Genomic DNA, 114,538 nt, shown 5'->3' on the forward strand with positions numbered 1-114,538 from the left:
GAGGGCCACCCCGGGCCGGTCGTACGGCTTCCCGCGGAAGCCCGCGAGCAGCACCGCGTAGATCAGGGCCAGTACGCGGTACGCCGTCAGCGCCCGCCACAGCGGCTGCTCGACCGACATCCGTACGACCCGCTCACGCCTGGCCATGGTCCCTCCCCCGTTTCCCCGCCGCCCGGACGGCCGACGACGCCGTTACGCGCCGGACCGTTCCGCGCCCTTCTTCTTCGCCTCGTCCGCGAGCTGCTTCTTGGCCGCGGTCGCGTAGATGTCCACGTATTCCTGGCCCGAGAGCTTCATGATCTCGTACATGACCTCGTCGGTCACCGAGCGCAGGATGAAGCGGTCGCCGTCCATGCCCTGGTAGCGGCTGAAGTCGAGCGGCTTGCCGATCCTGATGCCGGGCCGCATCAGCCGGGGCATCACCTGCCCGGGCGGCTGGATCTTCTCCGTGTCGATCATGGCTACGGGGATGACCGGTGCCCCGGTGGCGAGCGCCACCCGGGCGAGGCCGCCGGGCTTGCCCCGGTAGAGGCGCCCGTCGGGCGACCGGGTGCCCTCCGGGTAGATCCCGAAGAGCCCGCCGCTCTCGATGACCTGGATGCCTGCCCGTATGGCCGCCTCGCCGGCTCCGCGGCCGCCGGAGCGGTCCACCGGCAGCTGGCCGACGCCCCTGAAGAAGGCGGCGGTGAGCCTGCCCTTCACTCCGGGGGAGGTGAAGTACTCGGCCTTGGCGATGAAGGTCACCTTGCGGTCGAGGACGGCCGGCAGGAAGAAGGAGTCGGAGAAGGACAGATGGTTGCTCGCGAGGATCGCCGGCCCCTGTTCGGGGATGTTCTCCAGGCCCTCCACCCACGGCCGGAAAGCGACTTTCAGAGACCCGCCGATGGAGAACTTCATTGCGCCGTAGATCACTCGGGTGCCTCCTGTGTGCTGTCGTTCAGACCTTAACCTGTGGTGCCTGCGGCCTTTTCCGCCCGGCCCCGGGCACGGTCCGCCGCGGGTGGCCTCCGAAAGGCGGCCGCTCGGGCCGATACGGCCCTGGTCGGTGTCGGTCCGGTCGCGTACGGTGAAGTAATCCTTTTGCACTCCCCCCGCACGCCCCGTCCCGCTCATGAACAGGAGACCCCGGTGCCGGTCCTCCCTGGAGCCGAGCCGTTCCGCCACGAGGGCGGAGAGGTCGGCGTCCTCCTCTGTCACGGTTTCACCGGTTCACCGCAGTCGATGCGTCCCTGGGCCGATTATCTGGCGGAGCGCGGGCTGACCGTGTCCCTCCCGCTGCTGCCGGGACACGGCACGCGCTGGGAGGACATGGCGGTCACGGGCTGGCAGGACTGGTACGCCGAGGTGGACCGGGAGCTGCGGGCGCTGCGCGACCGGTGCGCGCAGGTCTTCGTCTTCGGCCTCTCCATGGGAGGCGCCCTGTCGCTGCGCCTCGCCGCGAAGCACGGGGACGCGGTGACGGGGCTGGTGCTGGTGAATCCGGCGAACAAGGTGCACGGCCTGTCGGCGTACGCCCTCCCGGTGGCCCGGCACGTGGTGCGGACGACGAAGGGGCTGACCAGCGACATCGCGCTGGAGGGCTCCGAGGAGGTCGGCTACGACCGGGTGCCGCTGCACGCCGCGCACTCGGTCCGGAAGTTCTTCCGGCTGGTCGACACCGAGCTGCCCCAGGTCACCCAGCCGATCGTGCTGCTGCACAGCCCGCAGGACCATGTCGTGCCGCCGGCCGACTCCGCGCGGATCCTCAGCCGGGTGTCGTCGACGGAAGTCGAGGAGATCCTGCTGGAACAGAGCTACCACGTGGCGACGTTGGACCACGATGCGGAGCGGATCTTCGATGAGAGTTACCGGTTCATCGGCCGCCTCGCACCCAGCGTCGGCAAGAAGGGGAGCACGTCCGGTGGCTGAGCACGACGCGGAGCGCGCGGGCAGTGACGAGGAGCGCGAACCGCGCCCCACGGAGGGGACGGCCGTCCCCGAAGGCACGGAGGAGGCCGGGCGGCTCGACGAGACCGCGGCCTGGGAGGCGATCGTCGCCGGATACGGCGAGGAGCCGCCGGACCCGCCGGGCGCCAAGCCCTTCAAGTCGGTCGAGGACCTCGCCCTGCTGGAGGACGACCAGCTCAACACCCTGCCGGGTACGGACTCCGGCGCGGGGGACGACGCGGACAAGGGCGCGGGCAAGAAGGCGCCCGGCAGGCCGCCGGAGAAGCAGTCACTGGGCAGTTCGGTCGTCTTCGCCCCGGGGGTCGCCGGTCCGCGCGACTACGAGGTGGCAGAGCCGCCCGACGGCGACGCGCACGATCCGGACGACCCGGACGACAGTGAGGAGGGGCACTTCGTCCCGCCCGAGCCGCCGCCGCTGCCGGAGGCCGACGTGACGGCGAAGTTCGCCTGGCTCGCGGTGGTCGGCGGGCCGGTGCTGATGCTGATCGCGGTGCTGCTGCAGTGGGAGATGACGTGGTGGCTCACCACGCTCTGCATCGGCGGCTTCCTGGGCGGCTTCGCCACCCTGGTGGCGCGCATGCCCCACGACGACGACGAGGACGACGCCGAACCGGGCAGCGGCGCGGTCGTCTGACCGCACCACCGGAGCCGGGCCTCCCGGGACGAAGGGCACGGACCGAGGAACGCGGCACGGACCGAAGGGCGCGGCGCGACCGGCGCCCTCACCCCCCGCCGGGCACCCTGAGGGCGGCCAGGACGGGCAGGTGGTCCGTGGCCGCCCTCAGGTCCGCCTCGGTGATGCCGGGCAGCCCTGCCGGCACCCCGCAGCCGAGCACCTCGATGCCGCCGCTCGCGAACACCGCGTCGATGCGCTTGCCCGGTGCGTGGGGCGGAAAGGTGTGCTCGCCTCCCCACGGCCGTACGGACCAGCAGTCCTGGAGCCGCCCGGCCAGCCGCCGGAACGCCCGCCCCCGCGGTACGTCGTTGAGGTCGCCGGCGACGACGGCGTGCGGGGCGCCCATCGCGTCGACATGGTCGAGCAGGAAGCCGGTCTGGGCCAGCCGCTCCTCGTGCCGCAGGCTCAGGTGGCAGCTCACCACCGCGAGCCGGGCCCCGGCGATCCGCACCACCGCCGTGGCCAGCCCCCGCCGGTGCAGCCCGGGGGTGAGCGGCAGGAGGACGTCGTCGGTCCGCTCCACCGTGGCGCGCAGGGAGCAGAGCAGCAGGGGTCCTGCCGCGGTGGCTCCGCCGCTGAGGATCACCAGGTCGGTCGCGGCGGCGAGTCCGGCGGCGGCCTTGCGCCAGCGGAAGAAGCGCGGGGCCTCCTGGACGCACACCAGGTCGGGTGCGCAGGCCCGGATGACGCGGGCCAGTGCGTCGGTGTCGTCGCGCAGCGAGCGGACGTTGTAGCTGAGCACCCTGATGACGGCCGAACCGTCCGGCTCGGTGCGGGACTCGGGCAGCGTCATCGGCGTCGTGACCATGCGATGCACGATACGACGGACGCCCGCCGCTCCCCGGAGGGCGCGACGGGCGTCGGAGCAGTGCGTGGCGCCTAGCCCTGGCGGGCCAGGTCCGCGGCGCCCACCAGGCCTGCCTTGCCGCCCAGTTGGGCTGCGAGGACCTGCGCGTGCGGACGCCATTCGCCGCCGATCAGCCAGCGCCGGAACGACTTGCGGATCGGGTCGAGGACCAGTTCGCCCTCGTCCGAGACGCCGCCGCCGACGATGAAGGCCGACGGGTCGAAGAGCGAGGCGAGGTCGGCGAGTCCGGCACCGGCCCAGCGGGCCAGCTCACGGAACGAGTCGACGGCCACCGGGCAGCCCTGCCGGGCGGCCTGGCTGATGTGCTTGCCCTCGATGCCCTCGACCGTGCCGTCGCCGAGCGACAGCAGGATCACGGCGTTCTCGGGTGTGGCGTTGGCGCGCTGCTTCGCGTACCGGACGAGCGCGCGCCCGGAGGCGTACTGCTCCCAGCAGCCCTGGCTGCCGCAGCCGCAGAGCAGACCGTCCGGGACGACGCGGATGTGACCGAATTCCGCCGCCACACCGAAGCGTCCGCGGCGCAGCTTGTTGCCGATGATGATGCCGCCGCCCAGGCCGGTGCCGAGCGTGATGCAGATGACGTCGTCGTGGCCCTGGCCGGCTCCGAAGCGGTACTCGCCCCAGGCCGCCGCGTTGGCGTCGTTCTCGACGACGACCGGGAGGCCGGTGCGCTGTTCGACCTTGTCCTTCAGCGGCTCGTGCCGCCAGTTGATGTTCGGGGCGAACAGCACGGTGGCGCGCTTGTCGTCGACGTATCCGGCCGCGCCGATGCCGACGGCTTCGACGTCGTGCCCGTCGCTCGCTCCGGCCACGGCCGAGCTGATCGCGTCGACGATCCCTTCGGCCGTCGGCGGGGTCGATACCTTGAACGTCGAGAGGATCCGGCCCTCTTCGTCGACCACTCCAGCCGCGATCTTCGTGCCGCCGATATCGACGCCGATGGTGAGTCCCATGAATCCCTCAGTTTCGGTCGAGCCCCGCTACGGCCAACCGTACCCGAGCCGGGGACGGGTATTTCCGGCCCCGGGTCAGTCCAGGTCAATGTGTTCGCTGCCGCCCGGGCCCCCGTCACGCGGGTCCGAGGGGTCGTCGGCCGCCTTCCCCGTCGGGCCCGACGCGGCCGGGGCGTCACCCGCGGTGCCGCCGGGGCCCTCGGTGCCGCGGGTCCAGCGGCTCTCCTGGCCCTCGACCGCGGAGCGGTAGGCGGCCAGTAGTTCGTTCCCCGCGGCGGCGAGATGGCCGAAGAGGTCCGGATTGCGCTCGATGACGGGTTCGACCGCGGACTTAGCCTGCCGGATGACCTGCTGGACGGTGCCCTGGGCGGCCATGCCGAGCAGCGGCGACCGGAACTCGGAGACCTTGTCGGCCACCGCGTCGATCAGCTTGCGCAGCTCCTCGGCGGCGGATCCGGGCGGCGGTCCGTACTGGGCGCGGCGGCGGGCCTTCTCCGCCTCGAGGTCCTCGGCGCAGGCCTCCGCCCACGCGTCGTCGTCGGCGGGACGATCGGTGGCTTCACTCATGGCGGACTCCTGCGACGCGGTTGCCTGTGGTGGCCGTACGGGCCACGTACTACCGACGTTACCCGAACGGTGATACGGCGTTCAGGGTGTCCGCGGCCAGAGCGCGGGGTCCGGTGTGAACCGGACACGCAGCACGCCGTCGGTCAGCGCCGCCCCCGACACGGTGCAGCGGCGCAGTGCGGACTCCAGGCGGACCACGCGGTGGAACGGACCGGCGGTGAGGAGCAGTTCGTCGCCCCGGCGGACGAGCCGGAGGTCCTCCTTGACGGCGCCGGGCAGCGGCAGGCACCAGACGAGGACGCCGTCGCGGGCGTCCTCGGTCCACCAGGGGTCGTCGGCACGGCCCGGTGCCCGGTCGTCGGGTGCGGGGATCCGGTCGAGGAGCGCGAGGTCGTCGAGGGTCCGCGGGTCGCGCCCGAGGTGGGCCGCCTCGCTCACGGGCGTGCCGGTCTCCTGCCAGCCGGCCAGGCACTTCTCCTGCCGGGCGGCGAGATCGGCGAACCAGGGGTCGGACGAGTGCCGGGGCAGGACGCGGTTGGCGACGAGGCCGTCGACGCGCAGTCCGTACAGGGCCAGTCCGGTCCGGGCGGTGCGCAGGGCGTCCTCGGCGGCGGGCCCCGGTTCGGCCACCAGCCGTACGGTCGTCGCCGCGTCCCCGATCAGGGCCTCGACGGCGGCCAGCTCGGCGTCCTTGCGGGCGGCGGCCTCGTACAGCCACTGGGCCGGCATGGGTACGCCGGCGAGTTGCGCGAGCATCGGGCGCAGCGCGCGGGCGGCCTGGCGTTCCCGGGGCAGGAGGCGGCGCAGGTAGCGGCGCAGCTGCTCGGGCAGGGCGAGCAGCGCGAGGGCGTCGGCCAGCGGGGGGAGGTCGACGACGAGGACGTCGTAGCGGTCCTCGGACCAGTCGCCCCCGGCTGCCCGGTGCAGGGTGTGCAGGAGGGCGAGCTGCGCGCTTCCGGGCAGTTCGGTGAGTTCCTCGCCGTCCAGCCGGCGGGCGCCGAGCAGGTCGAGGACGCCGGAGGCCCGGTCCTGGAGGGCGACGAGTTCACCGCGGAAGTGGTCCGCGGAGTCGACGCGGGCGTGGTGGAGCCCTTCCGCGGCCTCGGTGGGCGCGTCGCCGTTGCCGGCCGGGAGGCCGGGTACGGCGTCGGAGGAGACCAGCAGCGTGCGCCGGCCTCGGGCCGCCGCCGCCAGCGCGGTCGCCGCGGCGACGGTGGTACGGCCTGCGCCGCCGGGGCCGGTGACGAGGACCGTACGCATGATCAGGCCTTCGGGACGGATTCGACGCGCTTCTTCAGGCCGGCCAGGGCACGGTCGATGATGACCTTCTCGGCCTTGCGCTTGATCATGCCCAGGAGGGGGATCTTGACGTCCACGGCGAGCCGGTAGGTGACCTCGGTGCGGTCGCCGGCGCCGAGGGGCGCCAGGGCGTAGCTGCCGTCGAGGGCGCGCAGCATCTGGGACTTGACGAGGGTCCAGCCGACTTCGTACTCGTTGTTCCAGGTGTAGGCGAGGACGTGGTCGTCCTTGATCGCTCCGGCGTCCAGTACCAGCCGGACCTGCTCGGCACGGCCCTGGTCGTCGGTGGCCAGGATCTCGGCCTCCTTCACCTCGCCGGTCCATTCGGGATAGCGGGCGAAGTCGGCGATCACTCCCATGACGTCGGCCGGTGCCGCCTCGATCGTGATGCTCGAGCTGGTGTGTTCAGCCATCGCCGTGGCCCTCCAGTGCGGTGTTACCGGTCGCGTTCGGCAGAGGCCTGCCGTGTGCAGGCTATCGCGTGCCCGCCGTCGCCCCGTCCACGCCCCGGCCGGTGCCGTTCACCACTCCAGGGCCCAGGGCCGTCCGGTCGAGGCGAAGTGGCCGACGTTGACGCACTCGGTGACGCCTATCCGCATCCGGCGCACCAACGGCTGGTGGACGTGGCCGAAAAGCGCGTACCGGGGACGGGTGCGGTGGATGGCGTCCAGGAGGGCGCGGCTGCCGCGCTCGAAGCGGCGGGCGACCGTGTCGTACGTCAGCTCGGGCACCTCGGGCGGGATGTGCGAGCACAGGACGTCCACCGGGCCGAGCGCCTCGACCTTGGCCGCGTACTCCTCGTCGCTGATCTCGTACGGGGTGTTCATGGGGGTCTTCAGGCCGCCGCCCACGAAGCCGAAGACCCGGCCGCCGATCTCGACGCGCTCGCCGTCCAGCACGGTGGTGCCGGGCCCGGCGTACTCGGGCCAGAGCGCGGGCACGTCGACGTTGCCGTAGGTGGCGTACGTCGGGGTGGGCAGGACGGCGAACATCTCGGCGTACTGCTTGCGCACGGCCTCGAGGATCGCGGTGTTGCGGTCGCGGCCCGCCCACAGCTCGCGGCCGAAGGCGCGCGCCTCGTCGTAGCGCCGCGCCGTGCGCAGCGCGACGATGCGGTCGGCGTTCTCCACGCCGAACAGGTCGGGGAAGATGCCGCGCGAGTGGTCGGCGTAGTCGAGGAAGAGGACGAGGTCGCCCAGACAGATCAGCGCGTCCGCGCCGTCTCCCGCGCGCGCCAGCGCCTCCGTGTTGCCGTGCACGTCGCTGACGACGTGCACGCGCGTCCCGCGGGCCGGTCCGTCCCCGCCGCCCCCGGCCGTGCCCCTGCCGTGCGGCCCGCCGCCTCGCATGCCTCGCATGGAGATCACCCTAGGCGTCGGCGCCCGGTGCCCGGTAGTGCCCGCCGGACCTGCGGTTACTTCCGGCGCGTGACGTGAGTGGACTAATGTGCGCGGGAGGACCACTTATATGTGTGATGCATAAGACATCTGGCCGGAAACCCCTATCCGGAACCGAGTACCGGTGGGTAACGTCCCGCCAGTCCAGTCGTGCTCACCCCACTGAGCACCTGCCAGTCTTGGACCGCATCCGGTGCGTCGCACAGAGCCGTGGAACCGGAGCCCGATGAGGAGCAGCAGTCTTGCGCGAGTTCAGCCTTCCGGCCCTGTACGAGGTCCCTACGGACGGCAACCTGACGGATCTCATCCGCCGCAACGCCGCTCAGCATCCCGACGTCGCGGTCATGAGCCGCAAGGTTGACGGAGTCTGGACGGACGTCACGGCCACCCAGTTCCTCGCTGAGGTCAGAGAGGCCGCGCGTGGCCTGATCGCGGCGGGCGTGGAGCCCGGCGACCGGGTCGCGCTCATGTCCCGCACCCGCTTCGAGTGGGTACTGCTGGACTTCGCCATCTGGAGTGCGGGCGCGGTCACCGTGCCGGTATACGAGACCAGCTCCGCCGAGCAGGTCCAGTGGATACTCGGTGACTCGGGCGCCGTCGCGGTCGTCGTGGAGAGCGCCGCCCACGCCGAGTCCGTCGCCTCCGTGCGCGACCGGCTCCCCGGCCTGCGGGACGTGTGGCGGATCGACGAGGGCGCGGTCGCCGAGCTGACCGCGAAGGGGGCCGGTGTCTCCGACGGGACGCTGGACCTGCGCATGGTGAGCGCCAAGGCCGACGACCCGGCCACCATCGTCTACACGTCGGGAACCACCGGGCGCCCCAAGGGCTGTGTGCTGACGCACCGCAGCTTCTTCGCGGAGTGCGGCAACGTGGTGGAGCGGCTGAAGCCCCTCTTCCGCACCGGCGAGTGTTCCGTGCTGCTCTTCCTGCCCGCCGCGCACGTCTTCGGCCGGCTCGTCGAGGTGGCCTCGGTGATGGCGCCGATCAGGCTCGGCTGTGTGCCGGACATCAAGAACCTCACGGACGAGCTGGCCTCGTTCCGGCCGACGCTGATCCTCGGTGTGCCGCGGGTCTTCGAGAAGGTCTACAACTCGGCGCGCGCCAAGGCGCAGGCCGACGGCAAGGGCAGGATCTTCGACCGCGCCGCCGACACGGCCATCGCGTACAGCCGTGCGCTGGGTACGCCGCAGGGCCCGTCGCTCGGCCTGCGGATCAAGCACAAGGTCTTCGACAAGCTGGTGTTCAGCAAGCTGCGGGCCGTGCTCGGAGGCCGCGGCGAGTACGCGATCTCCGGCGGCGCGCCCCTGGGCGAACGGCTCGGCCACTTCTTCCGCGGTATCGGCTTCACGGTGCTGGAGGGCTACGGCCTCACGGAGACCTGCGCGGCCACGGCGTTCAACCCGTGGGACCGGCAGAAGATCGGCACGGTCGGCCAGCCGCTGCCCGGCTCCGTCGTGCGGATCGCCGACGACGGCGAGGTACTGCTGCACGGCGAACACCTGTTCACGGGGTACTGGAAGAACGAGACGGCGACGGTGGAGGCACTGGCCGACGGCTGGTTCCACACGGGCGACATCGGCACGCTCGACGAGGACGGCTATCTGGCGATCACCGGCCGCAAGAAGGAGATCATCGTCACGGCGGGCGGGAAGAACGTCGCGCCCGCCGTGATCGAGGACCGCATCCGGGCGCACGCCCTGGTCGCCGAGTGCATGGTGGTCGGCGACGGTCGGCCGTTCGTCGGCGCCCTGGTCACCCTCGACGAGGAGTTCCTCTCCCGCTGGGCCGAGGAGAACGGCAAGCCGGCGGGTTCGACGGCGGTCTCGCTGCGCGAGGACGCCGAACTGCTGGCGGAGGTGCAGCGCGCCGTCGACGACGGCAACGCGGCCGTGTCCAAGGCGGAGTCCGTACGCCGGTTCCGCATCCTGTCCACGCAGTTCACCGAGGAGGCGGGCCACATCACGCCGTCGCTGAAGCTGAAGCGCAACGTGGTGGCGAAGGACTTCGCGGACGAGGTCGAGTCGATCTACCGCGGCTGAACGCGTACGCCGGAGGGGCCCGCACCACGTCGGTGCGGGCCCCTCCGGTGTACGGGGCCGGTGTCCGCCCTCAGAGCAGCGTCCGGAGCTCCTCGGCGAGCAGGTCCCAGCGCCACTTCTCCTCGACCCAGGCCCTGCCCCGCTCCCCCATCCGCCGGCGCAGCTCCGCGTCGCCGAGCAGGGTGACGATCCGGTCGGCGGACTCCTCGGCCGAGCCGCCCCGCACCACCCACCCGGTCTCACCGTCGAGCACCGCGTCGGGGGCCCCGCCCGAGTCGCCCGCGACCACCGGCAGTCCGGTCGCGGAGGCCTCCAGGTAGACGATGCCGAGGCCTTCGACGTCGAGGCCGCCGCGCCGGGTGCGGCAGGGCATGGCGAAGACGTCCCCGGCTCCGTAGTGCGCGGGCAGTTCCTCCCACGGCACCGGTCCGGTGAAGCGCACGGAGTCCTGGACTCCCGTCTCCGCGGCCAGCTTCCGCAGCTCCCCCGCGTACGGGCCGCCGCCGACGATCAGCAGGACGGTGTCCGGCTCACGGGCCAGGATCGCGGGCATGGCGAGGATGAGGGTGTCCTGGCCCTTGCGCGGGACGAGCCGGGAGACGCAGACGACGACCGGCCGGTCCGCGAGCCCGAGCCGGGCCCTCACCCGGTCCCCGCCGGAGGCCGGGTGGAAGGTCTTCTCGTCGACCCCGGGCGGCAGTTGGACCATGCGGCCCGCGGCCTCGGGGGTGAGCGCGGCGGCGATCCTGGAGCGGGTGTACTCGCCGAGGTAGGTGATCGTGTCCGTGCCCTCGCCGATGCGGCGCAGCAGCTGCCGGGAGGCGGGCAGCTGGGCCCAGCCCGCCTCGTGCCCGTGCGTGGTGGCCACGATCCGGCGGGCGCCCGCCCTGCGCAGCGCGGGCGCCATCAGCCCGAGGGGGGCCGCCGCCCCGAACCAGACGGAGGAGCAGCCGTGTGCGCGCAGCAGCCGGACCGCCTGCCGCGTCACCCGCGGGGTCGGCAGCAGCATCGTCGTGCGGTCGCGCACGACGGTGAAGGGCTGCTCCGCGTCGAAGGCGGCGGTGGCCTCCGCACCCTCGGCGCCCCGCTTCCAGGTGGAGGCGTAGACGACGAGCTGTCCGGGGTCCAGGCGCAGCGCCATGTTGTGCAGGAAGGCCTGGATGCCACCGGGGCGGGGCGGGAAGTCGTTCGTCACGATCAGGGTCTTGTCCATCGCCGCCGACAGTACCGGGCGGCCGCGCGGCCCTGCCTGACGGCTCCCGCACGGGCGGGCCCGGCATCATGGCGCCCATGCGTCTGTTGCTCGCCACCTGGACCCTCACCCGAGCGGCACTGCTGCTCTGCGTCTTCAAGGTGTTCACGGTCCCGGGCCCGGACGTCACGGTCGACGTGTCGGCGATCTACCACGGCTGGTACGAGGTGCTCCTCACCGGTTCGTTCCCGATGGACGACGTCACCTGGCAGTACCCGCCCGCCGCCGCTCTGGCGGTGCTCTCACCGGCCCTGCTGCCCTTCCTGGAGTACGCGTCCGCCTTCTTCCTCCTCGTGCTGCTCTGCGACGCGCTCGCCCTCGGTCTGCTGCTGTACGCGGCGGGGCGGCCCGGCACGCGCGCCGCGGGCGCCTGGGTGTGGGTGGCCGGTGTGCCGCTGCTCGGCCCGACCGTGTACGCCCGGTACGACCTGATGGTGACGGCCGTCGCGGTGGCGGCGCTGCTGGCCGGGGTGCGTCACCCGCGGGTGCTGGGGGCGCTGGCCGGCTTCGGCGCGCTGCTGAAGGTGTGGCCGGTGCTGCTGCTGGCGGGCACCGCGCGGGGGCGGGCGACCCGGCGTTCCTGGTCGGCCGCGGCGGTGACGGCCGGGCTGACGGCCCTGGTCGCGGTACTGGCCGCACCGGGCGCGTTCGCGTTCCTGACGTTCCAGCGGGACCGGGGCCTGGAGATCGAGTCGCTGGGGGCGATGGTCATCCATGTGGCGCGGCAGTACGGCTGGGAGGGCGGGGTGGAACTGCGGTACGGCTCGATGGAGTTCACCGGGGAGTACGTCCCGCTGGTGAGCACCCTGGCGCTGTGGCTGAGCGTGCTCGCCCTCGGCTGGCTGCTGGTGTGGCGGCTGCGGGCCCGGACTTTCGCGGTGCACACCCCGGCGGACGCGGCGTTCACCGCGGTGCTGCTGTTCACCACGACCAGCCGGGTCATCAGCCCCCAGTACATGGTGTGGCTGGTCGGTCTCGCGGCGGTGTGCCTGGTGTTCCGCGGCAGCCGGATGGCGCTGCCCGCGTGCCTGGTCCTGGTGGCCACCGGCGTCACCCTGCTGGAGTTCCCGCTGGGCTTCGCCCACGTGGTGGCCAGTGACGCGCGGGGCGTGGCGCTCCTGGCCGTGCGCAACGGGCTGCTGGTCGCCGCGACGCTGACGGCGGGGTGGCGGCTGTGGCGCGGGACCGTGCCCGGGGCGCGGGGCGGGGAGGCGGAGGCTGCGCGGGTCAGCCCAGCCGGTCGCGCAGATAGTCCCGCCAGCGCGCCGTGAAGTCCTGCGGCGTCGTGCCGAGCACGCTCTGCAGGGCGTGCTCCACCGCTCCGTCGCGCCCGGAACGGGCCCCGACGGCCTTGTAGAAGGCGATCAGCTCCTCCTCGCCCCAGTCCCGCACGATCAGCTCGCAGGCCAGCCAGCCGCTCTCGTACGCCCTCGCGAGCTTCGCCGCGTCCCCGCCGAAACCGAAGTCCTCGTCCGCCGGCAGCCGGGCCGGCAGGTCGTTGCGCCGTACGGACGCCGCCAGCTCGGGGGCGAGCTCCCGGGCCGTACGGCTCTCCCGGCGGTAGGCGGTCAGGTCGGCGAAGCCCTCGGAGAGCCAGACGGGTGTGGCCGCGGAGGTGTGGGACCGGGTCGCCACATGGGTGGTCTCGTGGGTGAGGACGACCCGCTGCCCGAACTCGCCGAGCATGCCGTACGCCTGCGGGTTGACGATCACCCGGTCCGCGGGCCGCCGGCCGCTGCCGCCGACCTCGCCCGTCGTGACGGCCGCTATGCCCCGGTAGCTCGCCGCGGGTGAGCCGAGGAGCCCCGCCATGGCCTCCACCGACGCGGGCACGAGCACCACGACCCGCCCGGCCCACGGCTCCGGCCAGGTACCGGAGACGGCCGGCACGGCCCGGTCCGCGGTGTCCGCGATGCGGCGCAGCTCCTCCGCCCGGCGGCCGACGCCCAGGACGAGGCTGTGCGTGCCCCGTACGACCTCGACGTCGCCCTGCTGCCAGAGCAGCCCCGGGGTGCCCTCGCCGGCCCGGTCCGCGGCGATGTACCAGGAGTCGTCGGCGCCGCGGCGCACCAGCTCCACGGTGCGGGAGGAGGACATGGGGGCGGTGTCGTACCCCTTGAAGCGGTAGCGCAGCTCGACCTCGGCGCTGACCCGCCCGGTGCCCGTGCCGGACACGCCGTTCACCTTGTACGCCCAGGACTCCAGGGGGACGTCGGCCAGATTGCGCAGCTCGGTGCGCTGGGCCGCCCGGAAGGCCCCGGCCCGCGGGTCCAGCGCCGCCAGGTAGGCGTCGGTGTCGTGCTCCATGACGGCGGCGGCACGCCGGTCCAGGGTGGCGGCGACCTCCCCGGCCGTGATGTCGTCCGCGGTGTCCCGGGGCGCGGCGCAGGCGGAGGCGAGCAGCAGCCCGGCGAGCACGGCGCCCGCCGTGCTCCGTCTGCGGGTACGCCCCCGCCTCGCGTCCTGCGTCCGATCGGCCATCCAGCCGATCGTACGGCCGGACGCGGGTGACCGAGGAGACGGCCGGCGCCCGGAGCCGCACGGCTGCGCGGGGGTGGCCGGACGGCCGTGTGCCGGCCGGGGGCCGCGCCGGTCGCGCGGGGGCGAACGGCGACGCCCCGCCGGAGACCTGTCGGTCTCCGGCGGGGCGGGTGCTCAGCGGGGGGTGGGTCGGTTCGCCCGTTCGGGCGTCAGAGCCGCACGCCCGTCTGGAAGGTGCCCATGTAGTCCATCGACTCGTAGCGGACCACGGTGCCCGGCTTCGGAGCGTGCAGGATCTGGTTGTTGCCCGCGTACAGGCCCACGTGCGACGTGTTGTTGAAGAACACCAGGTCGCCCGGCTTGAGGGCGCTGCGGCCGATGCGGGTGCCCTCGTTGATCTGGGTGTACGTGGTGCGGGTGATCTGCACGCCTGCCTGGGCGTAGGCCCACTGGGTCAGACCCGAGCAGTCGAACGAGTTGGGGCCGGTGCCGCCGGAGACGTACGGCTTGCCCTGCTGCGTGGAGGCCGCCTGGAGGGCAGCCGCACCGAGCGCCGACGCGGGGACCTCGTTGCCGAGCTCGACCCGCTCGCCCGCGGCGCGGCTGGCGCGCTGCTCGTCCGCGTCCATCTTGGCGCGTTCGGCGGCGGTGAGGGTGTTGAGCAGCTCACGGGCGTCGGCGAGCTTGCCCTGCTGCTTCTTCTTGTTCTCGTCCAGCGTCTTGCGGACGTCGGCGAGGTCGCCCATCTTCGCCTGGGCTTCCTTGCGCTGCTGCGCGAGGGCCCGCTGCTTCGCCTGGATCTTCTGCAGCGACTCGGCCTGCTTGGCCGTCAGCTGGTCGAGCGCGGAGGCCTGGTCGAGGAAGCTGTCCGGGTCCGAGGAGAGCAGCAGCTGGACCGACGGGTCCAGCCCGCCGGAGCGGTACTGCGCGGTGGCCAGCGAACCGAGCTCGCCGCGCAGGGTGTTGAGCTCGTCCTGGCCGCGGGCGACCTTGTCCTGGAGCGCGTCGACCTGCTTCTTGAGCTTGCCCTGCGCCTCCTCGGCGCCGTTGGCCCTCTCGGTGGCGGCCTCGGCCTCGTGGTAGAGCTTGTCGACCTTCGCCTTGACCTCGCTCTTGGTCGGCTTGGGGTCGGCGTGGGCGGCCTGGGAGGTCAGGGCCACTGCGGCTGCGGCGGTCGCGGTGAGCACGGTCACGCGGGTGCGGCTCGGCTGCTTGGGACGACGGTGGGACGCCACGAAGGCGAGCTCCTTCTTCCTCGAGCCGCCTACCGGGCTGCGGGGGGATATGCATGAATCCCCGGCTCCGTGCACGTCACGGACTCGGCGGTTCCTTCACTGTCGCCCCGGGTGGGCGATCAACCGTGCGAAGGTTCGAGGCCTGACCCTAGTGACCATCCTGTGATCAGTTCAAATCCTCACAAGAAAAATCTCGTCACACCAGGCACTTCTTTACTTTCATCACACTGGGTGTAGCGACTAGTTGACGGTACGTTCCATGAATTCCGACATGCCACCCATGCCGCACATCAGGCACTAGACGCGTGAAAGCCGCTTCAGGAGCAAGGCGGACGCGACCGGCCTGGCTCCCGCCTTCGCGACCCCGTCCGCCACTTCACGGTCGGTGGAGACCACCACGACGGGTCTGCCCGCCGGTTCGGCACGGGCCAGTTGCCTGATCAGCTCGTCGGCGGTCACACCGGCCCTGCTGAACAGCACGCGCACTCCCCGCGGCGGCGCGAGCAGCACCGGGGCGGCCAGTTCGGCGCCGTCGAAGACGCAGGTCATCTCGGCGCCGGTCTGGGCGGCGAGGACCGACAGCCCGCCGAGGAGCCGCAACCGCTGCTTCTCCAGCGGCATCTGCGGATAACCGGTCTTCGTGACGTTGTAGCCGTCGACGATGAGATGCGCCTGCGGCAGGGCGAGCAGCTGGTCGAGCAGCGCCGGATCGGTCTCCGAAAGGGCTCTGGCCGCAATGTCCTTCGGTGACATCCGGCCGGGCTCCACCGCGTCGACACTGTCCGCCGGGCGGATCGACGAGGGCGGCAGGGCCAGTTCACGACGGAGCCCCTGCGCTGCGTCGAGGACGGTGTCCAGGAGCAGCCGCAGCCGCATGTCCTCGACCGAGCGCCCCTCCCTGGCCGCCCTGCGGCCCGCCTCGACGGCGGTCTCCGCCTCGGCCAGGCGCGCCTTGAGCCGCCGGGACTCGCTCTCGGCCGCCGAGACCTGGGCGGCGGCCTCCGCGCGCACCACGTCCGTCTCGGCACCGCTCCTGCGCAGGGCCGCCTCGCCGCGCTTCACCTCGCTGAGGGCGCTGCGCAGCTTGCGCTGCAGGGACTCGGCCTCCTTGCGGGACGCGTCCAGCTCGGCACGGAGCCGTTCGGTCTCGGCCCTGATCTGGCCGCGCGCGGCGGCCAGTTCCTCGCGGAGCCGCTCCAGCTCGTGCCGGGTCTCCTCGTCGGCCCGCTCGGCGTCGGCCCGCTGGACCTCCTCGCCCGCGGCGGCCACCAGCTTGACCCAGCCGGCCGGACGCAGCACGTAGGCGGCGGCGGCGACATCGACGGGGTCGGCCGCGGCGGGAGGCGCACCGGACTCCAGCGCGCCGGCCAGCTCCGGCTGGGTCTGACCGATCCGCTCACCGATGCGCCTGCGGAAAACCGGGTCGCTCTCCAGCGCGGCAGCCATCGCGTTGCCCGCGAACTTGGCCCGCCGGCTCGGGGTGAACCTGGCGTACTGTCTCAGCTGCGCGGGGAGTTCACCGACGGTCAGTCCGCCGAAGGCGTCCGAGACGAGCGCCACGACCTTGCGGCGCACGCCCTCGGGCAGCGGACGGTCGAGCGACTCCGCGGCACCGCCGGCCACGTCGGCCGGTCCGGTGCCGCCTGTCGGCTGCTCCACCATCCATCACCCCAATGTGTCTGTCCGCGCGGCCCCGTCAGGAGTCGGCACCCGGCCTGTCGACCAGCTCGATCTGGTCCACCGCGTTGCACCAACGACAACGGACCGACTCGATGGTCTCACTGACCACCTCGCGCTCTTCGACACTCGACTCCCCGGCCAGGTCGAGATGGACGTACTCCACGACCTTGGACGAGCGCGTCACATCGAACCGGGTGAGATTGCCGCAGAGCGTGCAGCGCCAGCGGGTCCCGTCCGTCGGCAGGGGAACCGTCGTCATCGTTGCGTCCTCTTTCGTCGTTCGTCGAGTCTCGTGGTGCCCAGGTCTTCGATCTCGCGGTGCGCCGTCGAACTGCGGATGTCCTGCGGTAACCCTACGGCCTCGTGCATACCCATGAACACGGCGAGGCGATTCGTCCCGTTCCCTTCGGGTACGTCATGCTCTGCAGGTGATCGATTGGCGGGGAGTCGACTGGCGGGCGCGGGCCAGGGAACTGGGAGCGGCGACCGCACCGGGCGGCGCACCGGTCACCTACGGGCTCATCGCGCTGTGCTGCGTCGTCTTCCTGCTCAGCCCGCTCTCCGGTCTCGCCCCCGTCCGCGGCTCCGCCGACGCCCTGCTCGCCGCGCAGGCCGGGTACTTCGAGCGGTGGGGCGTGATCCCCGGTGAACTCCTGGACGGCTCCGCCCATGCGGCGCTCACGCCGCTGACCGCGCTCTTCGTGCACGGCAGCTGGCTGCACCTGCTCGGCAACATGCTCTTCCTGTACGTGTTCGGCGCGATGGCCGAGGAGCGCATGGGCCATGCCGAGTTCGCGTTCTTCTACGTCTGCTGCGGCTACTTCGCCCTGGTGGTCTACGCGGTCGCGCACTCCGAGTCCGACCAGACCCTGGTGGGCGCGTCGGGGGCGATCTCCGCGGTGCTCGGCGCGTTCCTCCGCCTCTTCCCCCGCACCCGGGTCACCAGCCTCTTCCCCTTCCTCTTCTTCCTGCCGCTGCGCTTCCCCGCCTGGATCGTGCTCGTGTTCTGGTTCGTCCTGCAGTGGCTCGCGGCCCGGGGCGCGGGCAGCGGGCCGGGCGTGGCCTACCTCGCCCATGTGGCGGGCTTCGCCACCGGGTTCCTCTACGCCCGGGTGCGCTTCCGGGGTGGGGTTAGGGTGAAGGCTCCAGCCACGGCCACCGAGGGAGAAAGCAAGCCGTGATCACCGCGATCGTGCTCATCAAAACCAGCGTGGACCGGATTCCCGAGATCGCCGAGGCCATCGCCGCGCTGGACAGCGTCAGCGAGGTCTTCTCGGTCACCGGCACGTACGACCTGATCGCCATGGTCCGGGTGGCCAAGCACGACGATCTGGCCGACGTCATCCCCGGCCGGATCAGCAAGATCCCGGGCGTCGAGGGCACCGACACCCACGTCGCCTTCCGTACGTACTCGCAGCACGACCTCGAGGCGGCCTTCGCCATCGGTCTCGACGCGTAGCACGGCGTACGGCTTCGGCCGGGGACGGGGAGCGCTGCTCCAGTCCCCGGCCGAAGCCGTACGCGGGCCCGTCAGACCTGTGCCGCACCCCGGTCCGGGACGCAGCGCCCGTCCTCCGTGCGGTAGGACCACCGCGCACCGGTGCGCACCAGTTCCCGGACCGCGCCGAGGAACCGCTCGATGTGCTCGTCCGGCGTACCGGCCCCGAAGCTCACCCGGATGGCGTTGAGCGACCGCTCCCCCGGCTCCGCCTCCGGCGCGCCGCACTCGCCCGGCTCCTGCGGCTCGCTGCCCAGCAGCGTCCGGACGAGGGGGTGGGCGCAGAACAGTCCGTCGCGCACCCCGATGCCGTACTCCGCGGAGAGCGCCGCGGCGAAGTGCGAGCTGTTCCAGCCCTCGACGACGAACGAGATGACGCCGACCCGCGGGGCGTCGTCGCCGAACAGGGAGAGCACCCGCACCTCGGGCACCCCCGCCAGCCCTTCGCGGACCCGGGTGACGAGCTGCTGCTCGCGCGCGACCAGCCGGTCGAACCCGGCCTCGGTCAGGGCCCTGCAGGCGGCGGCGATGGAGTAGACGCCGATGACGTTGGGCGATCCCGCCTCGTGCCGGGCGGGCGTGGTGTGCCACTCCACGTCCACGCCGCCGTCGGCGCGCCGGGCGACCTTGCGGGAGGCACCGCCCCCGGCGAGGTACGGCTCCGCGTCCCGCAGCCAGTCGGCCCGGCCCGCGAGGACGCCCGAGCCGAACGGCGCGTACAGCTTGTGGCCGGAGAAGGCGACCCAGTCGACGTCCAGATCCGCGATGTCCACCGGGTGGTGGGGCGCCAGCTGCGCCGCGTCGAGCACGATCCGCGCACCATGGGCGTGGGCCGCGGAGGTCAGCTCCTTGACCGGCCACAGCTCACCGGTCACGTTGGAAGCGCCGGTCACGCAGACGAGCGCCGGCCCGTGGGGGTCGCGGCCGGCCAGCGCACGCTCCAGCGTGGCGACGGCCTCCGCCGGGGTGCGCGGGGCGTCGAGGTACGTCACCCGGGCGTCGCGCCAGGGCAGCAGCGAGGCGTGGTGCTCGGTCTCGAACACGAAGACCTGGCAGTCGGCGGGCAGCGCGGACGCCAGCAGGTTGAGGGAGTCCGTCGTCGAACGGGTGAAGACCACCTGGTCCTCGGGCCGGCAGCCGAGGAAGTCCGCGACCGTCGTGCGGCTGCTCTCGAAGAGGTCGGTGGAGAGCTGCGAGAGGTACCCTGCGCCGCGGTGCACGCTGCCGTAGTACGGGGCGTAGGCGGCCACGTCGTCCCACACCCGCTGGAGGGCCGGGGCGCTCGCCGCGTAGTCGAGGGCGGCATAGGTGACATCGCCGCCGGTCACCAGCGGAACGGTGACATCTGCTCCCAGAACAGGCAGCGGGGCACAAATGGACTGGTCGAGGGCAGCGGTGGAGACAGACATGGCGAACTCCCGTAACAGGCAGGCGAAATCCTCGCGCCGGCGGTACGCGGCAGCACGGGGAAAGGAGAAGAAGGGTGTGCGGAGAAGGGCGAAGAGCCCTATCGCATTCGCTTGCTCACAAGAGGCTCCCTAGGGACCAGGACCCCGGGGGTTGGCATGCACAGATGCCGAGGGGCCCGCGCTTGCCGCAAGCCTCGCTGCCTGCGGCCTGGTCTTCACCCGGGGCACCCCGCCACGGACGGAGGGTTGCCGGACAGCGGGCCGGGGCCGTAGTCGCTGTCACTCATGACCTGCGCAGCATCTTGCCACACCTGCCCGTACGCGCAAGAGCGCAGTCCGCGATCCGGACTGCGCTCTGCTTCGCTTCGCACGCCTCGGGGTCCTTCTGCCCGGATCCGAACGGATCGCGGCACCGGCCCGGCCCCGGCGAAGGGCCTACGCGTTGCTGGCGGCCACCCATCGCTCCAGTGCGCGCTTGGCCGCACCCGAGTCGACCGACTCCGCGGCCCGCGCGATCCCGGCGGCGATCCGCTCGTTCAGCGTGCCCTCGCCCGGGTCGAGGGCGACCAGCGCGGCCGCCGAGTTGAGCAGGACCGCGTCGCGCACCGGACCGGTCTCCCCGTCCAGCAGCCGGCGGGCGACATCCGCGTTGTACGAGGCGTCGGCGCCGCGCAGCGCCTCGACCGGCACCAGCTCCAGGCCGACGTCGCGCGGGTCGAACGACTCCTCGCGCACGCCGCCGTCCCGGACGATCCAGACCCGGGAGGTCGCGGTGGTGGTCAGCTCGTCGAGACCGTCGTCGCCGCGGAAGACGAGTGCCGAGTTCCCCCGGTCGGCGAGCACGCCCGCGACGATGGGCGCCATCCTCAGGTCGGCGACCCCGACGGCCTGGGAACGCACCCGGGCCGGGTTGGTGAGCGGACCGAGGATGTTGAAGGTGGTCTGCGTGCCGAGCTCCTTGCGGGCCCTGGCCGCGTGCCGCAGGGCCGGGTGGAACTTCACGGCGAAGCAGAAGGTGATGCCGGCCTCCTCCGCGACCTCGACCACGCGCTCCGGCGCCAGTTCGAGGCTGACGCCGAGCTTCTCCAGGACGTCGGAGGCACCGCTCGCCGAGGAGGACGCGCGGTTTCCGTGTTTGACGACCTTGGCGCCGGTCCCCGCGATCACGATCGCCGACATGGTGGAGATGTTGACCGTCTTGGCCAGGTCGCCGCCGGTACCCACGATGTCGACGGTGCGGCCAGGCACGTGGATGGTCCGGGCGTGCGCGTACATGGCGTTCACGAGGCCCGTGACCTCGTCGACCGTCTCCCCCTTGGCCCGCAGCGCGACCGCGAACCCCGCGATCTGCACGTCGGTCGCCTCGCCGCTCATGATGCGGTCCATGGCCCACGCGGTGTCCTCGGCGGTCAGGTTCTCGCCGCGCAGGAGCGGGGTCAGCACGCCGGGCCAGGAACGGGCCGCCACGCCTTCGCCGCCGTCCTGGGTCGCCACGTTCATGGTCCGCTCCTGGGGTCCACAGCCGGTAAGGGAACGGTCCCCACCCTATCCAGCCCCGGGGGACAGCGAAGAGCCCCGTCCATCGAATGGACGGGGCTCCTGCTGTGGCGGTCAGCTGAGGTGATCAGTGGTGGCCGTGGCCGCTGGTGATCTCCTTGTACTCCTCGGCGGTGGGCTTGGCGATCTGGTTGTCCTCGCCGTAGTAGCCGCGGCTGAGCCTGGCCCGCAGCTTCTGCACTGCGGAGGGCTTGCGCTCGACACCGTTCTCGTCGACCGTCGGGCCGATCTCGAACGGCTTGTACTGCTCGTGCGCCGTGAGCGTGTGGAGCTGCCCCTGGCTGAGCGGCTCGTGGATCTCGACGAACTCACCGTGCGGCAGGCGCTTGATGGTGCCGGACTCGCGCCCGTGCAGCACCTTCTCCTTGTCGCGGCGCTGGAGGCCGAGGCAGATCCGCCGGGTCACGATGAACGCCACGACCGGGCCGACGAAGAAGGCGATCCGTACGAACCAGCTGATCGCGTTGAGCGAGAGGTGGAAGTGGGTCGCCCAGATGTCGTTGCCGCCGCCGATCAGCATGACGAAGTAGATCGTCACCCAGGCGACACCCAGTCCGGTGCGGGTCGGAGCGTTGCGCGGGCGGTCCAGGATGTGGTGCTCGCGCTTGTCCCCGGTGATCCACGACTCGATGAACGGGTACAGCGCGAGAGCCGCGAGCACGACACCGAAGAGAACCAGCGGGATGAGCACGCCCAGGGCCAGCGTGTGACCCCAGAGGTTGATCTCCCAGCCCGGCATGACACGGACGAAGCCTTCCGCGAAGCCCATGTACCAGTCCGGCTGGGCGCCCGTGGACACCTGGTCGGGACGGTAGGGGCCGAGCGCCCAGATCGGGTTGATCGTGGCGATGGCGGAGAGGATCGCGATGAAACCGAAGACCAGGAAGAAGAACCCTCCCGCCTTCGCCATGTAGACCGGCAGCAGCGGCATGCCGACGACGTTCTTGTTGGTCCGGCCCGGACCCGCGAACTGCGTGTGCTTGTGGAAGAACACCAGGATCAGGTGCGCGACCACGAGCCCGAGCATGATGCCCGGCAGCAGCAGGATGTGGATCGAGTAGAACCTCGAGATGATCTCGGTCCCGGGGAACTCCCCGCCGAACAGGAACATCGAGATGTACGTACCGACGATCGGCATCGCCAGGATCGCGCCCTGCGTGAAGCGCACACCCGTACCGGAGAGCAGGTCGTCCGGGAGCGAGTAGCCGGTGAAGCCGGTGAACATGCCGAGCACGAACAGCAGGAAGCCGAAGAGCCAGTTGATCTCACGCGGCTTGCGGTACGCGCCCGTGAAGAACACCCGGAACATGTGCACGAACATGCCCGCGAGGAAGATGATCGCGGCCCAGTGGTGGATCTGCCGGACCAGCAGACCACCGCGGACGTCGAAGCTGATGTCCAGCGTCGACGCGTACGCCGCGGACATGCGGATGCCCTGCATCGGCTCGTACGAGCCGTGGTAGACGACCTCGTTCATGCTCGGGTTGAAGAACAGCGTCAGGTACACACCCGTGAGGATGATGATGATGAAGCTGTAGAGGCAGATCTCACCCAGCATGAAGGACCAGTGGTCCGGGAAGATCTTGCGCATGTTGGCCTTGGCCAGGCCGTAGATGCCCAGCCGGCCGTCCGCCCAGTCGGCCACCCGCTCACCGGCGGGCGCCTTGCGCTTGGTTTCCGTCGCAGTACTCATCCGCGCTCCCAGAAGGCAGGACCGACGGGCTCTTCGAAGTCACCGAGCGCCTCGAGGTTGCCCTCGCTGTTCACACCGATCCGCAGCTGCGGAAGGGCGTGACCGGCCGGACCGAAGATGACGCGGGCGCCGTCGGAGAGGTCGAAGGTGGACTGGTGGCACGGGCAGAGCACGTGATGCGTCTGCTGCTCGTACAGGCTGATCGGGCAGCCGACGTGGGTGCAGATCTTGGAGAAGGCCACGATTCCCTCGTGGGCCCACTCGCGCTCGCGCTTGTCCTTGATGTTGTCCGGCTCGATGCGGATGATCATCAGCGCGGCCTTGGCGATCTGCGTCTGGAAGTCGTGCGCGTCCTCCTCCAGGCCCTCGGGCATGGCGAAGGTCAGCGAACCGACGACGATGTCCTCGGGACGCAGCGGCTCCATGGTGTTCATGTTGACGAGCTGCTTGCCCTTGGCCCACAGGGTGCTGCGGAGCTTCTTCTCCGGCAGCGGACCGAGGTCGCGGAGCAGCACCACACCGGAGAGCGGCACCAGGGCCAGCGCACCGAACATGGTGTTGCGGATCAGCTTGCGCCGTCCGATCGCGGACTCCTTGGCACCGGCCGCGAAGTCGGCCATGACCTTGGCCTTGACCTCCGGCTCCGCCTCGATGGCGTGCCGGTCGTCGGCGACCTCGACGTCGGACATCAGGGTGCGCGCCCAGTGGACGGCGCCCGTGCCGATGAGGAAGAGCGCCAGGCCCAGGGTCATCCCGAGGGAGAAGTTGAGCGCGCTCACGTGGCCGAGCGGCCAGATGTAGACGATCTTGTCCACCGGGAAGATGACGTACGAGGCGATGAAGCCGATCGTCGCCAGCATCGACAGCGTGAACATGAAGGCGACGGCCCGCTCGGAGCGCCTCGCGGCCCGCTCGTCGATGTCCTGGATGCGCGGCCTGTGGGCCGGCAGTCCGGGGTCGGCGAACGGGTCGGCCGCAGCCTCCACCGCGCCGTGCGCGGCGTCCTGCTCTACCGGCAGGTTCGTTTCTGGAATCTGTTGGCTACTCATGACTTCTTGGCCTTAGCGGTGTGGGCCGCGACCCATACGGCGATGGCGATCAGACCGCCCAGGCCGAAGATCCAGCCGAAGAGACCTTCACTGACAGGGCCGAGGCCACCGAGCGAGAGCCCGCCGGGGGACGCGGACTCATCACCGTTGACGGTCTTGATGTACGCGATGATGTCTTTCTTCTCCTGCTCCGGCATGGTGCTGTCCGGGAAGGAGGGCATGCTCTGCGGGCCCGTCTGCATGGCCTCGTAGATGTGCTTCGGGCTCACGCCTTCGAGGTCCGGGGCGTACTTGCCGTTGGTCAGCGCGCCGCCCTTGCCGGTGAAGTTGTGGCACTGGGCGCAGTTGGTGCGGAACAGGTCGCCGCCCTTGGCCACGTCCGCGCCCGCGGGGTCGACCTGGCTGCCGGTCGGCGTGATCGGACCGGCGCCCAGCGACGCGACGTACGCCGCGAGCTGGTCGATCTCGGCCTGGGTGTAGATGACCGGCTTCTTCGGTACCTGGGCACCCGGCTGCTGGGCCGGCATACGTCCGGTACCGACCTGGAAGTCGACGGCGGCGGAGCCGACGCCCACGAGGGACGGCCCGTCGGTGGTGCCCTGACCGCCGGATCCGTGGCAGCTGGCGCAGCCTACGGAGTAGAGCTTCTTACCCTCGTCGATCGCGAGGGACTGGGCGGTTTCGTCGGCCTGCGCCTTGCCCGCAGGCGCGAACGCGGCGTACAGCCCCCCGGTAGCCGCCAGCGCGAGGAGTAGTACGACGACCGCCGCCAGCGGATGGCGTCGTCGTGCGGAGAGCTTTTTCACGGATTACCCCGGTGTCAGGATCTTCTGCGTCGATGGTGGGTGGGTGCGAGCCCGGTTACTTGATCATGTAGATCGTGGCGAACAGGCCGATCCAGACGACATCGACGAAGTGCCAGTAATAGGACACGACGATGGCCGCGGTGGCCTGCTCGTGGGTGAACCTCGAGGCCGCGTACGTTCTGCCCAGAACGAGCAGGAAGGCGATGAGACCGCCTGTCACGTGCAGACCGTGGAAGCCGGTCGTCAGGTAGAACACCGAGCCGTACGGGTCCGAGGACAGGGAGAGACCCGCGTCCTTGACCAGCTCGGTGTACTCGAGGACCTGGCCTCCGATGAAGATCGAACCCATCACGAACGTGATGATGAACCAGGTGCGGAGCTTCTTCACATCGCCCCGCTCCGCGGCGAAGACGCCGAGCTGGCAGGTGAGAGAGGAAAGCACCAGGATCGTGGTGTTCGTCGCCGAGAACGGGAAGTTCAGATGGTCGGCCATCTCCTTCCAGTGGTCGGGTCCCATCACCGATCGCAGGGTGAAGTACATCGCGAAGAGGGCCGCGAAGAACATCAGCTCGGAACTCAACCAGATGATGGTTCCGACGCTGGTGAGGTTCGGTCGATTGACCGACGGGTGCGCGTGCCCGGTTTCTACTGTCGTTGCTGTCGCCACGACCGACATTATGTCGGTCGCTTATCCCGCCCTCACTCCCGGGGGTGCTGTTCGGTGTGTCAGCGCAGTGTGTCCTCACCGAACGGCCCATCGAAACGCTGTCATTACCGGTGCTGACAGGCTGTCCGCCGGAGTACGATCCGCCCATCGGTTCATGCCCCGAGAGCCCCGAAGACACAGATGTCACGGAGGAACAATGCAGCCGACCGCCACGGTCCTGGTCTACAGCGACGACGCCAACACCCGTGAGCAGGTGAAGCTGGCCGCGGGCCGCAGGCCCGCGGCGGACGTGCCCCGGGTGGAGTTCCTGGAGTGCGCCACCCTGCCCGCGGTCCTGAGCGCCCTCGACCGGGGCGGTGTGGACGTCTGCGTACTGGACGGCGAGACGGCGCCCGCGGGCGGTATGGGCGTCTGCCGGCAGATCAAGGACGAGATCTTCGACTGCCCGCCCGTCCTGCTGCTCATCGGGCGCCCGCAGGACGCCTGGCTGGCCACCTGGAGCCGCGCGGACGCGGCGGTGACCCATCCGGTCGACCCGGTCGACTTCGCGGACGCCCTGGCCTCCCTCCTGCGCCACCGGCTGTCCATCCGGGCCTGACGGGCCCCGCCGGCCCGCGCGGGGACGTTCCGCGGCGTGGCGCACTCCCCGGCCGGATCAGACCTGGGGGCGCAGCCGCGCCGCCTGGACGTCGGTGCCCGCGTCGGGCGTGCCGCTGCGCAGCGCGCTGCCCTTCTGCCAGCTGTCCCAGGCCAGGTTCCAGTCGCCGAAGCCGTTGTCGAACGGCGTCATCGTCTCGCCCTCGCTGCCGATGACCTTGACGATGTCGCCCTCGCGCACGGTGTCGAAGAACCATTCGGCGTCGGCGGTGCTCATGCCGGTGCAGCCGTGGCTGACGTTGGCGTTGCCCTGTGAGCCCGTCGACCAGGGGGCCGCGTGGACGTACTCGCCGCTCCAGGTGACCCGGGTCGCGTAGTAGACCGGCAGGTCGTACGACTCGGACGAGCCGGCGGCGATGCCGATGCTCTCCCCGCGCATGCGTACGTAGTACTCCTTGCCCAGCACGACCTTGACGCCGTTGCGGGTGGAGAAGCCGGGCTTGCCCGTGGTGACCGGGATGGTGTTGATCACTTCTCCGTTGCGCAGGACCGTCATGGAGTGTTCCGAGGCATCGGTGATGGCTTCGATGCGGTCGCCGGTGGCAAGCTTCAGCGGCTTCGCGGCGGCTCCGTAGAGGGCGTTGGAGACCTTGATGCCCTTGAGGTTGCTGCGGACGTCGATGGTGGCGTCGGCGGGCCAGTACTCCTTGGGCCGGTAGTGGAGGGTCTTGTCGTCGACCCAGTACCAGGAGCCCGTGACGGCCGGGGTGGCCCGGACCTGCAGCCCGCGTTCCACGGTGGCCCTGGCCGCCCGGCCGGTGACCGGAGCGCTGAGTTCCGCCGTGATGGGCTGCCCGACGCCGTAGGTGCCCGCCTGCGGGCCGAAGGAGACCTTCAGGAACTTCTTCGCGGAGGTCGTACCGAAGGCGTATGTACGGCTGCCCGGGGCGCCGTCGCCGTCTTCCGTGGAGACCTTGACGGTGTAGCGGGTACCGGCGGCGAGCGAGGCGGTGGAGTGCCAGCGCTTCCCGTCGGCCCCGAGTTCGCCCGCCAGGTGGCGGCCCTCCGTGTCGACGGCCGTCACGTCGGTGATGCGGGCGTCGTCGTCCTTGACGGTGACTTCGAGGGGCTTGTCGGGGTCGGCCTTCTCGTCCTTGGCCGGACCGTTGAAGGTGACCAGGTCGGCCGCGTCGTGCGGCCTCAGGGACAGTGGATGGCCATCGGGCTCGCCACAGGCGGTCGCACCTGCAACCAGGGTCACGACCAGCAGGGTGCAGCTCACCAGGGTGCGGATGCGCGGCGTGTGGTTCATGAACCCACGCTAAGAAGATTCATCCGATCCAGCGCGTTCAGTGACTGCAAACGGGGGCCCGCCCCGCTCGTTGCTGAGCGGGACGGGCCCCCGTGAGGGTGCGGCCGTCCGTGTCCGGGGACGCGGCGGGTGCTACTGGGTGCGGTTCTCGCCCCGGTAGTACTCGAAGACCCAGCCGAAGAGGCCGATCAGGAGCAGGGGGGCCGCGAAGTAGGCGAGCCACCAGCCGAAGACGACGCCCAGGAAGAGGAAGGCGCCACCGATGGCCAGCGAGAGCGGCTGCCAGCTGTGCGGGGAGAAGAAGCCCACTTCACCGGCTTCGTCCGCGATATCGGCTTCCTTGTTGTCCTGGGCCATCTGGTCGACCCTGTTGGCCGTGAAGGCCAGGTAGAACCCGATCATGACGGTCAGTCCGAAGGAGAGGACGAGCGCGGTGGTGCCCACCGGCTCCTTGGACCACAGGCCGTACGTGACGGCCATGACCAGCATGAAGACGCTCAGCCAGAGGAAGAGCTTGCCCTGGATCTTCACTTGCCCTCCTCCTTGCCGCCGACGAGGACCTTGTCACCCTCGGAGAGGTGATCGAGCTGCTCGAGCGCCGCGATCTCCGGGTGGTGCAGGTCGAACGCCGGGGATTCCGAGCGGATCCGCGGCAGGCTGAGGAAGTTGTGCCGCGGCGGCGGGCACGACGTCGCCCATTCGAGCGAACGGCCGTAGCCCCACGGGTCGTCGACCTCGATTTTCTTGCCGTACTTCGCGGTCTTCCACACGTTGTAGAAGAACGGGAGCATCGACAGTCCGAGCACGAACGAGGAGACCGTCGAGATCGTGTTCAGCGCGGTGAAGCCGTCGGCCGCGAGGTAGTCCGCGTACCGGCGCGGCATGCCCTCGGCACCGAGCCAGTGCTGCACCAGGAACGTGCCGTGGAAGCCGATGAACAGCGTCCAGAACGTCATCTTGCCGAGCCGCTCGTCCAGCATCTTGCCGGTGAACTTCGGCCACCAGAAGTGGAATCCGGCGAACATCGCGAAGACCACCGTGCCGAACACGACGTAGTGGAAGTGCGCGACGACGAAGTACGAGTCGGAGATGTGGAAGTCCAGCGGCGGCGAGGCCAGGATCACGCCGGTCAGACCACCGAAGGCGAAGGTGATCAGGAAGCCGACCGACCAGAGCATCGGTGTCTCGAAGGACAACGATCCCTTCCACATCGTGCCGATCCAGTTGAAGAACTTCACACCGGTCGGCACCGCGATCAGGAATGTCATGAAGGAGAAGAACGGCAACAGCACACCGCCGGTGACGTACATGTGGTGCGCCCACACGGTCACCGAAAGGCCGGCAATGGCGATCGTCGCGCTGATCAGGCCGACATAACCGAACATCGGCTTCCGGCTGAACACCGGAATGATCTCGGAGACGATTCCGAAGAACGGCAGGGCGATGATGTACACCTCTGGGTGTCCGAAGAACCAGAAGAGGTGCTGCCAGAGCAATGCGCCGCCATTTGACGCATCGAAGATATGTGCGCCGAATTTTCGGTCGACTTCCAGCGCGAAGAGCGCCGCGGCCAGCACCGGGAAGGCCAGCAGGACCAGGACACCGGTCAGCAGGACGTTCCAGGTGAAGATCGGCATGCGGAACATCGTCATACCGGGGGCGCGCATGCAGATGATCGTGGTGATGAAGTTGACCGCACCGAGGATCGTGCCGAAGCCGGAGAAGGCCAGACCCATGATCCACATGTCGGCGCCGATACCCGGCGAGCGGACCGCGTCCGACAGCGGGGAGTAGGCGAACCATCCGAAGTCGGCCGCACCCTGCGGGGTGAGGAAGCCGGACACCGCGATGAGCGAGCCGAAGAGGTACAGCCAGAACGCGAACATGTTCAGCCGCGGGAACGCGACGTCGGGCGCGCCGATCTGCAGCGGCATGATCCAGTTGGCGAACCCGGCGAAGAGCGGCGTCGCGAACATCAGCAGCATGATCGTGCCGTGCATCGTGAACGCCTGGTTGAACTGCTCGTTCGACATGATCTGCGTACCCGGACGGGCCAGCTCGGCGCGCATGAAGAGCGCCAGGAGACCGCCGATGCAGAAGAACGCGAACGAGGTGACCAGGTACATCGTGCCGATGGTCTTGTGGTCAGTGGTGGTGAGCCACTTGACGACAACGCTCCCCGGCTGCTTGCGCCGCACCGGCAGCTCGTCCTCGAAAGAGTCGTCTGCTGCCGCGGCACCCTGAGATTCGTTGAGGATGCTCACAGTTTGTTCGTCTCCGCATTCCTGGCCGGGTCCGTCTGCTCGATGCCTGCCGGCACGTAGCCCGTCTGACCCTTCTCCGCCAGCTCCTTGAGGTGCTGCTGGTAACGCTCCGGGGAGACGATCTTGACGTTGAAGAGCATCCGGGAGTGGTCGACGCCGCAGAGCTCGGCGCACTTACCCATGTAGGTGCCCTCCTTCTTCGGAGTCACCTCGAAGGCGTTGGTGTGGCCCGGAATGACGTCCTGCTTCATGAGGAACGGCACCACCCAGAAGGAGTGGATGACGTCACGCGAAGTCAGCACGAAGCGGACCTTCTCGCCCTTCGGCAGCCACAGGGTCGGACCCGGGTTGCCGTTCTGCGGGTTGCGCGTACCGGGGATGCCCACGTCGTAGACGCCGCCGGCGTCCTGGGGGAAGTCCTTGCGGTACTTGTCGGGGATGGCGTCGAGCTCCTTGGGGATCTCGCCGCCGGTGGAGGGCGAGCCCTCCACGTTCTCGATGTAGTTGAAGCCCCAGCTCCACTGGTAGCCGACCACATTGATGGTGTGGGCGGGCTTCGGGCTGAGCTCGAGGAGCTTCGACTCGTCGCGCGCGGTGAAGTAGAAGAACACCGAGACGATGATGAGGGGGACCACTGTGTACAACGCCTCGATGGGCATGTTGTACCTGGTCTGCTGAGGTACCTCCACCTTGGTCCGGCTACGCCGGTGGAAGATGACACTCCAGATGATCAGCCCCCACACGAGCACGCCCGTGGCGAGCGCTGCCGCCCACGAGCCCTGCCAGAGGGAGAGGATGATCGGAGCCTCTTCCGTTACCGGGGTAGGCATACCGAGGCGGGGGAAATCCTCCCAGTTGTATTCACAACCGGAGGCCGTCGCCAGGACCAGGCCCGCAGTCAGCACCTGCGGCAGCTTCCGCCGCATCGGGCGCCGCGACAAGCGGTCGGAGCCGTTGGGACTCACGTAGCGCCTTCCCGAGAGTCTCGCCCGCACGGTCGGCGCGGCCGTTTCGCTTGGTCGGTCGCCGGCCCTGACGCGGGCAGGGGTTTGGATGTTTATGCGGACCAAACCCTACTGGACGCTATTTGGGGTCGCGCGGGGAGGGTGCCCAACGCGCCGCCCGACACCCCGAAGGGGTGGAATCCGGGCTTCCGGCCGCCATCTGACGCTCCCTCGCTCCTCCCCCGGGCCCGCCCGTCCCCGGGTCACGCGCCGCTGCGGGCTAGCGTGGCGCCGTGCCCTACTTCGATTCCGCCTCCTCCGCCCCCCTGCACCCCGTCGCCCGCCAGGCGCTGCTTGCCTCGCTGGACGAGGGCTGGGCCGATCCGTCCCGGCTGTACCGCGAGGGGCGGCGGGCCGCCCTGCTGCTGGACGCGGCCAGGGAGGCCGCGGCCGAGGCCGTCGGATGCCGGCCGGACGAGCTCGCCTTCACCTCGTCGGGGACCCGTGCGGTGCACTCCGCGATTGAGGGGGCGCTTTCCGGCCGTCGGCGTGTCGGCCGCCATCTGGTCCTTTCCGCGGTCGAACACTCGTCGGTGCTCCACGCGGCCGCGGCCCTGGAGGCGGCGGGCGGATCGTCTACCGAAGTGCCCGTGGACCGGTCCGGGGCGGTCGACCCCGCCGCGTACGGCGAGGCACTGCGTGCGGACACCGCCCTGGCCTGCCTGCAGTCCGCCAACCACGAGGTGGGGACCGAGCAGCCGGTGGCCCGGACGGCGGAGATCTGCGCGGCGGGCGGCGTACCGCTGCTGGTGGACGCCGCCCAGTCACTGGGCTGGGGGCCGGTGCCGGACGGCTGGTCGCTGCTGGCCGCCAGCGCGCACAAGTGGGGCGGTCCGGCGGGAGTGGGACTGCTCGCCGTCCGCAAGGGCGTCAGATTCGCCCCCCAAGGCCCGGCCGACGAGAGGGAGTCGGGGCGGGCCCCCGGTTTCGAGAACATTCCGGCCGTCGTGGCGGCGGCGGCCTCGCTGCGCGCGGTACGCGCCGAGGCTGCCGCCGAGTCCGTACGGCTGCGCGCCCTGGTGGACCGGATCCGGGGCGCGCTCGGTGGTGGTCTGGTGCCGGACGTGGAGGTGGTCGGGGACCCGGTGCGGCGGCTTCCGCACCTGGTCACCTTCTCCTGTCTCTATGTCGACGGGGAGACTCTGCTCCATGAGCTGGATCGGGCCGAATTCTCCGTTTCATCCGGTTCGTCCTGCACGAGCAGCACCCTGACCCCGAGCCATGTCCTCAAGGCGATGGGGGTGCTCACGGAGGGAAACATCCGCGTGTCGCTTCCGGCCGGGACGACCGGGGCCGAGGTCGACCGCTTCCTCGATGTGCTGCCGGGCGTGGTGGCCGGGGCCCGGGAGAGGCTCGGCGCACCCTCTTCGGCGGCCTCCTCCCCCGCCCCGCGCGCGTCGCTCGTCGTCGACGCGCTGGGCAGGCGCTGCCCGATCCCGGTGATCGAACTCGCAAAGGTGATCGGAGAGGTACCCGTCGGCGGCACGGTGACGGTGCTCGCCGACGACGAGGCCGCCCGTCTGGACATTCCCGCCTGGTGCGAGATGCGCGAGCAGGAGTACGTGGGTGAGGAGCCGGCGGACCGCGGCTCGGCCTACGTGGTCCGCCGTCTCCTGTGAGCCCTGCTAGGAGAGGTGCGCCCTGACCTCGGTGGCCGCCTCGTCGCCGTACGCCTTGGTGAAGCGGTCCATGAAGTGGGTGCGGCGCAGGGTGTACTCCTGCGTGCCGACCGTCTCGATGACCAGGGTCGCGAGCATGCAGCCGACCTGGGCGGCGCGCTCCAGGCCCACGCCCCAGGCGAGGCCGGAGAGGAATCCGGCCCGGAAGGCGTCGCCGACGCCGGTCGGGTCGGCCTTCCGCTCCTCCTCCGCGCAGCCGACCTCGATCGGGTCCTCGCCGGCCCGCTCGATGCGGACGCCGCGGGCGCCGAGGGTGGTGACGCGGTGGCCGACCTTGGAGAGGATCTCCTCGTCGCTCCAGCCGGTCTTGGACTCGATGAGGCCCTTCTCGTACTCGTTGGAGAAGAGGTACGTGGCACCGTCGAGGAGGATCCGGATCTCGTCGCCGTCCATCCGGGCGATCTGCTGCGAGAAGTCCGCGGCGAACGGGATGCCCCGGGTGCGGCACTCCTCCGTGTGGCGGAGCATCGCCTCGGGGTCGTCGGCGCCGATGGAGACGAGGTCGAGGCCGCCGACCCGGTCGGAGACGCTCTTCAGCTCGATCAGCCGGGCCTCGCTCATCGCACCGGTGTAGAAGGAGCCGATCTGGTTGTGGTCCGAGTCCGTCGTGCAGACGAAACGGGCCGTGTGCAGGACCTCGGAGATGCGGACCGATCCGGTGTCGACGCCGTGCCGGTCGAGCCAGGACCGGTATGCGTCGAAGTCCGCCCCGGCGGCGCCGACCAGGACCGGCCGGGTGCCCAGCAGGCCCATGCCGAAGGCGATGTTGGCGCCGACACCTCCGCGGCGCACGTCGAGGTTGTCGACCAGGAAGGAGAGCGAGACCGTGTGCAGCTGGTCCGCGACGAGCTGGTCGGCGAACCGGCCGGGGAAGGTCATCAGGTGGTCGGTGGCGATGGAGCCGGTGACTGCAATGCGCACGGGGAGACTGCTCCTGCGGAAGGCGAAGGAGCGCGCGGGCGCGCCCTCCGGGACGGCATGACAGTTCACGCTACCCGGTACCGCCACCGGACCCGAAGGGGAAAACTACCCGATAGTAGGTCTTTCTACCTGAGCTCTCCCGTGCATACGGTGCGGATATGTCGAACAACATCGTTCCGCGTGAGTCCGAGATGAGCCTCGCCGAGCTGCGCGGGGACTGCGCCCGCATGGCACCGCACTGGGTCGTCCCCGCGAAGACCGCCGCGAAGCCGGTGGCACCGTCCCTGATCCACGGGGTCACGGTGCCGCCCTCGTCGGCCCGGCTGATCGACTCCATGTCGGTCTACGGGGACTGACCCGCCGGCCGGCAGGTTCCCCGGCGCCGCCGGGGAACCGCGCGCCCGTCCGTTCCGTCCCACCGTTGTCCCCACGCGGGGACGGGCGATGAGCCAGTGGCGGCCGACAGGCGAAGGAGCGATCCGGTGAGCACCGAGCGACCCGAGAATGACGTGACGTCCCGGCGGCGGCGTCCGCCGCTCGCCGTGGCCTCCGTGGCGGCAGCCGTGCTTCTGGCCGGTGGCGGCGGTGCGTACTGGGCCTCGAGCGCCGCGGGCGACGGGGGCGCGGACAGCGGCAGCGCGGCCTCCGGCGGCCGTACGCCTCCCCTCCTCCCGCTGGACCTCTCCCAGGACGGCCCCACGACGCCCCCGCAGGGCATCGCGCCCGGCGAGCCGGACCCGCACGGCGGCGGGGTCGTCTACCGCGCCTCGGTCGAGCTGCCGGACGGCCCGGACACGGCCTCCGTGCACCGGGCGAAGGGCGCGGTGACCGCCGCGGAGGTGGCACGGCTGGCGAAGGCGCTCGGGGTGCAGGGGGCGCCGTATGCCGACGGCACGGCCTGGAAGGTCGGCAGTGACGCGGACGGGTCGGGACCGGTCCTCAGGGTGACGAAGCAGGCCCCCGGCACCTGGACCTTCGCTCGGTACGCCTCCGGTGGCCCGGACGGTTGCCGGTCCACCACGGTCTGCGCGAAGGACACGGCGCCCGGCACCGGTTCCCCCGTCGGCGAGAAGGCCGCCAAGGCGGCCGCGGCCCCGGTGCTCGAGGCGGTGGGGCAGGACGACGCCGCGCTCGACGCCCGTCAGCTGATGGGATCCGTACGCGTGGTGAACGCCGACCCGGTGGTCGGCGGGCTGCCGACGTTCGGCTGGTCGACCGGTGTCCAGGTCGGGGCCGGGGGCGAGATCGTCGGCGGCAGCGGTCAGCTGAAGGGCCTGGAGAAGAGCGACACCTATCCCGTGGTCGGCGCCGACGAGGCGCTGAGGCAGCTGAACGCGGAGAGCCGCCGGGCCGCCAAGGGCGGTACGGGCGGCTGCGCGACCCCCGTACCGCTGGAGGGCGACCCGGCCGCGCCGGGGAGGACGGACTGCGCCGGGTCGAGCGGCACCCCGACCACCACCGTGACCGTCGACGGTGCGGTGCTGGGGCTGGCCGCGCGGAACGCCGACGGCGAGCGGGTGCTCGTGCCCTCGTGGCTGTTCTCCGTGCGGTCCGGGGGCGGCGGCCCGGAGAACACGGTCGTGCGGGTGGCGGTGGACCCCGAGTACCTGACCGCCGACGGCACCCGGCCGGCTCCGGAGCCCACGAAGCTCCCGCGGGACCCGGGGACGGGTTCGGACGACGCGACGGCCGGTCAGCGGCAGATCATCGCGTACAGCGCCGAGGGCAGGACGCTGAAGGTGACGTTCTGGGGCGGCGTGTGCAGCACGTACGAGGCACGCGCCACGGAGACCGGTACGACGGTCCGGGTCGCGGTCACCGCGTCGGATCCGGAGCCCGGCAAGCCGTGCATCCTCATCGCCGAGGAAACGACCCGGACGGTGACACTGGACGCCCCGCTCGGCGACCGGAAGGTCGTCGACGCGGACTCGGGAGCCGCGGTGCCGCGCGGCTGACGGGCCGTGCACGACGAAGGCGGCGGCGCACCCGGATCCCCGGGTGCGCCGCCGCCTTCGTCGTGCGTACGGGCTCAGCTGAAGGAGTCACCACAGGCGCAGGAGCCCGTGGCGTTCGGGTTGTCGATCGTGAAGCCCTGCTTCTCGATCGTGTCCACGAAGTCGACGGAGGCGCCGCCCAGGTACGGGGCGCTCATCCGGTCGGTGACGACCTTGACACCGCCGAAGTCCTTCACGACGTCGCCGTCGAGCGAGCGCTCGTCGAAGAAGAGCTGGTAGCGCAGGCCCGAGCAGCCGCCGGGCTGTACGGCGACGCGCAGTGCGAGGTCGTCACGGCCTTCCTGCTCCAGCAGGGTCCTGACCTTGTCTGCGGCGGCGTCGGACAGGAGGATGCCGTCGCTCACGGTGGTGGTCTCGTCCGATACGGACATCTGCTTCTCTCCCGGGTTGTACGGACTGCTTGCCGACGGTCCAACCATCGGGGCCGCGGATTCATTCCGGGCCAAGCGCTTGTCTGTTCCCTTCATGCTCGCACACCACTCCCCCGAAGGGATGCGTCACATCGACGCTATCGGCATCGTCAATCCGACGTGGGGCGGTTATGATAGATAACGTCAATTAGACGAAAAGGCTTGTTCGCAGAGTTCGCAGAGAAGAAAGGGTGCGTGTCGTGACCACCGCCCAGCCCCTGGATGTCCAGCCGACACCCCTCGCCCTGCTGCTGCTCGGCCGCGAGGCCGACCCGAGGAGCGAGCGCGGCGTCGAATGCCCCGGCGACCTGCCCTCGCCGTCCGACCCGGACCTGGTGGAGCGCGCCCGCGCCGCCAAGGAGAAGCTCGGGGACAAGGTCTTCGTGCTCGGCCACCACTACCAGCGCGACGAGGTCATCCAGTTCGCGGACGTCACCGGCGACTCGTTCAAGCTGGCCCGGGACGCCGCCGCGCGGCCCGAGGCGGAGTACATCGTCTTCTGCGGCGTGCACTTCATGGCCGAGTCGGCGGACATCCTGACCGGCGACGAGCAGAAGGTCGTGCTGCCGGACCTGGCGGCCGGCTGCTCGATGGCCGACATGGCCACCGCGGAGCAGGTCGCCGAGTGCTGGGACGTGCTCACCGAGGCGGGCGTCGCCGAGCAGGTCGTGCCGGTCTCGTACATGAACTCCTCCGCCGACATCAAGGCCTTCACCGGCCGGCACGGCGGCACGATCTGTACCTCCTCGAACGCGAAGCGCGCGCTGGAGTGGGCCTTCGAGCAGGGCGAGAAGGTCCTCTTCCTCCCGGACCAGCACCTGGGCCGGAACACGGCCGTGCGGGACATGGGGATGACCCTGGAGGACTGCGTCCTCTACAACCCGCACAAGCCGAACGGCGGCCTGACCGCCGAGGAGCTGCGCGACGCGAAGATGATCCTGTGGCGCGGGCACTGCTCGGTGCACGGGCGGTTCTCGGTGGAGTCCGTCGAGGACGTACGGGCGCGCATCCCGGGCGTGAACGTCCTGGTGCACCCGGAGTGCAAGCACGAGGTCGTGGCCGCCGCGGACCAGGTGGGTTCGACGGAGTACATCATCAAGGCCCTGGAGGCCGCACCGGCCGGCTCGAAGTGGGCCATCGGTACGGAGCTCAACCTCGTACGCCGTCTGGCGAACCGTTTCGCCGCGGAGGACAAGGAGATCGTCTTCCTCGACAAGACGGTCTGCTTCTGCTCGACGATGAACCGGATCGACCTGCCGCACCTGGTGTGGACGCTGGAGTCGCTGGCCGAGGGGAACCTCGTCAACCGGATCCAGGTCGACCCGGAGACGGAGAAGTTCGCGAAGCTGGCGCTGGAGCGGATGCTGGCACTGCCGTAGGGCGCCTGCGGCCCGGCCGTGCCGGGCCCCCGCGGCCCTGGTCCGGCCGGGTCCTGACGGGAGAGGGCCCCCGACGCCGTCGTACGGCGTCGGGGGCCCTCTCCGGTTACGTGCGGGGGCGGGGTCAGGCCTTCGCCGGCTCCGGCTCCTCGGAGGAGGTCTCCTCCGACGGACCGTGGGGCGCGGTGCCGGACTCGGCCTCGCGCTTCGCCGCCTTCTTCCCGGCCCGGCGCTCCTTGCGGAGCTCCACCATCGCGTACAGCGTCGGCACCAGGAGCAGGGTCAGCAACGTGGAGGTGATCAGACCGCCGATCACCACGATCGCCAGCGGCTGGGAGATGAAACCACCCTCGCCGGTGACGCCGAGCGCCATCGGGAGCAGGGCGAAGATCGTCGCCAGTGCCGTCATCAGGATCGGGCGGAGGCGGTGGCGACCGCCCTCGACGACGGCCTCGATGACGCCCATGCCCTGGGCCCTGTACTGGTTGATCAGGTCGATCAGGACGATCGCGTTGGTGACGACGATGCCGATCAGCATCAGCATGCCGATCATCGCCGCGATGCCCATCGGGGTGCCGGTGATGATCAGGAGCCCGAGGGCGCCCGTCGCGGCGAAGGGGATGGAGACCAGCAGGATCAGCGGCTGGACGAGCGACCGGAAGGTCGCCACCAGCAGGATGAAGACGATCGCGATGGCCGCCAGCATGGCCAGGAGCAGCTTCGAGGTGGCGTCGTCCTGGTCCTGGGTGACCCCGCCGATGGTGGCGGTGGCGCCGTCCGGCAGGTCCAGGGCGTCGAGCTTCTCCTGGAGCGCCCTGGAGACCGCGCCGGTGTCGTCGTCGGTCGGCTTGGCGGTGACCGTCGCGGCACGCTGGCCGTCGATGCGGGTGATGGAGACCGGGCCGGGAACGAGCTCCACGTCGGCGATCCGGCCCAGCGTGACCGGGCCGAGCGGAAGCGCCTTCAGTTCGGCCGCCGTGGTGGCCGGCGTCGCCGACCTCACCAGGACGTCACGCTCGGTGTCATCCATGATCGCCGTGCCGGACGGGGTGCCGCGCACCGCGCCGGCGACCGCCGCACCGAGCGTGGCCTGGCTGAATCCGGCGTCGGCCGCCTTGTCGTTGGCCTTGACCGAGAGGCGCGGAACGCTCTGCGCCAGGTCGCTCTGGACATCGGTGACGTCCTTGAGCTTCGCGACCTCTCCGCGGACCTGCTCGGAGGCCTTCTTCAGGACGTCCGCGTCCGCGGCCTTGACGGTGACACTCAGGTCCTGGGAACCGAAGCCGCCGTCGGCGGCGATCGTCGTGTCGCCGATGCCGTCGAGCTTGTCGAGGGCCTCGTCGATCCGTTCGCCGGCGGCCTCGTAGTCCGCCGCGTCCTTGAGCGTGATCTGGTAGGACGCCTGGTTGGCTCCCGTTCCTCCGCCGAAGGCCGCCATGAAGCCGGAGGAACCGACGGTCACCTGGTAGTCCTTGACGCCCTTGTCGGCGTCGAGGACCTTCTCGACCTTCCGGGCGGCCTCGTCGGCCGCCTCCAGAGCGGTGCCGGGGGTCAGCTCCTGCTTGAGGGTGATGACCTCCTGCTCACCGGGCTCGAAGAGGGTCGTCTTGAGCAGCGGCGTCATGCCGAGGGTGGCGAAGAGGACCACGAAGGCGATGCCGATACTGGCGCCGCGCCGACGGGTCGCGAAGCTGAGCACCGGGATGTAGAGCCGCTGGAGCTTGCTCGCGGCTTCCTTCTCCTCGGCCTGCCGGCGGGCTTCCTCCGGGTTCTCGGCCGTGCCCTTGGGTGCGCGCAGGAACCAGTACGACAGGACGGGGACCACGGTGAGCGACACCAGCAAGGAGGCCAGCAGCGCCGCCGTGACGGTGAGGGAGAACGAACCGAAGAGCTGGCCGACCATGCCGCCCACCAGCCCGATGGGCAGGAAGACCGCGACGGTGGTGAGCGTGGACGAGGTGATCGCGCCGGCGACCTCCTTGACGGCGGTGACGATCGCCGAATGGCGCTCCTCGCCGTAGCCGAGGTGCCGCTTGATGTTCTCCAGGACCACGATCGAGTCGTCGACGACCCGGCCGATCGCGATGGTCAGCGCGCCGAGGGTGAGCATGTTCAGCGACAGGTCGCGGGTCCAGAGCACGATCAGCGCGAGGACGACGGAGAGCGGGATGGAGACGGCGGTGACCAGCGTCGAGCGGATCGACGCCAGGAACACCAGGATCACGACGACCGCGAAGATCAGCCCGAGGGCGCCCTCGGTGGTCAGACCGGAGATCGCCTTGGAGACGGCCGGCCCCTGGTCGGAGACGACGGTCAGCTCGGCGCCGGCGCCGAGGTCCTTGCGCAGGTCCGGCAGCTTGTCGTGGACGGCGTCCGAGATGGCGACGGCACTGCCGTCCTTGGCCATCGTCGCCATGACGGCGAGGCTCGGCTTGCCGTTCGTACGTGTGATGGAGACCGCGGTGGCGGGCTCCTGCTTCACCGTGGCGATGTCGCCGACACGGACCGGCTTTCCGGCCTCGCCCGTGGCCGGGTCCGCCGCGGAGACCTTCAGGTCCTCGATCTGCTGCAACGAGGTGAAGGAACCGCCGACCTGGATGGTGCGGCTCTTGCCCGACTCGGCGAAGGAGCCGGCCGGAACGGTGGCACCGCCGGCCTGGAGCGCCTGGGCCAGGGAGCCGGCGTTCAGACCGGCCGCCGCCAGCTTCCTGTCGTCGGGCACGACGGACACCTGGAGGTCCTGCACGCCGTCGACCGCGACCTGGCCGACGCCCTCGATGTCCTCGAGTGCCGGGACGACCGTGCGCTCCAGCTGGTCGGCGAGCGCCTGCTGGTCCTTGTCGGACGTGACGGCGAGGACGACGGCCGGGATGTCGTCCGTCGAACCGGCGATGACCTGCGGGTCGACGTCGTCGGGCAGCTGGATGCGCGCGCGGTTCACCGCCTGCTGGATGTCCGCGACGAGTTGCTTGGTGCCTTCGTCGCCGAAGTCGAAGCTCGCCATGATGAGGGCGTTGCCCTCACTGGCGGTCGAGGTGATGCCCTCGACGCCGTCCACGGCCTTGATGGCGTTCTCGAGGGGTTCGACGACCTGCTTCTCGACCACATCGGGGGAAGCACCCTGGTAGGGGGCCAGCACCGACACCATCGGGAGTTCGATGGTGGGCAGCAGCTGCTGCTTGAGCTGCGGGATCGCGATCGCCCCGAAGACGAGCGCGACGATCGAGATCAGCCCGATCAGGGCCCTTTGCGCGAGGCTGAATCTGGACAGCCAGGACATGGGTGGTTCTCTCTTCTGTGGCGTACGCGGCAGTGGGGCGGCTGACCGGAACGACGGCCGGAGGCCTCGGACCGGAGCTCGAACGAAGGGGACACAGCCTGCCCGCCTATACGATCGCCGATCCCGGGGGCGGATTCGTCGGTCCCCGGGTTGCTTTCTCATGACGCCCGTACCGCGTTTGGAGTACGCCGGGTCTCCACCCCGTCACTCGGTCCTGGGTCGCACCAGGCCCGATTCATAGGCAATTACCACCAGTTGGGCCCGGTCCCGGGCACCCAGCTTCGCCATCGCCCGGTTCACATGGGTCTTGACGGTGAGAGGGCTGACCACGAGCCGCTCGGCGATCTGGTCGTTGGAGTGCCCTCCCGCGACGAGGACGAGCACCTCGCGCTCGCGTCCGGTGAGCGCGGCGAGCCGCTCGGAGTACTCCGCGACGTCCGGGCCCTCACCGGCGCTGCCGCCCTGGGCGAGGAAGGTGGCGATGAGCCCCTTGGTCGCGGCCGGGGAGAGCAGCGCCTCACCGCCGGCGGCGATCCGGATGGCGTTGAGCAGCTCGTCCGGTTCGGCGCCCTTGCCCAGGAAGCCCGACGCACCCGCGCGCAGGGACTGCACCACGTACTCGTCCACCTCGAACGTGGTGAGCATGACGATCCGTACGTCCGCCAGTTCGGGGTCCGCGCTGATCATCCGGGTGGCGGTGAGCCCGTCGGTGCCGGGCATCCGGATGTCCATCAGCACCACGTCGGCACCTGTCGCGCGGGCCAGTGCCACGGCCTCGGCGCCGTCCGCGGCCTCGCCGACCACCTGCATGTCGGGCTCCGAGTCGACCAGTATCCGGAAGGCGCTGCGCAGCAGCGCCTGGTCGTCGGCGAGCAGCACCTTGATCGGTGTCATGCGCATCCCCCCGTCCGTTCCGCCGCGGCCGGCCTCTCCGGCCCGCCCGTACGGGACATGACGGGCAGGATCGCATGGACGCGGAATCCGCCCCCGTAGCGGGGCCCCGCGGTCAGGGTGCCGCCGAGCGCGGTGACGCGTTCCCGCATGCCGATGAGGCCGTGCCTGTCCCGGTCGTCGTACCCGTCGGTGCGGCCCGTCCCGGCGCCCGCGCCGTTGTCGAGCACGGTGATCTCGGCGGTCGCCCCGACCCGTACGACGCTCACCTCGGCCCGGGCGCCCGCACCCGCGTGCTTGCGCACGTTGGTCAGGGCCTCCTGGATGATCCGGTAGGCCGCGAGGTCGACCGCGGCGGGCAGCGGGCCGTCCCGGTCGGTGCAGGCCAGCTCGACGGGGAGCCCGGCGTTGCGGAAGGTGTCGACCAGGCCGCCGAGGACGGCGAGCCCGGGGGCCGGCTCGGTGGGGGCCTCGGGGTCGCCGGACTGGCGCAGCAGCCCGACGGTGGACCTCAGCTCGTTGAGCGCGGAGCGACTGGCCTCGCGTACGTGCGCGAGCGCCTCCTTGGCCTGGTCCGGGCGCTTGTCCATGACATGGGCGGCCACCCCGGCCTGGACGTTGACCAGGGCGATGTGGTGGGCGACGACGTCGTGCAGGTCTCGGGCGATGCGCAGCCGCTCCTCGGCGACCCTGCGGCGGGCCTCCTCCTCGCGGGTGCGCTCCGCCCGCTCGGCCCGTTCCCTGATCGCGTCGATGAACGCGCGCCTGCTGCGCACGGCGTCCCCGGCGGCGGCGGCCAGGCCGGTCCAGGCGAGGACGCCGACGTTCTGCTGGCTGTACCAGGGGGCGGAACCGACCGCCATCGCGGTCACGGTCAGCACCACCATGGTCAGCAGGCCGACACGCCAGGTGGTGGGGCGGTCGGTGCTCGCCGCGACGGTGAAGAGCGCGATGACGGAGCTCATCACCACGGGGGCCGGCGGGTCCATCAGCAGGAACTCGAGGGCCGACAGCACCCCGGTCACGGCGAGCACCGCCACGGGGTTGCGCCGCCGCAGCACGAGCGCTCCGGCGCCGAGCACCATCAGGACGACGCTGAAGGGCGCCGGGGTACGGACGCCGAAGACGGGCCCGTGGCCCGGGTCCGGCTCGGCGAACGACGCGCAGACCATGGCGGCGAGCACCGAGACGGCGAGCGCCCCGTCCAGGGCGAAGGGGTGGCCGCGCAGCCAGCGTCGGGCGCGCACGAGCCCGGTTCCGAGGGTGGTCACGTCGAGCCACGGTACGGCGTGCCGCCCGCCCGCCGCCGGTCCGGTGTCCGGACCGCGGTCGCGGAGGGGCCCGGAGGCCGGCTCCCGCAGCACTGCGCCCCGCGCCGGTGGGACCGGGGCGGGGCGCGGTGCGGAGTGTGGAGCGGGCGCAGGGTCAGCCGGGGATCAGCCCGTCGTCGCTGAGCATGGCGCGCACCTCGTCGAGGGTCGCGTCGGGTGACGGCAGGATCAGTTCGGACGGCTCCAGGGAGTCGTCCGGCAGGGGCGAGCCGAGCTCGCGCACCTTGTCTAGGAGCGCGTGGAGGGTGGCACGGAAGCCGGGTCCGTCACCGCTCTCCATCTCCGCGAGCAGCACGTCGTCGAGCTTGTTCAGCTCGGCGACATGGCTGTCGGCCAGGACGACCTGGCCCTCCCCCATGATCCGTACGATCATGACGCTGCCCTCACTGCTTGTCGAACTTGTGCGGGGACTGCGGTGCCGCGTCCTGCGCACCGCCCTCGATGGCCTGCTGCTGAGCGGAGGAACCGCCGGCCAGCTCGGCCTTCATCCGCTGCAGTTCCAGCTCTACATCCGTACCACCGGAGATCCGGTCCAGCTCGGCGGCGATGTCGTCCTTCGCCGTCCCGGTCGGGTCGTCCAGGGCGCCGGAGGCCAGCAGTTCGTCGATTGCCCCGGCCCTCGCCTGGAGCTGCTGGGTCTTGTCCTCGGCCCGCTGGATCGCGAGGCCGACGTCGCCCATCTCCTCGGAGATGCCGGTGAAGGCCTCGCCGATCCGGGTCTGCGCCTGGGCCGCCGTGTAGGTGGCCTTGATGGTCTCCTTCTTCGTGCGGAAGGCGTCCACCTTGGCCTGCAGGCGCTGGGCCGCGAGGGTGAGCTTCTCCTCCTCGCCCTGCAACGTCCGGTGCTGCGTCTCCAGGTCCGTGACCTGCTGCTGGAGGGCGGCGCGCCGGGACAGCGCCTCGCGGGCCAGGTCCTCCCGGCCGAGCGCGAGCGCCTTGCGGCCCTGGTCCTCCAGCTTGGACGACTGCCCCTGCAGCTGGTTCAGCTGCAGTTCCAGCCGCTTGCGCGAGGTCGCCACGTCGGCGACCCCGCGGCGCACCTTCTGAAGCAGCTCCAGCTGCTTCTGGTACGAGTAATCGAGGGTCTCGCGCGGATCCTCGGCCCGGTCAAGGGCCTTGTTTGCCTTCGCGCGGAAGATCATTCCCATACGCTTCATGACACCGCTCATGGGCTTCGCGCGCCCCCTTCTGACGAACTGAGCTCCAGCACTCCAACAGAACCCACAGTACGGGCCCTGCCTCCATTACCGCACTGTTCGGGGACGGATGTGCTCCTCCCCAAGGACGACTGCGACCCCCGACCGCTCCCGCCCAGGGAGTAGACCGCTGTCGGGGGGAGCGGGGGGCGGGAGTCCGTTCTGCCCCTGTGCGGGCAGTTATCAGGACGCAGTCCGTTGCCGGATCGTTCCCGCCCGGTCCCGTGATCCCCGCACCGACCCCGTACCCTTGGGTTTTGTGTTCCGTAGCCGTTCCAAGGAAGAGAAGGCCCCCACCACCAAGGTGACGGCGGACCTCTCCAAGCAGCCCCGCGACCCCGAAGCCCCCAAGGGTCGCCCCACCCCCAAGCGCAGCGAGGCCCAGACGCAGCGCCGGCGAGCCTCCAGCGGCACGCCGACCGACCGCAAGGAGGCGATGAAGCGACAGCGGGAAGCACGCCGCGCCGACATGGCCAGGCAGCGTGAGGCCCTCGCGTCGGGCGACGAGCGTTATCTGCCGGCCCGCGACAAGGGGCCCGTGCGGCGCTTCGTCCGTGACTTCGTGGATTCGCGCTTCTGCATCGCCGAGTACTTCCTCCCGCTCGCGGTGATCATCCTGATCCTCAGCGTCATCCAGGTGCAGAACATCCAGAACATCTCGCTGCTGCTCTGGCTCGGCGTGATCGTGCTGATCGTGGTCGACTCCATCGGCCTCGGGTTCCGGCTCAAGAAGCAGCTGGCCCAGCGCTTCCCGGACGCTCCGAAGCGCGGCGCGGTGGCCTACGGCCTGATGCGTACGCTCCAGATGCGCCGACTGCGGCTTCCCAAGCCCCAGGTCAAGCGGGGAGAGCGGCCCTGAGTGCGGAGACCTCCGGCTTCACGGGGGTCTCTTCCCAGTGGCTCGACGGGCTCGGCGGACTGCGCAACACGGTCCGCCAGGAGCTCGTCGCCCGGCAGCTGGACGAGCAGATAGCCGCGCGCTTCCCGGTGGGGCGCCGGCTGCGGGTGCTCGACGTCGGCATGGGCCAGGGCACCCAGGCACTGCGTCTGGCTCGGGCCGGGCACTCCGTGACGGGCCTGGAGTCCGACGCCGAGATGCTGCGGGCCGCGCGGGAGTCGCTGGAGGGCGAGCCCGAGGGCATCCGGGAGCGGATGCGGCTGATCGAGGGTGACGGCCGTGACACCGGCGTGCACTTCCTGCCCGGCAGCTTCGACGTGGTGCTCTGCCACGGCGTACTGATGTACGTCCCCGAGCCGGACCCGATGCTGGCCGGCCTGGCCCGGATGCTGGCGCCCGGAGGGCTGCTGTCGCTGCTCGTGCGCAACGCGGACGCGCTGGCGATGCGCCCCGGGACGGCCGGCGACTTCGCCGGGGCCCTCGCGGCGTTCGACACGGACACGTACACGAACAGGCTCGGCCTCGACGTGCGGGCCGACCGGCTCGACGCGCTGACGGCCACGCTCGCCGGGATCGCCGCGCCGCTGCACGCCTGGTACGGCGTACGCGTCTTCACGGACAACGTGGGCAACGAGGTGGAGCTGCCGGACGCCGAGCAGCTGGCCCGGGTGCTGGACGCGGAGGACCGGGCGGGGCGGACGGATCCGTACCGCCGGGTGGCCGCGCTGCTGCACCTGTGCGGGGTGCGCGGTCAGCACCTCGCGGCCGGATCCTGACGGGTCCCGGGCGTACGCCTGATCGGCCCATCAGCGCGGGCCCCGGCAGGGGGCCGTGGTGATACTCCGGGCATGGACGCATCCCCCGCACCCCCTGCCCCGCGCCGGGTACGCCGCCCCCCGCCGCTCCTGACCGCCGGTGTCTGCGCGGCCGCGCTGATCTGCGGCTGCTCCGGTCCCGGCGCCGCACCGTCGGGTGCGCCCGCGCGCCAGGCGGCGCCCGTCCGTGCTCCGGGCGACCTGGAGGACCAGTACCAGGACGTCATCAGGAACGTGCTGCCGTCCGTCGTGCAGATCGCCGCCGGGGACGGTCTCGGGTCCGGCATCGTCTACGACGACAAGGGCCACATCGTCACGAACGCCCACGTGGTGGGCAGCGAGAAGTCCTTCGACGTCAGCGTCCCCACCGGCGAGAAGGTGCTGAAGGCCTCCCTGGTCTCCTCCTATCCGGAGCAGGACCTGGCGGTCATCAAGCTGGACGACCTCCCGGGCGGGCTGAAGCCCGCCCGGTTCGGCACCGGCGAGGTCGAGGTGGGACAGATCGTCCTGGCGATGGGCTCGCCGCTGGGCCTGTCCAGCAGTGTCACCCAGGGCATCGTCTCCGCCCTGGGCCGGACCGTGACCGAGAGCGGCCAGGGCGGCACCGGGGCGACGCTCGCCGACATGGTGCAGACCTCGGCGGCGATCAACCCGGGCAACAGCGGGGGCGCCCTGGTGAACCTCGACAGCGAGGTGATCGGCATCCCGACCCTGGCGGCGACGGAGGGCGACAGCGCGGCGCCCGGCATCGGGTTCGCGATCCCCGTCCCGATGGTGCGGACGGTCGCCGACCAGATCATCGAGTCCGGCAGGGTCACCGACTCGGGCCGGGCCGCACTGGACATCACCGGCCGGACGGTCGTCGACGACCGCTACCGGCCGGCAGGGGTCGCGATCGTCAGCGTGGAGAAGGGCGGGGCCGCGGCGGACGCGGGGCTGCGTGCCGGGGACGTCATCACCCGGATCGGCGACACCCCGGTCACGACGATCACGTCGCTCTCCGAGGCCCTGGCGGGGAGAAGGCCGGGCGAGAAGGTCGAGGTGACCTACCTGCGCGGGGACGGGAAGAGGTCGGCCGAGGTCACCCTGGGCGAGATGTGACGCGCGGTGCCGCAGGCCGGAAAGGCGGCGGCCCACCCGTCCGCCGGGCCGGGGGCTCGGTGACGGGCGGGCCGGACGGGCCTATTCGGCCTGGAGGCTCATCGGACCGTAGATCTTCGTCGTGTCCTCGAAGAGGGTCACCTGGTGCGCGCCGCCTTCCAGCAGCTCCTTCCAGAACTCGCCGATCCAGGACTCCGCGTCGCCCTGGGTCGTGAACTCCTCCGGCTGCAGGGCCGGCTCCGTCTCCGTACCGTCGGACTTCTCGAACCGCCACGTCCACGCCATGTCCGCCTCCTGGGTCACGTTGCTGCCCGAAGCCTAGTGCCTGGCCCGGGCGCGCAGGTGGTGCATGGACACGGGAGGATCACCAGTGTGGAACTGACTCTGCTCGGCACCGGCGCCCCCGACGGGCTGCCGCGCCCCGACTGCCCCTGCGCCGTCTGCGCGTCGGCCCGCGGTGCGCGGGCGCGCGCGGCGACCGCGCTGCTCGTCGACGACGCCCTGCTGCTCGACCTCACGCCGGGCGCGGTGTTCGCCGCCGCCCGTGCGGGCCGTTCGCTCAGCGGTGTACGGCAGGTGCTGCTGACCCACCCGCACGACGGTCCCGCCGTGGAACTGCCCCCTTCGCTGCCTGCCGCGGGGCGGGTCCCGGACGGGCAGGAGCTGACGCTGATCACCGGTCACCGGATCCGGGCCCTGGCGATGGACGCCCCGGGCACCGGGTACGAGGTGACGTCTCCGGACGGCGAGCGGCTGCTCTACCTGCCGCCGGGGGCCGCGCCCGCCGGGCTGGCCGACCGGGTGGCGGAGCCGTACGACATGGTCGTCTGCGATGTGGTCGCGCGCCCCGACGCCGTGGCCAGGCTGCGGGCCGTGGAGGCGGTCGGGGCGGCCACCGAGGTGATCGCCGTCCATCTGGACCATGACGCGCCGCCCGGTGAGGAGTTGCACCGCAGGCTCGCGGCGGGCGGGGCGCGGGCGGTGCCGGACGGCACGACACTGCCGGTGGGCCAGTACCACGCGGTGCCCGACGTCCCCCGTCGCACGCTGGTGACGGGCGGGGCCCGGTCGGGGAAGTCAGTGGAGGCCGAACAGCGTCTGGAGACGTTCCCCGAGGTCGTGTACGTGGCGACCGGAGGCCGCCGCGACGGCGACGCGGACTGGGCGGCCCGGGTCGGGCTGCACCGGGAACGCAGACCCGCCGCGTGGCGTACCGAGGAGACGTGCGAGCTGGCGGAACTGCTGGAGGCGGACGGTCCGCCGCTCCTGGTCGACTGCCTCTCGCTGTGGCTGACGGACGCGATGGACCGGGTGGACGCGTGGGACGACGCCCGGTGGGCGGACGGCGGGGAGGAGGCGCTGCGGAAGCGGGTCGCCGAGCTGGTCCACGCGGTGCGCGGGACGCGTCGTACGGTCGTCGCCGTGACCAACGAGACCGGTTCGGGAGTGGTGCCCGCGACGGCCTCCGGGCGGCGCTTCCGCGACGAACTGGGCCGCCTGAACGCCGCGTTCGCCGCCGAGTGCGAGCACGTGCTGCTGGTGGTGGCGGGGCGGGCACTGGTGCTGCGGGGCTGAGCCGCGGGGCGGGTGCGCGGGGCCGGGGGCACGGAAGGCCGCCGGGTACTGTTCCGCACAGGGACCCTCCGCCGGGTTCCGGCCCACCATGTGACGACCCGCGAGGCAGATCCCCGTGAATCTGGACGACTTCTCCGACCTGATCGAACGCCCCGACGGGGGCGTGCGCCGCGACGCCGAGGAACGCCGGGAGCGGCTGACCGTCCCCTCCGGGGCCCTCGGCCGGCTCGACGAGCTGGGCGAGTGGCTGTCGGCCGCCCAGCAGGCGGTCCCGGTCAAGCCGGTCGACCGGCCCCGCGTGGTGCTCTTCGCGGGTGACCACGGGGTGGCGGAGCTCGGGGTGTCCGGCCGGGCGGCCGGGACCGCGCACGAGCTGGTCCGGGCCGTGCTGGACGGTGCGAGCCCGGTGGCGGTGCTGTCCCGGCGCTTCTCCGTGCCGGTGCGCGTCGTGGACGCCGGCCTGGACTGCGACCCGGAGCTGCTGCCCGAGGCGGTCGTGCGGCACCGGGTGCGGCGGGGCAGCGGCCGTATCGACGTCGAGGACGCGCTGACGGCCGAGGAGGCCGAGCAGGCCGTACGCCTCGGGATGCGGATCGCCGACGAGGAGGCCGACTCCGGCACCGATCTGGTGGTGCTGGGTGATCTGAGCGTCGGCGGTACGACGGCGGCTTCGACCCTGATCGCGGCGCTGTGCGGTACGGACGCCTCGGTGGTGACCGGGCGCGGCGGTGCGGGGATCGACGACCTGGCGTGGATGCGCAAGTGCGCCGCGATCCGGGACGCGCTGCGCCGGGCCCGGCCGGTTCTCGGTGATCAGCTGGAACTGCTGGCAGCGGTGGGCGGCGCGGACCTGGCGGCGATGACCGGCTTCCTGCTGCAGAGCGCGGTGCGCCGGATGCCCGTGGTGCTGGACGGCGTGGTCTCGGCGGCCTGTGCCCTGGTGGCCCAGCGGGCGGCCTTCCGGGCGCCGGACTGGTGGCTGGCCGGCCAGGTGAGCGGTGAGCCCGCACAGATGAAGGCGCTGGACCGGATGGCGCTGACCCCGCTGCTGGACCACGGGGTGACCGTCGGTGAGGGCAGCGGCGCGCTGCTCGCGCTGCCGCTCGTCCAGGCCGCGGCGGCGCTGGCCGCGGAGCTGCCCGAGCGGGCGGAGGAACCCGCGGAGGAGCCCTCCGCGGAGGAGACCGGGACCGAGGGGTCGGCGGAGACCGCGACCGCCTGACCTCAGGGCTCGGAAGGGGGGCCGGGCGGTCCCGGCAGCGGGGCCCTGTCCGGGGCCCCGCCGATCAGGTCCTGGAACCTGCGGCGCGGCCCCACCCAGCGCACGTCGTGGTGATACGCCCTAAGCACCGCTCTGGCACGGGCCCGGTGCCGGTTGCGGTAGAAGCGCCGGGCCCACGGCGAGACCGGTCTGGCCAGCCGGATCGCGGCGATCAGCGCGATGAACGGGACGAGGGTGCCGATCACCGCCATGCGGACCTTGCCCTTGAACAGGGCGATGAGCACGAAGCCGAAGTTGACGAGGTAGGTCAGCACGACGCCCAGCCTGCTCTGCTGCTGGTCACCGCTCAGTTCGTCCACCCCCAGGGGCGAGAAGCCGGCGAGCACGAGCACCACGAGCGAGGCGGTGAGGACGACGACCTCCACGCTCTGGCGGCCCTCCTCGCTCCAGTACACGTCGTCGAGGTGCAGGATCAGCGCGAACTCGTCGAGGACCAGGCCTGCTCCCACACCGAAGACGACGGCGCAGATCCCGGGGGCGACACCGTGCTGCCCCGCGGCCACCGCGCCGAAGCCGCCGACCACCGAGAGCACGACGCCCGGCACCACGTGATGGACGTGCACCCCGCCGGGCGTGATGTTGCCGAACGGCCCCTTCCCCGCTCTGATCATGCGGGTGATGATCCGGGTGACGGCGAACGTCAGCACGAAGGCGCTCAGGGCGAGCAGCAGCGGAAGCTTGCCCGGCTCGACGATGTTCTGGTGAAGCCAGTGACCCATGCCACCTACTCCCGGCGATCCACCTATGCGGCTTTTCGGATGTTCTGCACAATCTAGTGCCGGGCCGCACCGGCTAGCCTGCGCGCGGTGACCTCCCTGAACAGCCACGGCGTGCGTTTCGCCTTCGGCACCCTGACCGCGCTCCCCGTCCACGTCTCCCGCTGGGACCGCGAAGCCGCCCGCGCCGGCATGCTCTGCGCCCCGCTCGCAGGGCTCGTGGCGGGGCTCCTCGCGGCCGCGTCCGGAGCGCTGCTGCTGCTCGCCGGATCAGGGCCGCTGCTGGCGGCCGTCGCCGCCGCCGCGCTCCCTGCCGCACTGACCCGGGGCCTGCATCTCGACGGTCTCGCGGACACCGCCGACGGCCTCGGCAGTGCCCGGCCGGCCGAGGACGCGCTGCGCATCATGAAGCAGTCGGACATTGGGCCGTTCGGTGTGATCACCCTGCTGTTCGTCCTGATGGCGCAGGTCGCGGCCCTGTACGAGCTGTACGGGCGGGGCTGGGAGGACGGCGCCCTGGGGACGGTCGCCGCCGCGGTGGTGGCCCGGCTGGCACTCACGCTGGCCTCGCGCCGCGGGGTGCCTCCGGCCAGGCCCGAGGGCCTCGGCGCCGCGGTGGCGGGCACCGTTCCGCTCCGCGCGGCCACGGCCGTCGCCTGCGCGGTGGTGGCGGGATGCGCGGGGGCCGGTGCGCTGCTCGGCGGGTACGGGGCCGTGCACCACGCCCTCGCCGCCCTGGCCGGGCTGGGTGCGGCGCAGCTGATGCTGCGTCACTGCGTGCGGCGCTTCGGCGGGGTGACCGGGGACGTGTTCGGCGCGTTGGAGGAGACGGCGGCCACGGTGGCCCTGCTGGCCCTGGTCCTCGGCTGAGGACCATTCCCCGGGACGGGGTCCGGGGGCCGGCGGCACCGCTCGGGGCACCGGCCACCCGCTCCGCCCGGCGCCTCTCCCAGTCGTCCCGCCCAGGCCAACGCCCCTGCCCCCGGGGGCGCGTCCCCGGCCCGCGGGCCGGACGGAGCGGGGCCGTACGACCGGACGGCCCCGCCCCTGTGAGCGGTGAGCGGGGGCGCGCGTAGGCTCGTTACGGCACATTGCGGCGGCATCCACGATGCGCCGGGCACGGTCGGCCCACCCCTCGACCGGCATACGACTCAACGGAAGCGAGATTTCATCACCGTGACTGCTCTCACTCTCAGCACTGCCGGTGCGGCGACGCTGCGCGCCGACGCACTCGTCGTCGGCGTCGCCAAGAACGCTGGTTCCAAGGCCGGGGACCTGGTCGTCGCGCCGGGCGCCGAGGCCGTGGACAAGGCGTTCGACGGCAAGCTCGCCACCGTCCTGGAGACCCTCGGTGCCTCCGGTGCCGAGGGCGAAGTGACCAAGCTCCCCGCGCCGTCCGGACTCAAGGTCCCGGTCGTCGTCGCGGTCGGGCTCGGCCCGGTCCCGGGCAAGGACGACGCGTACGACACCGAGGCGCTGCGCCGGGCCGCGGGCAGTGCCGCCCGCGCGCTGGCCGGTTCGAAGAAGGCCGGGTTCGCGCTGCCGACGGAGTCCGCCGAGGACGCCGAGGCCATCGCGGAGGGCGCCCTGCTGGGTGCGTACGCCTTCACCGCCTACCAGGGCGGCGAGAACAAGGTCGCCCCCAAGGGCGCCAAGGCCGGCGGCCCGAAGCTGCCGCTCGCCGAGGTCGCCCTGCTCGGCACGAAGCCGCGCGACAAGGCGTTCAAGGCCGCCGCCGAGCGCGCCCTCGCGGTCGCCGAGGAGATCAACCGGGCCCGCGACCTGATCAACACCCCGCCGAACGACCTGTACCCCGAGTCCTTCGCCGCCGTGGCCACCGCCGCCGGCAAGGAGCACGGCATCAAGGTGCAGGTCCTCGACGAGAAGGCGCTCGTCAAGGGCGGCTTCGGCGGTCTGCTCGGCGTCGGGCAGGGCTCGGCCCACGGCCCCCGCCTCGTCCGGCTCGCCTACACGCACCCCAAGGCGGAGAAGACGCTCGCCCTGGTCGGCAAGGGCATCACCTACGACTCGGGCGGCATCTCGCTCAAGCCGGCCGGCCACAACGAGACGATGAAGTGCGACATGAGCGGCGCCGCCGCCGTGTTCGCCGCCGTCGTCGCGGCCTCCCGCCTCGGCCTGAAGGTCAACGTCACCGGCTGGCTGGCCCTCGCCGAGAACATGCCCTCGGGCAACGCCACCCGCCCGGGTGACGTGCTGCGCATGTACAGCGGCAAGACCGTCGAGGTGCTCAACACCGACGCCGAGGGCCGGCTCGTCCTCGCCGACGCGCTGACCCGCGCGTCGGAGGAGAAGCCGGACGCGATCGTCGACGTGGCGACCCTGACCGGCGCGATGGTGCTCGCCCTGGGCAACCGCACCTTCGGTGTGATGGCCAACGACGACGCCTTCCGTACGTCCATCCACGAGATCGCCGAGGAGGTCGGCGAGGCGTCCTGGCCGATGCCGCTCCCCGCCGACCTGCGCAAGGGCATGGACTCCCCGACCGCCGACATCGCCAACATGGGCGAGCGGATGGGCGGCGGCCTGGTGGCCGGCCTCTTCCTCCAGGAGTTCGTGGGCGAGGGCATCGCCTGGGCCCACCTGGACATCGCCGGACCCGCCTTCCACGAGGGCGCGCCGTACGGCTACACGCCCAAGGGCGGCACCGGTTCCGCGGTCCGCACCCTGGTCAAGCTCGCGGAGCGCACAGCCGCCGGCGACCTCGGCTGATTTCCGGGCATCGCGTTCGCGCGCGGCCTTCGCGCGCAATGTCCGCTTGTGGCGTTCGCGCGCAGCGGATACGGCCCCGGGCATACGTCCGGGGCCGTACGCGTTCCTCCCAGTGGTCCTGACCGGCCGTTTTTCCGAAACTTTGTACGCTTCGGTGACCATCCGGGCCGGATGTTCGTCCGGCCCTGAGCGGGGGCCCGCGTCCCGTCCGCCCGCAACAAGTGCGAAGATGGGTTCTCGGCAGGACAGGGCCCCCACCACAGGGCCGAATAACGCAAGCGGCCGAACACCAGCCGACCGGCCGGTCACACCCCAGCGACGGGGCCCGGCATACGGCGCACATGCATGGAGGACGTGACGTGGCGAACGACGCCAGCACCGTTTTCGACCTAGTGATCCTCGGCGGTGGTAGCGGCGGTTACGCCGCGGCCCTGCGCGGAGCGCAGCTGGGCCTGGACGTCGCACTGATCGAGAAGGGCAAGGTCGGCGGCACCTGCCTGCACAACGGCTGCATTCCCACGAAGGCGCTGCTGCACGCCGGCGAGATCGCCGACCAGGCCCGCGAGGCCGGTCAGTTCGGCGTGAAGGCCACCTTCGAGGGCATCGACATCGAGGCCGTCCACGCCTACAAGGACGAGGTGATCTCGGGCCTGTACAAGGGTCTGCAGGGACTCATCGCCTCGCGCAAGGTGCACTACATCGAGGGCGAGGGCCGGCTCTCGTCGCCCACCTCGGTGGACGTCGCCGGCCAGCGGATCCAGGGCCGTCACGTGGTGCTCGCGACCGGCTCCGTGCCGAAGTCGCTGCCCGGCCTGGAGATCGACGGCAACCGCATCATCTCCTCGGACCACGCGCTGAAGCTGGACCGCGTCCCGAAGTCCGCGATCGTCCTGGGCGGCGGCGTCATCGGCGTCGAGTTCGCCTCGGCGTGGAAGTCCTTCGGCACCGAGGTCACCATCGTCGAGGGCCTGAAGCACCTGGTCCCGGTCGAGGACGAGAACAGCTCGAAGCTCCTGGAGCGCGCGTTCCGCAAGCGCGGCATCAAGTTCAACCTCGGCACCTTCTTCGACAAGGCCGAGTACACGCAGGACGGCGTGCGGGTGACCCTCGCCGACGGCAAGACCTTCGAGGCGGAGGTGCTGCTGGTCGCGATCGGCCGCGGCCCGGTCTCGCAGGGTCTGGGCTACGAGGAGGCCGGCGTCGCGATGGACCGCGGCTACGTCCTCGTCGACGAGTACATGCAGACCAACGTGCCGACGATCTCGGCCGTGGGCGACCTCGCCCCGACCCTCCAGCTCGCCCACGTCGGCTTCGCCGAGGGCATCCTGGTGGCGGAGCGGCTGGCCGGCCTGAAGACCGTGCCGATCGACTACGACGGCGTGCCGAAGGTGACGTACTGCCACCCCGAGGTCGCCTCCGTCGGTATCACCGAGGCCAAGGCCAAGGAGATCTACGGTGCGGACAAGGTCGTCGCCCTCAAGTACAACCTCGCGGGCAACGGCAAGAGCAAGATCCTGAAGACCGCCGGCGAGATCAAGCTCGTCCAGGTCAAGGACGGTGCCGTGGTCGGCGTCCACATGGTCGGTGACCGTATGGGCGAGCAGGTCGGCGAAGCCCAGCTGATCTACAACTGGGAGGCGCTGCCGGCCGAGGTCGCGCAGCTCATCCACGCCCACCCGACGCAGAACGAGGCGATGGGCGAGGCCCACCTGGCCCTGGCCGGCAAGCCTCTTCACTCCCACGACTGATTCCAGTCCCGGGCGCGACGACCGACCACTTCCGCACTTTCGTAAGGAGCAACTGAAACCATGTCGGTTTCCGTAACCCTTCCGGCGCTCGGCGAGAGCGTCACCGAGGGCACCGTCACCCGCTGGCTGAAGGCCGAGGGCGAGCACGTCGAGGCCGACGAGCCGCTGCTCGAGGTCTCGACCGACAAGGTCGACACCGAGATCCCCGCCCCCGCCTCGGGCATCCTGGCGTCCATCAAGGTCGCCGAGGACGAGACCGTCGAGGTCGGCGCCGAGCTGGCCGTCATCGACGACGGCTCGGGCGCACCGGCCGCGGCCGAGGCACCCGCCGCCGAGCCGGAGGCCGCCCCGGCTCCGGCCGAGGAGGCTCCGGCCCCCGCCGCCGAAGCACCCGCCGCCGAGGCACCCGCTGCCGAGGCACCTGCCGCCGAGGCTCCGGCCGGTGGCGCCGCCGGTACGGATGTCACCCTCCCGGCGCTCGGTGAGAGCGTCACCGAGGGCACCGTCACCCGCTGGCTGAAGGAGGTCGGCGAGGAGGTCACGGAGGACGAGCCCCTGCTCGAGGTCTCCACGGACAAGGTCGACACCGAGATCCCGGCCCCGGTCTCCGGCGTGCTCCTGGAGATCGTGGTCGCCGAGGACGAGACCGCCGAGGTCGGCGCCAAGCTCGCCGTCATCGGTGCTCCGGGTGCCGCTCCGGCCGCCGCACCGGCGGAGGCCGCCCCGGCTCCCGCCGCAGCCCCGGCCCCGGCTCCGGCCGCCCCGGCTGCCCCTCCGGCTCCCGCTGCCGCTCCGGCTCCCGCCCCGGCCGCCCCCGCTGCCCCGGCTCCCGCCCCGGCGGCGCCCGCGGCACCGGCTCCGGCCGCTCAGGCTCCCGCGGCTGCCGCTCCGGCTCCGGCCGCCCCGGCTCCCGCGGCTGCCGCACCGGCACCGGCCGCCCAGGCCGCGCCTTCCGGTGACGACGGCGCGTACGTCACGCCGCTGGTCCGCAAGCTCGCCTCCGAGAACGGCGTCGACCTGGGCGCGGTCAAGGGCACCGGCGTCGGTGGCCGTATCCGCAAGCAGGACGTCGTCGCCGCCGCGGAGGCCGCCAAGGCCGCCGCTGCCGCTCCGGCTCCGGCCGCCGCTGCCCCGGCAGCCAAGGCCGCGCCGAAGCTCGAGGCGTCCCCGCTGCGCGGCCAGACGGTCAAGATGACCCGCATGCGCAAGGTCATCGGCGACAACATGATGAAGGCGCTGCACTCGCAGGCCCAGCTGACCTCGGTCCTCGAGGTCGACATCACCAAGCTGATGAAGCTGCGCAACCAGGCGAAGGAGTCCTTCGCCGCCCGTGAGGGCGTCAAGCTGTCCCCGATGCCGTTCTTCGTGAAGGCGGCGGCCCAGGCGCTGAAGGCCCACCCGGTCGTCAACGCCCGGATCAACGAGGACGAAGGCACCATCACGTACTTCGACTCGGAGAACATCGGCATCGCCGTGGACGCCGAGAAGGGTCTGATGACTCCGGTCATCAAGGGTGCGGGCGACCTGAACATCGCGGGTATCGCGAAGAAGACCGCCGAGCTGGCCGGCAAGGCCCGCGGCGGCGGCCTCACCCCGGACGACATGTCCGGTGCCACCTTCACCATCAGCAACACCGGTTCGCGCGGTGCGCTGTTCGACACCGTCATCGTGCCGCCGAACCAGGCCGCCATCCTGGGCATCGGTGCCACCGTCAAGCGTCCGGCGGTCATCGAGACCGCCGAGGGCACCGTCATCGGTGTCCGCGACATGACGTACCTCTCGCTCTCCTACGACCACCGTCTGGTGGACGGCGCGGACGCCGCCCGCTACCTGACCACGGTCAAGGCGATCCTGGAGGCCGGTGAGTTCGAGGTCGAGCTCGGCCTCTGAACCGTGCAGCTGTAACCAGCCTCACCAGCGGCGCCCCCGTCCGGGACACTCCCGGGCGGGGGCGCCGCCGTATTGTCTAGACACCACCGGCGCCCCCGGACGCCGAGTTGGTGGAGAGCAGCACCGGTTCGCCCGAAGGAGCCCGTCATGACCCCGCCCGTCGTCCACTCGCTGCGCGAACAGATCCGCGAGCACATCGTGGACGGGATCGTCAGCGGGCGCTGGAAGCCGGGTGAGCGGATCGTCGAGCGCCGCATCGCGACCGAGCTGGAGGTCAGCCAGACGCCGGTGCGCGAGGCGCTGCGCGAGCTGGAGACCCTGCGGCTGATCGAGTCGGCGCCCAACAAGGGCGTGCGGGTGCGGAATCTGACCGCGGCCGACCTGGAGGAGAGCTACCCCGTACGGGCCGGGCTGGAGCAGATCGCGGCGGAGCTGGCGGCCCCGGCGCTCGGCGAGGACTGCTCGGCGCTGGCCCCGCACGTGGCGGCCCTGTACGAGGCCGACCGGCTGGCTGACGGCGAGGCCCAGGTGCGGCACACCGTCGCCTTCCATCGGGAGATGGTGCGGGCGGCGGGCAACGCCGTCCTTCTGCACACCTGGGAGGGACTGGGCATCGAGGTGTTCACGGCCCTGTCGATCCGCTGGCTGGGCACGGTGCAGAAGTCCTACGCGGAGGAGCACGAGGCGCTCATCGACGCGTTCCTGCGGCGGGACCCGCGGATCGCCGTGATGGTGAAGGAACACGTCCTGGGATGCGCGCCCCGGGCGTGAACCCGGAGCGCCGGGGCATGAGCCCGGCGCGGCCCTGATTCCGCCCGAAGGTGTGCGCCCGCGTGAGGGCCGGTACCGAAAGGGCGCGTCGCACCCATATGCGGCCCCTCGCGCTCGACTGTGCAGCTCAGGGCCCGTTTCACCCCAATAATCCCGTCACTGCGTGCCCCTTTTCGCGGCACCCCATGCCACTTTCTTCATATCGAGAAGTTTTTCCTTTCATCCTTTGATCGATCATCGATCGGAGACTTACAGTTCACTCGCGGGCCCACCGGCCCGATCGCCCTGTCCTGCCAGTCAGGGCCTTCTCCACCCCCCTCCACTCCGGAAGGCGGCGATCATGACCGACCCCGTAGCAAAGCTTCCGAGCGAGCTCGACCAGCTCCCGGACCGCGACCCCGAGGAGACCGCCGAATGGGCGGCCTCCCTGGAAGCCGTCACCAAGGCCGCGGGCCCGCACCGTGCCGCGTACCTCATGCGGCGCTCGCTCCAGCACGCGGAGGGCGCCGGTATCGCGCTGCCCAAGCTGCTGGAGACCGATTACGTCAACACCATCCCCACCTCCGCGGAGCCCGCCTTCGACGGCGACCTGGAGATGGAATCGAAGATCACCGCGTGGAACCGCTGGAACGCGGCCGCGATGGTCACCCGTGGTGCCCGCTTCGGCGTCGGCGGCCACATCGCGACCTTCGCCTCGGCCGCCTGGCTGTACGAGACCGGCTTCAACCACTTCTTCCGCGGCAAGGAGGGGGACGGCTCCGGCGACCAGCTCTACATCCAGGGCCACGCCTCCCCCGGCATCTACGCCCGCGCCTTCCTCGACGGCCGGATCAGCGAGCAGCAGCTCGACAACTTCCGCCAGGAGTCGGGCGGCAACGGTCTGCCGTCCTACCCGCACCCGCGGCGGCTGCCCTGGCTGTGGGAGTTCCCCACCGTGTCGATGGGTCTCGGCCCGCTCTCGGCGATCTACCAGGCGCGCTTCAACCGCTATCTCGCCAACCGCAACATCAAGGACACGTCGAACTCGCACGTCTGGGCCTTCCTGGGCGACGGCGAGATGGACGAGCCCGAGTCGACCGCAGCCCTCGCCCTCGCGGCCCGTGAGCAGCTCGACAACCTGACCTTCGTCATCAACTGCAACCTGCAGCGCCTCGACGGTCCGGTCCGCGCCAACTTCCGTGTGGTCCAGGAGCTGGAGGGCGCCTTCCGCGGGGCCGGCTGGAACGTCATCAAGACGCTCTGGGGCAACGCCTGGGACGAGCTGTTCCAGCTGGACACCACCGGTGCGCTGATCCGCCGCCTCCGCGAGGTGCCGGACGCGCAGTTCCAGACGTACGCGACCCGCGACGTGGCCTACATCCGCGAGCACTTCTTCGGCGCCGAGCCCGCGCTCGCCGAGCTGGCGAAGCTGCTGAGCGACGCCAAGATCGCCGAGTGTTTCTACAGCTCCCGCGGCGGCCACGAGGCCCGCAAGGTGTACGCGGCCTACCGCGCCGCCGTGGAGCACAAGGGCGCCCCGACCGTGATCCTGGCCCAGACGGTCAAGGGCTACACGCTCGGCAAGGGCTTCGAGTCCAAGAACGCCAACCACCAGATGAAGAAGCTGTCGGCCGACGAGTTCAAGAGCATGCGCGAGCTGCTCGGGCTCCCGATCCCGGACAGCGTCTTCGAGGACGGGCTGGTCCCCTACGGCCACCCGGGTGCCGACTCCCCCGAGGTCCGCTACCTCCAGGAGCGCCGCGCGGCCCTCGGCGGTCCGGCTCCCGCCCGCCGGGTGCACGCCGTGGCCCTGCCGCAGCCGGAGGAGCGTGCCTTCAAGGCCCTGTACAAGGGGTCCGGCAAGCAGGAGATGGCCACCACCATGGCGTTCGTCCGCCTGGTGAAGGACCTGATGCGGGACAAGGAGACCGGCAGGCGCTGGGTGCCGATCGTCCCGGACGAGGCCCGTACCTTCGGTATGGAGTCGCTGTTCCCGTCGGCCGGCATCTACTCGCCGCTGGGCCAGACGTACGAGCCGGTCGACCGCGACCAGCTGATGTACTACAAGGAGGCCAAGGACGGCCAGATCCTCAACGAGGGGATCACCGAGGCCGGCGCCATGGCCGACTTCATCGCCGCCGCCACGTCGTACGCGACGCACGGCGAGACGATGATCCCGTTCTACATCTTCTACTCGATGTTCGGCTGGCAGCGCACCGGCGACCAGATGTGGCAGCTCGCCGACCAGCTCGGCAAGGGCTTCATCGTGGGCGCCACGGCGGGCCGTACGACGCTGACGGGCGAGGGCCTCCAGCACGCGGACGGCCACTCGCACCTGATCGCGTCGACGAACCCGGCGTCGCTCAACTACGACCCGGCGTTCGCGTACGAGATCGCGGTGATCGTCAAGGACGGTCTGCGGAGGATGTACGGCCCCGAGGCCGAGGACGTCTTCTACTACCTGACGGTCTACAACGAGCCGAAGCAGCAGCCCGCGATGCCCGAGGGCGTCGAGGAGGGCATCGTCAAGGGCCTGTACCGCTTCAAGGAGGGCACGCCCGCCACGGCGGACGCGCCGCGCCTGCAGCTGCTGGGCTCCGGCACGGCGATCCACTGGGCGCTGAAGGCCCAGGAACTCCTGGCCGCCGACTGGGGTGTCACGGCCGACGTCTGGTCCGCGACCTCGTGGGGCGAGCTGCGCCGCGACGCGCTGGAGGCCGACGACGCGCTGCTCCGCGGTGAGGAGCGGGTGCCGTACGTGACCCAGGCGCTCTCCGGTGCGCCGGGCCCGGTCCTCGCGGTCAGCGACTGGATGCGCGCCGTTCCGGACCAGATCAGCCAGTGGGTGGAGCAGGACTGGTCGTCGCTGGGCACGGACGGCTTCGGCCTCTCCGACACTCGCGAGGCGGCCCGCCGGCACTTCGGTGTGGACCCGGAGTCGGTCGTCGTCGCCTCCCTCGCCCAGCTGGCACGCCGCGGCGAGATCCCGGCCTCGACGGTCAAGGAGGCCCGGGAGAGGTACGGGCTGTAGGCAGGAGGGCGGGGCAGGTGCCGGGCAGGTCCGGCACCTGCCCCGCCGTCGTCCCCGGCACCCCACAATGGCTCCATGCGTGCTGCCCGGCTCATCAAGATGGTGCTGCTCCTGCAGTCCCGCCCCGTCATGACCGCCGCCGAGCTGGCGGCGGAGCTGGAGGTGTCGGAGCGCACCGTGACCCGGGACGCCCAGGCGCTCTCCGAGGCGGGCGTGCCCGTGTACGCGGACCGGGGCCGGGCCGGTGGTTACCGGCTCGTCGGTGGCTACCGGACCCGGCTGACCGGGCTGGCCCGCCACGAGGCCGAGGCCCTCTTCCTGTCCGGGCTGCCCTCCGCGCTGCGCGAGATGGGGCTGGACGAAGCCGCGTCCGCGGCGCGGCTGAAGGTCTCGGCCGCACTGCTCCCCTCGCTCCGGGACGCCTCGCGGAGCGCGGCCGGGCGCTTCCACCTCGACGCCCCCGGCTGGTTCCACGAGCCCACCGCCCCCGACGTGCTGCCCGCCGTCGCGGAGGCCGTCTGGGACGACCGGCCGGCCCGGGTCCGCTACCGCCGCGGCACCGGGCACGAGGTGGAGCGGGAGCTGTTGCCGTACGGGCTCGTGCTGAAGGCCGGTGTCTGGTACCTGTGCGCCCGGGCCGGGGAGGACTTCCGGGTGTACCGCGTGGACCGGTTCGCCGCGGTCGCCGTGTCGAAGACGCGCTTCGTGCGGGACGAGGACTTCGACCTCCCCCGCTTCTGGGAGGAGCGGGCGGCCCAGTTCGCCCGCTCGATCCTGCGTACCGAGGTGACCGTACGGCTGTCCGAGGCGGGTGCGCGGCGGCTTCCGTACGCCGTGGACAGGGCCGCCGCCGAGGAAGCGCTGGCCGCGGCCGCCGGACCCGACGGGGACGGCCGGCTCACGGTCACCCTGGCCGTCGAGTCCGAGGATGTCGCCTACGGTCAGCTGCTCGGCCTCGGACCCGAGTTGGAGGTCCTCGCACCCGCCCCCCTGCGCGAACGCTTCGCCGATGCCGCCGAACGCCTGCGCGACCTCTATCGCTGAAGGCTTCATTTCGGTGTCTCCGCGTGCGTCGCCCGCCGCCAAGGCAGATGCTGGACCCGTGATGGACGAGACGGAGTTCTGGGAGATCATCGACGACACCCGCGAGGCCGCCGAAGGCGACCCCGAGGACCATGCCGACCTGCTCGTCGAACGGCTGGTGCGCCTCGATCCGGACTCCGTGCTGGATTTCGCCAGACACTTCGAGGCCCGCTACAACCGCGCCTACCGCTGGGACCTGTGGGGGGCCGCGGCGGTGCTGCTGGGCGGGGCGGACGACGACGCGTTCGACTACTTCCGGTGCTGGCTGATCGGGCAGGGCCGGGAGGTCTTCGAGGGCGCGATGCACGATCCGGACAGCCTCGCCGAGCTGCTGGCGGACTTCGACGAGGAGCTCGACGGCGACGGCGAGGAGCTCGGGTACGCCGCCGACGAGGCGTACGAGCAGCTCACCGGCGTGGTGGCTCCCGACCTCGGTCTGGCGCCCCAGGCCGGGAGCCCGGAGGGCACGCCCTTCGGGCTCGAGGACGACACGGTGCTGGCGGAACGGTTCCCCGCGCTCTGGGACCGCTTCGGACCGGCCTGAGCGACCGGCCGGGAGCGACCGGTTCTGTGCCGCGCGGCCCGGGCGGCGCGGCCTTCCGGGCCCCGGGGCCTCAGGGCGCCAGCGAACGGCCCATCAGGACGTCGTCGACGTACCGTCCGTGCAGGAAGAACTCACCGGGCAGCACCCCTTCCACCGCGAAGCCCTCCGCCGCGTAGAGCGCCCGCGCGGGGGCGTTGTGCCCGAGGACCCGCAGGGTGAGCCGCCCGGCCCCCTGCCTCCGCGCCTCGGCGAACGAGGCGCGCAGCAGTGTCCGCGCGACACCCCGGCCCCGAGCCCACTCGGCGACGGCGAGGCCCTGTATCTGGCGTACGTGCGCGTTGCAGGCGAGCGGGGTCGGCCTGACCAGCCGGAGGTATCCGGCGACGCGCTCCTCCCCCGACCCCGTGGCCGCCCCTGCCACCAGGTAGTCCTCGGGCCGGTGGTGGTCGTCGAAGAAGGGCCCGTACGGGGGCACCGGCCGGGGCTGCACGGAGTGCAGCGTCGACCAGGTGGCGCGGTCGAGCTCCCCGAGCGCGCTCTGGTCCGCCTGCACGGCGGGGCGGACGGGCAGGAGCGAGAGGAAGGGCGGCGGCTCGGACATGCGTGCCACTGTGCCACGTCGTGTTCCGCGTGCCGCGGGGCCCATGGGGCAGGATGAGGCCATGCCGCACTCCCGTATCGCTGTCACCGGATCGACCGGACTCATCGGAGCGGCGCTCGTGCGCTCGCTGCGCGCCGACGGGCACGAGGTGGTGCGCCTGGTGCGCCGCCCCGCGGCCACGGGCGACGAGGTCGAGTGGGATCCGAAGCGCCAGTACGTCGACGTGGCGGGCCTCGTCGGCTGCGACGCCGTCGTCCACCTCGCCGGCGCCGGGGTGGGGGACCACCGGTGGACCGAGGCGTACAAGCGCGAGATCCGCGACAGCCGGGTGCTGGGCACCTCGGCGATCGCCGAGGCGGTGGCCTCCCTGGACACCCCGCCGAAGGTACTGCTGTCCGGTTCCGCCATCGGCTACTACGGCGACACCGGGGACCGCGCGGTCGACGAGAGCGCGCCGCCCGGCGAGGGGTTCCTGCCGTCCGTGTGCGTGGAGTGGGAGGAGGCCGCGGCCCCCGCCGAGGAGGCGGGCATCCGCACGGTGCACGCCAGGACCGGCCTGGTCGTCTCCCGGCAGGGCGGGGCCTGGGGACGGCTGTTCCCGCTGTTTAAGGCGGGGCTCGGCGGGCGGCTCGGGAACGGCCGGCAGTACTGGAGCTTCATCGCCCTGCACGACCACGTCGCGGCCCTGCGGCACCTCCTGGACACGGAGTCCGTGTCCGGTCCGGTGAATCTGACCGGCCCCTCCCCCGTCACCAACGGCCAGGTGACGGCCGCGATGGGGCGGGTGCTGCGCCGCCCGACCCTCTTCACCGCCCCGGCGCCCGCGCTGCGGATCGCGCTCGGGGACTTCGCGGAGGACGTCCTGGGCAGCCAGCGGGTGCTCCCCGGCCAACTTCTCGACTCGGGATTCTCGTTCGCCTTCCCCGGAATCGACGACGCGATCCGCGCCGCGCTGCGCTGAGCCCGGCCTCCCGTCCGCACCCCGGGGACGGCGGAACCGCACCGCGGTGCAGGCCGGCGGGCCCGTCGCCGCCGTCGTGCCCACGGCCCGCGGGCGTCCCGCCGGGCCGCCGTGCGACCCCGTGCACCGGTGCACGGGGTGCGTGCGACTGTACCTGCATCGGCCATCCACCTAGCCTCGACCCGAACTCGGGTATTCCGGGGGCCGGTTGGGGGCAAGAGCCCCCCACCAGTCGAGCCGACGCGGGGAGGGGCACGTGCTCACGGCAGACACGGCACAGCACGCGGATGTGGTCATCATCGGGGCCGGGACAGCCGGTCTTTCAGCGGCCCACCAGCTGATCAGCGCAGGAGTGAGCGTCACCGTCCTGGAGGCCGCCCCGCACGTCGGCGGCCGGATGGCCACCCAGGAGATGGACGGGTTCCGGCTCGACCGTCTCGGCCCCCTGCTCAGCTCCGCCTACCCGGAGCTGCGCACGACGCCGGGTCTCGAAGGGCTGGTGCTCCGGGACTTCGCACCCGGCGTGCTCGTCAACAGCGGGGGCCGCCAGTTCCGCGCCGGAGACATACGGAGTGCGAGGGGAGCGCTCAGGGCTGTGCGCTCCCGGCCGCGCGCCCCCCGAGCGCCCCTGGGCGGGGCGATCGAGCAGGCCAGGCTGGGCGCCTGGCTGTCCCGCCTCGCCACGACTCCGGTGGCCCGGATCACCGCCCGGCCCGACCGGCCGGCGCTCTCGGCCCTGTCGGCGCGCGGACTCCCGCCACGAACGGTCAACACCTTCCTGCGGCCCCTGCTGTCCGCCCTGCTGGGCGACCCGGAGCTCAGCACGTCGAGCCGCTGCGCCGATCTCACCCTGCGCAGTTACGCGCGCGGCAGGCTCTGCGTCCCGTCGGGGGGTGCGGCGACCCTGCCCGAGCTGCTGGCCGCCGCGCTGCCGCCCGGCACCGTACGGACCGGGGTGCACGTCACGGCCGCCGACATCACCTCCGTACGCACCAAGGAGCACGGCGAGCTGGGCTGCCGCTCCCTGCTGCTGGCCACCGGCGCGGGGGCCGCCGCGGAGCTGCTGCCCGGACTGCGAACGCCGGTGTTCCATCCGGTGACGGTGCTGCACCACACGGCCCCGGCGCCCCCGTCGACCGGTGCGAGTCTGCTGCTGGACGCGGACCGGTCCGGACCGGTCGCGCACACCGCCGTGATGAGCGAGGTCGACCCCTCGCGGGCACCCCACGGCCGGACCCTGGTCACCTCCACGGTGCTCGGCCCCCCGCCGCCCGACCTCGACCGCACGGTCCGCGCCCATCTCGCCACGCTGTACGGCACGCCCACGCACGACTGGGAACTGCTGGCGGCCCATCACGACCCGGAGGCCGTGCCCGCGATGCCACCCCCGCACGATCTGCGCCGGCCCGTCCGGGTGCTCGCCGGCCTGTACGTGTGCGGCGACCACCGCGACACGAGCACGGTCCAGGGCGCCCTGCACTCCGGGCGGCGCGCCGCCTCGGCGATCCTCGCGGACCTGGGGGTGCGCAGGGAGCCCGGGGGCGGGGCGACGCTGCCCGCCGCCGCGTAGCGGCCGGTCAGCCCAGCGCGGCGACCCGGTCGCGGTACCCCCGTACGGCGACCGCGTCCCGGTAGGGCTCCAGACGGCGCTCGAAGTCCCGCACGTACTCCGTGGCGCGCACCGACCGCATCTCCGAGGCCTGCTGGGCCGCCTCGGCGCCCAGCAGGCAGGCCTGGTCGAGCTCGCCGAGCCCGAGCCGCGCGGAGGCGAGCACCACCCTGCAGAACAGCCGGCTCCGGGCGTACGCCGGAGCACGCAGCTGGAGGGACCGCTCGGCGTGCTGCGCGGCGATCCGGTACTGCTGCAGATCGCGGTGGCAGTGGCCGAATTCGTCGGCCAGCTGCGCCTCGTCGAAGTAGCGGGCCCAGTGCGGCACCTCGTCGCCGGGCCGGACGGCCTGCAGGGAGCGCTCCGCCCGTACGAGCGCGGCGACGCACGCCCTGGTCTCACCGAGCACGCCGTGTCCGCGCGCCTCGACGGCGTGCAGCAGCGCCATGACGACGGGCGGTGCGGACGAACCGATGCCCTGCTGGGAGACGCGCGCGAGCTGGACGGCTTCCCTGCCGTGCCCGAGGTAGACCGCCTGCCGGCTCATCGTGATCAGGACGTACGAGCCGTACGCCCGGTCACCGGCGGCCTGCGCGAGCCGCAGCGCCTGGACGAAGTAGCGCTGGGCCAGGCCGTGCGCCGCGATGTCGTACGAGGTCCACCCCGCCAGCCGGGTCAGATCGGCGGCGGCCGAGAACAGCCGCCTGCCGATCGTCTCGCCGTAGCTCCCGCGGAGCATGGGTTCGGCCTCGTGCTCCAGGTACCGGACGAGGGCCTGCCTGGCGTGACCGCCGCCGTACGCGTTGTCCAGCGTGCGGAAGAGCTCGCCGACCGAACGCAGGGCGGCGACGTCGCCGCTGCCGACCCGCTGGCCGGGGCCCCGGTCCGTCTGCCGCTGGCGCGGTACGGCCGGCGGCGGGACCGCCGGGCCCGGCGGGCGGGAGGACCCGGGGCCGCGGGTACCGGCCCGGCCGCCGTGCCCGCCCGCCCCGTGCCCGCCCGCCCCGTGCGCACCCGCTCCGTGGGGTGTGCCGGATCCGTTGCCGGGGTGGAGCCCGTTGGTGGTGTGGAGCGCGCTCGCCGTGCGCAGCCCGGCCGCCTCGGCCGGGACGCGCGGGGCGGGCAGGCCTCCCGCCCCGCTCACCTGCGCCGGCTCGCCGCGGCCGACCCATTCGTCGGCCCGTCCGATCAGCCAGTCCCGGCTGGGCACGACCAGGCCGGCCGGCGTGAACGCGATCTTGCGCAGCTCCGCGTGACTGCCGGAGTCCTTCCGCCACAGTCCGCTGACGATGTCGACGGCCTCGGCGGGCGTCGCCGCGAACTCCAGGCCGGCGTAGACGGGCGCACACGCGTCCAGGCCCAGGTCCTGCGCCGAGAGCCGCCGCCCCAGCCGCCGGGTGAAGACCTCGGCGATCAGCGCGGGGGTGGTGCCCCGGGGCTGCTGACCACGCAGCCAGCGGGTCACCGAGGTCTTGTCGTAGCGCAGGTCGAGGCCGTGTTCGAGGCCCAGCTGATCCACCCGGCGGGCCAGGCCCGCGTGGGAGAATCCGGCTTCCGCGATGAGCGCAGCGAGCCGCCGGTTGGGGGTGCGCTGCGGAGGTCGTTCCGACATCAGCTCTACGGTCTCCTGCCTTCGGCGCCCGGCGGGCAACCCTTATGGAACGGCGCGAATTTAGCGGCCCCTGCCGCCGCATCGAGGACCTTCGCTTCACATTCATCCGATCGTGTGAGAATTGCGGACATCGCTGACAGGGGGCGACCGGCCTCGACCTGCCGGACACCCGCTCACGGTGCGGTCGTAGAGTGGCCGGGGGCGCACATCAGTGCATGGTGACGTGGCTCCGGGGACACCCCCCGGCCTCGCGCCGCCGCGAGTAGGGAGGCACCCGAAGTGAGTGAGCTGCGGTTCGTCCGTCTGGGGTTCGGCGAGGACGCGGTCGAGTACCGGGAGGCCTGGCAGAAGCAGCGCGAGGTGCACGCCGCCCGGTTCGAGGACACGGTCCCCGACACCTGCCTGCTCCTCGAGCACCCGCCCGTCTACACGGCGGGGCGCCGCACGACCGACAGCGAGCGCCCACTGGACGGCACTCCGGTCGTCGACGTCGACCGCGGCGGGAAGATCACCTGGCACGGGCCGGGCCAGCTCGTCGGCTACCCCATCCAGAAGCTGCCGCGTCCGGTCGACGTCGTCGCCCATGTGCGCCGCCTGGAGGACGCGCTGATCCGCACGGCCGCCGAGTTCGGCGTGGAGACCTCCCGGGTCGAGGGCCGCAGCGGTGTCTGGGTCCTCGGCGACCCGGTGGAGGAGCGCCCCTCGCTCGGCGGGCTGTCGCTGGACTTCGACCCCCGTCTGCACGACGAGGAGTTCGACGCCCGGCTGAACGGCCCCGAGTACGCCCCGTCCAACGCCGGCCAGCGCCGCGAGGACCGCAAGCTGGCCGCGATCGGCATCCGGGTCGCCAAGGGCGTGACCATGCACGGCTTCGCGCTCAACGTGAACCCGGACAACACCTGGTTCGACAGGATCGTGCCGTGCGGCATCCGCGACGCGGGCGTCACCTCGCTCGCGTACGAGCTGGGCCGCGACCTCACGATCGCCGAGGTCCTCCCGGTCGCCGAGAAGCACCTCAGGGACGTCCTGGAGCACGCGGAGCTCGCGCCCCGTGTCGTGGAGGCCCCCGCGGCCGCCGCCCCCGCCTGAGACCCGCACGGGAATAGGCCCTGTCGGCCACAGGTTGGGCAGAGGTAAGACCGTTCTAACCACGGGCGTACCCTGGTGTTCGCCGAAGAATCCAATGCAGCGAAAGCAAAGGGGAGTGCCGGAGTGTCCGCTGTCGCACCCGACGGGCGCAAGATGCTGCGCCTCGAGGTCCGGAACAGCCAGACCCCCATCGAGCGCAAGCCCGAGTGGATCAAGACCCGGGCGAAGATGGGCCCCGAGTACACGAAGATGCAGAAGCTCGTGAAGAGCGAGGGTCTGCACACCGTGTGCCAGGAGGCCGGCTGTCCGAACATCTACGAATGCTGGGAAGACCGCGAGGCGACCTTCCTCATCGGCGGCGACCAGTGCACCCGGCGCTGCGACTTCTGCCAGATCGACACGGGCAAGCCTGCGGCCCTCGACCGGGACGAGCCCCGCCGCGTGGGCGAGTCCGTGGTCACGATGGACCTGAACTACGCCACGATCACCGGCGTCGCACGCGACGACCTGGAGGACGGCGGCGCCTGGCTGTACGCGGAGACCGTGCGCCAGATCCACGCGCAGACCGCGGAGCGGGCGACCGGCGCCACCAAGGTGGAACTGCTGATCCCCGACTTCAACGCGGTGCCCGAGCAGCTCGCCGAGGTCTTCTCCTCGCGCCCCGAGGTGCTCGCGCACAACGTCGAGACGGTCCCGCGGATCTTCAAGCGGATCCGGCCCGGATTCCGTTACGAGCGTTCGCTGGAGGTCATCACGCGGGCCCGCGAGGCCGGCCTGGTGACCAAGTCCAACCTGATCCTCGGCATGGGCGAGACCCGCGAGGAAGTCAGCGAGGCACTCCAGGACCTGTACGACGCGGGTTGCGAGCTCATCACGATCACGCAGTACCTGCGGCCCACCCCGCGGCACCACCCGGTCGAGCGCTGGGTGAAGCCGCACGAGTTCGTGGAGCTGAAGGACGAGGCCGACGCGATCGGCTACTCCGGCGTGATGTCGGGGCCGCTGGTGCGTTCCTCGTACCGCGCCGGCCGCCTCTTCCAGCAGGCGATGGACCGGCGGAACGCGCCTGTCGCGGGAGCGACGACGGCCACCGGGACCGTGTGAATCCGAGCACAAGAAGCTACTGAACAGTAACCGCCGCATCGACGCGGCCCATGCGTTCCCCGCTGGTCGAGGGCCCGTATGGGCCGCGTCGGCGTGCGCGGCGCCGAAATCAAGGTTTCATTGGTGTTTGACCGACCGGTCATGCACTGGTAACACCGAGCAGTGACCCTAGGTACACACGCAGCGGCAGCACACGCGGCCGTTGTCGTCCCTGCTTCCCGCTACTCAGTGCGCGCCGGGTGCGCGCATCCGTTCCGAGGGGGAACGCCCACCATGCATGCCGCGCCGGTACGAGCCAACACGATCCCGTCCGTCACGACCGCACTCCGCGCCGTCGAGTCGCTGCTGCTGAGCAGCGGCCAGCGCACCGCCCGCCGGAACGCCTGGACGGCGGTCCTCGAGGACCGCCGCAGGGCCGAGGGCCGGGTCGAGGCGGAGCATGTCCTGAAGGCTGTGGCCGACCACCGTTCCTAGGTGACTCCGGGGCCACGTAAACTTCGGTACATGGCGAGGAAGGCAAACACTGACGGCGCGGACAGCGCCGAGAACGCGGGGCGGCTCAAGCAGATCGCCCTGACCTACAAGATGACCAGGCGGTCCGACCCCAAGGTCGGTCTTGTCGTCGCGGGTGTGGGAATCGTCACCTTCGGCGTCCTCCTCGCGATCGGCTTCTTGATCGACCACCCGATCTACGCGGGCATCCTGGGCTTCGTGCTGGCCCTCCTCGCAATGGCGATCATCTTCGGCCGGCGTGCCGAGCGCGCGGCCTTCGGGCAGATGGAGGGACAGCCCGGCGCCGCTGCGGCCGTGCTCGACCGCGTCGGCCGTGGCTGGACCACGACGCCCGCGGTCGCGATGAACCGCAGCCAGGATGTCGTCCACCGTGCCGTCGGCAAGGCGGGCATCGTGCTGGTCGCCGAGGGCAACCCGAACCGGGTGAAGAGCCTGCTGGCGGCCGAGAAGAAGAAGATGGCCCGCATCGTGGTGGACGTGCCGGTGCACGACATCATCGTCGGTGACGGCGAGGGCCAGGTGCCGCTCAAGAAGGTGCGCACCAAGATGCTGAAGCTTCCGCGGGTACTGACCGGCCCGCAGGTCACGGCGACCAACGACCGGCTGCGGGCGATGGGCGACCTGATGAGCAACATGCCGCTGCCGAAGGGCCCGATGCCGAAGGGCATGCGGATGCCACGCGGCGGAAAGATGCGCTGACCCAGTACGCACGAAGAGGGCGGCCCCGGACGAACACGTCCGGGGCCGCCCTCTTCGCTCTGCGTTCCGTCTCCGGCGGGTGCGCGCCCGCGCGGGCCGCCACGCCATGGCCGCGGGCCCGGCATCCGGGCCGTCACGCGGTGATGCCCGGTACCCGGCGGTTTCCGCTCGGCTGCCGCGGGCCGGCACGTGGACACGGTCCCGCTCACCTCGGCTGCGGCGCGCGGTACCGGAGGCATGACGTGCCGCTCATCGGTCGGAGCGCCCGGCCCGGGGCCCCGCCGCCCGTCCTCAGATACGCACCTGCACGGCACGGCCCAGCCGGTCGTGGAGGCCGCGGCTGTCGCGGTCCCAGACCAGGGCGGGGATCACCAGGAGGAGGAGGACGGTCCGGACGATCACGCGCACCGCACCGAGCCGTCCGCCGTCCTCGGCGATGACGCGCAGGCCCAGGATTCGCTTGCCGGGCGTGGAACCGATGGTCCCGACGGTCAGCAGGCTCATGACGAGGAAGACGCCGAGCGCCCAGTTCCCCGCCACCTGCTGGTCACCGCGAGCGAGCAGCCCGTATGCGATCACCATGCACACGAGCCAGTCGATGAAGAGGGCCCCGAAGCGCCGGCCGAGCGGGGCCACGGACCCCGGGCCTTCTCGGGGCAGACCGAGGCGCTCGCCCCGGTAACCGAAGTCGGCGCCCATCTCCTCGGCCGCCGCGCGCGGCCCCGAGAGCCACGATCCGATTGCTTGCCTGTTGTCCACCCGTCCACGGTACTGCGCCCGTGTTTGCGACCGGCCGGGCGGGGCACTGAACACGTCGCTGAGGTGCCGCTGCCCCCCGGCCCGGTTAACTTGGGCGAAACAAATGGGTCATGCTGAAGAAATCCCGCCTGCCTATGGTCGGGTCCAGCGTGTGCCACCGCACTGGCCGCACAACGAGTTGCAACCCCGCCCTTTCCCGGGTCGGGAGTAGGAGGAGTTGGATGTTCCAGAACGCCGACGAAGTCCAGAAGTACATCGCCGACAACGACGTCAAGTTCATCGACGTCCGGTTCTGCGACCTGCCGGGTGTGATGCAGCACTTCACGATCCCGGCAGCGTCCTTCGACCCGGCCGAGGAACTGGCTTTCGACGGCTCGTCGATCCGCGGCTTCCAGGCCATCCACGAGTCGGACATGGCGCTCCGCGCGGACCTGTCCACGGCCCGTGTCGACCCGTTCCGCCGCGACAAGACCGTGAACGTCAACTTCTTCATCCACGACCCGATCACCGGCGAGCAGTACAGCCGTGACCCGCGCAACGTGGCCAAGAAGGCCGAGGCGTACCTCGCCTCGACCGGTGTCGCCGACACCGCCTACTTCGGCCCCGAGGCCGAGTTCTACGTCTTCGACAACGTCCGCTTCCAGACGTCGGCGAACGAGAGCTTCTACCACATCGACTCCGAGGCCGGCGCCTGGAACACCGGTGCGACCGAGAACAACCGGGGTTACAAGGTCCGCTACAAGGGCGGTTACTTCCCGACCCCGCCGGTCGACCACTTCGCCGACCTGCGTGCGGAGATCTCCCTGGAGCTGGACAAGAACGGCCTCCAGGTCGAGCGCCAGCACCACGAGGTCGGCACCGCCGGCCAGGCGGAGATCAACTACAAGTTCAACACGCTGCTCGCCGCGGCCGACGACCTGATGCTCTTCAAGTACATCGTGAAGAACGTCGCCTGGCGCAACGGCAAGACCGCGACCTTCATGCCGAAGCCGATCTTCGGTGACAACGGCTCGGGCATGCACGTCCACCAGTCGCTGTGGCAGGGCGGCACGCCGCTCTTCTACGACGAGCAGGGTTACGCCGGCCTGTCGGACATGGCCCGCTACTACATCGGCGGCATCCTGAAGCACGCCCCGTCGCTGCTGGCGTTCACCAACCCGACGGTGAACTCCTACCACCGCCTGGTCCCCGGCTTCGAGGCCCCGGTCAACATGGTGTACTCGCAGCGCAACCGCTCCGCCGCGATGCGCATCCCGATCACGGGGTCGAACCCGAAGGCGAAGCGCGTCGAGTTCCGCGCCCCGGACCCGTCCTCGAACCCGTACCTGGCGTTCTCGGCCCTGCTGATGGCCGGCCTGGACGGCGTCAAGAACAAGATCGAGCCCCCGGAGCCGATCGACAAGGACCTCTACGAGCTGGCCCCCGAGGAGCACGCGGGCGTCCAGCAGGTCCCGACCTCGCTCCCGGCGGTCCTCGAGGCCCTGGAGCAGGACCACGAGTACCTCCAGGCCGGCGGCGTCTTCACGCCCGACCTGATCGAGACGTGGATCGACTACAAGCGCACCCACGAGATCGCCCCGATCCAGCTGCGCCCGCACCCGCACGAGTTCGAGCTGTACTTCGACCTCTAAGGAGCCGGGACCCGAGGGTCCCGGTTCGTCGGGCACCAGGTGAGGGCCGCCACCCCGTGGAACGGGGTGGCGGCCCTCACCTGTCGGATCGCGCGGGGCCCGCCCGTCGTGTCAGCCCGCCAGTAGTTCGCGCAGTTCCGCGACGGCCTCGCTGAGGCGGTCCGCGAAGGCGTGCATCTGGCCGGCCACCGGCAGCGGGGTGCTCAGGTAGAGGTTGAAGCGGTCGGGCAGCAGGACGTAGGCGATGCCGATGCACTTGCTGCTCGTGGACCCGAAGCCGAAGTACTGGATGTTCTCCGAGGGTGCCGAGCTCGTGCTCAGGTAGTCGTCCCGCATGGTGAGCCAGCCCGGAGAGCGGTACAGGGCGGGCTGTTCGGTGATCCCGAGCTCGCCGCCCCGGCGGCGCTGGATGAGCTCCAGCTCCCAGAGGTGCTGTTCGGGCGCGTCCCCGGCCTGGCACTCCTTCGCGCGGGTCACATGGGCGGTCGCCGCGGCACGGAAGGCGGCGCGGCGGGTGTCGCGGTCGGCGGCGGGGTCGTCCATCGCCGCCACGAAGGCCGGCATCTCAGGGGTGACGACGCGCATCGCCTCGGTGCGGCCGTACCGGTACTGGCGGGTCGCGATCGACTCGTACGTGGCTCCGAGGTGGCCCTTGGCCCGCTGGTGGGCCAGCTGGTAGGCGGCCTGGACGAACGCGTCCGGGGACACCCCGAGGGCCTTGGCCGCGGTGCTGCCGAAGTCCCCGAAGGAGACCGTGCTGGTGGCGGTGGCCGCACCGTACGCGGCGAAGGCCTCGGCGGCGGACCGTACCCGGGCCCGCAGGGTGTCGTCCAGCTCGAACGTCAGGGGCCGCGGGACCGGCCGGCCCTGCGAGCGGGCGCCGGACTGACGGGCGTGCTCCTCGGGCGCCGTGCCGAGCAGCGCGTCGGTGAAGCTGAGGATGGTGGTCCCGTCCAGCTCGCAGTGCTCGACGTTGATGCCTGCCCGGCCGTCGGCATAGACGACGAAGGAGACCGCCTTGTCGAACCAGCGGTTGCCCCGGTCCCCGTACAGCAGCTCGTCGCAGGTGGCCTTGGTGTCCTCGGGTACGAGGTCCTCCAGGCAGACGCAGAAGAGCGCGGTCTCGATGTCGTCCAGCGTCCCCGCGTTGCGGGGGCCGCGGGCGATGAGGGCGTCCCTGGCCGCGGCCCACTCCGCGCGGGCCATGGTGGTGAGGTGGCCGACCCGGTCGGCCGCGTCCGTGTGCACGTCGGCCTTGGTCACGGCCTGCAGCCCGGCCTCGATCTCGTCGAGGCTGTGCGGGGTGCCGTCCTCGCCGAGCACGTCCAGCCGGAACATGCTGCCCCGGAAGAACACCACGATGTGCCGGGCCGTGGACGGGCCGGGCGCACGGTCGCTGTACGGGGCGCGGACGGTGTCCAGCGGGACGCCGGGGATACGCGTGGTGGAGAACAGGTAGGCGTTCTGCACCATCGACTGGGGCACTCCGCGCTGCTCCACCGGAGCGATGAGCCCCTCGTCGAGCTGTCGCTTGTAGTTGAGCGCCCCGGCGACCAGTCCGGCCGCCCGGTCGAGCTGGTCCTGGCCGGTGTCCTGGAAGAGGAAGAAGAAGTTGGCGTTGAGTGCGATCCGGTCGCGGCGGCCGAGGTAGCGGTACGGCCAGAAGGTGTCGAGCCAGCTGTGCACGCCCTCGGTGGCGTCGTACTCCTCCAGCGCCGCGTGCAGGACGCGGCCGGGGCCGCCGGGCCGGAGGAAGGCCGCGACCTCGGCCTCGGTCTCGGCCCGTTCCTCGGCGGTGAGCAGCGGTGCGCACCAGGCGAGGAACCGCTCGCAGCTCGCTTCGAGCGTGGGCAGCGGCACGCGTGGCAGGCCGGCCTCCCGGGCGAAGGTGGCGCTGACCGCTGCTTCCTGGCTGACGTTCAATTCGGGTCTGCTTTCGGTTGCTGGGTGCGGGCGGGGTGACGGCGTGGAGGGGGCCCGGTGCGGGCCGGGTGCGTTCGCGGGCGGGGTCTCAGTGCGGGCGGGAGACGTACAACTGGGCGTACATCCAGCCTTCCTCCTCCCTGCCCCGCGCATCCACTCCGGCGGCAGCCATCCTTTCGAGAACGAGGGCCTTTTCCTGAGGGTCGGCGAACCTGCGCTGCTTGAAGACGTCGTCGACCAGGACCGTGCGGTATCCGAGTCCGGTCAGCGCGTCCTCGACCGGACCGAACGGGAACATCCTCAGCACGAAGTGCGCCATCCAGGGGCGGCGTTCGCCCTGGGCGTGCACGACGCGGGTGAGGGTCCGCTCGGTGACGTAGCCGATGCAGCCCGTCGAGATCACGAGGTCCGTCCCGGCGAGCCGGGCGCGCTGATCCGGTGTGGGGTCGTCCGTCTCCAGGTCGGCGTGGACCGTGTCGTCGAGGAATCCGGCCTCGCGCGCGTAGTCCAGGGCGCTGGTGGAGGCGTCGAGGCCGGTGAAGCGCAGGCGCTGCGCGGGGCGGCGGGAGCGGGAGAGACGCCGGTCACGGGCCAGGAGCTCCGACCGGGTGAGGAGGGCGGCGTCGCCGTAGCGCGCGTACAGCTCGTCCATCGTCGCGTCGTACTTCAGCAGGGCGGCGTTGATCCCGTACGAGCAGCCGATGTCCAGGATCTTGGGGACCTCGACCTGTTCGGACTCCCGGTACTCCTTGACGAGCTTCTCGAAGTAGGGCTTGGCCTGTTGCGGGACGCAGTAGCCGAGGGGGCGGAGCACCTGGAAGTACGTGCGCGGGTCGGGCGCGGTGTAGATGTGGTCGAGCGAGACTTTTCCGGTCGCGTCGAAGCGCAAGGAACCTACTCCTCGGTCGGTGGCGTGCGGGGCGGGAGCTGTCTGCGCGGGCCCGCCCGTCAGTCGAGCAGCCGGTCGCTCCGTACGGCCCGGCCCTCCGCGGCCAGGTGTTCGGGCAGGACGCGGCCGAAGAGCTGCCGTGTCCGTGCCACGCTCCCGATCACACCGGGGCGCTCGCTGTAGGCGAAGATCGCGCTGTGGCGTGCCACGGCGCCCTCGACGGGGCTGACGCGGTGCAGGGAGTAGCGGCCCTTGAACAATTGGAGGTCGCCCGGCCGGAGGGGCAGCCGTTCGCCCCCGGCGCTGCCGTCCAGCACGTCGCGGACGGCGTCGAAGCGCTCGTCCTCGGCGCACCTGATGTTCGGGCAGTACTCGAACTCGCCGCCGGCCTCCGCCTGCTGGGTGAGCATGCTCACCGTGTACTCGTTGGTGTCGAAGTGCCAGGGGTGCTCCATCCCCGGGCGTACGACGTTGAGCACGAGCCCGGAGAGCGGGTCGGCGAGCTCGTGCAGGCGCGGCAGCCCGAAGCAGTCGGCCACGAAGCGCTGGAACACCGGGTGCCCGTGGAGCCGGGCGATGAGGGCGCCCTCGGGAATGCGGTCGCGCGCGACGAACGCGTTGCCGCGCCGGAGGGGGCGGCGGCCGGGGTGGTCCTCGGGGAGGTCCGCGTCCACGGCGATGTTGTAGACGTTGACCGTCTCGACGTCGAAGTACGCCTGCGGGGCGAGGGTGGCGCATTCCTGTCGCAGCACCTCGTGGAGCGACGGGCGGACGAAGTCCGGCAGTACGGTGCAGCCGACCGTGGCGAGTTCGTGCCGCGCCCGAGCCACCACGGCCTGCGCTTCGGTGCTTCCGGGGTCCGACAGGGGGTAGCGGTCGGTGTCGACCACCTGGTCGAGCGTGATGGCTTGCAGAGTGCTCATTCGACCCTCTCCACGCGCGCGTCGGTAACTCAACTGAGGAGTAACAGAGTTGAAGTTCCCATAGTGCCGTCACGTTGTCTGTGACACGTCACACTCCGTTCGCCGGTCAGTCCAGATCGATGACCGGGCGGACCTTGAAGTCCTCGAACGCGTCTTCGCCGTCCGGACCGTTGAGGAACTCCGCCATGGACGGGTTGTGGTGGGCGGTGGCCAGTGGCAGCCACTCCATGAAGGTGCCGTAGCCCCCGCAGACCGCCTCGCCGCCGTCCCCGCCGTATACGGAACCGGGGTCGGCGGTCATCTCGGCGGTGTCGTAGACGTCGTAGGCGATGTGCAGCCCGAAGGCGTTCGGCGCGTGCCGCGGGCCCGTTCCCTCCGTGCCGTACGGGGCGCCCTGCGGGCAGTCGTCACCCCAGCGGAACAGGGTCGCGGCGCCGACGCCGCAGGCGTGCTCCCACGCGTCGGGGCCCGGCACCCGCAGACCGCGCCCGGCCAGCAGGGCGGGGACCAGGGCGGGGAGCTCGGGGAGCGGCTCGGCCTCCACCGCCATCAGCACGGTGGGCAGCGCGACCGTGCGCCGCGGGGACATCACGCGTGCCAGGTGGGCGCGCGGGTCCTCGTCGAAGCCGAAGCCTCCGCCGAGGCTCTCCTCCCGGTAGGAGACGAGCTGTTCGGGCAGCGGCTGCCAGGCGTCGGGGTCGAAGCCGACGGTCACCTCGCCCCCGGGTATCAGCGCGTAGAGCTCACCCGCACGTTCGACGACGGCGTGGTGCACCACGCCTCCGAGGTGCGGTGTGCCGCCCAGCCGGACGAGACGGCCGTCCACGTGGCGGGCCGCTTCCTCGGCGTACCGCACGGCGGTGTCCCGGTCCAGGGCGCGCCAGTGGTCGAAGGTCAGGTCGGTGAGTGACATGCGCGCAGTGTGGCACCACCCTCCGACATCGCGGGGCGCGTCCGTGCCCCCGGGCGACCCGGGGGCACGGACGGCGGGTGTCAGCGGCCGTGGCGGATCAGCGTGCGGACCATGCGGCAGGTGGTGTCGGACGGCGGGTGGATGGCGAGTCGGTCGGCGGCCGCGCGGATCCTGCTGTTGTCGGCGCTCGACGGCTGGTAGACGCCCGTGTCGAGAAGGGCGATCGCCAGGCGCATGGCCTTGAGGCGGCGGTTGTGCGAGACGTACCACTCGCGGGGCCGGCCCGCGGGGAGCGGCTTCTTCCGAAGGGGCGGGTGGAGCGGCTCGGTCGTGGCTGCGGCAACGGCCATCGGCTACCTCCTGGCAGGTGGTGGAACCCTCACGAACTCCCTCCATTTTACTGCCTCCCACTGACAATAGCCCCTGGCCAGAGGCTATTTCGGGGATCCCTCCCGTACCCTTGGCCCCATGGAGATCTGGATCAATCCCGCCTGCTCGAAATGCCGCAGCGCGGTGGATCTGCTCGATGCCGAGGGCGCCGAGTACACGGTCCGCCGCTACCTGGAGGACGTGCCCTCCCCCGACGAGATCCGGGCCGTGCTCGACCGGCTCGGGCTGGAGCCCTGGGACATCACCCGGACCCGGGAGGCGGACGCCGGGGAGCTGGGGCTCGAGGACTGGCCCAAGGACGCCGGTTCGCGCGAGCGGTGGATCTCGGCGCTGGCCGAGCACCCGAAGCTGATCCAGCGGCCGATCATCACCGCGCAGGACGGGACCGCGGTGGTGGCCCGGTCGGAGGAGGCCGTGCGGGACGCTCTCGGGCGGTGAGCCGAGGGGCACCGGGCCGCGGGCCCGGAGCCCCTGTCATCGGCGGCGGGTCAGCGCCCGTCGGTGCCGGCGCGCTTGGCCGTGGCGAGGGCGATGCGGTTCCAGGTGTTGATCGTGAGGATCAGGGCCAGCAGTCCGGCCAGCTCCCGCTCGTCGAAGTGGGCCGCGGCACGCTCGTACACGGCGTCCGGCACGCCGGCGTCGGCGACGCGGGTGACCGCGTCCGTGAGGGCGAGGGCCGCCTGTTCCTTCTCCGTGAAGAAGTGCGCCGCCTCCTGCCAGACGGCGACCATGTGCAGCCGCTCCTCGCTCTCGCCCGCCTTCCGGGCGTCGGTGGTGTGCATGTGGAGGCAGTACGCGCAGTGGTTGAGGTGCGAGGAGCGGATCTGGACCAGCTCCACGAGGGCCGGGTCCAGGCTCTCGCGGGCTGCGGCGTCCAGGCCGACCACGGCGCGGAAGACCTTGGGCGCGGCCTGCGCGAAATTGAGCCGGACGGTGGAGGCGGTGGGGGTCGTGCCGGTGCCGGGCTTGATCTCTGTCGTCGTCATGGGTACGAATCTAGGAGGTTCGGTGACCGGTGACGGGGTGCATTCCAGTGGTGGATTCATGGGTCAATTCGGCGGAGGTCCTGGGCAGTGACCTGCCGTTGGAGCTCAGCGGCACGGGCAATCGGCGGGCCGTCCTGATGCGGGCGCTGCGCGACGCGGTCCGGAGCGGCCGACTGGCGCCGGGGGCCCGGCTGCCGCCGTACCGTTCGCTCGCCGCCGACCTCGGGCTGGCCCGCAACACCGTGGCCGACGCCTACGCCGAGCTCGTCGCCGAGGGCTGGCTGGCCGCCCGGCAGGGCTCGGGGACCAGGGTCGCCGAACGGGCCGTCCCTCTCGCCCGGGCCCACCGGCGGCGCACCCCCGAGCGGGCCGCCCGCCCGGTCCACGATCTGGTGCAGGGGAAGCCCGACCCCTCCGCCTTCCCCCGGAGCGCCTGGGTGGCCTCGGCCCGGCGGGCGCTGACGCGGGCCCCGCACGACGCGTTCGGGCCCGGTGACCCGCAGGGCCGGCCGGAGCTGCGGGAGGCGCTGGCCGGCTACCTCGCCCGGGTGCGGGGTGTGCGGACCTCCGCGGACCGGATCGTGCTCTGTTCGGGCGCCGCGCACGCGCTGCGGCTGCTGGCGGAGGTGGTGGGCGGGCCGTGGGCGGTGGAGGCGTACGGACTGCCGTACCACCGGGAGCTGCTGGCTGCCCGGGGGGTCCGGACCCGGCCGGTCACCGTCGACGGGGACGGGGCGCTCGTGCGGGAGTTGGGGCGGGGCGAGCGTGCGGTGCTGCTCACCCCCGCGCACCAGTTCCCGACGGGCGGCCCGCTGCACCCGGAGCGCCGGGCGGCCGTCGTCGACTGGGCGCGGGCGACGGGCGGTCTGGTCGTGGAGGACGACTACGACGGGGAGTTCCGCTACGACCGGCAGCCGGTGGGGGCCGTGCAGGGGCTCGATCCGGAGCACGTGGTGCTGCTGGGTTCGGTCAGCAAGAGTCTCTCGCCCACGCTGCGGATCGGCTGGATGGTGCTGCCCGAGCGGCTGGTGGACGGTGTCGTCGCGGCGAAGGGCGAGCGGGAGCAGTGGTCGAGCGCCACGGAGCAGCTGACCCTCGCGGACTTCGTCGGGTCGGGGGCGTACGACCGTCAGGTGCGCCGGATGCGGCAGCGCCACCGGCGCCGTCGCGACCAGCTCGTGGCGGCGCTGGAGCGGCGCGCCCCGCAGGTCCGGGTGTCCGGGATCGCGGCGGGGCTGCACGCCGTGCTGGAACTGCCGCGCGGTACGGAGCGTTCGGTGGTGCGGGCCGCGGCCTGGCAGGGGCTGGCGGTCGAAGGGCTCGCCGGGTACCTGCACCCGGCCGCCGGGGCCGGGAGGGACGGGCTGGTCGTGGGGTACGCGACCCCCGCCGAGCACGCGTACGCGCCGGCCCTGGAGGCACTGTGCCGGGCACTGCCCCCGGAATGACACGGATCGCGGCCGTCGGAACGAGGCGTCCGGCCACGCGGACGCGGGGGCACGCACGCGTCCGGGCCGGTCGCGGGGTCCCCCGCCCGGCCGGGGCGGACAGGAGCCCCACGTGTCACGCGGACCTCGTCGCGCGTCCGTACCGGGCCGGCGACGGCACTCGGCGGCGGGCGGTCCTCAGGCCCGTACCGGTCCCAGGCCCGCCTCGGCCTGCGCCAGCACCTCCGTGAGCCGCAGCCCGAAGCGCACGTCACAGGGGTGCGCCCCTCCCGTGCGCGCCGCGCCGATCAGCGCGTCCAGCGCCACCCGGAACGCGGCGAGCGCGTCGTCGTAGCCCGCGGGCAGGAGGCTCGTCCCCCGCTCGCCCCTGAATTCGACCTCCGTCCCCGTCGCGCCCACCGGTGCGTCCAGCGCGAGCGTCACCGTGCTGGACGCACCGGAGGTGTGCCGGAGCAGCAGATGCGTGGCGTCGGCCGGGCCGCGGGCCGCCGTCACCTCCGTCACGTCGCCCAGCACCGGGATCAGCACGGAGAGCGCGTGCGGGCCGACGTCCCACAGCGCCCCCTTCTCGCGGCGCCAGGGCGAGGCGGCGAACTCGTTGCTCGTGCCCGGGGCGTACAGCGCCCCGATCCACTGGGCGCGGGCCGTGAACCAGCCGCCCGACGCGGCCTGTTCGGCGATCCATCCGGCTGTCCCGGGCGCGAACCGGAGCGTGCAGAAGACCACGGAGGCGACCTGGGCCCGCTCGGCGGCCTCGGCCACCTCGCGCGCGCCCGCCACCGTCGTCGCGACCGGCTTGTCCATCAGGAGGTGGCATCCGGCGGCGGCGGCCCGCGCGGCCAGCGGTGCCTGGATGTCCGGCGGCACGGCGAAGGCGACCGCGTCGCTGACGGCGAGGAGCTCGTCGATGCCCGCCTCGCCCGTGTACGCCCGGGTGCCGTGGGCGGCGGCGAGCGCGTCCGCGGCCTCGGGCCTGCGGCCCCAGACCCCGCTCAGGACGACGTCGGGGTGGGCCGCGAGGGCGGGGGCGTGGGTCAGGCGGGCCCAGGGGCCGGCGCCGACGAGGCCGATCCGTATCGGGGTACGGGAGGCGGCCGGACCGGAGGCAGCGGGTGTGGTCATGCCGCCAGTGTGCCCCGGCCGGGTCCGGGGCACGGACCGTATCCAGTGCGCCGCAGGGTGAGACGCCCCGTGGCCGCGGGGACCTGCCGTCCGGCACTTCGGGAAAACCTCGGTAACACCGGGTTCACATTCGGGCAACGGTCGGGAAATCGCACCTTGCGAAGCTGCGCACCATAGACCGCAGCACCCGCAAAGGATGGCGTCCGTGACGTTCAAGGCTGAGTACATCTGGATCGACGGCACCGAGCCGACCGCCAAGCTTCGTTCCAAGACGAAGATCATGGCCGGCAGCCCCTCGCAGGGCGTGGCGGATCTGCCCATCTGGGGCTTCGACGGTTCGAGCACCAACCAGGCCGAGGGCCACGCCTCCGACCGGGTGCTGAAGCCGGTCTTCGCGTGTCCGGACCCGATCCGCGGCGGTGACGACATCCTCGTCCTGTGCGAGGTCTTCAACATCGACATGACTCCGCACGAGTCCAACACCCGCGCCGAGCTGCGCCCGGTCGCCGAACAGTTCGCGGGCCAGGAGCCGATCTTCGGCATCGAGCAGGAGTACACCTTCTTCGACGGCCACCGCCCGCTGGGCTTCCCCGAGGGCGGCTTCCCGGCCGCGCAGGGCGGCTACTACTGCGGTGTGGGCGCGGACGAGATCTTCGGCCGCGACATCGTCGAGAAGCACCTCGACAACTGCCTGCAGGCCGGTCTGGCCATCTCCGGCATCAACGCCGAGGTCATGCCCGGCCAGTGGGAGTTCCAGGTCGGACCGGTCTCCCCGCTGGAGGTCTCCGACCACCTGTGGATCGCGCGCTGGCTGCTGTACCGCACCGCCGAGGACTTCAACGTCTCCGCGACGCTGGACCCGAAGCCGGTCAAGGGTGACTGGAACGGCGCGGGCGCGCACACCAACTTCTCCACGAAGGCCATGCGCGAGGGCTACGAGGCGATCATCACCGCGGCCGAGTCGCTCGGTGAGGGCTCGAAGCCGATGGACCACGTCAAGAACTACGGCGCGGGCATCGACGACCGTCTGACCGGCCTGCACGAGACCGCCCCGTGGAACGAGTACAGCTACGGCGTCTCCAACCGCGGCGCCTCGGTCCGCATCCCGTGGCAGGTCGAGCAGGACCAGAAGGGCTACATCGAGGACCGTCGCCCGAACGCCAACGTCGACCCGTACGTCGTCACGCGGCTGATCGTCGACACCTGCTGCACCGCGCTGGAGAAGGCCAACCAGGTCTGATCCGCACCCCACGTGCAGCGAGGGCGCCCACCGGCCGCGGTGGGCGCCCTCGCTGTGTGCGGGGCCTCCTCGCGCGGACCAGGCACGGGGCGGGCCGTGGGACCGCCCCGTGCCTGGCGGGCGGGGCCCGGAGGGGGAAGTGGCAGGTGAGGAAGGTAACTCGGCGGGACCGTATCGACGGGTGAGAGGGCTCTGATGCACAGCCGCAATCTCTGCTTCAATGGAGGACATGGCCAGCTTCCAGTACACCTCGTCGGGTCGCAGCGACCTCGAGCCGTTCTGGCCCTCCCGTCAGCATCATGACTTCGACCGGGTGTGTTGCCGCGCGTGGAACGCGCAGGCCCTCTAAAGCCGCCTCACCCCGGCCTTCGGCCCGCGCGCACGACGTACGTCCCTCGACGACCTCTCGCGCGAAAGAGCTGACCCTCATGGCGAACACTCGCACCTTCTCCACCGCGTCCGCCGCCACCGCGGCGTCCACGGTGTCCGCTGCGGCCACCACCACCGCCCGCACCGCCCTGTCCCCGAACCGCCCCCGGCTGCGTGCCGTCGACCGTGACGAGGTCGCCGAGCTCCCCGACGTGGCCGGCTTCCTGCCGCCGGGTGCCACCTGGCTGCCCGCCCCCCAGCACACCTTGCCGGCGCTGCCGGGCCGGCCGCCGATGGTCGGCTACCTGGTACTCGTCCCGGCCGACCAGCAGCCGGCCCTCGCCGGGGCCGTGGCCACCGCCCAGCACCGGCAGCTCGTGCCGGAGCCGGTCACCGAGGCTCCGGCGGGCGGGCCCGTGCGGATCGACTCCACCCGGCGCACCGCCGCCGTGGACGGCGTCGTGCTCGACCTCACGTACCTCGAATTCGAGCTGCTGGCGCACCTGGTGGCGCACCCGCACCGGGTGCACACCCGCGATCAGCTGGTGACGACGGTCTGGGGTTACGGACATGTGGGCGACGGGCGCACCGTCGACGTCCATGTCGCCAGGCTGCGCCGCAAGCTGGGGGCGGAGCACCGCCGTTCGATCCAGACCGTCCGGCGGGTGGGCTACAAGTACGCCCCCTGATCCTGTCGTGGACACGAGTGAGGCCCCGGACACCGGGGCCTCACTCCGTTCACCGTCCCGCACCTCGCGCGGGGCGCGGGCTCAGCCGCGCGATCCGGCCGGCACCGGTTCCGTACCGGTCCCCTCCGTCCCGCCGTGCTCGCTGTGCTCGCCGTGCTCCAGGCTCGGCAGCCGGGAGAGCATGCGCGGCACCCTCCAGTTCCGTTCGCCCAGCAGCGACATGACCGAGGGCAGCAGGACCATCCGTACGACCGTGGCGTCCAGCAGCACCGCGACGGCGAGGCCGACGCCCATCTGCTGCATGTCCTGCATGGACAGGGTCCCGAAGACCGAGAAGACGGCCACCATGATCGCCGCGGCGCCCGTCACCGCTCCCGCGGTGCGCCGGATGCCCGTATCGATCGCCGACCGGGTGTCCAGTCCGCTGTCCCGGGCCTCCCGGATCCGGGAGACCACGAACACGTGGTAGTCCATCGACAGGCCGAACAGCACCACGAGGACGAACAGCGGCATCCAGGACTCGATCGCTCCGACGCCCTCCGAGCCGATCAGCCCGGCTCCCAGGCCGTGCTGGAAGACGGCGGTCATCACCCCGTACGCGGCGGCGACGGAGAGCAGGTTGAGCAGGACGGACGTCACCGCGATGACGTACGAGCGGAAGCAGAACAGCATCAGCAGGAAGGTCACCCCGGTGACGAAGGCGAAGACCGGGACGATGCCGCGCTTCAGCTGGTCGTTGAAGTCCGAGGACGAGGCCACCTCGCCGGTGACGTAGGCCTGGGCACCCGTCCCTCCGAAGGCGTCCGGCACCCGCCGGTCGCGCAGTTCGGCCAGGTCGTCCTCGCCGCGGGGCAGCGGGACCTCGATCTCCGCGATGTTCCGTTCCGCGTGGACGGTGACCTGGTCGAAGGTGCCGAGGGCGGTACGGATGCCGGGGGCGCCGATGTCGTCGGCACGGACCACGACGAGGGCCGGGGCGGGGCCGCCCGGGAAGCTCTCGGAGATGTTCCGGTGGGCGGTCGCGAGCGGTGAGTCCGAGCCGAACTGCTTCTCCAGGCCGAGCTGTTCGGTCTTCATGCCCAGCGCGGGCGCGGCCAGGGCGAGCAGCAGGACGACGGAACCGACGGCGAAGAGCTTCGGGGCGGCCAGCACGGGCCCGAGGACGGTGCCCGCGATGCCGCCGCTCGCCCTCGTGCCCCGCTTGCCGCGTCGGTTCAGGAGCGGTACGCGGCCCGCGTCGATGCGGTCGCCGAGCCAGGAGAGCAGGGCGGGCAGCACGGTCACGGAGCCCAGCATCGCGATGAACACGACGATGATCGTGGCGAGCGCGAAGCCCTTGAACAGCAGCAGCCCGGACAGGAACATGCCGGCCATCGCCACCATCACGGTGAGCCCGGAGACGAGCACGGCCCGGCCGCTGGTGGCCGCCGCGATGCGCAGGGCCGTCTCGGCGTCGCGTCCTGCCGCCCGCTCGTCGCGTTCGCGCCGCAGGTAGAAGAGGCAGTAGTCGACGCCGACGGCGAAGCCCATCAGGAACATCACGGAGTACGTGGTCTGGAAGAGGTGCAGTTGGTGGCTGGCGAGCGACAGCAGCCCGAAGGCGGCCATGCACGCGGTCAGTGCGAGCCCGACGGGGAGCAGGGCCGCCACCACGGCGCCGAAGGCGACCAGCAGGATGCCCAGCGCGAGGGGAACGGCGGTGAATTCGGCCTTCCTGAAGTCCTCGGAGAGCAGATCGCCGAGCCACTTGCCCGCGCTGGCCTCACCGAACTGGTCGATCTCGACGTCCGTCCGGGCCTCCCGGACCCCGGAGACCGCGTCCAGCACCGGCTGCACCCGGTCGGCGGAGGTCGCCGCGTCCCCCTTCATCGCGAAGGTGATCAGCGCCTCCCTGCCGTCCTTCGACGTGACCGGATCCGCGATGTCCGTCACCTCTCCGGTGCGGTTCAGGGCGGCGGCGAGCTCGCCGGCCGCGGTGCGCCAGCCGTCCGGCCGGGCCGCGGACACCATGACCAGCTCGCCCGCGGGGTGGGCGAGTCCGGCCTCGTCGAGGATCTGCTCGGCACGCGCGGAGTCGCCTGCGCCGTTCTCCGACTCGGTCATCTCGACCATGCCGGAGGCCCCGCCGACGCCCGTGGCGAGGACGACGAAGAGCAACCAGCCGAGAACGGCCGTCCTGCGATGGTGTGCGCTCCACACACCGATACGTGCCGCGAGGTTGCCCTTCATGCGGTTTCGCCCCCTGGGAGATGTCTCGGAATCGCCTCGGACGAGGCACCTTCGAACCTAGGAGGAGGGGGCGGGCCGCCCCAGCCGCCGGGGCCCCCTCTCCGGGAGGGCGCAGGGCGGGACCGGGGGGTGGTGCCAGGTGCACCATGACCGGGTGGCCGAACGGCTGACGGTGCCCGCGAGCGTCGGGCGACACTGTTCCCGGAACGGGACCCGACGGGGGTCCGGCGAGGGGGAGACGCCCATGACTGGGAAAGAGAGCCGGGTACGGTCGGCGCTGCTGGCCGCCGGACGTGCGTTCGTCCTGTCGTTCGCGAGCATCGTGGGTTCGGTCACCCTGTTCGTGCTGGCGGTGACCTCCATCGCCTTCGTCCTGCTGGGCGTGGGCCTGGTCACCACCCCGTGGGTCCTGGAAGCGGTGCGCGCGCACGCCAACCAGCGCCGGCTGCTCGCGGCGACCTGGTCGGACGTCCGCATCCCGGTCCCCTACCGGCACTTCCCGCAGGACCTGCGCACCGGCTTCACCGGGCAGGTGGAGCGCACCACGCTGATGCTGAAGGACCCGGCGACCTGGCGGGACCTGCGGTGGCTGCTGACCGACATGACAGCCGGCTACGTGCTGCTGACCCTGTCCTTCGGGCTGCTGGCCTACCCGGTGGAGGGGCTGGTCCTGGCGGCGGGCCTGTGGCGGGTGTTCGAGGACAGCACGTACTGGTACGGATTCGTGCCGGTCGGCGACCAGTGGACGGGGCTGGCCGCCGCGGCGCTCGGCATCGCGATCTTCCACGTCGGTCTGTGGGCGAGCCGGCCGCTGCTGCGGCTGCACTTCGTGCTCGCCAGGTCGGCGCTGGCTCCCGCCCCGCAGCAGGAGCTGGCGCAGCGCATCGACCGGCTGACCGAGACCCGGCACGAGGCGGTCGACACGGCCGCCTCCGAACTGCGCCGCATCGAGCGGGACCTGCACGACGGGGCGCAGGCCCGGCTGGTCGCCATGGGCATGAGCCTCGGCACGATCGAGGCGCTCGTGGAGAAGGACCCCGCGCAGGCGAAGAAGCTGCTGGCCGCGGCCCGCGCCTCTTCCGCCGAAGCACTCACCGAGCTGCGGGACCTCGTCCGGGGCATCCACCCTCCGGTCCTCGCGGAACGTGGGCTCGGGGACGCGGTGAGGGCGCTGGCGATGCGGATGCCCGTGGAGTCCGAGGTGGGCGTCGAACTCACGGGCCGGGCCGGGGCGCCCGTCGAGTCGGCCGCGTACTTCGCCGTCAGTGAGACCCTGACGAACGTGGTGAAGCACGCGGACGCCGACCGCGTCTGGGTGGACGTGCACCATGCCGAGGGCATGCTGCGGATCTCCGTCACGGACAACGGCAGGGGCGGTGCGGCGGTCGGGGCCGGCTCGGGACTGAGCGGAATCGAACGCCGACTGGGTACATTCGACGGCGTACTGGCCGTCAGCAGTCCTGCGGGCGGTCCCACCATGGTGACCATGGAGATCCCTTGCGCGTTGTCCTAGCCGAAGACCTCTTCCTGCTCCGCGACGGTCTCGTACGCATGCTCGAGGCCTACGACTTCGAGATCGCGGCGGCGGTGGAGACCGGTCCCGAGCTGACCCGGGCCCTGGCCGAGCTGGAGCCGGACGTCGCCGTGGTCGACGTCCGGCTCCCGCCGTCCCACACGGACGAGGGCCTGCAGTGCGCCCTGGCGGCCCGGCGCAGCCGGCCGGGGCTGCCGGTGCTCGTGCTGTCGCAGCACGTGGAGCAGCTGTACGCACGGGAGTTGCTGGCCGACGGCGACGGCGGGATCGGCTACCTGCTGAAGGACCGGGTGTTCGACGCGGACCAGTTCATCGACGCGGTGCGCCGGGTGGCGGCGGGCGGTACGGCGATGGATCCGCAGGTGATCTCGCAGTTGCTGTCGCGGCGGGCCCAGGACAAGCCGATGGGCGGCCTCACCCCCCGGGAGCGCGAGGTCATGGAGCTGGTGGCGCAGGGCCGTTCGAACGTGGCGATCGCCTCGCAGCTGGTGATCACGGAGCGCGCGGTGGCGAAGCACACCTCGAACATCTTCGGAAAGCTGGATCTGCCGCCTTCGGACGACGACAACCGCCGGGTGCTGGCCGTCCTGGCCTATCTGGACCGGGGCTGATCCGGCCGGCGGAGAATGCCGCAGGGGCCGTTCCGGGTGTTCGGGCCGTTTTGGCCCTGGAGGTTCCCACGAATTCCCCACCGTCCTGAACGGGCCGGGTGCCCCGCCCGTATGGGACGTCACGCTTCTCCCTCGAAGCAGAGGAGTTCCATGGGACGCACATCGCGTAAGAAACGTTCGACACTGGCCAACCGGGCGATCGTCGCCTCGGCCGCGTTGATTCTGGGCGGAGGTGGGCTGGTCGCGGTCAATGTCTACGCAAGCGCGGGAGAAGGATCGTCCGGTGCACCTCCCGAACGGTCCTGGAACGCGGGTCGCCAGATGTCCACCATCGACTGCCCCGACGCGGGAATCGCCCTCCCTGATGTGCCCGACCGGGCACGCCCCGAGGTCGACCGCGAACTGGCGGCCATGGATACCCAGATCACGGATGCCTACCGGCAGTTCGCCGACCGGAAGGAGCAGATCGCCCGCGATCCGAACCTCGCCGAGAACGCCGTGCTCGGCCCCTTGAAGAACAAGCGGGCGGCGAGTCTCGACCGGATCGGTATCGCCATCGAACGCAATGCGGTCGAGCGGCCGCAGAACCTGGACGGACTCGCTCCGTGCAGCCTGCGCGCGGATGACGGTGACGGCAGTGGTCAGGGCGGCGAACAAGGCGGAGAGCAGGGCGGAGACCCGGGCGGCGCCCAGAACCCGGGGGAGGAGGCCGACCAGGGCCAGGACGGCGGCCAGGACGAGGGCGCCGACCAGGGCGGCGGAGACGACCAGGGGCAGCAGGGCAACGGCCCCGACGCCTCGGACTTCGTCGACATCCAGTCGGTCCAGCCCAATGTCGACCGCCCACGCAATCGCCGCGGCGCCTCTCGCGGTACGTTCTCCACCGACTGCGGGCGTAACGAGAACGGCAAATTCAATCCTGACAATGTCATCGCCGCACCCGGTGTGAGCAACGGCGCTCACCATATGCACGATTACATCGGTAATCAGGCCACCGACGCATTCTCCAGTGATGACGATCTGGCCGGCGGTGAGACGACCTGCCGGAATCAGGGCGACAGATCCACCTACTACTGGCCCGTGCTGCGTCTGCAGAACGGACAGGACGAGGACGACGTGGACGCCGACGGTGGCGGCAAGGACCAGAACACCGGAGAGATCCAGACCCCCTCCCAGGTCACGCTGAAATTCGTCGGCTCACCGGCCGGGAAGGTGACGGCCATGCCGCGCTTCCTGCGGATCATCACCGGGGACGCCAAGGCGTTCACCAATGGGGACGCCAACGCCAACGCGTCCTGGAGCTGCACCGGATTCGAGAACAGGCAGCTGAAGGACAAGTACCCGATCTGTCCGGAAGGCAGCCAGGTGGTGCGGTCCTTCGCCTTCCAGAGCTGCTGGGACGGCCGGAACACGGACAGTGCGAACCACCGCACCCATGTGGCCTTCGCCCAGGACGACGGACGCTGCCCGAACGGCTTCAGGGCCATTCCGCAGCTGGTGCAGCGCATCGTGTACGACGTCCCGCCGGGCCCCGGCTTCGCCGTCGACTCCTTCCCGGAGCAGCTGCACAAGCCCGTGACCGATCACGGCGACTTCATCAACGTCTTCGACGACCGGTTGATGAAGAAGGTGGTGAGCTGCGTCAACGGTGGGCGCAAGTGCCGCTGACGCGGCCCTGACGCCCACCCCCCGCACCTGCGCGGTCAGCTCTTGTGGTGACCGGAGTGCCCGTCCTCGCTCCCCCCACCGCCACTGTCCCCCGAGTGGTGGGGCGAGGCGGTCTCCACCGTCCCCCCGAGCCGGCCGCGCAGTGCCGCGACCACCTTCGCGTCGCCGACCGCGACCCACTTCCGGCCGACCAGGTACGAGCCGCCGTAGTCGTTGGCCTCGTTGAGCCACTCGCGCTGGCCGCGGTCGGTGGCGAAGGTGGCCAGGACGTAACGCCCGTCCACGGTCCGGCAGTTGGCCTGCCGGATCTCCTCGGCGTCGGTCTGCAGATTGGGCTCGCAGTCCGTCTTCGACGCCAGTTGTTCCAGGGTTCCGGTCGCGGTCGCGGTCGGCGGCACGGCGGGCCTGTCGTCGCCGTCCGCTCCCCCGCCGCATCCGGTGAGCAGGGCCAGCCCCGCCAGTACGGCCGCGGCGGCCCGGGGGCCGTTTCCTCGTCGCCACTCCAGCTGCTTCACCATGCGGCCATCGTGCCCCGTGGGCCCCTCCCTGCGCGGCGAAACCACGGATTGGGGAGGAGGGGTCAGCAGCGTGCGACGGACGGGTCGCCTCATGGAGGCGTGCGCCCGGGGGCGTGCCGGAGTGACCATCGCACCATTCCCTCGTTCTGCTGAACGTGCCCCCACTGCGAGCAGTACCGTCGTCCGCCGGCCGCCCTCCTGCGGAGCAGGCCGACGCGGAGCGGGCCGAGGCCGCCGTCACCGAGCACTACGCGCGTCTGGTGCGGATCGGATACCTCGTCCTGCCCCCCTCGCTCGGCCGCAACCGCCGTGTGCTGACGGCCCACTGGCTCGCCCAGCGGTCCCTGCCCCGCGGACACACCACGGAGCCCGGGCCCGCGCTCCCGGCACCGGCGGATCCGGGGTGCGCCTACGCGTACGTACGGCTGCGGGTGGTGCGTTCCGCGCTGGAGGCCGGGCTCCCCCTGTGGCGGTTCGCCCGGCCGCGGCGGGTGCAGCTGCCGCCCCTGCTCCCCCACGTGTGGGGACTGCGGCTCTTCCCGCAGTCCTGCGGGGCGGAGGAGCTGGCCCTGGAGCAGGCCCTGTCGGAGGTGTCGGGCCCCTGCCGGGCCGCCCACGTGCTGCGCGGTCTGGAAGGGCTCGCGGACGACGAAGTGGGCCGGGTCCTCGGAGCGGCCGGCGTCACGGACCCGGAGGCGGCGCTGCGGGAGGCCGACGGGCTCACCGCACCGCACGCCCTGCTGGCCTCACCGGAGTTCGATCCCTGCTCGCTGCAGGCCCGGCCCGCCGACCTGCTGCGCCGCGGTCGGCGCGGGCGGACCGTACTCGCCGGGCTCGGGGCCCTGCTCGTGTGCGGGACGCTGCTGCTGGTGCCGGGGGACGGCCTGGGCGGGCCCGGCACCGCGGCGGCGCCGCCCTACTCCCGCAACCCCGCCGCCGAAAAGGCCCTGGACCCGGCCGCGCTGCGCCGGGTGCCCGCGGGCTTCTGGCGGAGTGCGGACCGTACCGACTTCAGTGCCTGGCCCACACGCGGCGACCGGACCGAGGACAGCCGGCTGCTGGGCCGGGCGCTCACCGCATGGGCGCGCCCCGGCCCGGGGGTGACCTCGTCGGCGACGCCCGGCACGCCCGTCGGCCCGCCGATGGGGCCGCCGCAGCTGCTGTACGCGGGCGAGTCGGGTACGGCCGTGGTGGTGCTGTTCCACGACGGGCTGCGCGTCGTGCGCTACGCCGAGCCGCGCAACGCCGATCCGGCCGGTGGCGCCGCACTCGACTTCGCCCGGGTGGACGGCGCGGACGCGGTCGCGGCGAGTGCCCTGGTCGTGCAGCGCCGGAAGGGCCGGATCCGCTACCTGACCGCGCCGTGGGCGCGCGAGGTCCTGGTGCGGGACCTGCTCGCGCCCCGCGACCCGGCCCGGCCCCTGCGCCGCGACCGGCACGGGGTGACGGACGCGCTGGCCGGCCCCGGGGCCGGCGGGGACTGCCGCTCCTGGCAGGCCCTGGAGGTGCGGGACGGCACGGCGGGACGGCTGATGACGGACCTCGGCGAGCTGGCGCCCGCCCACCTCACCTCGGGTGCGCCGTCCGCCCCGCACGAGGTGGCGGGGCGGGCCGACCGGGAGAGCTGGGCACGCACCGCGTGCCTGCTGCCGGCGGTGCGCTCCCACGGGGTCCGGTCGGTGAACTCCTGGCCGTACGCCAAGCAGCCGCTGCCCGAGGGCGCCGGGGACGCGCTGTGGCTCTGCACCCGGGCGGAGACGTGGCGGGGCACGGGGAGCAGGGTGCTGGCCCAGTTCCAGGCGCCGCCCGAGCTGTCGGGCGGCGCCGGTGCCCCGGGCGCGGTCGCGGCCCGCGCCGAGGGCTCGCCCGACTGCGGGATACACCGGCCGCGGGTGCTGGCGGGTGTCCTGTGGAAGTCCGACGGCGGCCGGTGGTACGTACTCGCGGCGGGCTCCCGGCAGTTCGCCTCCCTCTCGGCGACGGGCGGCGTCGAGGGGCGCGCCCAGGGGCGGTTGCTGGCGGTGCGGGCCCGGGCGGGCGACCGGGCGCGGCTCGGCGGGCTGCTGGCGGACGGCAGCCGGGTCGGGGCACTGCGCTGACCGGACGGCCGGACGGTCCGCGGTCCGCTCCCGTTAGGCTGAGGACATGACGACCGGTGTGCGGCGCAGGATGGGCGTCGACGAGCGCAGGCAGCAGTTGATCGGCGTCGCGCTGGAGTTGTTCAGCCACCGTTCGCCCGACGACGTGTCGATCGACGAGATCGCGAACGCGGCCGGTATCTCGCGTCCGCTCGTCTACCACTACTTCCCGGGGAAGCAGAGTCTGTACGAAGCGGCTCTGGGCCGGGCCGCCGACGACCTGGCCGGCCGATTCCTGGAGGCGCACGAAGGGCCCCTGGGGGCGCGGCTGCTGCGGGTGATGGGCCGGTTCTTCGACTTCGTCGAGGAGCACGGCCCCGGTTTCACGGCGCTGCTGCGGGGCGGTCCGGCAGGCGGCTCGTCCACGGCCAACGCCCTGATCGACGGGGTGCGCCGGACCGCGTACGAGCAGATCGTCGCGCATCTCGGGGTCGCGTCACCGCCCGCCCGGCTGGAGCTCGTCGTCCGGTCCTGGGTGTCACTGGCCGAGTCGACGGCCCAGCTCTGGCTGGAGGGGCGGCGCAGCATCCCGCGTGCCGAGCTGGAGCTGCAGCTGGTCCACGACTTCGCCGCGCTGGCCGCGGTGAGCGCCGCGTACAGCCAGGAGGTGGCCGGCACCATGCTGCGGGTCTTCGCGCAGGAGCCGGCGGACGGCCCGTTCGGCGAACTGCTGGCGCGGCTCTCCGTCCTGACGCCCGCCGCCCCGGCCGTCCCGGCGCAGCGGCGGCCGTGACGCGGCGTCCTACCGCTTGCGGTAGGACGGGTCGAGGTCCCTGGTCTCGGCCGAGGTGTGGACGGCGAGGCTGTCGACGGGCTTCAGATGCGCGGCCAGCAGCTCCAGGACGGACTCGGTCAGCTGCTCCTTGACCTGCGGGGTACGGCCGGCCAGCAGGGCGATCGAGACGTGCACGATCGCGTCGCCCGCCGGGGCGTCCCCGACGACGGACTCGTCGACCCGTCGGAACCTCGTCTTGCAGTTGGGGATCTTCGTGGTGACGGTCGTGGCGACCAGGGGGTGCAGGGCGAGGGCGAAGCCACGGCGGTCGAAGCTGTCGTCGAGCTCGGCGGAGTAGTCGACGGTGATCTGCGGCATCAAGCGCTCCTGGAGGCGGGGTGGGTGCGGTGTCCGGTCTCAGCCTTTCGTGATCGGCGCGGGGGCACAAGCGGCTCCCGGCAGGCGGACACCTCGGACCGCGGAGCTGGTCGTCTCGTGTCGGGAAGGTTCCCGGGAGGATCTCCGGGATTGTCCGCCGCCGTGGTCGTCGTGACCGTCCGGGCACGCTCGGGCATGGTCCGCCGGTGGGGCAGCGGGGCGCCGTGCGGCCCCTGTTGCCCGGACCGGCCGGCCCCGGCTCCGGTCCCCCGCAGGGGATGGGAGCCGTGACCGGCCGGTGTGGTCGGGACGTACGCGCACGGTTTCCTGTTTCGGCTCCTTCGCCGACGTCCGCGGTCACCGTGGCCGTGTAGGGGTCAGCGGAGCGAGAACACGGCGACCGTGCGTCCTGGGACGGTGAAGCTGCCCGTTTTCCCTTCGTACGAGGCCTTCTTGACCGTAGGATCCGCGCCTGCCGCCTGGACCGGGTGGAGGGCGTAGTCCTTGCCGGCCAGCCCGGGGACGCGCTGGCTCTCGGCCCCGGGGGTCGCGTTCATGACGACGACGAGACTGCCCAGCCGCATGGTGACCACCCCGGGTGTCTCGTCCTTGCCGGAGAGCGGGAAGGACAGGGTGTCCTGCACCTGTGCGGTGGTGGCGAGGCGGAAGTCCTTCTCGGTGGTGCGGATGGTGAGCAGGTCCTGGTACGCGGCGGACGCGCCCGTGATCTGCGCGCACCCCGGGGTGAGCGCGGGGGCGGTGAGCAGCGGCTTGCCGTAGGTCCACTTGTCCTTGTTGTCGGCGGCGGGCGGCAGCCCCCGGCCGAAGCCGTTGCCCTTGCGGCAGTCCCAGTGCAGGGCGTTGAACCAGTCGCCGCTGTCGTAGGAGTTGCGGTCGAGCGACTTGGAGCGCAGCAGGTCGGTGCCGGCCTGGGAGAGCGAGGGCCCCTGGGAGAGTGCGGCGGTCGCCATCGCCAGGACCTGCATGCGGGCCCGGTCGGCGGCCGGTGTGGCCGCCGGGAGCTTGAACGCGAGGGCGTCGTAGAGGGTTTCGTTGTCGTGCGCGTCGGCGTAGGCGAGCGCGTCGCCGGGCACCGCCGCGTATCCGGCGGGGGCGCCGTTGTAGTCGACGGCCGAGCCCTTGACCTCCCGCCCCCGGGTGTCGGTGAAGGTGTAGTCGGCGAGGTTGCCGGTGAGCCCGACCTTGATCAGGTCCTGGTAGTGGAGGAGCCGGGCCTTCTGCTCGGCCTCCGTACCGTTGGCGGGCGAGGTGTTGGGGTCGGTGTAGAGGCCGGAGGCGAAGCCCTGGACGCGCGGGTCCTCGTCGAAGGGGCCACCGCCGCGGACCGCGTCGCGGGCCCGGTCGGAGAAGGTGGCGACGCCGGTGCCGGCCATGTTCTTCTGGGTGGCCTGGACGAAGCGGGCGTCGTCCGCGATCTCGCCGAAGTTCCAGCCCTCGCCGTACAGGATGATCTTCTTGCCGTCGACGCCGTCCTTCGCGACGGTCAGCGCGTCGAGGGCTTCGCGGACCGCGAGGATGTTGGCCTTGGGGTGGTGCCCCATGAGGTCGAAGCGGAAGCCGTCGACCTTGTAGTCCTTGGCCCAGGTGACGATCGAGTCGACGACGAGCTTGCCCATCATGGTGTTCTCGGGCGCGGTGTTGGCACAGCAGGTGGAGGTGGCGACGGTGCCGTCCTCCATGAGCCGCTGGTAGTAGCCGGGGACGATCTTGTCCAGGACGGACTTGTCGTCCTGGCCGGAGGCGACGGTGTGGTTGTAGACGACGTCCATGACGGTCCGCAGCCCGGCGCCGTTGAGTCCCTGGACCATCCGGCGGAACTCGGTGGTGCGCTTCGTGCCGTCGGGATCGGAGGCGTACGAGCCCTCGGGCACCGTGTAGTGCAGCGGGTCGTAGCCCCAGTTGAAGCCGTCCTTCGCGGCGGCCGACGCGACGCAGGCCTGCTGCTCCTCGGAGTCGGGGGCGTAGACGGACAGGTCGCAGGCCGGCTTCTGCTGGGCGGACTTCTTCTCGGGGATCGTCCCGATGTCGAAGGCGGGCAGCAGGTGCACGTAGCTGGTGCCGGAGTCGGCGAGCTCCTTGAGGTGCTTCATCCCGTCGGAGCGGGTGTCGGTGAAGGCGAGGTACTCACCGGGGTGCTTCGAGGTCGTGTCCGTGATCGAGAAGTCACGGACGTGCAGTTCCTGGATCTGCGCGTCGCGCATCGGGACCGCGGCGGGCTTCTTCAGGGCGGACCAGCCGCGCGGCGCGAGCTCCGGGTCTCCGAGGTCGACGACGAGACTGCGGGCGGAGTCCGCGGTCAGGGCGGTGGAGTAGGGGTCGGTGACCTTGTTGGTGACCATCTTCTGGACGGTGGGCGCCCAGACCTGGACGGCGTAGCGGTAGGGCTTGCCCGTCCAGGACTTCTTGCCCGTCACCGACCAGACACCGGTGCGGTCGTCGCGCCGCATCGGGACGGTCTTCCCGTCGAGCTCGAGCGAGACGGTCCGGGCGGTGGGCGCCCAGACGGAGAGCGTCGTGCCGCCCTTGCGGAACACGGGGCCGAGGGCGGAGCCGCTCGCGGCCTTCCCGTACAGCTCGTCCAGCACGCCCGCGGTCTGTACGCCGGTGGCGGCGAGCAGGGCGCCGTTCGCGGCGCGCTGGGTGGCGATCAGCTGGCCGCGCAGTGACTCACGGACGCGATCCCGGTCGCGGGCGTCGACGGTGAACGCCGGGTAGTCCTTGAGGTGCGGGTACTTCGCCTTCTGCGCGTCGGTGAGTCCGGTGGCGCCGAGCCGGAGCCACTGTCCCTCGTCGGAGAGTGCGCCGTCGACGACGGAGATGCCTCCGTCCTTCGCGTACACGAGCTGCTGGCTGGTGGCGTCGGTGGCCTTCACCTTCCAGACGACGGTGTCCGCGTCGATCCACTGGGCCTCGGCCTTGGCGAGGTCGGGTGCGGGCGCCCCGCCGGTCTGCGGCAGCAGGTAGCCGGGCTTCCCGCCGAGCATCCAGACCTCGTGCCCGTACGAGGCGATGTCGAGGGACTGGTCGCTCGGGAGGTCCTTCTCGTCGCCCCTGTGGAGGATGTAGCTGAGCGAGGTGGCGCCGTCGGTGAGCGGCACCTCGTAGGTGGCGCCGTAGGCATCGGTCCGCACGGGCAGCAGGGGCTTGGCCCAGTCCGTGGGGGCGGCGGCGCCCGTCCAGGTGTGCAGGCCCCAGCCGTCGTAGTCGCCGTCGGCGCGGTGGTAGTGCAGGACGGCCTTGCCGGTGTCCTGCGGCGGGGCCTCGGGTGCCTCGGTGGCCTGTCCGTCCTTGCCCTGCTCGACCCAGACCTGGCCGGTCTTCGCGAGGTCGACGGTGCGCTCGGGGCCGTCTGCGGTGCCGTCCTTCTCGACGGTGTACGGGACGGACGAGGCGCCCTCCGCGAGGTCGATCCAGGCGAAGGCGCCGTAGGCGTCACGGCCGATGAAGTCGGCGCTCCTGTCGCCCGACTTCAGCTGCCAGCCCTCGTAGTCGCCGTCGGCGCGCTGGTAGTGGACGACGGCGTGGTCGCGTGCGACGGCGACGGGCTTCGGGGCGGGTGGGGCCTGGCCGGCGGTGGTGGAGGCCAGGGCGCTCGCGGTGCGTCCGGCCCGGTCGACGACCACGGCCTTGTAGCGCAGCGCGGTGCCGGCCTTCACCGACTCGTCCAGGTGCTGGGTGACCTTGTACGGGGCGTGGTCGGCGGAGCCGAGGGTGACCCACGTGCCGTTGCCGGTCTGCGCGGCGAAGACGACGCGGTTCAGGTCGCCGCCGCCGATGTCGGCGCTGAGCTCCACGGTGCCGGTGGCTCCGGCCGCCGGGGCCTTCAGGGTGACCGAGGGCTTGGCGGCGGGGGTGCCGAGCTGCTTGTCTGCGCGGAGCACGATGCTGGACAGCGCCGGCACCGTGACCTCGACCGCCTTGTCCGAACCGCTGCGGACGGTTCCGGAACCGCCGTACAGCGTGCGGAAGTTCATGCCGGCCGATTCGGTGGCGAGCTCGACCGTCTTCGCCTCGGTGGCGTTGTTGGTGGCGACGAGGTATTCGTACGGGCGCTTGGCGTCCGTACGCGAGAAGGCGTGGACGGAGTCCTTCGCGTAGCGCTCGGTCTGGGTGCCGTCGCGCAGGGCCGGGTGCTCCCGGGTGAGCTTCGACAGGGCCGCTATGGAGCGGTAGAGCGGGTGCGTCGCGTCGTACGCGTCGGACGCGTGCGTACGGTCCGTGCCGATCTGGTCGTCGTCGAGGTAGTCGGCGGTCTTCGAGGCGAAGAGCGTCTGGCGGGAGTCCTTGTCCCCGCCCGCTCCGGTGTAGCCCTGCTCGTCGCCGTAGTAGATCACCGGGTTGCCGCGGCCGAGGAACATCAGCTCGTTGGCGAGCCGGGCGCGCTCCAGGAGCTCGGCGTCGTCGGCCTTCGGATTGTCCTGCGCGAGGAAGGTGCCGATCCGGCCCATGTCGTGGTTGCCGAGGAAGGTCACCTGCTCGTAGGCGTTGGCCTTGTCCGTGGTGTAGCGGTAGTCGTCCGCGTAGACGGAGGCGAGCTTCGAGGCCGGAGCGCCCTGGGAGGCGTACTGCCGGGCGGCTTCCTGGAACGGGAAGTCGAGGGTCGCGTCGAGCCTGCCCCGTGTCACGTACGGCGAGGTGATCGCGGTGTCGGCGGAGTAGACCTCGCCGAACATGAAGAAGTCGTCCCGGCCGCGCTTCGCCGCGTAGTCGTCGAGAGCGGTGGCCCACTGGGTCCAGAAGTCGAGGTCGACGTGCTTGACGGTGTCGATGCGGAAACCGTCGATGTCGAAGTCGCGCACCCACTTCTCGTAGATCTTCTCCATGCCGGAGACGACCTCGGGACGCTCGGTCCACAGGTCGTCGAGGCCGGAGAAGTCGCCGTACTCGGTGGACTCGCCCGCGTAGGTCGAGTCGCCCCGGTTGTGGTACATCGTGGAGTCGTTGAGCCAGGCGGGGACCTTCTTCCCGGTGTTCACCGGGGTGTACGGGAAGGAGTCGGCGTCCACCTCCTCGACGCCCCGGGTGTCGTCGAACGGCCGGCCGTCCTCGTCGAGGTACGGGAAGGCGCCCTTGGGCTTGTAGCCGTACTTCTTCTCGGCGTAGTCGACGGTGTCGGCCGTGTGGTTGGTGATGACGTCGAAGAAGACCTTCATGCCCTTGCCGTGGGCCTTGTCGATCAGCTTCGTCAGGTCGGCGTTGGTGCCGAAGTGCGGGTCGACCTGGGTGAAGTCGGTGATCCAGTATCCGTGGTAGCCCGCCGAGGCGTTGTCCCCGGTGCCCTGGACGGGCCGGTTCTTGAAGATCGGGGCGAGCCAGATGGCGGTGGTGCCGAGGCCCTTGATGTAGTCGAGGCGCTGGGTGAGGCCCTTGAGGTCTCCGCCCTGGTAGAAGCCCTTGTCCGCGGGGTCGTAGCCGGTCTCCAGGCGTGAGCCGGTCAGTCCGCCGCGGTCGTTGGAGGTGTCACCGTTGGCGAACCGGTCGGGCAGCACGAAGTAGAACTGCTCGCGGGTGAGGTCGTGCCGGGCGGGCTCCTTGGCGAGCTTCGCGTCCGAGGGCGGTGACGGGGGTCTGGGTGCGGCAGCCGCTGAGGCCGCCGGGACGACGGGCAGCAGCGCCGCGCACAGTGCGGCAACGGCCCCCCGCCGGAGGGTGGTTCGGGACACGGGCGGGTTCTCCTCGACTTTCAGGGGTGGGTCCTGGTGGAGCGGGTGCGGGCCGGGGACGCGCCGCCGCGCGTCCCCGGCCCGCAGGGTGTGCTCAGCTGCGCCAGACGTCGGCGGTCAGCGCGACCTTGCCGGAGGACGGCACGGTTGCGGTGCGGTTGGCACCGCTCTCCCAGGTGACGTTGCCGCTCGCGTCCTTGCGGAGGTACTTGTACTCGAACGTCGTACCGGCGGGCAGGGCGACGTCGAGCTTCCAGACGGGGTACGTGGCCGGGTCGAGCTTCAGCGCACTGCCGGGGGCCCAGCTGCCGAGGGCGGCCTGGCTGCCGGTGACGTAGATGTTCTGGCCGAGCTGGGTGGTGGCGTTGACCCCGAAGGAGGCGCCGGACTGGCCGGTTCCCGGGTCCGGGTCGGGGGTTCCGCCGCCGGCGCAGGTACGGGCGTTGACGTGCAGGGCCACGGCCGTGCCGGAGCCGAGCGTGGCGGTGAACTGTCCTGATCCGTTGACGGTCACGCCCTTGCCGGACTGGACGTCGCAGTAGTCACCGGCGGCCAGCGACGTCTGGAACGTGCGGGTCAGCGAGGAGCCCTCGTGGTTGATCGCGACGTACGCCTTGGAGCCGCGGCCGAAGGCGATCTGGTCGCCGCCGTTGTCCCACCAGTTCGAGACGCCCTGCCCACGGGCGGCGTTGCGGAAGCCGACCATGGAGGAGATCTCGCGCCAGGCGTGCTGGCACTTCCAGCCGTCGCTGTAGCAGGCGTTCACCTGGCCGCCGTTGGGCGGGCCGGCGTCGTGGTTGCTGAACTCGTAGCCGGAGTGGACGTCCGGGGAGCCGTAGGGGTAGGCCAGCATGAAGACACTGGCCAGGGTGTACTTGGAGCCGTCCTTGTAGTTCAGCGTGTCACCGCCGCGCTCGGTGTCGTGGTTGTCGACGAAGACCGCCGACCTGCCCGACTCCATGAAGCCCCAGCCCTCGCCGAAGTTCTTCAGGTTGGCGAGGTTCTCGTTGTTGAAGACCTGCTTGAGGCTGCGTCCGTAACGGAACTCCTGGACGTCACCGCTGCCGAGGTACTCGGACGGTGAGACGGCCTCACCCGCTCCGTGGATCGCCTCGTGCTTCCAGTAGACGCCCGGGTTGCTCAGCCGGGACTTGATGTTGGCGAGGTCACCGGCCGGCATGTGCTTGGCGGCGTCGATGCGGAAGCCGTCGACACCGAGCGAGAGCAGGTCGTTGAGGTAGCCGGCGATCCGGCCGCGCACGTAGTCCTCGCCGGTGTCCAGGTCGGCCAGGCCGACCAGTTCGCAGTTCTGGACGTTGCCCCGGTCGCCGTAGTTGTTGATCTGCGACTGGCAGTCGTTCATGTCGCTGACCGAGTAGACGCCCGGGTAGTTGTACTTCGTGTACGAGGAGCCGCCGGTGCCGGTGCCCGAGCCGGCCGACATGTGGTTGATGACCGAGTCGGCTATGACCTTGACGCCCGCGCCGTGACAGGTGCTGACCATGGCGGCGAACGCCGCACGGTCGCCGAGGCGGCCGGCGATCTTGTAGCTGACGGGCTGGTACGAGGTCCACCACTGGCTGCCCTGGATGTGCTCCTGGGGCGGTGAGACCTGGACGAAGCCGTAGCCGGCCGGACCGAGACTGTCCGTGCACGCCTTGGCCACGGAGTCGAACTTCCACTCGAACATCACCGCGGTGACGTCCTTCGCGCCGGGCGGGGCCGCCTGGGCGGTACCTGCGGTGCCGAGGCCGGTGGGGACGGCGAGCACGGCGGCACCGGTGGCCAGGGCGAGTGTGGCAGACAGGGGTCTGCGTGCCATGACTTTCCTCCTGCGGTGGGGGAAATACTGGGGATGGCGGAGCAGCCTCACATGACAACGCGCCGTGCCTTCAAGGCTCATGAAGGTTCTTGCAGCAAGAATGCAAAACCGGGGTGCAGCAGACCGTACGAGCCCGGCCTTCCCCGGTCAACCCCCTGGACACGTCGCGCTTACGCTCCGATCACCGCCGCGAAATAATGGAGATTCCTGCCTGCAAGGTCTTACGCAAGTTATTGCGGGGCTGTTAAATTCATCCCGGCTCCGGCCCGGTCGGCCGGGGGCCCGGTACGCCGGGCCCCACGCGCCCGGCCGACCGGGCCGGTCACGGCGCGGAGGGGTCCGGAAGTCGCTTCCCCGCAGGCCCGACCCGGGCCGACTTCCGGACCTCTCCTGTGCGTGATGCCCATGTCCTGCGGACAGCACGAGGCCACTGCCGCGAACTCCCCGACTCGGCGCCGCCGGGCGTGACTTCTCCCGCTGCCGCATCTCTTCGAGGCGGTGCCGACTGTGCGGCCCGCGCCGTCGGCGCGGGCCCGACCGGGCACCGGACCCACCACCCATGTACGTCACCGGCGGCACGCGTGTGACGCGCGCCTTCAAGTGCGCGGAGAGCGACGTCATGCCGTGGACCCTCCTGGGGCCCACGGGTGCCCGACGAGGTGCCCGCGCCACTGCTCGCAAAGCCCTCAGCCCGGTCGGGCTCCTCCGGAAGGGCGACGGGCCGGGCCGGCCCTGTGACCGCAACGGCTTCAGCGAGTTCGGCCGGGTGCGGGTCGGGCTCACGCGCAGGTACCGAGCGCGTGGGCCGCTACGAGGGACTCGACGACTGACCCAGGGACCTGTACCGGCACCCCCGGGCCGTTCGTTCACTCTCATCGACTACGTCCGGCGACGCGACTCACCGATCGGCGGAGGCCTCCTCGCCGAAGATCTCTTCGGCGGTGGCGACGTGGACGGCGCGAACCAACCACTGGCGCGCCAGTTCTGGGTCACCGCAGGTGGTGATCTTCTCGCGGGTGGCGTCGGTGACGCCGATACCCCGTGCACCGAGGATGAGCAAAACATCCTCCGCGCGGCTCTCCGCGCGGCCCTGCTCGCGGCCCTGCTCGCGCCCCTCATCCCGGATCTCTTCGGACAGCGGCGAGGCGTAGAAGGACAGATCCACGGCCACCAGATTCCTCCACTGCTGTGCTGCGGGGCGATTGCGCGCCTCAGCACACGGCAACCAACATGACAACGACGTCACTGATCGGCGGAGGTCTCGTCGAAGATCTCCTCGGAAACGGCAACGAAGGCCGCACGCACCAACCACCGCCGCAGGAGCTCCAGGTCACGACACGCGGCGACCCTCTCCCGCGTGGCATCCGTGACACCGACCCCTCGCGCACCAAGGACCAGCAGGACATCCTCAGCACGACTCTCCGCACCGCCCTCGGCTCGGCCCTGCGCGCGCCCCTGCTCGCGGCCCTGCGCGCGGCCCTCATCCCGGATCTCTTCGGACAGCGGCGAGGTGTAGAAGGAGAGATCCACGGCCACCAGGTTCCTCCACTGTTGTGCGGCCGGGCGGTTGCCCAGGCCCTGTGCGATGAGCTCGACGAAGGGTTCAGCGATCGATTCCGGTGTGTCGCGCAGAGCGACGGACATCGTCTTCAGTATCGCATCGACGTCCGGATTGTCGGCATGGGTGATCGCCGAGAGCGTGGCGAGTGCGAGGTCTTTGCGGGCCTCGGCCACGTTCGTGATGACAGGCATGTTGTGGGGCCCCGCCACGAGGGGACGGGTGGTCACGGTCGGCCATTGGGGCAGGCCGATGGTGAGAGGGCGGGCGGCCCACGCCGCGGTCGCGTGGTCCTGGCAGACCACGAGGAGCAGTACGGGTAGCCGGTACTTGTTGTTCAGGTAGGTGACGTAGTAGGGCCAGCTGGCTGTCTTGCCCGGGTCCTTCTTGCCCTGGGCTTCGACGATGAGCAGGAAGGGGCCGTCGTTCCGCGTCTCGATGCGCAGGAGGGTGTCGACGCGCCGTTCGAGTGGCTCGGTTTCGGTGAGGTCGACGGTCAGGGGTTCTGCGGACGTGAGGGGCGGCAGTTCGAGCCCGAGGACGTCGGAGAGCCGGGAGAAGAGGCCCGGGCATTCCTGGAAGATGCGGTGCATCGCTTCGTGCGGTGCGCTGACCATGGCTTTCCGTTCGGGATCAGGCGGCTGTGGCAGGTCGGTGAGCCGGTCACGGCAACGGCCGGGACGGGCAGGAGCGGGATGCGCCGTCGGAGCGGTCCCGGGACGGGATGACGGTCGTGTACGAGGCCTGGGAGCAGGCGCCGGCTCGTGCGTGGGGCGCAGAGACCCGTACGGGGCGAGGTGGTCGCCGACAGGTCTCGACTTCCTCGATCGTCAGGCCCTCGACCGGAACTGGTGTCGCGTCACGGTCCGCCGCTGTCCGAGGCAGCGGAGATGAGCATATGGCCGGCAAACCGCGGCACATCCAGCTCAGTCGCGCCATGTCATCCGAGCGGGTGACAAAGCATGAAAGGCAGCAGAGCGGAACGATCCGCGGGATAACCGGAGTTCCTCCATGGCCATGTGCAGCATGGGCCACCCGTGACGGCCACCCGGTCGCGGTCTCGCGCGGCCCGGCGGCGGTCACCGTACGAAGTCGAGTTCGGCCCAGACCGTCTTGCGCGGAGCCGGCCCGAGGTCGACACCCCAGCGGTCCGCGAGCGCTCCGACAACCAGCAGGCCGCGCCCCGCCTCCGCGTCGTCGGCGGGCACGTCGACGGCTCCGGGCAGAGGCGGCAGCCGTTCACCCCGGGTGCCGGTCACCTCGATGCGGAGCAGCGCGTCGCCGTGGACCGCGAGGCTCAGGCGGAAGTCCCTGCCCGGTACGCGCCCGTGAACGGCGGCGTTCGCGGCCAGTTCGGCCACGATGTGCGCGGCCGGGTCCGTGGGCAGCCCCCAGTCACCCAGGTGGGCCGTGGAGAGCAGGCGGGCGAGCCTGGCGCCCCGGCGGGTGGGAGAGAGGAGCACGGTGAACTGCCGGGTGGAAGCGGAGTGTTCGGTTCGGGTGATTTCTTGGGTCACATCACTCAGCGTGGCCGAGCCCACGTACCGTGAACAGCAATGGACAGGTTACGTACGGTGATTGTCCTGCCCTTGTCCAGTGCTGTCCCGGCTGTCCCGGGTGACTCGCGGGGGACGACAGAGGTTGGTGCTGGAACGGCAGGCGCGTCGGAAGTGGGGCACGGATGAGCGTGGACGAGGCGGATACGGCACACGGGCACGACGGAGCGGACGAGCCCGGCTGGGAGGTCGATCCCGATGACGAGTCCGGGGTAGCCATGGCCGCCACGGTGGGCCGCCAGGTCAAGGCCTGGCGGGAGGCGGCGGGCATGCGGGCGGGTGAGTTCGGGGCCGCGATCGGGTACGGCGAGGACCTCGTCTTCAAGGTGGAGGGCGGTCGTCGCATCCCCCGGCCGGAGTTCCTGGACCGGGCGGACGAGGTGCTGGGGGCGGGCGGGAAGCTCGCCCTGATGAAGCGGGAGCTGGCGGAGGTCAGGTACCCGAAGAAGGTTCGGGACCTGGCGAAGCTGGAGGCCAGAGCGGTCGAGTTGGAGGCGTACCACCACCACAACATCAATGGTCTGCTGCAGACCGAAGAGCACATGAGGGCTCTCTTCGCCTCGTGGCTGCCGGCCTACACGCAGAGCGAGATGGACCGGGTGGTGGCTGCTCGCCTGGCCCGACGTTCCATCTTGGATCGGGTTCCTGCCCCGTCGCTGAGCTTCGTCCAGGAAGAAGTGACGCTCCGCCGTCCGGTCGGGGGCACAATGGTTCTGCGTCGCCAGCTCGAACGCCTGTTGGAGCTGGGGCGGTTGCCGAACGTGGCGATCCAGGTGATGCCGACGCATCGGGAAGAGCATCCCGGGACTGGCGGGCTGATCGAAGTGCTGAGATTTCCCGACGGCAGTGCGGTGGGGCGTTCCGAAGGCGCGTTCAGCGGCCGTCCGGTCTCCGACCCGAAGCAACTCAGGGTCCTTGGACTGCGCTATGGCATGATCCGGGCGCAGGCTCTTGCGCCACGTGAGTCACTGGCCTTCATTGAGCAACTGCTGGGAGACACATGATCCACAAGCCCTCCGCAGAGGAAGCCACGGAGCTGAAGTGGCGCAGGAGCAGTTACAGCAGCAGTGGTGACGGCAACGACTGCGTCGAGGTGGCATCCGCCCCCACCACGGTGAACGTACGCGATTCCAAAGACCACCTCGGCCCCCACCTCGGCTTCACCCCCACCGCGTGGAAAGCCTTCGTGACGTACACCTCCGAGCGCTGACCCTCCCGCACCAGCGACCCGGGTCCCGCACCGCCTGACCGTCCCGCCGTCACCTGCTGCCCGAGGAGGAGGCCCCGGGCAGCAGGCGGACAGGCTCAGCCGGTCGGGAAGCTGTCCGGGGTCGTGATCCGGTCACGGATCCAGACACCCGCGGGCTTCAGTGACGAGGTGCCTGCCCAGGGTCCCCCGCTGTCGCAGGTGCCGGTCTTGAAGACGGCACCCGAGCGGTGGTCGTCGGAGAAGTTCCAGTTGACCCAGCTGATCTTCTTGGCCTGCATCAGGTCGAGGTAGCGCTGGGACATGGCGAAGTCGTTGTCCCCCTCGCCCGAGTAGTTCTGGGTGCCGAACTCGGTGACGAACACGGGGAGCTTGTCGGCGGCCCGGGAGAGGGTCGCCAGGTACTCGTCGCGGTGCGAGTCGGCGTAGAAGTGGAAGGTGTACATGATGTTGGAGGCCCTGACCTGGTTGTTCACGACCTCGGATTCACCGGCCCCTTCGGAGACACCGAACGAGGACCAGGCCCGGGTGCCGACGAGCACGGGGGCGTTGGAGTCGATGTTCCTGATGACCGGGATGATCTGCTCCGCGTAGCTCTTGATCTGCGGCCAGCTCACGCCACTGGGTTCGTTGGCGATCTCGTAGAGGATGTTGCTCTTCGTCTTGTTGCGGTTCGCGATGTCGGTGAAGAACTTCCGCGCGTTGGCGAGGTTGGCGTTCGGGTCACCCGGGCTGAGCATGTGCCAGTCGACGATGACGTACATTCCGCGGTCGGTCGCCTGCTGGATGAGGGTGTTCGCGAGGTTCGTGAAGTGCTCGGGGTCGGTCTCGTAGCCGTCCTCCTGTACGTACGTGGAGACGCGCAGGACGTCGGCCTTCCAGTCGTTCGCCAAGGCGTCCAGCGAGCCTCCGGTGAGGCACTGCGGGTACCACTGCGTGCCGTGGCTGCTCATGCCGCGCAGCTGGATGGGGTTGCCGTGCTCGTTGCAGAGCTTGGTACCGCAGACGGTGAGCTGTCCGTTGACGGCGACCGGGCTCGCGGCGGCAGGCGGCTCGGTCGGCGGCTCGGTGGTGCCGCCACCCTCACAGGGCGCGCCGTTGATGGTGCAGTTGAGGGGCGACCCGGGACCGCTGGCGTTGAAGCCGAAGCTCGCCGCCCGGCCGGGGGCGACGGCGCCGTTGTAGGAGACGTTGGTGAAGGTGTAGTGCTGCCCCTGCCGGGTCTTGGTGGCGGACCAGTGGGTGGAGACGTCCGTCCCGGCCGGGAGGTCGAACTCGACGGTCCAGCCGTTCACCGCCGTGTCTCCGTTGTTGGTGAGGGTCACGGCGGCGCCGTAGCCGCTGTCCCAGGTGGACGTCCGGGTGATCTCCGCGGTCAGCCCGGCGGCTGCCTGCGCCTGGGGTCCGGCGGTGGCTGCCGTTCGGTCCGGGGCGGGCGCGGCGGGCGCGGCCGGTGCGGCCGGTGCGGCGGTGATGGTGAGGGCGAAGAGTAAGGCGCCGCCGATCGCGGCAGCGACTGGGCGTATCCGAAAGCGTGCCGGGCTCATGGGGGGCTCCGTTCACAAGGACTGCCGGTTAGGAAACTTTCCTAACGGAAGGGAACCAAGAGCGGGGATGCTTTGCAAGGTTCACGACAACACTCATGGAACGGTCCGGTCGAATCGACAGCCCTTGGCAGGGAATGCCGGATCGTCCGCGGGACCGCGCTCGCCGCACGCGCGCTCTCCGGCGCCGGAACGCGGAAGGGCCGGGTCCCCCCGGACCCGGCCCCACGACGCACCGCGCTTCAGGCGTTCCGCACCGCCGCCGTCGACCCGCGCACCACGAGCTCGGGCTGGAACACGTACTCCGTGCGCTGCACGGGACTTCCGCCGATCTCCTCCAGCAGGGCGCCCACGGCCGCCGCCGCCATCGCCTGCACCGGCTGGCGCACGGTGGTCAGCGGCGGGTCGGTGAACGCGATGAGCTGCGAGTCGTCGAAGCCGACGACGGAGATGTCGCGGGGGACGTCGAGGCCCCTCCCTCGGGCCGCCCGGACCACGCCCAGCGCCATCAGGTCGCTGCCGCAGACGATGCCGGTGCAGCCGCGGTCGAGCAGTGCGCCTGCCGCGACCTGGCCCCCCTCGACGCTGAACAGCGTCGAGCACACCAGGAGTTCGGCCTCCGCGCGTTCCATCCCGAGGACGTCCACGGCCGCGTCCACGAAGCCGTCCGCCTTGCGCCGGGAGGGCACGTAGCGCTGCGGTCCGATGGCCAGGCCGATCCGGCGGTGGCCGAGCTCGGCGAGATGGCTGACGGCCATGCGTACGGCGGCCTGGTCGTCGGGCGAGACGAACGGGGCGCTGATGCGTTCGTTGTAGCCGTTGATCAGGACGAACGGCACGCCGCGGTCGGCGAGCGCGGCGTAGCGTGCCGGATCCGCCGACGTGTCCGCGTGCAGCCCGGAGAGGAACACGATCCCGCCGACGCCACGCTCGACGAGCTGTTCGACCAGCTCGTCCTCGGTGGCGCCGCCGGGCAGTTGGGTGCAGAGCACGGGGGTGTAGCCGTGCCCTGCGAGGACCTGCTCCACGGACTGGGCGAACGCCGGGAAGATCGGGTTGGTGAGCTCGGGAGTCACCAGTCCGATCAGCCCGGCGCTGCGCTGCCGCAGCCGTACCGGGCGTTCGTAGCCCAGGATGTCGAGCGCCGCGAGCACCCGCTGACGCGTGGTGTCCGCGACGCCCGGCTTCCCGTTGAGCACCCGGCTGACGGTGGCCTCGCTGACCGCGGCCTGACCGGCGATGTCGGAGAGCCGCAGCGCCGGTCCGGTCCTGGGTGCGGGGACGGTCACACCGTCCACCACACCGTGGTGTCGGCGGGCAGGTCGAAGGTGTCGCCTTCGACGGTCACGGGGTTGCTGGCCAGCAGCAGGGCGCCGGGGGCCGTCATCCGTACCGGGGCGCCCGTCGTGTTGACGGTGCAGACGAAGCCGGGACGGCTCAGGACGAGCACGCCCTCGGGAGCGTCCAGCCAGGTGACGTCCGTGCCGGCGCCGAGGCCCGGGTGTGCGCGGCGGGCGGCGATCGCGGCGCGGTACAGCTCCAGCGTGGAGCCCTCCGTGCCGGTCTGCGCCTCGACGGAGAGCTCGCCCCAGCTGTCGGGCTGGGGCAGCCAGCTGCCGCCGCCGCCGAAGCCGTACGAGCTGCCCCCGCGGGTCCACGGGATCGGCACCCGGCATCCGTCGCGGAAGCCGTCCTGTCCCTCGGCGCGGAAGAACGACGGGTCCTGGCGGGCTTCGTCGGGCAGGTCGGTGACGTCCGGCAGGCCGAGCTCCTCGCCCTGGTAGACGTAGGCGGAGCCGGGCAGTGCGAGCATCAGCAGGGTCGCGGCGCGTGCCCTGCGCAGTCCCGCCACCCGGTCACCGGCGGTACGGATCTGGGTGCCGAGACCCGGCGGGTTGGCGAAGCGGGTGGCGTGCCGGGTGACGTCGTGGTTGGACAGCACCCAGGTGGTGGGGGCGCCGACCGGGCGCATGGCGTCGAGCGAGGTGTCGATGACCTTGCGCAGTTCGGCCGCGTCCCAGGCGGTCGACAGGTACTGGAAGTTGAAGGCCTGGTGCATCTCGTCGGGGCGCACGTAGTTGGCGGTGCGCTCGACGGTGGGGGTCCATGCCTCGGCGACGGCGATGCGCTCACCGGGGTACTCGTCGAGGATGACGCGCCAGCTGCGGTAGATCTCGTGCACACCGTCCTGGTCGAAGAACGGCATGACATCGTTGCCCAGCAGCTTCAGCTGGTCGTGCGATCCCAGGTCCGGCAGCCCCTCCGCCTTGACGAGGCCGTGGGCGACGTCGACGCGGAAGCCGTCGACGCCCATGTCGAGCCAGAAGCGCAGGATCGAGCGGAACTCGTCGGCGACGGCCGGGTGCTCCCAGTTGAAGTCGGGCTGCTCGGGCGCGAAGAGGTGCAGGTACCAGTCGCCCGGAGTGCCGTCCGGGTCCGTGGTCCGGGTCCAGGCGGGACCGCCGAAGATCGACTCCCAGTCGTTGGGCGGGAGTTCGCCGTCGGTGCCCTTGCCGGGGAGGAAGTGGTAGCGGTCCCGCAGCGCGGAGCCGGGGCCCTCGGCGAGGGCGCGCTTGAACCACTCGTGCTGGTCGGAGGAGTGGTTGGGCACCAGGTCGACGATGATGCGCAGACCCAGGTCGTGGGCGTCCCGGATCAGGGCGTCGGCGTCCAGGAGGGTGCCGAACATCGGGTCGATGGCCCGGTAGTCGGCGACGTCGTAGCCCGCGTCGGCCTGCGGCGAGGCGTAGAAGGGACTGAGCCAGACGGCGTCGACGCCGAGGTCCCTGAGATAGGGGAGCCGGGCGGTGACGCCCGCGAGATCGCCCATGCCGTCGCCGTTGCCGTCGGCGAAGCTCCGTGGATAGACCTGGTAGATCACCGCGTCCTGCCACCAGCCGGTGCGGTGGCCCGGGGCGTCGGCGGACGTGCCGGTGGAGGGGGCAGCGAGGTGCTGGGTCATGTCGTCCCTGGGTGTCTGGGTGGGGAGCGGCGCCGGGACCTGGTCGGGGATCCGGCGCCGCCGTGACGGGGTGCGGTCGTACGGGTTCGAGCGCGCGGTCAGCCCTTGACGGCTCCGGCGGACATGCCGGTGACCAGGTGCTTCTGCGCGAAGAGGAAGACCAGTGCGGCCGGGATCGCGATGAGCACGGACGCCGCGGTCATCGGGCCCCACTGGGCGCCGTACTGGTTGACGAACTTCTGCAGTCCGCCGGCCAGGGTGAGGTTCTCGTCACCGACCATGAAGGCGGAGGCGTACGCCACCTCGCCCCAGGCGGTGATGAAGGAGTAGAAGGCGGTGACGGCGAGGCCGGGCTTGGCCAGCGGCAGGATGAGGCGCCAGAACGTGCCGAACGGGGTGAGGCCGTCGACCTGTCCCGACTCGTCGATCTCACGCGGGATCGTGTCGAAGAAGCCCTTCATCATCCAGGCGCAGAACGGCACCGAGATGGTGAGGTAGGTGATGACGAGACCGGCCGGCTGGTTCAGCAGGCCCATGCTCGCCATGATGTTGTAGATCGGCACGATGAGGACGGCGACCGGGAACATCTGGGTGATCAGCAGCGTCCACATCAGTCCGCGCTTGCCGGGGAACCGGAAGCGGCTGACGGCGTAACCGGTGGTGGCGGAGACGAAGACACCGAGGACGGTGGTGAGGCCCGCGATGACCACGGAGTTGCCGAACCAGGTCAGGAACTCGGTGTCCTTGATCAGGTTCGAGTAGTTCTCGAAGGTCGTTTCCTTGAAGAAGTCCGTCGTCGTGGCGAACTTCGCGGGCTTCAGCGAGGTCAGCAGCACCCACAGCACCGGGAAGACCGCGATCACGGACGCGACGATCAGCGTGAGGTGCAGGACCACCGAGGCGGCCGGGGAGCGGTCGCCGCGCAGCCGGGGCTTGCGGACGGCGTGCCGGGCGTTGGTTTCCGTCAAGGTGGTCACCAGTTGTCTCCCTGCGTGCGGAGCACTCGCCGGTAGACCACGGCGAAGAGCATCAGGAGGACGAGGATCAGCACGCCCCAGGTGGAGGACTGCGCGAAGTCGCGCGGGCTGATCTCGAAGGAGAATTTGTACGCCTGGGTGACCAGGATCTGGGTGGCCTCACCGGGTCCGCCGCGCGTCAGCAGGAAGATCACCGGGAACATGTTGAAGGTCCAGATGGTGGAGAGCAGGATCACCGTGGTGGACACCGGGCGCAGTCCGGGGAGCGTGACGTGGCGGAACCGCTGCCAGGCGGTGGCGCCGTCCATCTCGGCGGCCTCGTACTGCTCCGAGGGGATCGACTGGAGCCCGCCGAGGAGGGCGACCATGATGAACGGCACGCCGAGCCAGACGTTGACCGCGATGACGGAGAACTTGGCCCAGGTCGGGTCGTTCAGCCAGGGTATGCCGTCGAAGCCGCTCCCGGTGAGGAGCTTGTTCAGCAGCCCGCGGTCCTCGTTGTAGAGGAAGCGCCAGGCGAACACCGAGACGAAGCCGGGGATGGCCCAGGGCAGGATCAGGGCCATGCGGTAGGCGGAGCGTCCGGCGATCTTGCGGTTGAGGATGTTGGCGAGGGCCATGCCGAGGCAGAAGGTGACGCCCACGCAGGAGACCGTCCACACCAGCGTCCAGCCGAGCGTACTGAGGAACTGGCCGCCCGTCAGTGCGTCGACGTAGTTGTCCACACCCACGAACTCGTAGGTGGCGGGGATCTCGTTGACGCCGATCGACCGGGCGACGTTGCGCTCGTCCGCGTTGGTCAGCGACAGCCAGAGGCCGCGGAACAGCGGATAGCCGATGATCACGCCGATCACGATCACGACCGGGGCGACCATGGTCCAGGCGTACCAGTGGACCGAGAGAGCCCGCCGGAGCCTGCTCGGCGGCGGCGGGGGGTTGCCAGTACCGCGGCTCCGGCCGCGGGCGACATCGTCGCCCGCGGCCTTCGCCACCGACTGGCTGGTGTGGACAGCCATCAGCCGGCCTGCCTTCCTGGGTTACTTCCAGCCCTCGAGGAGCTTGCGGTAGGAGTCGCCGGTCGCCTTGGCGCCCTTCTCGGGCGTGGTCTGGCCGGTGAGGACCTTGGTGTACTCGGTGCCGAGCGGGGCGAAGAGGCTGCCCGCCTCGGGGATCCAGGGGCGCTCGACGGCGGTCTCGACGACCGGCTTGAAGAACTGCACGATCTCGCTGTCCGCGGCCTCCTGCTTGGAGTAGACCGAGGTGCGGGTCGGGAGCAGGTTCAGCTCACCGGCGGTCTGCGCCTGGCTCTCCACCGAGGTCATGTACTCGACGAAGGCGTACGAGGCGTCCAGGTTCTTGGAGCCCGCGTAGACGGCGAGGTTGTGGCCGCCCTGCGGGGCGCCCTGCGCGGCCGAGCCGGCCGGCACCGTGGAGATGCCCAGGTTCGCCTTGTCGGTGAACTCCTTGCCGGTCAGCGTGTCGCCGACGGCCCACGGACCGTTGATCATCATCGCGACGTCGCCGTTCTTGAACGACTGCATCATGTTCTCCCAGCCGTCCGTGGCGTCCGTCTTCGCCGTGCCGGAGTCGACCAGGTCCTTGACGACCTTGAACGCCTTGACGCCCTCGGGGCTGTCCACGGTGACGGCCTTGTCCTTGGCGTTGACCAGGTCGCCGCCCTCGCCGTAGAGGAAGGAGAGGAAGTAGTACGGGTCGTCGCCGCGCAGGTAGAGACCGGTCTTGCCGGTCTTGTCCTTGATCTTCTTGGAGACGGCCTTCAGGTCCGCGATGGTCGCGGGCGGCTCGACGCCGGCCTCCTTGAAGATCTTCTTGTTGTAGAAGACGCCCATGGAGTCGATGACCTGCGGAACCGCGTAGGTCTTGCCGTCGTACTTGGTCGACGCGGCGGCCTGCGCGAGGAAGTCCTTCTCGTCCTTCAGCGCGCTGGTGCCGTCCAGCGGCGCGAGGTAGCCGAGGTTCGCGAAGTCGGGGGTCCAGGCGACCTCGGAGCGGATGACGTCCGGGGCACCGGAGCCGGCCTGCGCGGCGTTCTTGAACTTGTTCTGCGCCTCGCCGAAGGGGACGCTGACGTACTTGACGTCGACCTTCGGGTGCTTCTTCTCGAAGCCCTCGGCGATCTTCTTGAAGACCTTGTCCTCGCTGCCGACGTTCGAGGTGTCCCACCACGTCACCGTGCCGGAGAGCTCGCCCGAGCTCTTGCTTCCGCCGGTCTCGTCGTCACTGCCGCAGGCGGTCGCCGCGAGCGCCAGGGCCGCGACCAGGGCGGTGGCCGTTATGCCACGTCGCATCTGAACTCCTTCAACTGCCGTACCGCTCCGTCGCGGCGCCGGGTCGACGTGAACGTAACAAGGATGAAAGACGACCGAAAGACTTTGCGGAAGATTTCTGCAAGCCCCGGCGATCGTTACATTGGCGTGTCCTCAAGGTTGCCGTCAAGCCTCTTGACGGAACCGCCCCGCACCTGTCCACACCAGGCCAGGCCCGGTCAGTCGGCGGTATGACGATCCGACCGCAGCCGACGGACCGGGGCCGCAAGGTCTTGCAAGATGTTGCCGGGAGGAGGCCGTCGGACCGCTGCCGCCGGGTCGGTCTGCCCGAATACCGCGCACGGTGGGCAATCCGACACGCGCCCGGTACAGTCCACTTCCATGACCGCACGGCTTGCCGATATCGCAACTCAGGCGGGGGTCAGCGAAGCGACGGTCAGCCGCGTCTTGAACGGCAAGCCCGGTGTAGCAGCGACCACCCGTGAATCCGTCCTCGCGGCACTCGACGTCCTCGGTTACGAGCGTCCGGTGCGGCTGCGCCGGCGCAGCGCCGGCCTGGTCGGTCTGATCACCCCCGAGCTCGAGAACCCGATCTTCCCCGCGCTGGCCCAGGTGATCGGACAGGCGCTGACCCGGCAGGGCTACACACCGGTGCTGGCGACCCAGACTCCCGGCGGCTCCACCGAGGACGAGCTCACCGAGATGCTCGTGGACCGCGGGGTCTCGGGCATCATCTTCGTGTCCGGTCTGCACGCCGACACCTCGGCCGACATGCAGCGCTACGAGCAGCTGCGGGCGCAGGGCGTCCCCTTCGTCCTGGTGAACGGTTTCTCCCCCAAGGTGCAGGCCCCGTTCATCTCGCCCGACGACCGGGCCGCGATGCGGCTCGCGGTGACGCACCTGGTGGCGCTGGGACATCAGCGCATCGGTCTGGCGGTCGGCCCCAAGCGCTTCGTGCCGGTGCTCCGCAAGATCGAGGGCTTCCACGCCACGATGCAGGAGCAGCTGGGCCTGACCGCCGAGGCGGTGGAGGAGCTGATCCAGCACTCCCTGTACACACTGGAGGGCGGCCAGGCCGCCGCGTCGGCGCTGATGGAGCGCGGCTGCACGGCGGTGGTCTGCGCGAGCGACATGATGGCGCTCGGTGCGATCCGGGCGGCCCGCCGGCTGTCGCTGCAGGTTCCGCGCGACCTCTCGGTGGTCGGTTACGACGACTCTCCCCTCATAGCGTTCACCGATCCGCCGCTGACCACCATCCGGCAGCCGGTGACCGCCATGGGTCAGGCGTCGGTGCGCACGCTGCTGGAGGAGATCGGCGGCACGCCCGCGCCGCACAGCGAGTTCGTGTTCATGCCCGAGCTGGTCGTCCGCGGTTCAACGGCCTCGGGACCTGGTCCCTCCGCAGGACCCCGTCCTCCTCTCTGAGAGGGACGATGTGCGACCGGAACCCGACCGGAGGATGATCGGGCGGAGGGGGACGTATCTGGCAGACTCTGCGCCTATGGGTGAATCGCACGTGACCACACTGGAAGACCGCACTGCGGCCACCCCGTCATCCGTCACGGACGAACAGACGGCCACCGGGTCCACACGGACCGTCGGGCACGGCCGACTGCGCTCGCTGCGCTCTCCGCGCCACCCCCGTCTCTGGTTCGAGATCCTGCTGATCGCGCTGAGCTACTGGCTGTACTCGCTCGTCCGCAACGCGGTGCCCGAGCAGAAGGCCGCGGCCCTGCGCAACGCCGACTGGATCTGGTCGCTCGAACACGCGGTGGGACTCGCCTTCGAGGAGACCTTCAACCAGGCCGTCAATTCGGTGACATGGCTGATCGTGTCGATGAACTACTACTACGCGACGCTGCACTTCGTGGTCACCATCGGTGTGCTGATCTGGCTGTTCCGCCGTCACCCGGGCCGCTATGCGGCCAGCCGTCTGATCCTCTTCGCCACCACGGCCGTGGCCCTGCTCGGCTACTACCTGTTCCCGCTGGCCCCGCCCCGCCTGATGAACGGCGGCGGCTTCATAGACACGGTGATGGTGCACCAGACCTGGGGTTCGATGGCCTCGGGCAACTTCAAGCACATGTCGAACCAGTACGCGGCGATGCCGTCGATGCACATCGGCTGGTCGCTGTGGTGCGGTCTGACCGTCTTCGCGCTGGCG

The 114,538-nt window shown here is 71.3% G+C and carries 99 protein-coding genes, 1 pseudogene and 1 riboswitch (2 of these 101 cut by a window edge); of the genes and pseudogenes, 44 read left to right on the forward strand and 56 right to left on the reverse strand.

Annotated features, from left to right (window positions below):
* Both macS and OG927_RS08570 read right to left on the reverse strand, forming a co-directional pair.
* On the reverse strand, positions 1-147 hold the beginning of the coding sequence (gene macS, locus OG927_RS08565; protein ID WP_056784231.1) for a MacS family sensor histidine kinase. 1,083 nt of this gene lie to the left of the window's left edge; 147 of the gene's 1,230 nt are visible here — the first part of the coding sequence; it begins with the start codon at positions 145-147; its stop codon lies beyond the left edge, outside the window.
* A gap of 45 nt (positions 148-192) precedes the next feature.
* Positions 193-912: a lysophospholipid acyltransferase family protein gene (locus tag OG927_RS08570; RefSeq protein ID WP_209470677.1), complete on the reverse strand. Its 720-nt coding sequence runs from the start codon at positions 910-912 to the stop codon at positions 193-195.
* 216 nt (positions 913-1,128) lie between these two features.
* Here OG927_RS08570 and OG927_RS08575 point away from each other — a divergent pair, with 216 nt between their 5' ends.
* Positions 1,129-1,908 carry an alpha/beta hydrolase gene (locus OG927_RS08575; protein WP_056784235.1) on the forward strand — a complete coding sequence of 260 codons (780 nt, stop codon included), beginning with the start codon at positions 1,129-1,131 and terminating at the stop codon, positions 1,906-1,908.
* Positions 1,901-2,581 (forward strand): hypothetical protein, encoded by a 681-nt coding sequence (locus OG927_RS08580; protein WP_330319930.1) that lies wholly within the window; start codon positions 1,901-1,903, stop codon positions 2,579-2,581. The genes OG927_RS08575 and OG927_RS08580 overlap by 8 nt, the downstream gene beginning before the upstream one ends.
* 88 nt (positions 2,582-2,669) lie before the next feature.
* On the opposite strand, the gene OG927_RS08585 is transcribed toward OG927_RS08580, so the two are convergent.
* The 6 genes from OG927_RS08585 to OG927_RS08610 form a co-directional block, all read right to left on the reverse strand.
* The gene (locus OG927_RS08585; protein ID WP_330319931.1) at positions 2,670-3,431 is read right to left on the reverse strand and encodes an endonuclease/exonuclease/phosphatase family protein; all 762 of its coding nucleotides are present in this window, start codon (positions 3,429-3,431) and stop codon (positions 2,670-2,672) included.
* Positions 3,432-3,502: 71 nt separating this feature from the next.
* Entirely contained in the window at positions 3,503-4,444 is a 942-nt protein-coding gene (locus tag OG927_RS08590; RefSeq protein ID WP_056784246.1) for an ROK family glucokinase, read from the reverse strand.
* 75 nt (positions 4,445-4,519) lie between these two features.
* Complete coding sequence (locus OG927_RS08595) at positions 4,520-5,011, reverse strand: DUF5304 domain-containing protein (protein WP_124282603.1); 492 nt, start codon at positions 5,009-5,011, stop codon at positions 4,520-4,522.
* 81 nt (positions 5,012-5,092) lie between these two features.
* A complete protein-coding gene (locus OG927_RS08600; RefSeq protein ID WP_330319932.1) occupies positions 5,093-6,271 on the reverse strand; it encodes an ArsA family ATPase in 1,179 nt (392 codons plus the stop codon).
* A 2-nt stretch (positions 6,272-6,273) separates the two neighbouring features.
* Positions 6,274-6,723, reverse strand: a complete 450-nt coding sequence (locus tag OG927_RS08605; RefSeq protein WP_056784254.1) for an SRPBCC family protein — start codon at positions 6,721-6,723, stop codon at positions 6,274-6,276.
* 108 nt (positions 6,724-6,831) lie between these two features.
* The gene (locus OG927_RS08610; RefSeq protein WP_056785891.1) at positions 6,832-7,659 is read right to left on the reverse strand and encodes a metallophosphoesterase family protein; all 828 of its coding nucleotides are present in this window, start codon (positions 7,657-7,659) and stop codon (positions 6,832-6,834) included.
* Positions 7,660-7,949: 290 nt separating this feature from the next.
* Here OG927_RS08610 and OG927_RS08615 point away from each other — a divergent pair, with 290 nt between their 5' ends.
* Positions 7,950-9,746, forward strand: a complete 1,797-nt coding sequence (locus tag OG927_RS08615) for an AMP-dependent synthetase/ligase (RefSeq protein ID WP_056784257.1) — start codon at positions 7,950-7,952, stop codon at positions 9,744-9,746.
* A gap of 70 nt (positions 9,747-9,816) precedes the next feature.
* Here OG927_RS08615 and OG927_RS08620 read toward each other — a convergent pair whose 3' ends face one another.
* Positions 9,817-10,959 (reverse strand): glycosyltransferase family 4 protein, encoded by a 1,143-nt coding sequence (locus OG927_RS08620; protein ID WP_056784260.1) that lies wholly within the window; start codon positions 10,957-10,959, stop codon positions 9,817-9,819.
* 77 nt (positions 10,960-11,036) lie between these two features.
* Between OG927_RS08620 and OG927_RS08625 the strand changes: the two genes are divergently transcribed.
* Positions 11,037-12,269, forward strand: a complete 1,233-nt coding sequence (locus OG927_RS08625; RefSeq protein ID WP_408058053.1) for a glycosyltransferase 87 family protein — start codon at positions 11,037-11,039, stop codon at positions 12,267-12,269.
* Here the strand turns inward: OG927_RS08625 and OG927_RS08630 are convergent.
* From OG927_RS08630 to OG927_RS08645, 4 genes are all read right to left on the reverse strand, one after another.
* Entirely contained in the window at positions 12,226-13,479 is a 1,254-nt protein-coding gene (locus tag OG927_RS08630) for a hypothetical protein (RefSeq protein WP_199862842.1), read from the reverse strand. The genes OG927_RS08625 and OG927_RS08630 overlap by 44 nt on opposite strands.
* A 209-nt stretch (positions 13,480-13,688) precedes the next feature.
* Entirely contained in the window at positions 13,689-14,714 is a 1,026-nt protein-coding gene (locus OG927_RS08635; protein ID WP_057573653.1) for a C40 family peptidase, read from the reverse strand.
* A gap of 297 nt (positions 14,715-15,011) precedes the next feature.
* On the reverse strand, positions 15,012-16,373 hold the full coding sequence (locus tag OG927_RS08640) for an NYN domain-containing protein (RefSeq protein WP_056785894.1): 1,362 nt from the start codon (positions 16,371-16,373) through the stop codon (positions 15,012-15,014).
* Positions 16,374-16,410: 37 nt separating this feature from the next.
* On the reverse strand, positions 16,411-16,653 hold the full coding sequence (locus OG927_RS08645) for a hypothetical protein (protein ID WP_056784268.1): 243 nt from the start codon (positions 16,651-16,653) through the stop codon (positions 16,411-16,413).
* A 169-nt stretch (positions 16,654-16,822) separates the two neighbouring features.
* Between OG927_RS08645 and OG927_RS08650 the strand changes: the two genes are divergently transcribed.
* Both OG927_RS08650 and OG927_RS08655 read left to right on the forward strand, forming a co-directional pair.
* A complete protein-coding gene (locus tag OG927_RS08650; protein ID WP_056784271.1) occupies positions 16,823-17,575 on the forward strand; it encodes a rhomboid family intramembrane serine protease in 753 nt (250 codons plus the stop codon).
* The gene (locus tag OG927_RS08655; protein ID WP_007451244.1) at positions 17,572-17,853 is read left to right on the forward strand and encodes an Lrp/AsnC family transcriptional regulator; all 282 of its coding nucleotides are present in this window, start codon (positions 17,572-17,574) and stop codon (positions 17,851-17,853) included. Before OG927_RS08650 ends, OG927_RS08655 begins: the two co-directional genes overlap by 4 nt.
* Positions 17,854-17,924: 71 nt before the next feature.
* Here OG927_RS08655 and OG927_RS08660 read toward each other — a convergent pair whose 3' ends face one another.
* The 6 genes from OG927_RS08660 to ctaE all read right to left on the reverse strand — a co-directional run bounded on the left by OG927_RS08660 (position 17,925) and on the right by ctaE (position 25,082).
* On the reverse strand, positions 17,925-19,301 hold the full coding sequence (locus tag OG927_RS08660; RefSeq protein WP_056784273.1) for an aminotransferase class V-fold PLP-dependent enzyme: 1,377 nt from the start codon (positions 19,299-19,301) through the stop codon (positions 17,925-17,927).
* Positions 19,302-19,474: 173 nt separating this feature from the next.
* A riboswitch (SAM riboswitch) is annotated at positions 19,475-19,592 on the reverse strand.
* A 144-nt stretch (positions 19,593-19,736) separates the two neighbouring features.
* Positions 19,737-20,801: an anthranilate phosphoribosyltransferase gene (gene trpD, locus OG927_RS08665; protein ID WP_330319934.1), complete on the reverse strand. Its 1,065-nt coding sequence runs from the start codon at positions 20,799-20,801 to the stop codon at positions 19,737-19,739.
* Positions 20,802-20,925: 124 nt separating this feature from the next.
* On the reverse strand, positions 20,926-22,551 hold the full coding sequence (gene qcrB, locus OG927_RS08670) for a cytochrome bc1 complex cytochrome b subunit (protein WP_056784277.1): 1,626 nt from the start codon (positions 22,549-22,551) through the stop codon (positions 20,926-20,928).
* A complete protein-coding gene (gene qcrA / locus OG927_RS08675) occupies positions 22,548-23,600 on the reverse strand; it encodes a cytochrome bc1 complex Rieske iron-sulfur subunit (RefSeq protein WP_056784280.1) in 1,053 nt (350 codons plus the stop codon). The genes qcrB and qcrA overlap by 4 nt, the downstream gene beginning before the upstream one ends.
* Positions 23,597-24,406, reverse strand: a complete 810-nt coding sequence (qcrC, locus tag OG927_RS08680) for a cytochrome bc1 complex diheme cytochrome c subunit (protein ID WP_056784283.1) — start codon at positions 24,404-24,406, stop codon at positions 23,597-23,599. The genes qcrA and qcrC overlap by 4 nt, the downstream gene beginning before the upstream one ends.
* Before the next feature lie 55 nt (positions 24,407-24,461).
* A complete protein-coding gene (gene ctaE, locus OG927_RS08685) occupies positions 24,462-25,082 on the reverse strand; it encodes an aa3-type cytochrome oxidase subunit III (protein WP_056784286.1) in 621 nt (206 codons plus the stop codon).
* 187 nt (positions 25,083-25,269) lie between these two features.
* On the opposite strand from ctaE, the gene OG927_RS08690 reads away from it, so the two are divergent.
* Positions 25,270-25,671: a DNA-binding transcriptional response regulator gene (locus tag OG927_RS08690; RefSeq protein ID WP_056784288.1), complete on the forward strand. Its 402-nt coding sequence runs from the start codon at positions 25,270-25,272 to the stop codon at positions 25,669-25,671.
* 57 nt (positions 25,672-25,728) lie between these two features.
* Here the strand turns inward: OG927_RS08690 and OG927_RS08695 are convergent, their stop codons facing one another.
* The 4 genes from OG927_RS08695 to ctaC all read right to left on the reverse strand — a co-directional run bounded on the left by OG927_RS08695 (position 25,729) and on the right by ctaC (position 30,211).
* Positions 25,729-26,982 carry a L,D-transpeptidase gene (locus OG927_RS08695; RefSeq protein WP_056784291.1) on the reverse strand — a complete coding sequence of 418 codons (1,254 nt, stop codon included), beginning with the start codon at positions 26,980-26,982 and terminating at the stop codon, positions 25,729-25,731.
* A 132-nt stretch (positions 26,983-27,114) separates the two neighbouring features.
* Positions 27,115-27,513, reverse strand: a complete 399-nt coding sequence (locus OG927_RS08700; protein ID WP_056784294.1) for a cytochrome c oxidase subunit 4 — start codon at positions 27,511-27,513, stop codon at positions 27,115-27,117.
* Positions 27,510-29,246: an aa3-type cytochrome oxidase subunit I gene (gene ctaD, locus OG927_RS08705; protein WP_057573652.1), complete on the reverse strand. Its 1,737-nt coding sequence runs from the start codon at positions 29,244-29,246 to the stop codon at positions 27,510-27,512. Before ctaD ends, OG927_RS08700 begins: the two co-directional genes overlap by 4 nt.
* Positions 29,243-30,211: an aa3-type cytochrome oxidase subunit II gene (ctaC, locus tag OG927_RS08710; RefSeq protein ID WP_056784296.1), complete on the reverse strand. Its 969-nt coding sequence runs from the start codon at positions 30,209-30,211 to the stop codon at positions 29,243-29,245. The genes ctaD and ctaC overlap by 4 nt, the downstream gene beginning before the upstream one ends.
* Positions 30,212-30,483: 272 nt before the next feature.
* Between ctaC and OG927_RS08715 the strand changes: the two genes are divergently transcribed.
* The gene (locus OG927_RS08715) at positions 30,484-31,869 is read left to right on the forward strand and encodes a cysteine desulfurase/sulfurtransferase TusA family protein (RefSeq protein ID WP_330319935.1); all 1,386 of its coding nucleotides are present in this window, start codon (positions 30,484-30,486) and stop codon (positions 31,867-31,869) included.
* Between the two features lie 6 nt (positions 31,870-31,875).
* Here the strand turns inward: OG927_RS08715 and OG927_RS08720 are convergent, their stop codons facing one another.
* The gene (locus OG927_RS08720; protein ID WP_124282599.1) at positions 31,876-32,850 is read right to left on the reverse strand and encodes a carbohydrate kinase family protein; all 975 of its coding nucleotides are present in this window, start codon (positions 32,848-32,850) and stop codon (positions 31,876-31,878) included.
* 158 nt (positions 32,851-33,008) lie between these two features.
* On the opposite strand from OG927_RS08720, the gene OG927_RS08725 reads away from it, so the two are divergent.
* Both OG927_RS08725 and OG927_RS08730 read left to right on the forward strand, forming a co-directional pair.
* The gene (locus tag OG927_RS08725) at positions 33,009-33,206 is read left to right on the forward strand and encodes a hypothetical protein (protein ID WP_056784308.1); all 198 of its coding nucleotides are present in this window, start codon (positions 33,009-33,011) and stop codon (positions 33,204-33,206) included.
* 126 nt (positions 33,207-33,332) lie between these two features.
* A complete protein-coding gene (locus OG927_RS08730; RefSeq protein WP_209470673.1) occupies positions 33,333-34,805 on the forward strand; it encodes a hypothetical protein in 1,473 nt (490 codons plus the stop codon).
* Between the two features lie 74 nt (positions 34,806-34,879).
* Here the strand turns inward: OG927_RS08730 and OG927_RS08735 are convergent, their stop codons facing one another.
* Positions 34,880-35,236, reverse strand: a complete 357-nt coding sequence (locus OG927_RS08735) for a HesB/IscA family protein (protein WP_056784314.1) — start codon at positions 35,234-35,236, stop codon at positions 34,880-34,882.
* A gap of 230 nt (positions 35,237-35,466) precedes the next feature.
* Here OG927_RS08735 and nadA point away from each other — a divergent pair, with 230 nt between their 5' ends.
* The gene (nadA, locus tag OG927_RS08740) at positions 35,467-36,654 is read left to right on the forward strand and encodes a quinolinate synthase NadA (protein WP_056784317.1); all 1,188 of its coding nucleotides are present in this window, start codon (positions 35,467-35,469) and stop codon (positions 36,652-36,654) included.
* A gap of 124 nt (positions 36,655-36,778) precedes the next feature.
* Here nadA and OG927_RS08745 read toward each other — a convergent pair whose 3' ends face one another.
* From OG927_RS08745 to OG927_RS08765, 5 genes are all read right to left on the reverse strand, one after another.
* Positions 36,779-39,934, reverse strand: a complete 3,156-nt coding sequence (locus tag OG927_RS08745; protein WP_124282596.1) for an efflux RND transporter permease subunit — start codon at positions 39,932-39,934, stop codon at positions 36,779-36,781.
* 204 nt (positions 39,935-40,138) lie between these two features.
* Positions 40,139-40,828 carry a response regulator gene (locus OG927_RS08750; protein ID WP_056785898.1) on the reverse strand — a complete coding sequence of 230 codons (690 nt, stop codon included), beginning with the start codon at positions 40,826-40,828 and terminating at the stop codon, positions 40,139-40,141.
* Positions 40,825-42,096: a sensor histidine kinase gene (locus OG927_RS08755; RefSeq protein WP_124282595.1), complete on the reverse strand. Its 1,272-nt coding sequence runs from the start codon at positions 42,094-42,096 to the stop codon at positions 40,825-40,827. The genes OG927_RS08750 and OG927_RS08755 overlap by 4 nt, the downstream gene beginning before the upstream one ends.
* Before the next feature lie 154 nt (positions 42,097-42,250).
* Positions 42,251-42,529, reverse strand: coding sequence for a PspA-associated protein PspAA (gene pspAA / locus OG927_RS08760; RefSeq protein ID WP_056784325.1), 279 nt, complete (start codon positions 42,527-42,529; stop codon positions 42,251-42,253).
* 10 nt (positions 42,530-42,539) lie between these two features.
* A complete protein-coding gene (locus OG927_RS08765) occupies positions 42,540-43,313 on the reverse strand; it encodes a PspA/IM30 family protein (protein ID WP_056784329.1) in 774 nt (257 codons plus the stop codon).
* A 298-nt stretch (positions 43,314-43,611) separates the two neighbouring features.
* Here OG927_RS08765 and OG927_RS08770 point away from each other — a divergent pair, with 298 nt between their 5' ends.
* The 3 genes from OG927_RS08770 to OG927_RS08780 all read left to right on the forward strand — a co-directional run bounded on the left by OG927_RS08770 (position 43,612) and on the right by OG927_RS08780 (position 46,166).
* A complete protein-coding gene (locus tag OG927_RS08770) occupies positions 43,612-44,211 on the forward strand; it encodes a DUF3043 domain-containing protein (RefSeq protein ID WP_056784332.1) in 600 nt (199 codons plus the stop codon).
* Positions 44,212-44,270: 59 nt separating this feature from the next.
* Positions 44,271-45,026: a class I SAM-dependent methyltransferase gene (locus OG927_RS08775; protein WP_199862858.1), complete on the forward strand. Its 756-nt coding sequence runs from the start codon at positions 44,271-44,273 to the stop codon at positions 45,024-45,026.
* 72 nt (positions 45,027-45,098) lie between these two features.
* On the forward strand, positions 45,099-46,166 hold the full coding sequence (locus OG927_RS08780) for a S1C family serine protease (protein WP_056784338.1): 1,068 nt from the start codon (positions 45,099-45,101) through the stop codon (positions 46,164-46,166).
* A gap of 81 nt (positions 46,167-46,247) precedes the next feature.
* Here OG927_RS08780 and OG927_RS08785 read toward each other — a convergent pair whose 3' ends face one another.
* Positions 46,248-46,451: a hypothetical protein gene (locus tag OG927_RS08785; protein ID WP_056784341.1), complete on the reverse strand. Its 204-nt coding sequence runs from the start codon at positions 46,449-46,451 to the stop codon at positions 46,248-46,250.
* Positions 46,452-46,538: 87 nt separating this feature from the next.
* Here OG927_RS08785 and OG927_RS08790 point away from each other — a divergent pair, with 87 nt between their 5' ends.
* Positions 46,539-47,741, forward strand: a complete 1,203-nt coding sequence (locus tag OG927_RS08790; RefSeq protein ID WP_056784344.1) for a bifunctional adenosylcobinamide kinase/adenosylcobinamide-phosphate guanylyltransferase — start codon at positions 46,539-46,541, stop codon at positions 47,739-47,741.
* A gap of 115 nt (positions 47,742-47,856) precedes the next feature.
* Complete coding sequence (gene cobT / locus OG927_RS08795; protein ID WP_056784346.1) at positions 47,857-48,963, forward strand: nicotinate-nucleotide--dimethylbenzimidazole phosphoribosyltransferase; 1,107 nt, start codon at positions 47,857-47,859, stop codon at positions 48,961-48,963.
* A 2-nt stretch (positions 48,964-48,965) separates the two neighbouring features.
* On the opposite strand, the gene OG927_RS08800 is transcribed toward cobT, so the two are convergent.
* On the reverse strand, positions 48,966-49,742 hold the full coding sequence (locus OG927_RS08800) for a hypothetical protein (protein WP_056784349.1): 777 nt from the start codon (positions 49,740-49,742) through the stop codon (positions 48,966-48,968).
* Positions 49,743-49,829: 87 nt separating this feature from the next.
* On the opposite strand from OG927_RS08800, the gene OG927_RS08805 reads away from it, so the two are divergent.
* The 8 genes from OG927_RS08805 to OG927_RS08840 all read left to right on the forward strand — a co-directional run bounded on the left by OG927_RS08805 (position 49,830) and on the right by OG927_RS08840 (position 61,515).
* Positions 49,830-50,609: an adenosylcobinamide-GDP ribazoletransferase gene (locus OG927_RS08805; protein ID WP_056784352.1), complete on the forward strand. Its 780-nt coding sequence runs from the start codon at positions 49,830-49,832 to the stop codon at positions 50,607-50,609.
* Positions 50,610-50,915: 306 nt separating this feature from the next.
* Positions 50,916-52,469 (forward strand): leucyl aminopeptidase, encoded by a 1,554-nt coding sequence (locus tag OG927_RS08810; RefSeq protein WP_330319936.1) that lies wholly within the window; start codon positions 50,916-50,918, stop codon positions 52,467-52,469.
* Between the two features lie 359 nt (positions 52,470-52,828).
* Entirely contained in the window at positions 52,829-54,217 is a 1,389-nt protein-coding gene (gene lpdA / locus OG927_RS08815; protein WP_056784358.1) for a dihydrolipoyl dehydrogenase, read from the forward strand.
* 60 nt (positions 54,218-54,277) lie between these two features.
* Positions 54,278-56,107 carry a 2-oxoglutarate dehydrogenase, E2 component, dihydrolipoamide succinyltransferase gene (gene sucB / locus OG927_RS08820; RefSeq protein WP_330319937.1) on the forward strand — a complete coding sequence of 610 codons (1,830 nt, stop codon included), beginning with the start codon at positions 54,278-54,280 and terminating at the stop codon, positions 56,105-56,107.
* A 147-nt stretch (positions 56,108-56,254) separates the two neighbouring features.
* The gene (locus OG927_RS08825; RefSeq protein ID WP_056784364.1) at positions 56,255-56,878 is read left to right on the forward strand and encodes a GntR family transcriptional regulator; all 624 of its coding nucleotides are present in this window, start codon (positions 56,255-56,257) and stop codon (positions 56,876-56,878) included.
* A 340-nt stretch (positions 56,879-57,218) separates the two neighbouring features.
* Positions 57,219-59,888, forward strand: a complete 2,670-nt coding sequence (gene aceE / locus OG927_RS08830) for a pyruvate dehydrogenase (acetyl-transferring), homodimeric type (RefSeq protein ID WP_330319938.1) — start codon at positions 57,219-57,221, stop codon at positions 59,886-59,888.
* A 75-nt stretch (positions 59,889-59,963) separates the two neighbouring features.
* Entirely contained in the window at positions 59,964-60,932 is a 969-nt protein-coding gene (locus OG927_RS08835) for a helix-turn-helix transcriptional regulator (RefSeq protein ID WP_330319939.1), read from the forward strand.
* Positions 60,933-60,993: 61 nt separating this feature from the next.
* The gene (locus tag OG927_RS08840) at positions 60,994-61,515 is read left to right on the forward strand and encodes a DUF4240 domain-containing protein (protein WP_209471338.1); all 522 of its coding nucleotides are present in this window, start codon (positions 60,994-60,996) and stop codon (positions 61,513-61,515) included.
* A gap of 70 nt (positions 61,516-61,585) precedes the next feature.
* On the opposite strand, the gene OG927_RS08845 is transcribed toward OG927_RS08840, so the two are convergent.
* Complete coding sequence (locus OG927_RS08845; RefSeq protein WP_330319940.1) at positions 61,586-62,116, reverse strand: GNAT family N-acetyltransferase; 531 nt, start codon at positions 62,114-62,116, stop codon at positions 61,586-61,588.
* Between the two features lie 61 nt (positions 62,117-62,177).
* Between OG927_RS08845 and OG927_RS08850 the strand changes: the two genes are divergently transcribed.
* Positions 62,178-63,077 (forward strand): TIGR01777 family oxidoreductase, encoded by a 900-nt coding sequence (locus OG927_RS08850; RefSeq protein ID WP_056784382.1) that lies wholly within the window; start codon positions 62,178-62,180, stop codon positions 63,075-63,077.
* A 256-nt stretch (positions 63,078-63,333) separates the two neighbouring features.
* Entirely contained in the window at positions 63,334-64,647 is a 1,314-nt protein-coding gene (locus OG927_RS08855) for an NAD(P)/FAD-dependent oxidoreductase (protein ID WP_056784386.1), read from the forward strand.
* A 7-nt stretch (positions 64,648-64,654) separates the two neighbouring features.
* On the opposite strand, the gene OG927_RS08860 is transcribed toward OG927_RS08855, so the two are convergent.
* Positions 64,655-66,298 carry a regulator gene (locus OG927_RS08860; protein ID WP_330319941.1) on the reverse strand — a complete coding sequence of 548 codons (1,644 nt, stop codon included), beginning with the start codon at positions 66,296-66,298 and terminating at the stop codon, positions 64,655-64,657.
* 279 nt (positions 66,299-66,577) lie between these two features.
* Here OG927_RS08860 and lipB point away from each other — a divergent pair, with 279 nt between their 5' ends.
* The 4 genes from lipB (at position 66,578) to OG927_RS08880 (ending at position 69,703) form a co-directional block, all read left to right on the forward strand.
* Positions 66,578-67,387, forward strand: coding sequence for a lipoyl(octanoyl) transferase LipB (lipB, locus tag OG927_RS08865; RefSeq protein WP_056784394.1), 810 nt, complete (start codon positions 66,578-66,580; stop codon positions 67,385-67,387).
* Positions 67,388-67,510: 123 nt separating this feature from the next.
* On the forward strand, positions 67,511-68,491 hold the full coding sequence (lipA, locus tag OG927_RS08870; RefSeq protein ID WP_056784398.1) for a lipoyl synthase: 981 nt from the start codon (positions 67,511-67,513) through the stop codon (positions 68,489-68,491).
* A gap of 273 nt (positions 68,492-68,764) precedes the next feature.
* A complete protein-coding gene (locus OG927_RS08875; protein WP_056784401.1) occupies positions 68,765-68,965 on the forward strand; it encodes an SCO2195 family GlnR-regulated protein in 201 nt (66 codons plus the stop codon).
* A gap of 30 nt (positions 68,966-68,995) precedes the next feature.
* Positions 68,996-69,703 carry a DUF4191 domain-containing protein gene (locus OG927_RS08880; protein WP_056784404.1) on the forward strand — a complete coding sequence of 236 codons (708 nt, stop codon included), beginning with the start codon at positions 68,996-68,998 and terminating at the stop codon, positions 69,701-69,703.
* Positions 69,704-69,994: 291 nt separating this feature from the next.
* Here OG927_RS08880 and OG927_RS08885 read toward each other — a convergent pair whose 3' ends face one another.
* The gene (locus OG927_RS08885; protein WP_330319942.1) at positions 69,995-70,462 is read right to left on the reverse strand and encodes an RDD family protein; all 468 of its coding nucleotides are present in this window, start codon (positions 70,460-70,462) and stop codon (positions 69,995-69,997) included.
* A gap of 221 nt (positions 70,463-70,683) precedes the next feature.
* On the opposite strand from OG927_RS08885, the gene glnA reads away from it, so the two are divergent.
* Positions 70,684-72,093, forward strand: coding sequence for a type I glutamate--ammonia ligase (gene glnA, locus OG927_RS08890; protein WP_056784410.1), 1,410 nt, complete (start codon positions 70,684-70,686; stop codon positions 72,091-72,093).
* A 111-nt stretch (positions 72,094-72,204) separates the two neighbouring features.
* Here glnA and OG927_RS08895 read toward each other — a convergent pair whose 3' ends face one another.
* The 5 genes from OG927_RS08895 to OG927_RS08915 all read right to left on the reverse strand — a co-directional run bounded on the left by OG927_RS08895 (position 72,205) and on the right by OG927_RS08915 (position 77,091).
* The gene (locus OG927_RS08895; RefSeq protein ID WP_330319943.1) at positions 72,205-74,016 is read right to left on the reverse strand and encodes a choline/carnitine O-acyltransferase; all 1,812 of its coding nucleotides are present in this window, start codon (positions 74,014-74,016) and stop codon (positions 72,205-72,207) included.
* 88 nt (positions 74,017-74,104) lie between these two features.
* Entirely contained in the window at positions 74,105-74,905 is an 801-nt protein-coding gene (locus OG927_RS08900; RefSeq protein ID WP_330319944.1) for a class I SAM-dependent methyltransferase, read from the reverse strand.
* A 59-nt stretch (positions 74,906-74,964) separates the two neighbouring features.
* Entirely contained in the window at positions 74,965-75,828 is an 864-nt protein-coding gene (locus OG927_RS08905) for a HalD/BesD family halogenase (RefSeq protein ID WP_209470664.1), read from the reverse strand.
* 106 nt (positions 75,829-75,934) lie between these two features.
* A complete protein-coding gene (locus OG927_RS08910) occupies positions 75,935-76,741 on the reverse strand; it encodes a hypothetical protein (protein WP_330319945.1) in 807 nt (268 codons plus the stop codon).
* An 80-nt stretch (positions 76,742-76,821) separates the two neighbouring features.
* On the reverse strand, positions 76,822-77,091 hold the full coding sequence (locus OG927_RS08915) for a hypothetical protein (protein WP_056784424.1): 270 nt from the start codon (positions 77,089-77,091) through the stop codon (positions 76,822-76,824).
* Positions 77,092-77,209: 118 nt separating this feature from the next.
* On the opposite strand from OG927_RS08915, the gene OG927_RS08920 reads away from it, so the two are divergent.
* Positions 77,210-77,569 carry an arsenate reductase family protein gene (locus tag OG927_RS08920; protein ID WP_056784427.1) on the forward strand — a complete coding sequence of 120 codons (360 nt, stop codon included), beginning with the start codon at positions 77,210-77,212 and terminating at the stop codon, positions 77,567-77,569.
* 50 nt (positions 77,570-77,619) lie between these two features.
* Here the strand turns inward: OG927_RS08920 and OG927_RS08925 are convergent, their stop codons facing one another.
* A complete protein-coding gene (locus OG927_RS08925) occupies positions 77,620-78,117 on the reverse strand; it encodes a carboxymuconolactone decarboxylase family protein (protein WP_056784429.1) in 498 nt (165 codons plus the stop codon).
* Positions 78,118-78,167: 50 nt separating this feature from the next.
* Here OG927_RS08925 and pdxR point away from each other — a divergent pair, with 50 nt between their 5' ends.
* Positions 78,168-79,565: a MocR-like pyridoxine biosynthesis transcription factor PdxR gene (pdxR, locus tag OG927_RS08930; protein WP_056785905.1), complete on the forward strand. Its 1,398-nt coding sequence runs from the start codon at positions 78,168-78,170 to the stop codon at positions 79,563-79,565.
* Positions 79,566-79,742: 177 nt separating this feature from the next.
* On the opposite strand, the gene OG927_RS08935 is transcribed toward pdxR, so the two are convergent.
* Positions 79,743-80,687, reverse strand: a complete 945-nt coding sequence (locus tag OG927_RS08935; RefSeq protein WP_330319946.1) for a Gfo/Idh/MocA family protein — start codon at positions 80,685-80,687, stop codon at positions 79,743-79,745.
* Positions 80,688-80,892: 205 nt separating this feature from the next.
* On the opposite strand from OG927_RS08935, the gene glnII reads away from it, so the two are divergent.
* Both glnII and OG927_RS08945 read left to right on the forward strand, forming a co-directional pair.
* Complete coding sequence (gene glnII / locus OG927_RS08940; protein ID WP_330319947.1) at positions 80,893-81,927, forward strand: glutamine synthetase; 1,035 nt, start codon at positions 80,893-80,895, stop codon at positions 81,925-81,927.
* A gap of 428 nt (positions 81,928-82,355) precedes the next feature.
* Positions 82,356-82,985, forward strand: a complete 630-nt coding sequence (locus OG927_RS08945; protein WP_056784438.1) for a winged helix-turn-helix domain-containing protein — start codon at positions 82,356-82,358, stop codon at positions 82,983-82,985.
* A gap of 81 nt (positions 82,986-83,066) precedes the next feature.
* On the opposite strand, the gene OG927_RS08950 is transcribed toward OG927_RS08945, so the two are convergent.
* Positions 83,067-85,214, reverse strand: coding sequence for an MMPL family transporter (locus OG927_RS08950; protein WP_330319948.1), 2,148 nt, complete (start codon positions 85,212-85,214; stop codon positions 83,067-83,069).
* Between the two features lie 244 nt (positions 85,215-85,458).
* On the opposite strand from OG927_RS08950, the gene OG927_RS08955 reads away from it, so the two are divergent.
* The 3 genes from OG927_RS08955 to OG927_RS08965 all read left to right on the forward strand — a co-directional run bounded on the left by OG927_RS08955 (position 85,459) and on the right by OG927_RS08965 (position 89,027).
* Positions 85,459-86,727, forward strand: coding sequence for a sensor histidine kinase (locus tag OG927_RS08955; RefSeq protein WP_056784446.1), 1,269 nt, complete (start codon positions 85,459-85,461; stop codon positions 86,725-86,727).
* Complete coding sequence (locus OG927_RS08960; RefSeq protein WP_056784450.1) at positions 86,712-87,359, forward strand: LuxR C-terminal-related transcriptional regulator; 648 nt, start codon at positions 86,712-86,714, stop codon at positions 87,357-87,359. Before OG927_RS08955 ends, OG927_RS08960 begins: the two co-directional genes overlap by 16 nt.
* A 150-nt stretch (positions 87,360-87,509) precedes the next feature.
* Positions 87,510-89,027 (forward strand): DUF1996 domain-containing protein, encoded by a 1,518-nt coding sequence (locus OG927_RS08965; RefSeq protein WP_330319949.1) that lies wholly within the window; start codon positions 87,510-87,512, stop codon positions 89,025-89,027.
* Positions 89,028-89,062: 35 nt separating this feature from the next.
* On the opposite strand, the gene OG927_RS08970 is transcribed toward OG927_RS08965, so the two are convergent.
* Positions 89,063-89,545, reverse strand: coding sequence for a hypothetical protein (locus tag OG927_RS08970; RefSeq protein ID WP_330319950.1), 483 nt, complete (start codon positions 89,543-89,545; stop codon positions 89,063-89,065).
* 155 nt (positions 89,546-89,700) lie between these two features.
* Here OG927_RS08970 and OG927_RS08975 point away from each other — a divergent pair, with 155 nt between their 5' ends.
* Both OG927_RS08975 and OG927_RS08980 read left to right on the forward strand, forming a co-directional pair.
* Complete coding sequence (locus OG927_RS08975) at positions 89,701-91,644, forward strand: hypothetical protein (RefSeq protein ID WP_124282580.1); 1,944 nt, start codon at positions 89,701-89,703, stop codon at positions 91,642-91,644.
* Positions 91,645-91,690: 46 nt separating this feature from the next.
* Positions 91,691-92,416 (forward strand): TetR/AcrR family transcriptional regulator, encoded by a 726-nt coding sequence (locus OG927_RS08980; protein WP_124282579.1) that lies wholly within the window; start codon positions 91,691-91,693, stop codon positions 92,414-92,416.
* A 9-nt stretch (positions 92,417-92,425) separates the two neighbouring features.
* Here the strand turns inward: OG927_RS08980 and OG927_RS08985 are convergent, their stop codons facing one another.
* From OG927_RS08985 to OG927_RS09010, 6 genes and pseudogenes are all read right to left on the reverse strand, one after another.
* Positions 92,426-92,776, reverse strand: a complete 351-nt coding sequence (locus OG927_RS08985; protein ID WP_330319951.1) for a 5-carboxymethyl-2-hydroxymuconate Delta-isomerase — start codon at positions 92,774-92,776, stop codon at positions 92,426-92,428.
* A gap of 377 nt (positions 92,777-93,153) precedes the next feature.
* The gene (pulA, locus tag OG927_RS08990; RefSeq protein ID WP_330319952.1) at positions 93,154-98,460 is read right to left on the reverse strand and encodes a pullulanase-type alpha-1,6-glucosidase; all 5,307 of its coding nucleotides are present in this window, start codon (positions 98,458-98,460) and stop codon (positions 93,154-93,156) included.
* Positions 98,461-98,554: 94 nt separating this feature from the next.
* Positions 98,555-100,282 carry a carbohydrate-binding module family 20 domain-containing protein gene (locus tag OG927_RS08995; protein ID WP_056784470.1) on the reverse strand — a complete coding sequence of 576 codons (1,728 nt, stop codon included), beginning with the start codon at positions 100,280-100,282 and terminating at the stop codon, positions 98,555-98,557.
* An 898-nt stretch (positions 100,283-101,180) separates the two neighbouring features.
* Positions 101,181-101,486 (reverse strand): annotated as a pseudogene (locus tag OG927_RS09000) (hypothetical protein); the annotation flags it as partial.
* 38 nt (positions 101,487-101,524) lie between these two features.
* On the reverse strand, positions 101,525-102,457 hold the full coding sequence (locus OG927_RS09005; RefSeq protein WP_124282576.1) for an RpnC/YadD family protein: 933 nt from the start codon (positions 102,455-102,457) through the stop codon (positions 101,525-101,527).
* A 462-nt stretch (positions 102,458-102,919) separates the two neighbouring features.
* The gene (locus OG927_RS09010) at positions 102,920-103,357 is read right to left on the reverse strand and encodes an ATP-binding protein (protein ID WP_124282575.1); all 438 of its coding nucleotides are present in this window, start codon (positions 103,355-103,357) and stop codon (positions 102,920-102,922) included.
* A 164-nt stretch (positions 103,358-103,521) separates the two neighbouring features.
* Between OG927_RS09010 and OG927_RS09015 the strand changes: the two genes are divergently transcribed.
* Both OG927_RS09015 and OG927_RS09020 read left to right on the forward strand, forming a co-directional pair.
* The gene (locus OG927_RS09015; RefSeq protein ID WP_124282574.1) at positions 103,522-104,400 is read left to right on the forward strand and encodes a helix-turn-helix domain-containing protein; all 879 of its coding nucleotides are present in this window, start codon (positions 103,522-103,524) and stop codon (positions 104,398-104,400) included.
* A complete protein-coding gene (locus OG927_RS09020; protein WP_056784485.1) occupies positions 104,397-104,606 on the forward strand; it encodes a DUF397 domain-containing protein in 210 nt (69 codons plus the stop codon). Before OG927_RS09015 ends, OG927_RS09020 begins: the two co-directional genes overlap by 4 nt.
* A 95-nt stretch (positions 104,607-104,701) precedes the next feature.
* Here OG927_RS09020 and OG927_RS09025 read toward each other — a convergent pair whose 3' ends face one another.
* From OG927_RS09025 to OG927_RS09050, 6 genes are all read right to left on the reverse strand, one after another.
* Entirely contained in the window at positions 104,702-106,150 is a 1,449-nt protein-coding gene (locus tag OG927_RS09025; protein WP_330319953.1) for a cellulase family glycosylhydrolase, read from the reverse strand.
* Between the two features lie 239 nt (positions 106,151-106,389).
* Complete coding sequence (locus OG927_RS09030; RefSeq protein ID WP_056784492.1) at positions 106,390-107,448, reverse strand: LacI family DNA-binding transcriptional regulator; 1,059 nt, start codon at positions 107,446-107,448, stop codon at positions 106,390-106,392.
* Positions 107,433-109,109 carry a glycoside hydrolase family 13 protein gene (locus tag OG927_RS09035; protein ID WP_330319954.1) on the reverse strand — a complete coding sequence of 559 codons (1,677 nt, stop codon included), beginning with the start codon at positions 109,107-109,109 and terminating at the stop codon, positions 107,433-107,435. Before OG927_RS09035 ends, OG927_RS09030 begins: the two co-directional genes overlap by 16 nt.
* A 98-nt stretch (positions 109,110-109,207) precedes the next feature.
* A complete protein-coding gene (locus OG927_RS09040; RefSeq protein WP_056784499.1) occupies positions 109,208-110,086 on the reverse strand; it encodes a sugar ABC transporter permease in 879 nt (292 codons plus the stop codon).
* Positions 110,083-111,102, reverse strand: a complete 1,020-nt coding sequence (locus OG927_RS09045; RefSeq protein ID WP_330319955.1) for a carbohydrate ABC transporter permease — start codon at positions 111,100-111,102, stop codon at positions 110,083-110,085. Before OG927_RS09045 ends, OG927_RS09040 begins: the two co-directional genes overlap by 4 nt.
* A gap of 21 nt (positions 111,103-111,123) precedes the next feature.
* A complete protein-coding gene (locus tag OG927_RS09050; RefSeq protein ID WP_056784505.1) occupies positions 111,124-112,395 on the reverse strand; it encodes an extracellular solute-binding protein in 1,272 nt (423 codons plus the stop codon).
* A gap of 360 nt (positions 112,396-112,755) precedes the next feature.
* On the opposite strand from OG927_RS09050, the gene OG927_RS09055 reads away from it, so the two are divergent.
* Together OG927_RS09055 and OG927_RS09060 are read left to right on the forward strand one after the other, a co-directional pair.
* On the forward strand, positions 112,756-113,799 hold the full coding sequence (locus OG927_RS09055; RefSeq protein WP_056784507.1) for a LacI family DNA-binding transcriptional regulator: 1,044 nt from the start codon (positions 112,756-112,758) through the stop codon (positions 113,797-113,799).
* A gap of 76 nt (positions 113,800-113,875) precedes the next feature.
* Positions 113,876-114,538, forward strand: partial view of a phosphatase PAP2 family protein gene (locus OG927_RS09060; RefSeq protein WP_056784510.1) — the 5' portion only. The gene runs 321 nt beyond the window's last position; the window shows 663 of its 984 coding nt (coding positions 1-663); the start codon lies at positions 113,876-113,878; its stop codon lies off the right edge, out of view.

This window comes from Streptomyces clavifer (genome assembly GCF_036345975.1).
GTDB lineage: Bacteria > Actinomycetota > Actinomycetes > Streptomycetales > Streptomycetaceae > Streptomyces > Streptomyces clavifer.

Excerpts from the sequence above, each read along its gene's own strand:
- OG927_RS08585 (WP_330319931.1), bottom strand. The coding sequence starts at position 3,431 with ATGGTCACGACGCCGATGACGCTGCCCGAGTCCCGCACCGAGCCGGAC.
- OG927_RS08590 (WP_056784246.1), bottom strand. The coding sequence starts at position 4,444 with ATGGGACTCACCATCGGCGTCGATATCGGCGGCACGAAGATCGCGGCT.
- OG927_RS08595 (WP_124282603.1), bottom strand. The coding sequence starts at position 5,011 with ATGAGTGAAGCCACCGATCGTCCCGCCGACGACGACGCGTGGGCGGAG.
- OG927_RS08600 (WP_330319932.1), bottom strand. The coding sequence starts at position 6,271 with ATGCGTACGGTCCTCGTCACCGGCCCCGGCGGCGCAGGCCGTACCACC.
- OG927_RS08605 (WP_056784254.1), bottom strand. The coding sequence starts at position 6,723 with ATGGCTGAACACACCAGCTCGAGCATCACGATCGAGGCGGCACCGGCC.
- OG927_RS08610 (WP_056785891.1), bottom strand. The coding sequence starts at position 7,659 with ATGCGAGGCGGCGGGCCGCACGGCAGGGGCACGGCCGGGGGCGGCGGG.
- OG927_RS08620 (WP_056784260.1), bottom strand. The coding sequence starts at position 10,959 with ATGGACAAGACCCTGATCGTGACGAACGACTTCCCGCCCCGCCCCGGT.
- OG927_RS08625 (WP_408058053.1), top strand. The coding sequence starts at position 11,037 with ATGCGTCTGTTGCTCGCCACCTGGACCCTCACCCGAGCGGCACTGCTG.
- OG927_RS08630 (WP_199862842.1), bottom strand. The coding sequence starts at position 13,479 with ATGGCCGATCGGACGCAGGACGCGAGGCGGGGGCGTACCCGCAGACGG.
- OG927_RS08645 (WP_056784268.1), bottom strand. The coding sequence starts at position 16,653 with ATGACGACGGTTCCCCTGCCGACGGACGGGACCCGCTGGCGCTGCACG.
- OG927_RS08660 (WP_056784273.1), bottom strand. The coding sequence starts at position 19,301 with ATGTCTGTCTCCACCGCTGCCCTCGACCAGTCCATTTGTGCCCCGCTG.
- trpD (WP_330319934.1), bottom strand. The coding sequence starts at position 20,801 with ATGAACGTGGCGACCCAGGACGGCGGCGAAGGCGTGGCGGCCCGTTCC.
- qcrB (WP_056784277.1), bottom strand. The coding sequence starts at position 22,551 with ATGAGTACTGCGACGGAAACCAAGCGCAAGGCGCCCGCCGGTGAGCGG.
- qcrA (WP_056784280.1), bottom strand. The coding sequence starts at position 23,600 with ATGAGTAGCCAACAGATTCCAGAAACGAACCTGCCGGTAGAGCAGGAC.
- ctaE (WP_056784286.1), bottom strand. The coding sequence starts at position 25,082 with ATGTCGGTCGTGGCGACAGCAACGACAGTAGAAACCGGGCACGCGCAC.
- OG927_RS08690 (WP_056784288.1), top strand. The coding sequence starts at position 25,270 with ATGCAGCCGACCGCCACGGTCCTGGTCTACAGCGACGACGCCAACACC.
- OG927_RS08695 (WP_056784291.1), bottom strand. The coding sequence starts at position 26,982 with ATGAACCACACGCCGCGCATCCGCACCCTGGTGAGCTGCACCCTGCTG.
- OG927_RS08725 (WP_056784308.1), top strand. The coding sequence starts at position 33,009 with ATGTCGAACAACATCGTTCCGCGTGAGTCCGAGATGAGCCTCGCCGAG.
- OG927_RS08735 (WP_056784314.1), bottom strand. The coding sequence starts at position 35,236 with ATGTCCGTATCGGACGAGACCACCACCGTGAGCGACGGCATCCTCCTG.
- OG927_RS08745 (WP_124282596.1), bottom strand. The coding sequence starts at position 39,934 with ATGTCCTGGCTGTCCAGATTCAGCCTCGCGCAAAGGGCCCTGATCGGG.
- OG927_RS08750 (WP_056785898.1), bottom strand. The coding sequence starts at position 40,828 with ATGACACCGATCAAGGTGCTGCTCGCCGACGACCAGGCGCTGCTGCGC.
- pspAA (WP_056784325.1), bottom strand. The coding sequence starts at position 42,529 with ATGATCGTACGGATCATGGGGGAGGGCCAGGTCGTCCTGGCCGACAGC.
- OG927_RS08765 (WP_056784329.1), bottom strand. The coding sequence starts at position 43,313 with ATGAAGCGTATGGGAATGATCTTCCGCGCGAAGGCAAACAAGGCCCTT.
- OG927_RS08780 (WP_056784338.1), top strand. The coding sequence starts at position 45,099 with ATGGACGCATCCCCCGCACCCCCTGCCCCGCGCCGGGTACGCCGCCCC.
- OG927_RS08785 (WP_056784341.1), bottom strand. The coding sequence starts at position 46,451 with ATGGCGTGGACGTGGCGGTTCGAGAAGTCCGACGGTACGGAGACGGAG.
- OG927_RS08800 (WP_056784349.1), bottom strand. The coding sequence starts at position 49,742 with ATGGGTCACTGGCTTCACCAGAACATCGTCGAGCCGGGCAAGCTTCCG.
- sucB (WP_330319937.1), top strand. The coding sequence starts at position 54,278 with ATGTCGGTTTCCGTAACCCTTCCGGCGCTCGGCGAGAGCGTCACCGAG.
- OG927_RS08825 (WP_056784364.1), top strand. The coding sequence starts at position 56,255 with ATGACCCCGCCCGTCGTCCACTCGCTGCGCGAACAGATCCGCGAGCAC.
- aceE (WP_330319938.1), top strand. The coding sequence starts at position 57,219 with ATGACCGACCCCGTAGCAAAGCTTCCGAGCGAGCTCGACCAGCTCCCG.
- OG927_RS08835 (WP_330319939.1), top strand. The coding sequence starts at position 59,964 with ATGCGTGCTGCCCGGCTCATCAAGATGGTGCTGCTCCTGCAGTCCCGC.
- OG927_RS08840 (WP_209471338.1), top strand. The coding sequence starts at position 60,994 with ATGGACGAGACGGAGTTCTGGGAGATCATCGACGACACCCGCGAGGCC.
- OG927_RS08845 (WP_330319940.1), bottom strand. The coding sequence starts at position 62,116 with ATGTCCGAGCCGCCGCCCTTCCTCTCGCTCCTGCCCGTCCGCCCCGCC.
- OG927_RS08850 (WP_056784382.1), top strand. The coding sequence starts at position 62,178 with ATGCCGCACTCCCGTATCGCTGTCACCGGATCGACCGGACTCATCGGA.
- OG927_RS08860 (WP_330319941.1), bottom strand. The coding sequence starts at position 66,298 with ATGTCGGAACGACCTCCGCAGCGCACCCCCAACCGGCGGCTCGCTGCG.
- OG927_RS08875 (WP_056784401.1), top strand. The coding sequence starts at position 68,765 with ATGCATGCCGCGCCGGTACGAGCCAACACGATCCCGTCCGTCACGACC.
- OG927_RS08880 (WP_056784404.1), top strand. The coding sequence starts at position 68,996 with ATGGCGAGGAAGGCAAACACTGACGGCGCGGACAGCGCCGAGAACGCG.
- glnA (WP_056784410.1), top strand. The coding sequence starts at position 70,684 with ATGTTCCAGAACGCCGACGAAGTCCAGAAGTACATCGCCGACAACGAC.
- OG927_RS08905 (WP_209470664.1), bottom strand. The coding sequence starts at position 75,828 with ATGAGCACTCTGCAAGCCATCACGCTCGACCAGGTGGTCGACACCGAC.
- OG927_RS08910 (WP_330319945.1), bottom strand. The coding sequence starts at position 76,741 with ATGTCACTCACCGACCTGACCTTCGACCACTGGCGCGCCCTGGACCGG.
- OG927_RS08915 (WP_056784424.1), bottom strand. The coding sequence starts at position 77,091 with ATGGCCGTTGCCGCAGCCACGACCGAGCCGCTCCACCCGCCCCTTCGG.
- OG927_RS08920 (WP_056784427.1), top strand. The coding sequence starts at position 77,210 with ATGGAGATCTGGATCAATCCCGCCTGCTCGAAATGCCGCAGCGCGGTG.
- OG927_RS08925 (WP_056784429.1), bottom strand. The coding sequence starts at position 78,117 with ATGACGACGACAGAGATCAAGCCCGGCACCGGCACGACCCCCACCGCC.
- OG927_RS08935 (WP_330319946.1), bottom strand. The coding sequence starts at position 80,687 with ATGACCACACCCGCTGCCTCCGGTCCGGCCGCCTCCCGTACCCCGATA.
- OG927_RS08945 (WP_056784438.1), top strand. The coding sequence starts at position 82,356 with ATGGCGAACACTCGCACCTTCTCCACCGCGTCCGCCGCCACCGCGGCG.
- OG927_RS08950 (WP_330319948.1), bottom strand. The coding sequence starts at position 85,214 with ATGAAGGGCAACCTCGCGGCACGTATCGGTGTGTGGAGCGCACACCAT.
- OG927_RS08955 (WP_056784446.1), top strand. The coding sequence starts at position 85,459 with ATGACTGGGAAAGAGAGCCGGGTACGGTCGGCGCTGCTGGCCGCCGGA.
- OG927_RS08965 (WP_330319949.1), top strand. The coding sequence starts at position 87,510 with ATGGGACGCACATCGCGTAAGAAACGTTCGACACTGGCCAACCGGGCG.
- OG927_RS08970 (WP_330319950.1), bottom strand. The coding sequence starts at position 89,545 with ATGGTGAAGCAGCTGGAGTGGCGACGAGGAAACGGCCCCCGGGCCGCC.
- OG927_RS08980 (WP_124282579.1), top strand. The coding sequence starts at position 91,691 with ATGACGACCGGTGTGCGGCGCAGGATGGGCGTCGACGAGCGCAGGCAG.
- OG927_RS08985 (WP_330319951.1), bottom strand. The coding sequence starts at position 92,776 with ATGCCGCAGATCACCGTCGACTACTCCGCCGAGCTCGACGACAGCTTC.
- OG927_RS08995 (WP_056784470.1), bottom strand. The coding sequence starts at position 100,282 with ATGGCACGCAGACCCCTGTCTGCCACACTCGCCCTGGCCACCGGTGCC.
- OG927_RS09005 (WP_124282576.1), bottom strand. The coding sequence starts at position 102,457 with ATGGTCAGCGCACCGCACGAAGCGATGCACCGCATCTTCCAGGAATGC.
- OG927_RS09015 (WP_124282574.1), top strand. The coding sequence starts at position 103,522 with ATGAGCGTGGACGAGGCGGATACGGCACACGGGCACGACGGAGCGGAC.
- OG927_RS09020 (WP_056784485.1), top strand. The coding sequence starts at position 104,397 with ATGATCCACAAGCCCTCCGCAGAGGAAGCCACGGAGCTGAAGTGGCGC.
- OG927_RS09025 (WP_330319953.1), bottom strand. The coding sequence starts at position 106,150 with ATGAGCCCGGCACGCTTTCGGATACGCCCAGTCGCTGCCGCGATCGGC.
- OG927_RS09035 (WP_330319954.1), bottom strand. The coding sequence starts at position 109,109 with ATGACCCAGCACCTCGCTGCCCCCTCCACCGGCACGTCCGCCGACGCC.
- OG927_RS09045 (WP_330319955.1), bottom strand. The coding sequence starts at position 111,102 with ATGGCTGTCCACACCAGCCAGTCGGTGGCGAAGGCCGCGGGCGACGAT.
- OG927_RS09050 (WP_056784505.1), bottom strand. The coding sequence starts at position 112,395 with ATGCGACGTGGCATAACGGCCACCGCCCTGGTCGCGGCCCTGGCGCTC.
- OG927_RS09055 (WP_056784507.1), top strand. The coding sequence starts at position 112,756 with ATGACCGCACGGCTTGCCGATATCGCAACTCAGGCGGGGGTCAGCGAA.